This window comes from Paenibacillus sp. HWE-109, assembly GCF_022163125.1.
GTDB lineage: Bacteria > Bacillota > Bacilli > Paenibacillales > NBRC-103111 > Paenibacillus_E.
This window is the reverse complement of record NZ_CP091881.1, coordinates 7,354,043-7,469,385: the sequence shown is the minus strand read 5'-3', so window position 1 is coordinate 7,469,385 and position 115,343 is coordinate 7,354,043. Positions and strand designations below refer to the sequence as shown.

Sequence of the window (115,343 nt, the reverse complement as noted above, 5' to 3'; positions counted from 1 at the left end):
CGTTCGCTTCCACCAAAGCATCGGATTGACCTTCTGCATCGAAAGCTTTCTCCACTTTCGTGGATTCCAGTTTCCCTGTGGAAGTTACCGTTACTTCAATGTCTCCAGCTGCTGTTCCCAGTTGTGGTACGCTTACGATGGCTTCCGTTTTCCCTGTTGCTACCGTCGATGTCGCCAGCACAGTTGCTACGCCTTTTTTGTACACTTTCACGATATCGCCAACAGCTAGACCTGTTACTTTTACGCTATCTGCAACAACCGCATTATTAACGATTGTGATGTTAGCCGCATCTGGAGCTGTGGAGACCGATTCCGCTGTGTAGCTAACTTCCAGCCCTTCGCTTTCGGTTTTACCTGCGACCGTTGCAGTAACATACACTTTACCAGACGTTGCGCCCAGTTGTGTGATGCTGACGGATGCCGTTGTTGCGTTTGCCGCTACGGTTACCGTTCCAATTTGTTTTTTCGTCGTATCTGAAAGGGCTTTGTCATACACTTTGACGATGGTACCTGCAGTTAATCCCTTGAAGTCTACCGTATCTGGTTTCCCGACGTTATTGGTTGCCGTTACGTTCGCTTCCACTAGAGCATCCGTTTGACCTTCTGCGTCGAAAGCTTTCTCCACTTTCGTGGACTCCAGTTTCCCTGTGGAAGTTACCGTTACTTCAATGTCGCCAGCTGCTGTTCCCAGTTGTGATACGCTTACGATGGCTTCTGTTTTCCCTGTTGCTACCGTCGCTGTCGACAGGACAGTTGCTACGCCTTTTTTGTACACTTTCACGATATCGCCAACAGCCAGACCTGTTACTTTTACGCTATCTGCAACAACCGCATTATTAACGATTGTGATGTTAGCCGCATCTGGAGCTGTGGAAACCGATTCCGCTGTGTAGCTAACTTCCAGCCCTTCGCTTTCGGTTTTACCTGCGACGGTTGCAGTAACATACACTTTGCCAGACGTTGCGCCCAATTGTGCAATGCTGGCGGATGCCGTTGTTGCGTTTGCCGCTACGGTTGCCGTTCCAATTTGTTTTTTCGTCGTATCTGAAAGAGCTTTGTCATACACTTTGACGATGGTGCCTGCTGTTAACCCCGTAAAATCTACCGTATCTGCTTTTCCAACGTTGTTGGTGGCCGTTACGTTCGCTTCCACTAGAGCATCCGTTTGACCTTCTGCGTCGAAAGCTTTCTCCACTTTCGTGGATTCCAGTTTCCCTGTGGAAGTTACCGTTACTTCAATGTCGCCAGCTGCTGTTCCCAGTTGTGGTACGCTTACGATGGCTTCTGTTTTCCCTGTTGCTACCGTCGCTGTCGACAGGACAGTTGCTACGCCTTTTTTGTACACTTTCACGATATCGCCAACAGCTAGACCTGTTACTTTTACGCTATCTGCAACAACCGCATTATTAACGATCGTGATGTTAGCCGCATCTGGAGCTGTGGAGACCGATTCCGCTGTGTAGCTAACTTCCAGCCCTTCGCTTTCGGTTTTACCTGCGACGGTTGCAGTAACATACACTTTGCCAGACGTTGCGCCCAATTGTGCAATGCTGGCGGATGCCGTTGTTGCGTTTGCCGCTACGGTTGCCGTTCCAATTTGTTTTTTCGTCGTATCTGATAGGGCTTTGTCATACACTTTGACGATGGTGCCTGCTGTTAACCCCGTAAAATCTACCGTATCTGCTTTTCCAACGTTGTTGGTGGCCTTTACGTTCGCTTCCACTAGAGCATCCGTTTGACCTTCTGCGTCGAAAGCTTTCTCCACTTTCGTGGACTCCAGTTTCCCTGTGGAAGTTACCGTTACTTCGATATCGCCAGCTGCTGTTCCCAGTTGTGATACGCTTACGATGGCTTCTGTTTTCCCTGTTGCTACCGTCGCTGTCGACAGGACAGTTGCTACGCCTTTTTTGTACACTTTCACGATATCGCCAACAGCTAGACCTGTTACTTTTACGCTATCTGCAACAACCGCATTATTAACGATTGTGATGTTAGCCGCATCTGGAGCTGTAGAGACCGATTCCGCTGTGTAGCTAACTTCCAGCCCTTCGCTTTCGGTTTTACCTGCGACGGTTGCAGTAACATACACTTTGCCAGACGTTGCGCCCAATTGTGCAATGCTGACGGATGCCGTTGTTGCACCTGCCGCTACGGTTGCCGTTCCAATTTGTTTTTTCGTCGTATCTGAAAGAGCTTTGTCATACACTTTGACGATGGTACCTGCAGTTAATCCCGTGAAGTCTACCGTATCTGCTTTTCCAACGTTATTCGTTGCCGTTACGTTCGCTTCCACTAGAGCATCCGTTTGACCTTCTGCGTCGAAAGCTTTCTCCACTTTCGTGGACTCCAGTTTCCCTGTGGAAGTTACCGTTACTTCGATATCGCCAGCTGCTGTTCCCAGTTGTGGAACGCTTACGATGGCTTCTGTTTTCCCTGTTGCTACCGTCGCTGTCGACAGGACAGTTGCTACGCCTTTTTTGTACACTTTCACGATATCGCCAACAGCTAGACCTGTTACTTTTACGCTATCTGCAACAACCGCATTATTAACGATTGTGATGTTAGCCGCATCTGGAGCTGTGGAGACCGATTCCGCTGTGTAGCTAACTTCCAGCCCTTCGCTTTCGGTTTTACCTGCGACGGTTGCAGTAACATACACTTTGCCAGACGTTGCGCCCAGTTGTGTGATGCTGGCGGATGCCGTTGTTGCGTTTGCCGCTACGGTTGCCGTTCCAATTTGTTTTTTCGTCGTATCTGATAGGGCTTTGTCATACACTTTGACGATGGTGCCTGCTGTTAACCCCGTAAAATCTACCGTATCTGCTTTTCCAACGTTGTTGGTGGCCGTTACGTTCGCTTCCACTAGAGCATCCGTTTGACCTTCTGCGTCGAAAGCTTTCTCCACTTTTGTGGATTCCAGTTTACCTGTCGAAGTTACCGTTACTTCAATGTCGCCAGCTGCTGTTCCCAGTTGTGGAACGCTTACGATGGCTTCCGTTTTCCCTGTTGCTACCGCTGTCGATGTCGCCAGCACAGTTGCTACGCCTTTTTTGTACACTTTCACGATATCGCCAACAGCTAGACCTGTTACTTTTACGCTATCTGCAACAACCGCATTATTAACGATTGTGATGTTAGCCGCATCTGGAGCTGTGGAGACCGATTCCGCTGTGTAGCTAACTTCCAGCCCTTCGCTTTCGGTTTTACCTGCGACAGTTGCAGTAACATAGACTTTACCAGACGTTGCGCCCAGTTGTGTGATGCTGACGGATGCCGTTGTTGCGTTTGCCGCTACGGTTACCATTCCAATTTGTTTTTTCGTCGTATCTGATAGGGCTTTGTCATACACTTTGACGATGGTACCTGCAGTTAATCCCTTGAAGTCTACCGTATCTGATTTCCCGACGTTGTTGGTTGCCGTTACGTTCGCTTCCACTAGAGCATCCGTTTGACCTTCTGCGTCGAAAGCTTTCTCCACTTTCGTGGATTCCAGTTTACCTGTGGAAGTTACCGTTACTTCAATGTCGCCAGCTGCTGTTCCCAGTTGTGGTACGCTTACGATGGCTTCTGTTTTCCCTGTTGCTACCGCTGTCGATGTCGCCAGCACAGTTGCTACGCCTTTTTTGTACACTTTCACGATATCGCCAACAGCTAGACCTGTTACTTTTACGCTATCTGCAACGACCGCATTATTAACGATTGTGATGTTAGCCGCATCTGGAGCTGTGGATACTGCTTCTGCTGTATAACTAACTTCCAACGCATCGCTTTCTGTTTTGCCTGCTTCCGTTGCTGTTACAAAAACTGTACCTGATGCTGTTCCCAATTGTGCTATTGTAATAGAGGCCGTTGTTGCTCCTGCCGCTACCGTTGCTGTTCCTAATTGCTTTTTAGTTGTATCTGACAACGGCTTATCATATATTTTAATAATAGTTCCGGCAGTCAAACCTGTGAAAGCTACAGTATCTGCTTTTCCTACATTGTTCGTTGCTGCAGCGCTTGTTTCATCCAAAGCGTTCGTTTTACTTTCAGCATCATAAGCTTTTTCTACTTTTGTAGACTCCAATTTACCTGTCGAAGTAATAGTTACTTCGATGTCACCCGCTGCTGTCCCCAATTGCGGAACGCTTACGATGGCTTCCGTTTTCCCTGTTGCTACTGTTGATGTTCCCAGCACGGTTGCTGCGCCTTTTTTGTACACTTTCACGATATCGCCAACAGCTAGACCTGTTACTTTTACGCTGTCAGTAAGTCCTGCATTATTCGTAATCGTAATATTGTCTGCTACTGGTGCATCGGATGCGGCTTCAGCAGAAAAGGATGTTTCAGTTGCTGCCGTTTCCAAAACTACGGATATGTATACCTTCCCAGATGCGGCACCTAGGTTGGCAATACTTACTAATGCCTCCGTGGAACCTTTTGCAACAGTACCAGAGCCTAGTAAAACTCCACCGGTAGCTTTGTCATATACCTTAACAATTGCCCCCTCTACTAATCCTCCAACTTTTACTATATCGGGCTTACCAACATTATTAGTAATAATAACGTTATCTGTATTCCAACTCACAGCTACTTCTGCTGCATTTGCAGTAGCAATTGGTATAAGAGCAACTGCTGAACCTAGTAATATTGTTGCTAGTAGTTTCTTGCTTCCCTTTTGTACCATTGAGCAGTCTCCTTTTAAAATCTTTAGTTGAAATACACTCATTAAACCTTTTGATTATCACAATCCTATCAATTATCTAGTAAATAAGGACTGCTTAATACATGTACTACTATATCTATCGGCCTACTATATAAAAAAAATTAGCGTTTTTATGAGTTTTTTCGAAAAATCGACATCAATATTCAACATTTTTTTTTGTGGATTTTTCTATGAGAATTTGTTATAACTGCTCAATCTTCAAACTTCTTTCCACCTATAATTCTCACCGCGCCCATGTTAGTCCAACTACCTCAGCGGAGAAATTATCTCTCAGCACACTGGCACACTGGTTCATTGTACTTCCTGTTGTATATACGTCATCCACAAGGTAAATAATCCCCGATGTTTCCACCAATCCCTCATGAGTTATATACGATAAATCCAATTCAAACACATGTTCCAAATCTTCCAATCGCTCATTCCTCTTCTTAAAACTTTGTTTATCGGTATGCTTGGAACGAGTAAGAAGGGGTACAACGATCAATCCAACTCGTCTTCCTAATTCAAAAGCCATTTGTTCCGCTTGATTAAAACCCCGTTCCAGCATTCTTCTATCGCTCACGGGTACGAAGGTGATAATTGATTGCGCTCTACTGGAGTTACTAGCTTCCTTCTGCTCATCAATTTTCACTAAATGATACGCATGAACAAGCATGTTACCTATTACTGACTCAAGACGTTCATCCCCACGATATTTATATCTCGCTAGCAACCCTTTCATGCTATTATCATATTTTACAGCGCTGCGATTTTTTGTGAAATAGGTCAGCTGTCTCCTCTGACAATCCCAACATTTTTCGCCTCGTCCACAAATAGGACATTGCACTTTTAGAATCCAGGGAATCCGATCAAAACACGACTTGCAAAGACCAAGTTGTTTCAATTGAATTACACTTGCTTGCTTACAAAGAGGGCAGTCCTCTTTTTCGACGTTAAATAATGAAGCCAACGTTCCAAAAAAATTTTTCATCCGTCTCATCATTCATCCCCCAACTAAATAACCTTGCTTGCTCGCAATGCGATTCATATGCCGAATTTGTCGAATTGCCTCCTTTTGTGCTTGCGTCATTTCTTTTGCTGCAAAATAGACCATCCCGGCGGGATCGTCCTTCGACCTTCCCGCGCGTCCTGCCATCTGAACGAGTGCTGCTTCATCGAACAGCCTTGAATCTGCATCTAGAATGAACACATCAGACTTAGGTACAGTAACACCCCGCTCTAAAATCGTCGTAGTCACAAGCAATCGAATCTCTCTGTTTCTAAATCTTTGCACTTTGTCGCTTCGAGAGGGATCTTTGGACGAAGTCCCCTCTATGCATATGGAGGTAGTACTTTTCCATAAGCTTCTTAATAGTTCGACTACTGGCTCTACCAATTGAATGTTAGGCACAAAAATAAATACTTGTGCTCCTCGATCAATAGAGACCTCTATTTTATTAGACAATGTCTTCGGTATGGACTGTGTTTGTTGTGATTTTCTCAAACTGGGTACAGAAATTAGCTGAGGTACTGGCAGGGGGTGCCTGTGGTAACGAACAGGCACTCGAACATGCGGCAGCTGCCCGCGCTCAGCAGCTTGTCTGATAGCTTTCGGGGGTGTAGCCGAAAGTAGAATGTTGATGCCACTAGGCTTACAGACTTTAGACGCGGCATAGGCTAGCATGGGATTGTTGTGATACGGAAACGCATCAATCTCATCAATAACAACCAGATCAAAGGCCTCGTGAAAACGCAGCAGTTGGTGCGTTGTCGCGATCGTGATCTGGCCCTGCTCCCATCGCTGCTCGCTTCCTCCATACAGCGTAACAACGCTGTAGCCCGTGAAAGCTTGCGTGATACGCGGCTGAAGCTCCAACACCACGTCCTTGCGTGGTGTTGCGATAAGAACTCGTCCACCTTTGGCCACCGTATAGTGGATAAAGGGAAAAATCATCTCTGTTTTCCCAGCGCCAGTAACTGCCCAGATCAAAAACTTACGCGGAGCTAATGGTTTAGTATCCACAAAGCCCCTCGCTCCTCGTTCTTGTACCTTTGCTCCTGCTCCGCTAATATATTGCAAACCCTCCAGCGATGCTCTCGCTTGTGGTCTGCTTAGCCCCCAGGGCTCTATATAGGCACAGAGATCCTCCGAAACAACAACTCTCGTTTCTATAGATGATCTCCCACTAACGAGTAAAGAACAAAACCGAACACGCCCCATCGCAAGGCACTCCTCGCAATAAGGACATTCTTGTCCGCAATGGATGCAGCTCGACCAGAACATCCGCTCATTCCCACTCCCACAACGATTGCATCTATAAATAACCCCCTTCTTAAACCATTGACGCCATTCTCGGGAGTCGACAATCTTCAAACCAGCTCCCCATTCCAGATCGCCGTTAAGATGCGCTAACTGTAAATAAGACAACCACACGTCTTCTACCTCACAATTAACCCCAATACCCTCTAATACCTGACAGATTTCTTCCACGAGTAACGATCTACCGCTGCATGCTTCAACAATACTGTTATATACGCCCGCCTCCAGCATTAACATTGGCCTCGCATGTTTCCAGGATTCATAACTAATTATAGACATATCGAGTGTCTTACTCAGCGTTATACCCGACTCATACGCATGAGTACGAAGCCTTTTCAACATATTTTCTGCTTTCACTTCAACATTCTCTACTGCAAATAATTTTTCTTTTCTAAGGCTCTGCAGCAACCGCACACCCTGCCCTAACGAAATAAAAGGTTCGAACAATACGAGGCCGGCGTCGGCTGCGTAATGCTCGAACCAATAGTGGATGTCCGTCTTCGTGTGAATGGATAACTGCCACTTCCACGTTGTCCCTAAACAAACTGCGTAAAGTTGAACCTTCATTGCTCACCTTACTCTCTTTTTCAACTAAGTACTTGTAACCGATTACTGCAAACCAACTGGAAACTTAACGAGATCCTCACGATTGCTTAGATGTACCACAATCAAAGCTTCTTGCTCATTTCTGCTTAAGTAGTCATCTACAGAACTACTATCCGTCCCTTGGTTTAGATTTAACGAATGTGTGTAGGACAGTCGCTCAATGATTTTTCTCGTATCGTCGGACGACCCTTCATCGAAAATCGTCGCCGTCACTTCATTTCCTTTGACTCGCGAGAAGAAAAACAAAGAGCGAATATACCATTCAATCTGATTCTGATTATTTTTGGTAACAAGTAAAATTTTTGTCGGCTTCTTGCCTTTGCCCTTGCGGTTTCCGATCAATAGGTGGAGCACAGCGATGCTGATTCCGTAACATCCCAAGATCCAAAGTAATCCAATCCACATAGCGGATCCCTCCCTTATTTGCAATGTATGCGAAATAAGGAATAGGGGTTCCAACAAGAGAGGTCTACAGAGTTACCCAACCATTTTTGATCGCGATAATAACAGCTTGTGTCCGGTCATCTACTTCCATTTTCTGAAGAATGCTGCTGACGTGGTTTTTAACCGTTTTCTCGCTGATAAATAGGAATTCTCCAATCAGTTTGTTACTTTTCCCCTCGGCCATAAGTCGAAGCACTTCTGCTTCCCGTTTGGTTAGTGGACTATTTGCATTATGTATGTATTTTAAAGCTGAATCTTTCACACCTTGTCCATTTCCTACTACCCCTACATCATCCAAATAGGTCATCCGTCTGAGCTGATTGATCAACTTACCCGTAACCTTAGGGTGAATATAGGCATGACCCGCGACAACAGAACGAATCGCATTAATGAGCGACTCTGCCTCCATGTCTTTGAGCAAGTAGCCTGATGCTCCTTTGCGGAGAGTTTCAAATACATAGCTCTCATCATCGTGAATGGAAAGAATAATAACTTTGATATCTGGAAAAATCAGCTTCAATCGCTCCGTCGCAACAACACCGTTCTCCAGAGGCATGTTGATATCCATCAGCACAATATCAGGGGTAATTTGATTGCAAAGCTCGATAACCTGGATCCCGTCACCACATTCACCGATGACTTCCATATCATCTTCCATATTAATAATCCGTTTAACACCTTCGCGAAACAATTGATGGTCGTCTGCAATGACGAGACGTACATTGCGTTTATGACTCGCCGTGTTGTCCATTCTGATTTTCCTCCTTGTTCTCTGCACCGCCGCCAATAGGGATTAGCATCGTAATTTTGGTCCCTGAATCCTTCTCGGACTCAAGAACCATTGAGCCTTCCAATAACTCAACACGCTCGCGCATGCCCAGCAATCCGAAATTATTCCCTTTGGCTATTCTCTGCTCTGTCTGTGGCACATCAAATCCGATCCCATTATCTACCACGTAGATTTGCACTTGATCAGGTTCCAAGGTGAGCTCAACAGATAAGAAAGTAGCTTTCGCATGTTTGATTACATTAGATAAAGCTTCTTGTACCAGTCGGAAAATAGCAATTTCAAGCCCAGATGGAATGCGAGTCTGCTTGCCTACGAGATTAAACTGTGTACGGATACGATACTTCTCTTCAAAATCCTGCACATACTTACGCAAAGTCGGTACGATACCCAAATCATCCAGCGCCATTGGGCGGAGGTTGAAGATGATCTTGCGAACCTCTTCAAGCCCCCCTCTGACTTGACCTTTTAAATCTACTAATTCTTCCTTGACCGCGGGAATGTCGTCTTTGACAAGCATACGCTGAGCAATTTCAGTACGAAGTACAACATTAGCTAACGTTTGAGCCATCCCATCGTGTATTTCACGTGCGATACGCTTTCGTTCTTCCTCTTGCGCCAAAATAATTTTCAAACCTAGTAGCTGCCTGTTCTTAGCAGATTCCAATATACGAGTCACCTGATTAAGATCACCCGATAAGTACTCTAGAACGACATTCATCTGTGAAACGATCGTTTCGGCTCGCTCCACCTGCTTGTCCACATTCTTAGTCCGCATCTGTAGATCATTGCGTCTAGTCTTCAGGTTATTTTCTTTTTCCCTAGCTATTGTAAGCTGTAATTGAAATGCAATAGCCGCTTCATAAGCAATCTTAATATCTTCCTCACGATATTTATTGAAGTCACGACTGACCTCGGTGAGTCGAATGCGAGACCGCTTGTAATCCTTCTCTAACTTATCGACCAGCTCAATCGTTACACTCGTCTCATATTTAATTTCCTCGAGTTCCCGAATAAGTGATTCCTTTTCGAAGCGAGAGGCTTCAGCGATTTCAAACATTTGATACTTGCTGCTCTCCATGACGTTAATTGCGTTTTTTATGACACGATCTATAGCGTCTGGCTGCAAATGAAACGAGCTCCTTTTAATAAACAAAATTAGAAATTAGTCTACCCATTATTGTACCATAGTTCTGACAATTTGAAGTGTACTTCTAGCACTATTTATTCCAATGTTATCCCATAATTTTTGGGTTCCCAGCCTACTTTAAAGCCTAATTTCTCAGAAATGAGGCGTAATGGGACCATTGTCACATTATTCATGATTTTAGGCGCTACTTCTGCTGTCACACGCTGCCCATTAACGATTAGGTCTGAATTATCAATCCACAGATCTATTAATTTATCCCCGCGAATGACCGTAACTTTACGTTCTTTTTCGTCCCACTTTACGTTGCCACCAAGCGCTTCTGTAACAAAGCGGAGGGGAATCAGTGTATTATCATTTACGATGGTAGGTGCTTGCTCTAATGTAAGAGGTTTATCATTCAATGTCACTTGCTTTTTATTTACAGTCAGCTTTACGGTATTTTTCGGCAATGATGTCAGTTGGCCCTTGTAAATAAATGAAATATCATCAATATTAATTTTCCCTTTTGAAGCTCTTTCATCCTGCCCATTGGCTGGATTGGCCACATAAACACTTTTGATTTTGAGCGGATATTTGAGATCCGACACGTCTGCTGTTAATTTGCGCCAGCCAGTCCAGTTCATATTCTCTGTAAAACTCACCAAATTCGTAATGCCGTTCGCGTCAACAACCTCTGCTCGTACCCAGTTAAAACTTCCATCACCAAGCACTCTCGCTGTAATAAATTCTGGTTCACCTTCAATAGGAGCACCGCTCGTTCCATTAAATCTTGCGTATGCCGCTTTCGTTCCTGTCCCTTTTGTGAAATCATAAGCTATCTCAAGATTCTTATTTCCGTTATCTTGGGCAATATTCACCGCAGAAACTACTTCCGCAGGGTATTTGTCCCCTGTAGTCATGACTGCATATTTATCCACATCGTACCACGACTTCTCTTGACCAATAGGCAATGTGACCATCGTGCTGTACCCATCATATCTGGCGATAACTTGAGCTGCCTGGGATCCAGACGCACTGTCTACATGGAGAACCCCATCTTTCAGTGACCCTTTAACACCACTAAGTTCCCATGTCGCAGAGGCCGCTGGTAAATCCCGAGTTGCTCCACTTCTTGTAGTCACACTGATAGGCAACTTGAAGTCTCCGCCCTCAGTTAGCGAAAAAGCCCCTGCATTGAAAGTCATCGCTGTAATTTGATCTCTACCCACGACCTCAACATCCATGGATGCTGATCCTTTCCCTGATTTTGCGGTAATTTGAGTTTTACCAGTCGTTGATGGTGTATAAACATTGTCTTTAAAAGATCCATTGGTTGTGGAGGTGCTCCACTGTGGAACAATCCCATCTATTGCAATTGGATTATAATAGTCATCATAAGCTTTGAATTGATAAGTGCTGGGTTCATTCATGAATAAAATGTTTTGGCCCTTTAAGATAAGTCCTTTCAAATCACCCTTTGGCGCTGTCGAATATACACCAACACCATTCACTACAGATCGTTGATTACCGTTCTCCGTTTTGTTTACAAGCTTAGGATCAAAGTCACCCAACGGTCTCGAAACCATCTGTGTAGATCCGCCTCCGTCCAAAACCATCCCTTTCCAAACCCCAGCGCCAATCATGAATTGCTGAAGCTCCGGAAGCGTCATCCCCGCACTGCCTGCACTCCTGTCAGACGTAATAATATAAGCTGTTTTCATGTCCTTCGAATAGCCTATTGCTGTACGAGAACGAGGACTGTACCCACTGAAATCGCCAATATTGCGCGTAAAATAACTAGGCTTCGCATCATCAACAAGTAATGTGCTTCCGCCTATTAGCATTTTGAAATTTTTCCAGTCATAGGTCTGAGAAGCATCATGCGGAATCATATCATATTTGGTCGTGATTTTATCTCCAACTTTGAGGTGATTAACGATAAACTCCCTGGCAAGTCCTGAACCTCTGAGAATATATCCATCTGCGGGAGCGATCATTTTTACATTGGTATCCACAGCAATTTCCTTAACGATATCATTCTGAATAAGTGCTTCTGTTGGAACATGCGTCCCATCCACTGCACGCTGCGTCATAGCCCAGGCACTTGTATAAAGAAAAAGCCCGTCTGCAATCATCGCGACATCATTATCATCCCAGTAATACGTTTTATTCACACCGCCAAGCTCAAATGAAGTACCATCCTTCGCCGTTACCTTGCCTTGAAAGTCAAAAATATCAATGATAGGCTGATTACTCTTCGTAATCGCAAAAGAATATAATCCAGATATCTTCGCTGGCGTCGCCATCACTTGCCCATTCGTAATTTGTGCACCTTCTGGCACACCTTCCGCCTGTGTATTAAAAAAGTCTCCATTCACACCAGCTACAGCCCCAGTATCCTTCACCATACCAAGCACACTCTGGTTTTTCGTGAATTGATTCTTCGTCCCTGCCATTGCGTCTATCTTAACGTTCGGATTCGTCAAGTCTACCTCTACCACATTGGCGTTAACCGAAACATCCTTATTGCTTCTCGTTGTTGTCCAAACGTAATTCTTCATTACAGCGCCTGATGTAATTATCTCTTGTGAACTTAGTGTTAATGTCGGCCCTGCCGCGTGCACCGAAGTTCCTGCTACCAACTGCCACACCAATGCGCAAGCCAGCGCACCTAACCCTACTTGCCTCTGTACCGTCATGTTGCTTTTCCACTCTCCTCTTTCAGTCTAAGTCTAGTATCTATCTTTTTAGCGATATCTATATAGACTCTAAAACTATGGAAAAAGTTACGATAGAAGAGAAGTTGTATTTATACGTCACAAAATAGTGAACATAAATAAAAAGAGAGCTCCTCCTATCCGGATTTGCTCTCTGCTTGAGATGCACTTATATATATTATTTAGTCCATTTCATCTTTGCTTCATGTTCTATAGACCGAGCTGACAAAAGTTCGATAATCGAGTGCTGTTGCTCTTGAATGAGTTCCATCCTTTTTACCGTTTTATTGGTTTCTAGAACTGCTTGCTTAATTTGAGATTGTTCCAATTCCAGCTTATCTAATCGAGAATCAATTCCGTTTAGTTTCTCTATCACCGGTGACAATTCAGCCTTAAGTAAAACAGATAGCGCTTCTTTCAAATCATTATCCAACATTCATCACCCCCGTCTATTGCTTCTCCGTAAGCCGATCTTCTGTTAGCCAAGTATAGCACATTTTTTTATACCAATACTGCTTTTGTTATTTTAGTATATTTTACCATATTTCAAACTAAAAATCAAACATATGTTCCTTTTATTGCACACAAAAAAGCCGCCCCTGAAGGACGGCTAATCTATTTTAAACCAAAGCTTGTGCTTTCAAAGTCTCAGCTTTGTCTGTACGCTCCCAAGGAACGTCCAGGTCATTGCGGCCAAAGTGACCGTAAGCAGCTGTTTGACGGTAGATTGGGCGACGCAGGTCAAGCTCTTTGATGATGCCTGCAGGACGAAGGTCAAAGTTTTTGTGGATAAGCTCAACGAGCTTCTCTTCGCTAACTGTGCTTGTTCCGAAAGTATCAACAGCAATGGAAACCGGACGAGCTACGCCAATTGCGTAAGCCAGTTGAACTTCACATTTTTCAGCAAGTCCAGCAGCTACGATATTTTTGGCAACATAACGAGCTGCGTATGCACCGGAACGGTCAACTTTTGTTGGATCCTTACCAGAGAAAGCACCGCCGCCGTGACGAGCATAACCGCCATACGTATCAACGATGATTTTACGGCCAGTCAAACCAGCATCCCCTTGCGGTCCGCCGATAACAAAACGACCAGTTGGGTTAATGAAGTAGTTTGTGTTCGCATCCAACAAGTGAGCTGGAACGATCGGGTTGATAACATGCTCTTTGATATCTTTTTGGATTTGCTCCAAAGTTACATCTTCACTATGCTGTGTAGAAACAACAATTGCATCAACACGAACAGGCTTATCATCTAAATACTCAACAGTTACTTGTGTTTTTCCATCAGGACGCAGGTATGGTAAAGTACCATTTTTGCGAACTTCTGTCAAACGACGAGCCAATTGGTGAGAAATGGAGATCGGAAGCGGCATAAGTTCAGGAGTTTCGTTAACCGCGAATCCGAACATCAGACCTTGGTCACCAGCGCCAATTGCTTCGATTTCCTCATCGGACATAGAACCTTCTCTTGCTTCAAGTGCTCTGTTCACACCTTGTGCAATGTCAGGGGATTGTTCATTCAATGAAACGAGAACCGCACATGTTTGGGAGTCAAAACCGTACTTCGCACGTGTGTACCCAATTTCTTTAATCGTTTGTCTAGCAATTGCTTGAATATCTACATATTCAGAACTTGATGTAATCTCACCGATTACCAAAACCAAACCAGTTGCTACAGATACCTCACATGCTACACGAGCATTCGGATCATTGGCAAGAAAAGCATCCAATACCGAGTCAGAAATTTGGTCACAAATCTTATCTGGATGACCTTCTGTTACGGATTCGGATGTAAATAAACGACGACCACGTACTTGCGCCATAATATTCATCCTCCTAATATCATTTAGTATGTTTGAAAAGCTTCTACTCGATGCCTCTATATGAAAAAAAAGTGGGCCCGGCTTTCTCGGCAGCTTTTCACGCCAAACGGAATCCCTCTTTTGCGCTCAAGCGCTGACAAGATTGTTGAATTCCGCACTAGTAAAACAAATAAAAAAGACCATAAATCATGTATAAAGACAACAAAAAAATGAACCTTTCCCGATTGGAAAAGGTTAAATTAAATATTGACCTTCAATTAGTTATCTTACTTTATTTGTCGTCTAGTGTCAATGCACGAAACATGAAGATATTATGAATAAAGCCCGTAGCTATAGCGAAAAAAGCACTTCTTCTGCACGTTGAATTAGTCTTTTCGTAATAGTCCCACCTACTGCACCAGCATCTCTGGAGGAGATGTGACCCCAGTAGTCTTCCTTAATCGAACTCGATGGTATAGCCCCAAGCTCTGTTGCAAACTCCGTATCGGCGTTCAACGACATTTGCTTACCTACAGGCAAACCTAATTCTGCAGCGATTTCATACTTTAGAACATCCAGTGCCTTCTTCGATTCAGGAACCACTTTATTGCCTCTAGCCATACTAAACGCCTCCTTAGAGTTTGTGTTATCCCAGACGTGATTTTTAGTGCTTTATTAAGGCTATGCTCTTAATGGGCACATCACTAGTATGGCTAAAATGCTGGGCACAAACCGCATAAGAAGTTGTCATAATGGGTAAAATTATGGAGTAGAGTTATATATCTATTGCGTGACTTTACTACCGTCGGCATTCAAAATTAGATAACTACCTCGGACCATAACATAAATGTCCGCTGTATTCTTAGGCGATGGCTTAATACCGCGACCCTCAGCTGGAAAAATCAAAAGATGATTCAGCGCGACTTCCGTCCCCGCTGGTAGATCCTTGCCTCCCGTTACATCCGGGATACCGTTGTCATCGTTGCTCACGGCGAGTACCCTGCCGGTTCGCACGATAAACTCAGCGCCAGCACCGGCGTAAAGTATTTGTCCATTTTGTAACTGGACAACCTTCATTGTCGCTGGCGCAGTGCCTCCTGCGCTCGGTTGGCTGCCACCATTGGTAGCTAGCGCCGCTGCGACAAGTTCTTTCACCTTTGCTTCGCTTAAGGTGTTCTGGTCGAAGTAGCTTTTGGTGATTACCGGATCGGTGGATGAGCCGGGGGTTGGGGCTTCGGCTTGAGTCGTATGCAAGGGAGCAAGTGTTAGCACAAATGCTAGCGCTACTATTTTATAATCTAACTTCATTTAAGGTGTCCCCCTTATTTCAAATATTCTTTTAGAAAAGAAAAAGACCCCGAAGGGTCTCTTTGCTTCAAAAAATTAGTTTCTAGTAACTAGTACTTGAACTGATTTTCCGTTAGGAGCAGTTGCTGTAATTGTGAACTCATCTACAGTAGATGCAATGCTATTGATTGCACCAGTGGATGAATTGATATCAACATTACCAGTACCTGTATTTACGGCAACTGTATAAAGAATACCTAACACTTTACTGTTATCAGCAATTTCTGCATTTTTGTACTCAATGCCGTATTGGTCTTTAACTTTAAGTTGGTTATCACTATCTTTTGTGAAGAATTGATAAGCAAATATTTGTGTTTGACCAGGGAGTAAGCTTACATTAGCCAATTTATTACTTGATTTTCCAGCAACGATTGAATCAGTCACGATTGAATCAGCTTTTACAGTAACTTCTTGTGACAAGTAGATAGTGTCACCTTTGTTAGTATAAACAGTTGCAGTTACAGTTGCTGTACCGGCTTTATTACCAACGATGAAACCATTTTGATTAACATGATCTGGATTGAAAGCAGCATCAACTTGCTCAATTGGAGCTGATTTGATAATAGTGGAATCAGAAGTACTTATACCACGAACATAGTTCAATGGAAGTTTAACTTTGTTTCCAGCAGCATCTTTAGCAACAATAGAAATCTTTTTATCAAATGGATTATTTGTTGCTCCAGGATCTAACTGACCAGTTCCATTATATACACTAGACAATTTGTCTTGTGCAGCGAACAAATTCCCAATAGTGTTAATCGAGTAAGTCAAGCTTACATCTGATTTAATTGCATCAAGCGTTTTAGTAGGAGCTGAAGCATAATCTGAGAATGCTCCACTGTTAATTTTCTTTTGGATTACAGCAGAAACAGTTACTTTGCCTTCTACATTTGATGTAGTAGTAATATCAAAGCCTTTTGCAAAATCATTAAGTTTATCATATGCAAATGTGTAAGTCGTTTCAAGTGGAGAAACAACATTTACTGTAGATACTCCAGCTACTTTTGGCGTAGCGTTTGTGGATGAGTTTTGATTTCTCACAGTAACTACCACTTGATAATTAAAGACTTGACCATTAGCACCAATGATATTGGCATTGAAATCAGCAGGATCAAAACTTTGATTGTTTTGGTCTTTTACAGCCCATTTGATCTCATCTTTTGCACCAAGCACTGCCTTAACAGAAGGTGCTGTTGAAACTTCAAGTTTATCTGGAGTACGCGCTTCACCAACTGGGATCTCAGTACGTACAAATGTATTAGTTTGAGATTGATTAATTTGTCCAGAAAGATAAACTTTATTTCCTTGAACAAGACTTCCATTAGCAAAAGTAAGTTTCAATTTACCTTTATCTGCACCTGTTCTTACAATAGCAGCACTACCACTAGAGTTGGTGAAGTTGAAACGACCATCTTTGTCGTTATCAGCAATATCCTGAGCACTAAGCTTATTTCCATTAGCATCGGCAATATCTAACGGCACAACTACGGACGAGTCATTAGCACCGATAAAGACAGCGCTAGTATCAAATCCAATTTTTGTAGCTACATTACCTGCGCCTACACTTACAGTTGCAGTTGTTGACGAAGATCCACCATAAATACTAACTGTATAATCAGCTGTTTTATCCAATTTCTTGTTCAATTTAACTTTGACACGAGCATCATCGTTTTCATCGAAATAATCCGTATAGTCACCATTATCCTTAACAATTACTAAATCTTTCTCCCAAGGAGTAATTTGAGGATTAATGTTATTTGCTGAAAGCTCAGAAGTTGTTGTACCATTCAAAGAATACGGTTTGAATTGATCTTTGATAATCGGATTTCCGTAGTTATCATACAATTTTATTCCAACAGAAGCAGTATCCCCTTCAGCAGAAAGTTTAGTACCGTTAGAGTACTTCACTTCAGTCACTTCAATTTTACTTAGAATCGGAACAGTACCTACTTTAAAGTTTTTAGAAATCGTTACTGAACTGTTAGTCAGATATACAGTAACTGGAACAAGTCCATTACCTTGTGAGATACCGTTATTACCAGTACCAATTAGATCAGATACGATTAAGAAAGTACCATCAGCCTGCTTTTTAAATGATTTCGGTGCTTGACCTGATACTAATGCAGTAAAACTAGAAGTTCCAAGAGCTGTTGCTTCCCCATATTGATTAGTTGCTTTTACTTTAAAAGCAGCATTTCTGCTGTATGCAATTGTATCACCAGCATTTACGAAATCGATTTTGCTTACTTGCTCATCAGTAGCTGTAAAAGTTGCGGAAGTTTTATCTACAGTAGCAGCATCCAAACCAGAAATAGTTGCAGTGTACTCACCTGCACCAATTCTAGTAGTTGTTGTTACAGTCACCGATTTTTTGTCAGTAGACCAAACTGGTGCATCTGCTTTCTCAGTTGAAAGTGTAAGTAGGGAACTACCTTTTTTCAAGTCAATTTTCACTTTTTCAGTGTCAACTGGTTTGTTGAATGTTACAGTTACTTTGTATACACCAGCTGCTTTAGCTTCTGTTACAGAGACCTTACCTGGGGATACGTATTGAGCTTTCGCTTCGTAAGCACCAGTCAAAAGCAAGTCGCGAGTAGCGTTGGATTGGCCACCGAATTTACCGTCAGCGCCAGCTGGAAGAAGTTTCAATTCAAGAGCAAGTGCTACATAGCCTTGTGCCCAATCTGTTACAGTTGCGTCAGTACCTGTTTTTGCTTTTGCATCAGCATCTTTACCTAGAACGCGAACCAAGAAAGTAGCAAGTTGTTCTTTTGTTACTTTACCAGCTGGGTTGTAAGTACCTACGCCATAACCATCAGTGATTCCAGCAGTTTTAAGAGCTTCGATGTAAGGAAGCGCGTAACCGTTAGCTGCATCATCGGATTTAACGTCGGAGAAGCTTGAAGTTTTCAAATCTTTGTTAACTTCGATACCTGTGATCAAAGCTGCAACTTTCGCGAATTGAGCACGGTTCATTTCTTCTTTCAGACCGAAAGTAGTTTCGCTAGTACCATCGAAGATACCTGCGCTGATTAGTGCATCAAATTTTGCTTTTGTAGCTGCGTCAAGATCTTTAAGATCTGTGAAATCAGCAGATGTTTTACCAAATGCTACGGAAGAAAACATGGATAATGCCATTGCTGTAGTGAGAATTACGGATAAACTTTTTTTCATAACCTTTTTTTCTCCTCCTTGAATATCTTTATTATTATTTTTTAGGTTGAATCTAACAATATTTGAGCTCGATTTACTCATTGTTTGGTTCACCCCCTTTCCAGAGTTAGAGCATAATATAACTAAGTTCGCGTGCAACTCTGTGGCTGCATTGGAAACTAGTAAACTTTAAGTAGGAAAATAGACACTCACACCAATTTACATTATACAATGGTCGAATAGCGTCGTAAAGAGTTATTTTCAGAAGATTATCCTTTATAGGATAAACATTACTGTCATTTGGTTTCAAAGTATTAAACGCATAGTTTCTAAAAAAGTTGCGATTTCCGGAAAAATAATTTGAAATATCTTTAAGAATACAAAAAAGGACCCGTTAGGGTCCCTTTTGTTTCTTGTCTATTGCTTAGTTAGCTACAAGCACTTGTACGGATTTACCGTTCGGTGCAATCGCTGTAATCAAGAACTCTTTTACAGTAGACGGAACTGGATTTGTTATCGCACCCGTTTGTGCGTTAATTCCTACGGTTCCTGTTCCACTTGTCACAGATACCGTATATTGAACACCTAGCACGGCACTATACTTCGCGATATCAGCATTTTTATACGTAATGCCGTATCGATCCGTTACTTTCAATTGGTGATCGGCGTCTTTCGTGAAGTAGCTGTAAGCATTCGTTACGGAAGCATCATACGTCGCTGTTTTTTGACCTGCTTCTAATTTATCTACGGCGATCGCTTCATCTTTAACCGTCACTTCTTGCGTTAAGTTAATCGTCTCACCTTTGTTTGTCGTAACAACCGCAGACAGTGTAGCTTTCCCTGCTTTGTTACCCAACACGTAACCATCTTGTACCCCACCTGTTGTAACCGTCGCTACAGACAAGACAGATGGATCTGAGCTGGAAATACCATTCACGTAGTTCAAAGGTAGCGTCACTTTGTTGCCTGCTGCATCTTTGGCAATGACAGATAGCTTTTTATCAAATTGGCTTGTACCAGCTGTCAATGTTTCGCCCGCTGCTACAGCTGTTGTTAATTTGTCTTTCGCTGCAAACAAAGTACCAACGGACTCAATGGAATAGGTGAGTGTGGCATCCGATTTAATAGCTTCCATCGTGCGGCTTACTGCGGATGAATAATCCGAGTACACAACACCGCCATTAGGTGCTTTTTCAATCACGGCTTTCACTGTTACTTTACCTTCAGATCCTGCTGTTGTTGTGTAGTCAAATCCACTGTTGAAATCAGCCAATTGCGTATTTGTGTAGTAGTACGTCGTTACGTTCGACGGTGATCCCGCTACAACCGTTGGTGCATGACTCACTTTCGGTACGGCATTCGTACCCGTACCTTCTGTTGTGACTTCTACTTTAATCCGGTAGTTGGATGTTTGACCATTCGCACTTGGAATGTTTGCACCCATCTTATCCATATCCTCACCGTACTGATCTTTCAGTTGGTAGACGATTTCGTCGCCAGCTCCTTGGATCGCTTTGGCTCCTGGTTCAGTCGTTACGGTAATGCGTTCAGCAACACGTGCGTCTTGTACTGGGATACTCGTTTGTACAAAGGTGTTGGATTGAGATTGATTAATTTGGCCCGTCACATACACTTTGTTGCCTACGGTATTAGCTGCGTTAAAGTGCAATTTCAATTTCCCTTTATCTGCACCTGTTTCTTGAATGCTGCCTGTTCCGTTCGTGGCACTAAACGTAAAGCGGTCTTTATTATCCACGATATCTTGTGCACTTAATTTTTTACCATTTGCATCAGTTACGTTAAGTGGCACATACACATCCGTGTCATTTGCCGCTAGAGTTACTGCAGACGTATCAAACTCTACTTTTGTCGCTAAGTTAGCCGCGCCCACACTGATTGTTGCTGTCGCGGATGAAGATCCACCGTAGATGTTGAGCGTATAATCAGCCGTTTTGTCTACTTTGGCTTTCAATTTCACTTGTACACGAGCGTTGTCGTTATCGTCGAAGAAATCGCTAGCTGCAAATGAAGCGCCTGCTTTAACGACTTCCAGGTTTTGCTCGTACGGTGTGATCACAGGATTGATATTGCTTGCTGCGATTTCACCATTTACAAATTGACCTTTCACGATCGGGTTGCCGTATTGGTCAAACAAGTTCAAGGCGATCGAAGCTTTTTCATCTGCAGCTGCCAATTTGGTTCCGTTATTGGAGTACGTTACTTTCCCTGTTTCGATTTTGCTTAGAATCGGTACTGTACCGACTTTGAAGTTTTTCGAAACGGTAATGCTGCTGTTATTGAAGTAAACCGTTACTGGAACGATACCGTTACCTTGCGAAATACCGGAACCCGTTACGTCCGCTGTAATGATCAGATTACCATCTGTATCTTTCTTGAAGCTAGCTGGCGTTTGGCCAGATACAAGTGCTGTAAAACTGGATGTACCTGCCGTTGCAGCTTCACCGTATTGGTTCACGGCTTTCAATTTAATTACGGCATTTTTACTGTAAGCGACCGTGTCACCTGCATTGATGAAATCAATTTTGCTCAATTGCTCGTCTTGTGCTTTAAATGTAGCTGTTGATTTCGCTACTGTAGCTGCATCTAAACCGGAAAGCGTCACTGTGTAGTCACCTTCACCGATTTTTGTGTCGGTTGTCAGAGTAGCTACTTTTTTGTCATCGGACCATGTTGTTGTAGCAGAAACGGCTAGCGTGCCTTTTGTTAGCGCAAGGCTTGCTTTCGTTGTATCTACCGGCTTGTTAAAGGAAACTGTTACTTTATAAACGCCTGCTGCTTTCGCTTCTGTGATACCTATTTTACCAGCTGGTACGTATTGTTGTTTCGCTTCATAAGCACCCGTCAATAACAGATCGCGTGTAGCATTCGCTTGACCACTGAACGTGCCGTCTGTGCCATTGGCTAGAAGTTTCAACTCAAGTGCCAAAGCGACATAGCCTTGTGCCCAACCAGATACAGTTGCGTCTTTTCCTGTTTTATCTTTCGCCGCGGCATCTTGACCAAGTACACGAACCAAGAATGTAGCTAATTGCTCTTTCGTTACTTTGCCAGCTGGGTTGTATTGACCTTCGGCATAGCCGTCTGTCACGCCTGCTGTTTTCAAAGCTTCGATGTACGGAAGTGCATAGCCATTGGCTGCGTCGGTTACACTAACGTCTGTAAACGAAGATGTTTTCAGGTCTTTGTTAATATCCAGACCCATAATTAAAGCCGCTACTTTTGCGAATTGTGCACGGTTCATTTCATCTTTCAAGCCGAATGTGGTGTCAGTTACGCCGTCAAAAATACCAGCGGAGATCATCGCATCAAATTTCGCTTGTGTTGCTGCGTCCAGATCTTTCAAATCCGTGAAATCTGCGGATGTTTTACCAAAAGCTACGGATGAGAACATGGAAAGCGCCATGGCGGATGTTAAAACGACGGATAATGTTTTCTTCATAAAGGTTTGTTTCCTCCTGTATTTGAAAGTTTTTTGTTATAAAAACTTATAACCAACGGGGCGACAGCTGAATCAATGAATCTATCTCATCGACTCTCTTTCGTGTAGCTTTTCGTCTATCATCTCGGCTACAAACTTAGTATACGATAGTCTATGCGTTTTTTCATTGATAAGAAATTTCCAGACACCCAAGATAGAGTGATAAAGCAAAAAGACCCCGAAGGGCCCCTTGCCTATCTCTAATTAATTATCTAGCTACAAGTACTTGTACGGATTTACCGTTAGGTGCAATCGCTGTGATCAAGAATTCATTTACAGTGCTTGCAACTGGTGTTGTAATAGCTCCTGTTTTAGCATCGATAGTAACTGTCCCTGTTCCACTTGTCACAGATACCGTATATTGAAGGCCAAGCACAGCATTGTACTTCGCGATATCAGCATTCTTGTACGTAATGCCATATTGATCTGTTACTTTCAATTGATGATCGGCATCTTTTGTAAAGTAGTCATATGCATTTGAAACAGAATCACTATAAGTTGCCGTAGTGTTTCCAGCTTCTAATTTATCAACTGCGATCGCATCGTCTTTGACTGTTACCTCTTGCGTTAAGTTAATAGTTTCACCTTTGTTCGTGTAAACAACTGCCGAAACTGTTGCACTACCTGCTTTATTTCCGATTAGATAACCATCTTGTAGACCGCCTGCTGTATCTGTTGCTACGGACAAGACAGAAGGATCTGAGCTAGATATGCCATTAACATAATTCAACGGTAATTTAACTTTATTTCCTGCAGAATCCTTAGCGATAACTGATAATTTCTTATCAAATTGACTTGTTCCTGCAACTAATGTTTCACCTGATGCTATATCTGTTGTTAACTTGTCTTGTGCTGCAAACAAATTACCAATAGATTCAATAGAATATGTTAGTGTAGTATCGGACTTAACTGCTTCAATTGTACGACTTACTGCAGATGAATAATCCGAATAATTTACACTACCGTTAGATGCTTTCTCGATAACTGCTTTTACTGTTACTTTGCCTTCAGAACCTAGGGCTGTTGTGTAGTCAAACCCACTGTTGAAATCAGCCAATTGCGCATTTGTATAGTAGTACGTCGTTACGTTTGACGGTGCTCCTGCTACAACAGTCGGTGCATGGGTCACTTTCGGTGCCGCATTAGCACCTGTTCCTTCTGTCGTTACTTCCACTTTAATCCGATAGTTCGATGTTTGACCATTGGCACTTAAGATATTAGCATCCATCTTCGAGATATCTTTGCCATACTGATCTTTCAATTGGTAGACGATTTCATCTCCTGCACCTAGAATTGCTTTTGCAGCAGGCTCTGTGGTTACTGTTATAAGCTCAGCAACACGTGCGTCCTGTACGGGTAGGCTTGTTTGTACAAATGTATTGGATTGTGATTGATTAATTTGACCTGTTACATACACTTTGTTGCCTACTGCGTTAGCTACGTTAAAGTGCAGTTTCAATTTCCCTTTATCTTCACCTGTTTCTTGAATGCTGCCTGTTCCATTCGTTACGCTAAACGTCATGCGGTCTTTGTTGTCCACGATATCTTGTGCACTTAATTTATTACCATTTGCATCGGTTACGTTAAGTGGCACATACACATCTGTGTCATTCGCGGCCACTGTAACAGCAGATGTGTCAAATTCCACTTTTGTCGCTAAGTTAGCCGCACCTACACTAATCGTTGCTGTCGCAGAAGAAGATCCACCGTAGATGTTGAGCGTATAATCAGCCGTTTTGTCTACTTTGGCTTTTAATTTCACTTGTACACGTGCATTGTCATTCTCGTCAAAGAAATCATCGGCTATAAAAGAGGCACCTGCTTTAACGACTTCAAGGTTTTGCTCGTACGGTGTGATCATGGGATTGATATTGCTTGCTGCGATTTCACCATTTACAAATTGACCTTTCACGATCGGGTTACCGTATTGATCAAACAAATTCAAAGCAATTGAAGCTGTTTCATCCGCAGCTGCCAATTTGGTTCCGTTATTGGAGTACGTTACTTTCCCTGTTTCGATTTTGCTAAGAATCGGTACTGTACCGACTTTGAAGTTTTTCGAAACGGTAATGTTGCTGTTATTGAAGTAAACCGTTACTGGAACGATACCGTTACCTTGCGAAATGCCAGAACCGGTTACGTCCGCTGTAATGACTAGGTTACCATCTGTATCCTTCTTAAAGCTAGCTGGCGTTTGGCCAGATACAAGTGCTGTAAAATTGGATGTACCTGCCGTTGCAGCTTCACCGTATTGGTTCACGGCTTTCAATTTAATTACGGCATTTTTACTGTAAGCGACCGTGTCACCTGCATTGATGAAATCAATTTTGCTCAATTGCTCGTCTTGTGCTTTAAATGTAGCTGTTGATTTCGCTACTGTAGCTGCATCTAAACCGGAAAGCGTCACTGTGTAGTCACCTTCACCGATTTTTGTGTCGGTTGTCAGAGTAGCTACTTTTTTGTCATCGGACCATGTTGTTGTAGCAGAAACGGCTAGCGTGCCTTTTGTTAGAACAAGGCTTGCTTTCGTTGTATCTACCGGCTTGTTAAAGGAAACTGTTACTTTATAAACGCCTGCTGCTTTCGCTTCTGTGATACCTATTTTACCAGCTGGTACGTATTGTTGTTTCGCTTCATAAGCACCCGTCAATAACAGATCGCGTGTAGCATTCGCTTGACCACTGAATGTGCCGTCTGTGCCATTGGCTAGAAGTTTCAACTCAAGTGCCAAAGCGACATAACCTTGTGCCCAACCAGATACGGTTGTGTCTTTTCCTGTTTTATCTTTCGCTGCGGCATCTTGACCAAGTACACGAACCAAGAATGTAGCTAATTGCTCTTTTGTTACTTTACCAGCTGGGTTGTATTGACCTTCGGCATAGCCGTTTGTTACGCCCGCTGTTTTCAAAGCTTCGATGTAAGGAAGTGCATAGCCATTGGCTGCATCGGTTACACTAACGTCAGTAAAAGTCGATGTTTGCAAGTCTTTGTTCACATCAAGACCCATGATTAAAGCCGCTACTTTTGCGAATTGTGCACGGTTCATTTCATCTTTCAAGCCAAATGTGGTGTCAGTTACGCCGTCAAAAATACCAGCAGAGATCATCGCATCAAATTTCGCTTGCGTTGCTGCGTCCAGATCTTTCAAATCCGTGAAATCTGCGGATGTTTTACCAAAAGCTACGGATGAGAACATGGAAAGCGCCATGGCGGATGTTAGAACGACGGATAATGTTTTCTTCATAAAGGTTTGTTTCCTCCTGTATTTGAAAAGTTTTTTGTATTAAAAACTTATAACCAACGGAGCGATGTTTCGAACTTCTGAAATAACTTACATAATATTTTGTGTAACTTCACGTATAGATTTCCGTATATCATCTCGGTTGCAAATTTAGTATACGATACTCCATACGCTTTTTCATTGATAAGTAATTTCCAGTCATATCGTATTCATCTGTATCTCTAGGATATTGGCCCACAAGTAAATCATACTTTTCATTTATGAAGTAAATAAGTAGAGTAACTGAAAGCTAGCTAAAAGTTACCTTAAAATAACCTGAATGCTTGAGATAAATGGCGATGGGCAATTTTTGTACAGTCTCAACACAAAAAACCACCCAACTGGCATTACTGAAATCAGTCGAAATGGCTACTATGCGTATGTAAAGCGCCCTACAAACAATAAAAACGAAGAACTAAAATCTAAGATCAGGGCCATATACGAGAAACGAGACAAGATCTTAGGATATCGCCGCAATGCAGGAACTTGGGATTACATCCATCATTCGACGTAAATATGTCCACAGAACAACTCGTGAAGCCGCTGTATCCGATGGTAGGATTGCAGAAAATAAATTACAAAGAGACTTCAAGGCGGATAAACCGAATCAAAATTGGGTCACGGATGTAACGCAATTTCGTGTATTGGAGGAAAAGCTTTACCTATCTGCGATTAAAGATTTGTGGAATAACGAGATCTTTAGCTTCCATATTAGTCGTAACAATGACAATCCACTCGTATTAGAAACATTCAGATAGGCATTTGAAAAACATAAAGACGTGACTGGATTGATCGTTCATAGCGATCAATCCAGTCACGTCTTTATGCTTACCACAACATGCTGCCACAGGTTGGCGCCCAAATCAGCATGTCACTCCGAGGGAATTGTTTTGACAACGCATCCATGGAGAGCTTCTTCTCTCATTTGAAAGTGCAAGCTCTCTATCCCTATGATATCTGAAGTATCGAGGAAGCACAAAGGCGTATTGAGGAGTTCATTCGATTTTATAACGAGGAACGAGCACAGAGAAAACTAAATAAGCTGACGCCGGTTGAGTACCGGCGCCAGCTTGCAGCCTAGGGCTTTTTTAATGTCCATTTAATGGGGGCTTGACCATAACTCCCAGTTGGGTGGTTTTTCTATTATATAATCACTTCGGAATAATACCTTGTTGTTTCAATACACGCACTGCTACAGCCGCAGCTTGCGCCCGCGTGAAAGTCTCACGAGCATCGAAACGATAGGTTGGTTTCTTTTGACCTACTAGCAATGCATTTTCAATGCCTTCAATGAACTTAGCTTTGTAAACTGCTTCAATGGCTGGCACTGCATACAGCTCCATGCGTTCAATATCTGCATCCGTAAATATTTTTTTCAAACTTGCTAATGATTTTGCTGCATCACTCGACATTTTCATGTCGCCAGCTCTTGCAATCATCACAGCAGCATCTTGACGTGTAAGCGAGTTATTAGGCAAGAATAGTCCATTAGCATTCCCACGGACAATACCCGCTCTTGCTGCTGCTTCGATATGCTGATAATCAAAGAGTCGACCATTGTTGCTGCCAGGAAGACTATATCCCTTTTGTACATCCAGGAAGGTTCCTGTTTGGTTTTGGAATACGGAATTCTCCTCAATATCTGGATTGCGCAAAGGAATATTGAAAATATCGACAAGCATGCTTACGAACTCACCACGTGTAATAGCATCGTTCGGCATGAACAATCCGTCTGTCTTACCATCCATATAACCTTTGGAATATAGAATATCAAGATCATTTCTTCCCCACGGATGATTGGTTACATCATTAAAACTGTTATCCATGTACATAACTTGATAATAACCAAATGAATCAGCAGGTACAGTAATCGTATTCTTGCTTGGATCTACTTTACCACCAATGTTTTTCCACATAGGTAGATGGATACCGGATCCATTCGGATCTTCGAAAGGTGTATATTGATACACAGTCAGGTATCTCCATGCATCATTTACTATATTACTGTCATATTTCAAAGTGATTGATCCAATTTTGGAAGGTACAACAACATCTTTATAATCTCTTTGATTAAACGGAGGGCGAGCTGTTCCACCATTGATTAGGTTTGGCAAATAGCCACCCCCCATGTAAGCTTCTTGCAGTGTTGAATCGATTGAATTAGCATCAGGCTTGATGATTCCCGCATCGATCCAATAGCGCTTGCTTGCTGGACGGAATCTTCCTGTAAGTTCTGCTAGAGCAATTAGACCATTTCTATTCTCTACAGCATCTACACCTTCAGTCCGATCAACTCGGCCATCATCATTACTTGCAATTCCGAATAAAATTTGACGATCCGTACTTACGTACTGTGTAGCATTATTGCGATCATAACGCATCAACTTAGTATCCTTAGGGAAAGTAAGCTGAATATCACCATCAAAAATCTTCATTGAACTCGTCAACGGAGCCTTGATTTGCGCACCTACCATAGTAACATTAGTGTTGAAAAGCACGATACTTCCGTTCATTTTAGAAGCGCCGCGGTTTACTGTGAATTTAATTTCATTAGCTCCGTTCTTGAGATTCTTCGCTTCATAGAAGAAGTGTTTCGTCACTTTATCGTAAATAGCTGCTTCTTTCCCGAAAAGAACGGAATCGGCTTGTGCTGCCTCAAGCTCGATCATATAGTAGTTCTGATTAATGTTGGCTTGATCAACATCTTTATTATTCTTAATAATTTGTTTAGAAGACGGATGAATAAATGTATACGGTGCAGGTTCACGAGTAATGGTCAGCAATTTATTAGCTGTAGTACCTGAAGTCGTATTCGTTGCAATAAGTTCAAATACGTATTGACCAAAATCAGTCATCGCAAAATATGTTCCCGTATCAAAAACAGCTTGTCCTGCTGGAGATATAGCAATACGGCCATCACCTGGAATCGCGATTGGAGCTTTACGGAGATATAATACCGCACCAGACAAGCTTCCAGGAGCAGCTGCAACAGAGTTCAGAACCTTACCAATGATCTTTACTTGAGTTGCTTTAGTTACAAAAGTATCCGGTAAATTTTTATCTTTAATGAACTCAGGATTTAAAGGATCGGCCTCAAAAGGTTGTAAGCTGTCAACTGAAGGAACATTATCCGAGAGCACGAAAATTTCCATTGTCGTTGTGGTAACAAGCCTACCAGCTATTTTCAATTCAATCGTTAACGTGTACTTTCCGTCTTTACCGAATATTTGATTACCGTTACTTGGATCAGTAAAATTTTCAATAGCAAATTGTCCATTGTTGTTCTTAGGTAATTTGGTAGCCGAAGGGGTTACCACAATACCATTCACTTTATAAACAATACTATCATAATCGGCAGGGCTGGATATGTTTACGATACGCCCAGAGATACAAGGAGCTGTAGCTCCTGTAAAATCACAAGTAAGTTTACTTGCACTGTTCACAACCATTGCGTTATAGATTTTGTTTAGAATAACGTATGGTGCACTTGTAATGACAAGGTTATATTGCTTTACTCCTGCAGCATACGGGGTTCCACCTTTAAGAGGTGTAATTCTCATAACTACTGGACCATCTGTAATTCCCGACAGGCTTAATTGTGCGAGCGAAGTTGCTACTGGATAGATCCCGTTTGTCACGGAACCAGAATTATAGGGTGCTCCATTAATTTCAACCTTCACTTGATCTGCTTGAGTATTCGTGTAGATCTTCAAATCTGCAGGGAAGTTAGTTATTTGAGTGCTTCCACCCTCACTTAGCGTAGATTCATAAGAACCTCCGCCACCAGGGACAGTGCGCAACAAGTTGACTTTACTCACATAAGGTTGGTCTTTATCTACATAAGTATAAATGTAACGGGATGTGCTTGTTGCACCGTTAACATCCGTAAATACAAAGTATAATTCTTGCGTAGATTTATTCACATTAACTGGTAGCTGGCCTTTAAAGTTAAGAGTGCGATATGGTTCCGATATTGAATAAGGATGTGGCGTTGTAACTGCAAGGTCTGGAGCAAAAGTAGCGTTATCGCTAAGTTTCGGCTTGTTTAATTGACTACCACCTAATAGATAATAACGATAGTTGTTGCCTGCTGTTGAATAAATATCTACATATACATAGTTGCTTACTGTTCCATGAATCTTAATGTCTGTTTGAAAATCGATATCTTTTACACTTGGTGTAGAAGTTTCAAAAATTGGATTATCAACAAGCTTACTGTAGGATGCAGCACCTAACAATTTTGCTTGGGTGTTATAGGCAAAAGCTTTACCGTTGTCATAAGTAAAAGAACGCTCTGTCGTAAAGAAATTCGACTGGTTCCTTGCAGCAAAGGTAACCTTATTGTCTCCTGGATTAAACTCAATATCCGTAGGTCTTCCTGTGTTAGTTACAAAAGTAAACAATCCACTAGCAAATGCGGAACGCTGATAAACGGTTCCACCTAGCGTCGCTTCAATATCAGAGGCATTATTCGCACTACCTGTGATATTAATACCTGTGTAAGGACCATGAGTTGGATACATACCACCATCAACGAAAGAGTCATCATTAAATTTCAAGCCAGCAATATTAGAAACTGGAGTGTAATAAGCATAAGCTGGATTGGATACGACCCCGCCAGTTTGCCCATATTTCACAGTAATAATATTCTTTCCTTCTGTTAGATTGACCCCTTGGAAGTAGATTTCACTACTATTGTTTGGGTTAACAACAGGTTTATTCGTTGTGTTTGTTGTAATCTGTCCCGTATTCTCGTTAATAATCTGATAGTAGATGCTATTAACTTGATCCGCTGTAATACCATTAATCGTCACATTTACTGTAATCGGACTTTGCGTAAAACGATCAACAAGTGCATCATTATACGTGTTATTGGGTGGAGCTGCTGCAAAATCAACCGTATAGAGGTTAGTCACCGTAATCGTCCCAGCAGCACTAGCCGTCATTGTTGGCAGCACACTAATTATTAGTGATAGGATCAACATGAGACTTGCCCATTTTTTATTTAATAATTTCAAAACAAGTTCCTCCTTATGTAATCTAAATGTTGTTATTAGTAATTAATAAAGATATAATCTTGCGCTTGCATTACGACTTTCGACAATCCCTCCCATATTCTGCTATCATTCTACATGATTAGACGCGGCTGAACGCCAAAAGTTCTTGTATCATACTTATCGGTTAAAACCAAGCAAATGTTTAGAGAAAGAAATAAATTCATAAAATTCAAAAAAAATCCAACCCTAAGGTTGGATTCGATTCGTGCTATTTATGAGCAAAATCTTACTTGCCTACGCGGTCACTCTGCACTTGCTTGCCTACAAGCTTTTGCAGGAAGTTCAGTACAGGCTTGCGGCTTTTACTGATGATACCAATGGCCTCCGCGCCCACGAGCATAACGAGGAAAAGGGCCACGATAATCATGATAAGTCCCCAAGTGGAATCCTGGGAAATGAAGACCGAGCAGACAACAGCACTGCCGCCAAAGATGAAAGCAATTCCGTATATAATCAGTACGCTTGTACGATGGCTGAATCCAAGCTGCAGCAAGCAGTGATGGAGATGACTTTTGTCCGGTGCCGAGATCGGCAATTTATTCACGTAACGGCGCATGATCGCGAAGAAAGTATCGGATAACGGCACGCCTAGAATCATAATCGGGATAAGCAGGGAAACAACAGCCGCTTGTTTGAAGCCAAGAATCGAAAGTGTGGCTAGCGCAAAGCCAAGGAATAGAGCTCCCGAGTCACCCATGAAGATTTTGGCGGGATGGAAGTTGTAGAACATGAAGCCTATGATACTTCCAAGTAAGATAACACAAAGCAAAATAACAGTAACGTTGCCCATCATAAGAGCAAGTATAAGAATCGTAGTGGTAGCAATACCGGAAACACCGGCCGACAAACCGTCGAGCCCGTCAATCAGGTTAATGGCATTAGAGACGCCGACAATCCATAATATCGTAATCGGAATGCTCAACCAGCCGATAGGCAGGTTAGTAGTTCCGAACGGAATGTTAACGAGATCGATTTTGAGTCCGAAGGAAACGACGATACACGCGGCAATCAATTGGCCGAGCAGTTTCCATTTGGGAGATAGTTGAAAACGGTCATCCAAAGCACCCGTAACGACAATCACGAAGCCCCCGATAAGCAAGCCAAAGGCAGCATTGGAGTTCACAGCATCAAGTGCTGGAGAGACGACGAAATAAGCTCCGACGAATGCAAGGAATATCGCTAATCCTCCGAGACGCGGCATAATTCGGGTATGTACCTTCCGATGGTTGGGGGCGTCAACTGCTCCTACCTTGAAGGCAAATTTTTTGACTAGGGGTGTCAGCAGCAGCGCCATTAAGCACGAAGCGATAAACCCAATCGCATATAATCCATACATCTTCTCTTCACAGCTCCTCTTGTCATGGGTGGCAGGTGATCCGCCGAACTGAATTATACTCCCATTTGTCCACAAATACTACTGCTAAATTTGTCTGAAATGACCGTTTTCAGGCAATTTTCATACAATTTTTCATGATTTCGTGACTTTCTCTTTGTCACGCATCACTTTGATGGCAAACTTGGGGAGTAAGAGCATGCGTTTATAGCGCCAAGGCTCCTGCAATAGGCGGTAAAACCACTCAAGACGTAGTTTTTGAAATAAGACTGGTGCTCGTTTTAGCTTGCCCGAAAGGACATCAAAACTTCCCCCTACACCCATCATAACGGGTACTCCCAGTTGTTGCTTATATTTCGCAATCCAAGGCTCTTGACTAGCTGCAGATCTGCCTACAAAAAGAAGGTCCGGCGCGGCAGCGACGATGTCCTGAATGACTTGAGCATCCTCTGCATCTCCGAAATAACCATCGCGAACACCCACAAGCTCAATGCCCGGATATGTGGTGCGCAGCTTGTCAGCCGCTGCTTGTATAACTTCTGATGAGGCTCCAAGCAAGTAGACTTTCCACTTATGGTACTCGCCGACCTTCATCAATCTATGAAGCAGGTCATAACCGGGAACCCGCTCCGCAACAGGCTGTTTGACATAGCCGGAGGCCCAGACGACACCTGTTCCATCAGGGACAATAAGCTCAGCGCGCTGCATCATGCTCAGATAAGCAGGATCTTCCTGAGCGGCCATGACCATAATCGGATTGGCGGTTATGACTTGATGCGGCTGCCTTTGTTCTATAACCTTCGTAAGGTAGGCTACGGTTTGGTCCATACTCATTTGGGAGATGGGTACCCCATAGATCCTAACTTTCGGGATCGAATGGGCCGATACAGCCCCAGTAGGAGGCTTTGTTGATGGTGCGCTCATAGATATCTCTTCCTTTATGTGACGTTAACGATTGGATTTTAGTTGCTACTTTTGAGCCTTTTGCTTATAAAAAGAGACAATGCGCTGCGCAGGGAGCTGAGCCTGCGCTTTGAGCTCTTCAATGGCGGCGCGGCTGGACGCCGCCCACTGCTCGCGATCCGCGAGGAGGCGCTGCGCCTCCTCAGCGAAGGCATCCGCATCGAAGCTGGCTGTCGATGCCGCGGCTTTCATGCCAAGCCTATGGAGGAACTGGTCGATCTTCGGATCGTACGAGATGCCTACCATAGGCACATACTGCGAGGCTGCATAAATCAAAGAATGCAGCCTCATCCCGATCAGCAGGTCGCATGCCGCGACCTGCGCCAGCATGTCCTGCGGATGGACGACGCCTCGCGCCATCTCCACCCGCGACCCGTGATCGCCTAAGCGGTCGATCACGAACTGCGACGCCACCTCATCCGAAGGGAGGTGGAAGGGCAAGAACCGCAGCCGCACATCAGGGTGTGCGGCGAGCAGCAAGGCTAAGGACCGCGAGAGAGCTTCCAGCTCCGAGCGGTCCTCGTTCCAGAAGCGGACGGACACGCCGACCGTCCGCCCAGCACCCGGCGCGCCCACAGCCGCGCCGTTAACGCGCAGCGGCAGACCCATGACGGGGTCTGGCACGACAGTGACGCGCTCCCGCGGTAGGCGCATCCGCCCTAGCAAGTCCACGGACTCCGTATCGCGGACGGACACATACGCGCAGCGCTGGAATACGCTGCGGATCCAGCCAAAGAACATCGGACGGCCCACAGGGCCGATGCCTTGGGAATAGATAAACGTAGGCTTCCCAAGCCACTGCGCAAGTTTCAAAACAGCCAAATAGTACGGAATTGTCTTCGAACTTGTAGCGTCCTGCAGCAAGCTGCCGCCACCGCTGATCAGGCCGTCCGCTCCCCGCAAAGCGCGAAGCAGCGGTCCAGGCTTCATCCGATGGTAGGCCTTAACGCCATACATCGCCGATGTCTTCTCTGGATTCGCCGAGAGCACAATCGGCTCAATCTGAATCCCTTGAGCCTCACTTTGTTCCTGCAAAGCGAACAAAATAGACTGCAGGACGGCTTCATCACCGCTATTATCAAAACCATAGTAGCCGGATAGCGCTATTTTGACCACTGAGGAACCCATCGTTTCCAACTCCTCGTGATGATTTCCCAAGCAATAATCAGGACAATGCCGATCAATGCACCGAATACTAGCCCATAGGTAATACGGATTAAAGAGATATGCAGCGGCGTATGAAGATGAGCAAACGTATCCACAATCGATAATTGCCCCATAACACCTATGAACAGAACATAGATCGCATTACTATAGCGAACGGATAAGTATGCTCCCAGCAAGAAGAGCGGATGAGCAAACAAGAACTCTTTGGTCCTAGGTCTCACACCTAGCGTATTTTCTAAGAAAGACCGGAACAACTTCTCTACCGAAGAGGCTTGTCCCTCATTCCCTGTGCGGGATAAGTAGTAATAACCAGCCGCCAAGATAATGCCAGCTACCACAATCCACAGAACACTGATATAGGAAGAGAATATCTTGCGAACCTTCGCTATTTTGTCCCCATAGGTATTATTCTCACTGAAGAACAGCAGATACAGTCCAACAATAGCAATAGGCAGCAGATGAAGCGCGCTGACGCCGCGGAACTGTTGCAGCACCAGAGAATACGTAATGTGATTCAGTAAAGCAACTTCGAATACGACGCCAATGAGTGAAATTAACGATGTTTTGAGCAGCTGCCATAAGCCGTATGCAAGTCCTGATTTCCATTTGGAAGCAGCGCCTGAACGCACGGATCGAACGACCAGCATCATCGCCACGCTAGGCGCGCAAATGGCTGTCGCCAAAGCTAGTCCCTGCGCGTATAAATTCGCGGAAAGAGTATGCAGAGCTACGGCTCCCAAGATCCCGAGAACGAACAATAACAGCACGGATTCTGGAATAAAGAACGAAACCGCGAGGACAATTAAGCTAACCCCGCCGATTAAAATAAACACACGCGCAATTTTCTGCCAGCCTGATGTTTCTACGGTAAAAGCTTCCGCAGGCCCCAGTGTAAACCCAGCTTTCTCGATGCGCGGTATGGCGCCATCTTTGCCCTGCAAGCTCTCATAGAGCGAAGCAAGCGGGTCTACCAGCTTCCCTTTATCCAAGCTTTTGAGCGGCTTCGCATTCAGGAACACCATCCGGATGTTGCGATCTTTCACCGCTAGGACCAACCGATCTGCAACCCCTTGAATGCGGTCTTCCAACTCCGCCTTTTTGAGCGGTTCCATCAATTTCTCGCCGTCTTTCTCCGTGAACGAATGCAGACGAACGACATTATAATTGGTTTGCTTGGCTAAGGTGTTAAATCCTTTTTGCGGCTCCTTCAGCATCTCGATTGCTGCTAGTCCGATGTCATATTTGTGAAGTAGATCCGCCATTTTATTCAGGTTCAGCTCTGTGTCATCCTCCGTATAAGCAGGCACTTCATTGCCATCTACAATAATTCGCTTCACCCCAAAATCATGAAGCTGCTTCAGCAGACGATCCATTTCATTGGTAACAAAAGCTCTGCGATTCGATAAGCGAACGACAATTTGAAACCCTTGATCTTTCAGCGTTTGCAACGTGATCGGATCTGGATCCATGGTCTTAATGGAGGCATCATCGGAGCTCATTTGAATGACAAGTCCCGTTTTATTTCTGAGATTCCAAGGCTTAACGCCGACCTGCAAATCCGCAAATGTTTTCTGAATAAGAGGTTCCAGCTTTTGCTGTGTAGCAATATCCGGGAATAAAACATACGTGTAATTCTCATTCGGATTCCCGAATGTTTGGGTAAGCGCTGCGGCGTCACGTGAGTTATACACTTCAATGCGACGGCTTTCTTTGAGTTCCGCCAGGGTGCTTTCATAAACAGCCAAAGACTGAATTCCCGCGGCCTTCATATTCTTCAACTGTTGGGCAACGAAGCTCTGTGGATTCGTCTGAATATCTGAGATATCCAGCAAATCGCGATAATCGAAAACAAACTCGACTTGATTCGCCGAAGTTTCCGTTTGATGACGTGTGAAAGCAAGCGGCAGCGAGCCCAACATGCCGATAATCACGAGCCACCAGAGTACATTTTTGAGCGGGTTATTCCAAGTTTTATACCAATTCACCTATTGTTCACTCCTTAGAGCATTTACTTGCCAGTCCCTTATACACTCGAAAACCCCTCCAGTTCCTGAGCTTCGGAGATAGGCCAAATGAATACGGATTTTGTTTCCATTTATTCATTAGACGACCTATCCCTGACTTAGGTTCTGAAGAGGTTCAATTGATCCTATTTCATTATCCGTCTACACGGCTAAGTACATATTGAATGATGCCATCCAGCTGCGCTGCGGCTGCCGGACCTGTTGATCCTTTTACCGCAAAATAGAACTTAATTTTGGGCTCTGTTCCTGAGGGACGCAAGCAGAACCATGATCCATCTTCAAGCGTGAATTTCAGTACATTTTCGATCGGAAGCCCGTCCACGCCTTTGGCGTAGTCCGCTAACGTTGCTACGCGGATACCGCCGATTTCAGTCGGTGGATTCGTTCTCCATGCATCAACCATACGTCCGATTTGTTCCACGCCGTCTTTCCCTTTAAGCGTCCTTGATTCCAGTTTTTCCAAAAAGTAACCAAAGGATTCGTAAAGTTCCTGTAAGACTTCATATAAAGTTTTGCCTTGCTTTTTGTAATACGCTGCTGCTTCTGCAATCAGCATCGCTGCAATAACGGCATCTTTATCGCGCGCATAGTCTCCCGCCAGGTAACCGTAACTCTCTTCATATCCGAATAAGAAGGTATGCTCGCCATTTTTCTCGAACTGCGACATCTTCTCTCCGATATATTTGAAGCCAGTCAACGTATTCAAGGTAGGAATTCCGTAATGGTTCGCGATAACAGCACCCATCTCGCTTGTTACGATCGTCTTGACGACAACGCCGTTCGCTGGCAGTGTGCCACGTTCTTGCAAACTGGACAATAAATAGTTAACCATGATCGCACCGGATTGATTACCGGATAGAACGACGTACTCTCCACTTGGGTCCTTGACAACCGCGCCCATGCGATCGGCATCTGGATCCGTTCCGATAATGATATCCGCGTTCCACTCTTTGGCCTGCGCGATAGCAAGCGTGAACGCTTCTCTCTCTTCCGGATTCGGAGATTTCACGGTCGAGAACTGTGCATCCGGCAACTCCTGCTCAGCCACAACACGAACTTGTCCGAAGCCAACAGCTTTCAGCACCTCGCGAACAGGCACATTCCCAGCACCATGAAGCGGTGTGAAGATAATGCGGAAATCATCGCTGATCTGCTGAATGACATCCGGATTCTGACTAATCGCCGTAACGGATTGGATGTACGCTTGATCCACATCTTCTCCTAACCAAGCTAGCAATCCCTGCGCTTCAGCTTCCTGTTGGCTCAGCTTCTTCACTTTGTTGAAAGAATCGATGCTTTGCACTTCAGCGATAACTTGCTCGGCAAACTCAGGCACAAGCTGTCCGCCGTCTGCGCCATATACTTTGTAACCATTATATTCAGGCGGATTGTGACTTGCTGTAACGACAACACCTGCATTTGCCCCTAGATATCTCACGGCAAAAGAAAGCTGTGGCGTCGCGTGAAGCGTTTGGAAAAGGTACGCTTTAATCCCATTCCCTGCGAATACAAGGGCAGCTTCTAAAGCGAACTCCGGCGACATATGACGTGAATCATAAGCCAGGACTATGGATGGGCTTGCTGCGCCCGTTCCATTCACATACTGTGCCAAGCCTTGGCTTGCGCGTCCAACGGTATATACGTTGATTCGATTCGTTCCAGCACCAATCACACCGCGAAGTCCGCCAGTGCCAAATTCGAGATCTTTATAGAATCGATCCTCAATTTCTTTCTCATCGTCCCGAATGGCTTGCAGTTCTTTCTTCGTTTCGGCATCCACCGCTGGATCCTCTAACCATAATTGATACTCTGATTGTACACGCGTCATAGTAGTCTAGGTTCATCTCCTTTTTATCTATGGGTTATTTATTAGCAAGGGCGAACATAAGTTCACCTTCAACTACCACCTTGTCACCTACTTTGGCTACTGCATTTCCTTTGACAATAGTTCCTTTTACCCGTGTAATCGTCATTTCTAACGTAAGGGTATCACCCGGAACCACTTGCTGACGCCAACGAATGCCATCTGCGCCTGCAAACAGGCCAATTTTACCTTTGTATTCAGGCATGGACAATACAGCCACTGCGCCTACTTGGGCCAGCGCTTCCACAATCAGTACACCCGGCATCACCGGGTAACCTGGGAAATGACCAGCGAAGAATGGTTCGTTAATCGTTACATTCTTAATACCAACGGCTCTAACGCCTTCTTCTACTTCCAAAATGCGATCGACCAACAAGAAGGGCGCGCGATGCGGGATAATCTCTTGAATTTGATTAATATCTAACATAACAGGTGATACTCCTTTCGAATAGCCTTGTATAAAATACAAGGGAATCACTTACAATAGAGTTGTCCCTTCATTAACTGCAGAAATGAAGGTTCATATAGGGGAGCTTATGTCAGCGGGTTGTGCACAGTCCCTTAACATAAGCTCTTGTTACGATATAGGTATTATTTAGCTCTAGCACTCCGATTTAATAAGAGGAATTGAAAAATGTAAATGAAGGACGTTAAGAACGAAACCCCGATTACAAACCACAAATAAGTTATCGCGAAGGTTAATTTAAACACAAGGAAGAGGATAGCAAAGTAGTAGAGGACTGTCGTTAATTTCCCCATTACATTCGCTGGGACCGTTAATTTGCCTCTGAAATGAAATATCGCAGAGCCGACGATCATACCCGCATCCCGAATAAACATTGCCGCTGCTGCTTGCCAAGGAATCATCTGTGTGATGAGCAAGGACAAGATAACCGCTATCATCATGCATTTATCCGCAAGGGGATCCAGCATAACACCCACTGGGGTAATGAGTCCGCGCGTTCTGGCTATGTAACCATCAAGAATATCCGTAAGCCCTGCTGCCAAGAGAATCACAAAGGCAATTTGGATATGTCCACTAAAAAAGATCATGAGATACACAGGAATTAGTACAAACCTGCTAATGGTGAGCATGTTCGGTATGTTCAAAGTACCCCTCCCGCACCTAATTTCTGGTATCTGTTCATAAGCCTTCATTCATTATACCGCTGCTAAGGCAAAAATAAAACTCCCAGTAAGGGAGTCCGAGTTAATTTGCAAAGACCAGATCGTATAGATGACGCCAGGTGCTCATGTGAAAGATTTCCCCAGCCGGCTGGTGACCAAGCTTGGTATAACCTACCCATAGTCCGATATAAACGGCTAGCACGCAAAGCACAGGGATACGAATGATTTTGAAAATAATCCATATGATATTCAGCCATTTCGGCCTTGGTTTCTTCTTCGTTGGAGCAGGCTTGTCTGACATCGAGCCCTATCCCTCCCTTTCTACGATCAGGCGCGCAAATTATTAGCAATATTCATCATCTGATCGGAAGATGTAATAGCCCGGGAGTTCAGTTGAAGCGCTCTTTGCACGATAACCAGATCTGTCATTTCATCCGATAACGTTACGTTGGACTGCTCCAGGAACCCTTGCATCAGCGTTACGCGATTGTTCGTTGTATCGAGACCGTTCACATCTTGCAAGATATTGGCCTTCTCAGCCGCCGTTATCCCGGCAGGAATCGTATACAGGTTGTCTCCGACATCCTGGAGAAGCTGTGGACGCACGACGCGAACCAGCTTGATTTGGCCTATTCGAATAGGTGCAGCAGCAGGGTCCTGCTCGTTATAGCCCATGACCGTTCCATTCTCTTGAACAACTGGTTTGAGGCCAGCAGGCACACGAATCGGGGTGCCGTTAGCGCTTGTCACATAATGTCCCTCTTTGGTTGTGAGGATCGTGCCGCCATTGTTGTCCGGCGTTAGACTGAACGCACCATTGCGCGTCCAAGCTGGCTGGAACACAGCATTCCCATTTCCGTCGATTTTGCTGACCGAGACTTCGAACAACCCGTCCCCTTGGATAGCAAAATCCGTTGTATTGCCCGTAGGTTGAATAGGTCCTTGAGCTAGATTTGTCTGGATTTGCACCAGTTTGGAACCCCAACCTTGGTTGAAACCTAACGGAGAAAACCGCCCTTGTTGACGGAATCCTTCCGGTTGCGATTTGACGTTCGTCAGAACGTCTTCGAAGGAGGCTTCCTTCTTTTTGAAGCCGTTCGTATTCACATTCGCTATATTATTAGACAGAATATCCAGCTTTTGCTGTAAGCTGTGCATGGATACCGATGAGTTAATCATGGAATTGTTCATGGCTGGCTCCTTCGCAAGCTAGATTAGACGCGGCCTACTTCGTTGGCTGCTTTATCCATACTTTTATCATAAGATTGAATAACTTTCTGGTTGGCTTCATATGCTCTAAGCGCTGACATCATATCAACCATCGATTGAGCAGAATCCACGTTAGAACGCTCAATGAAACCTTGACGAACCTCGACTTGATCAGCTGCAGCCACTTGGGTGACAGTTGCTTCGTCGCCCGGATTAATCCGCAGCATGCCGTTACCTTCGCGCAGCAGCAAATTCGGGTTCTCGGCACGTGAGATCATCAGGCCAATAGGTTGTCCTGCAGCGTTCAGCAGAGGACGGCCTTCCCCATCAAGAAACTCACCTTTATCCGTTACTTTGAATGCGCGGATCGGTTGACCTGTTCCGTCTGTCAGCAGCAGAGGTTGTCCATCACGTCCCAGTACTTGATTACCGTTGGCATTAACGAGTTGACCCGTCGTATCGACGGTGAACTTACCATTCAAAGAATAGCGCTGCTCTCCATTTGCGTTCAATACCGTAAACAAAGCCTGTGGCTGAAATGTACGCTCTCCGTCTGGATTCACGTATTTCCCTGTAGCATCGAAAGTCATGCCCGGCACTTGAATGTTCGAGACAAGCGCAAAATCGAAAGGATTTTGCGTTTCTTGCAAATCACCTTGTGCGTGAATGGAGATGTTCTCCTCCGCAAATACCCCTAGACTCATCTTCCCAAGCGGCGCCGTCGAAGCACCTTGTCCACCGCGAATCGTGGATATGAGCATCTCTGGAAACGAACGAGACAATGAATTACCTTGTTTAAAGCCTGGTGAATTGATATTGGCGATATTGTTTGTAATCGTGTCATGTCTGCGCTGTTCCGAGATCATGCCTGCCGCCGCGGTATATAGTCCTCTTAACATGTCTTCACCTCTTGGGTAGTTTCTTGTACAGCTTGTCTAGTTGAATTTGCGCTTGGATACTTTGTCCAAATTATCAAGCATGATGCCTGTCCCTTTAACAACACAAGACATAGGATCTTCTGCGATAAGAACAGGTACTTTCAGTTCATCTGCCAATAATTGATCCAGCCCATGCAGCAAGGCCCCGCCGCCCGTCAGAATGACACCACGGTCGATAATATCTGCCGAAAGCTCAGGAGGCGTACGCTCCAAGACACTCTTCGCTGCCGTGACGATCGAGGAAACTGGATCCCACAGAGCTTCTTGTACTTCACTGGAGTGAATGGTAATCGTAAGTGGCAAACCGGACACCATATCTCTTCCGCGAATATCCATCTCTTGATCTCTGCCGTGTGGATATACCGTTCCGATTTTCAGCTTAATATCTTCGCTTGTCCGCTCACCAATGAGTAACTTGTACTTGTTTTTGATATACTTCGTAATCGCGATATCGAACTTATCACCAGCGATCTTGATGGAGGAGGAGGTCACGATATCGCCCATGGATAATACGGCAACATCCGTTGTCCCTCCGCCAATATCTACAACCATATTGCCGCTTGGTTGGAAGATATCCATACCGGCACCGATCGCGGCCGCCTTAGGCTCTTCTTCCATGAATACTTCTCGGGCACCGCTGCGCTCAGCCGCTTCGCGGATCGCCTTCTGCTCGACCGAGGTGATGTTGGTAGGGGCGCAGATCAGGATTCTAGGATGCGAATACCAGTTCTTGCCCCCTACTTTGGCAATAAAATGTTTCAACATCATTTCCGTAATATCAAAATCCGCAATAACGCCATCTTTCAATGGACGAATAGCGATAATGTTGCCGGGAGTTCTGCCCACCATGCGGAAAGCTTCTTCTCCAACAGCCAGTACGCGCTTCGTATCGCTTTCAATCGCAACTACGGAAGGCTCATCGAGCACAACGCCGCGTCCTTTGATGTGAATAAGCACATTCGCCGTGCCGAGATCTATTCCAATATCCTTGCTTAACATTTCAAGTTAATCCTCCCTAAATCTACCGTCCATCCCGTGAAGAATCGGCGCTCTTATAGATAGTTCTAATTATAAGCTAAATTCGCTGCAAATGCATTATTTCCTCTTTTTCCGTGAAATTTCGACAAGACCAGTTTCAGGAAGCCACCGGGATGAAGCGGTTCTTTAGGATTTTACAGTTACCAAGTTTTCGGAAAGCTTAGGGTTCCGCGTCTTTCGATACTTAATTTTCGTCGCTTCTCCTCCTCTTAGATGCCTGATGGACTTGTGATACTCCAAAATGTGTTTCACCTGATTGGCCAGGTCCGGGTTGATTTCCGGCAATCTTTCCGTTAAATCCTTATGCACCGTGCTTTTGGAAACGCCAAATTCCTTAGCAATGGTGCGAACCGTATTCTTGGTCTCGACGATACAGGTACCAATCTTAATGGTTCGCTCTTTGATGTAATCGTGCACTCCCCTCGCCTCCCTACTCGAGATAGTTTGGTAAAGTATATGAGGGGCATGACTAGATATTCTACGTAACCAAGCCTGACAAGCTCATTTCCCATATTTATTTTCAAAATCAAAGCAAAAAAGCAGCAGGATGTACCCGCTGCCCCTATCTATGTAGCTGTTTGGTGAGAAGATTACTGTTTCGCGTTCAGAAGCGTTTCTGGATTAACCGCAGCATTATCACTGGTTTGACGAACTTCGAAGTGAAGATGTACCCCATCTTCTTTCTCGAACTCATTGCGGCCAGCCTTGGCGATGATGTCGCCCTTCTTCACTTCAGCACCTTTGACAACTTTGACGTCTGACAAGCTTTGGTAGACGCTAATCAAGCCATTGGTGTGCGTAATCTCAACCAGACTGCCTACAACTGGGTTCTGATCTACAGCTGTAACTTTCCCGCTCAAAGCAGCCAGGACATCGAATGCCGCGCCGTCTTTGGTTTTCAAGTCAATCGCTGTATGCGGCGTCAATTGATCGTTATATTGGATCATAGCCGCCTGCTTCACATCATTTGCTGCATTGGTGTCATAGAACGGGATTGATACACTAACCAAAGATTTGTCTTTAACCGGCCACTGCATCGTCTCCGGTTGTGCGTTGACCGCAACGGCCCCATCTGGTGTTTCCGCTGTTTTCTCATTGCTGCTAACCTTAATGCCCAGTTCTGCTTCGCTGACTGTCTTGGTCCCTGTGTCCTGGTACACCCACATTAAGGTTAAGATAATTGCTGCTGCTGCCACATACGTCGCTGGGAATACCCACTTCTTAGCAAGCAACCTCTTCCATGCGGATGGACTACCTTGTGCCCCTTGAACAGTTTTAGGAGCTTCTTCTTTTTGAAAACCTTTGTTTTGATCACTCATGGTTATCACCTCATCAACCATTCTTGACACATTTAAAGGTTTTATACTTGAAGAAAGATATTTTTATAGAGACCCTGCAAATTAAGATTTTTGGATAAAAGGCGCCGCCTTTTCGATAGAGATGCCAGTGTAATAATAGGTTACGATTTGCTCCGCCGTCTTGCCCTCTTTGGCCATACCATTGGCGCCCCACTGGCTTAGGCCAACGCCGTGGCCGAATCCATAGGTCGTAATGATGATTTTGGCGCCAGACCATTTCCAATCGAATTGCGAGGATGCTAGTCCTAGCTTCTCTCTAACTTCACGACCAGAGAAGGATTTGCCTCCGATAGCCATTTTTTTAATCCGATGACCAGCCGACCATTCTAGCACTTTCATCCCTTTGGCATTGGTGCCTGTGGTAGCGATGCTTGTGACGCCTAGCTTTTGTAGCATACTTTTATACGTAATCTCAACCGTTTCTTGATAGCGAGAAGACAGCTTTACGTCCCATGGACTGGAGACACTGCGCAAATAGGGACTCTTGAAAGGCCAGTAATCTTCCGAATTCTCAGTATACCCATTGCTCGTAGAGAAGAAGGTTGCATTAATGGGTTTATGCTCATAAGTGAGAATCATATCTTTGGTTTCATTCACGGCTCTATCAATTTTGGCCATATTTGCCTCGTACGAGCGCTTGTCCCATTTGTCCTTCAGCTCTTGTTCAGTAAGATAGGCTTGATGCGCAGTAGTATCGGTTACAAGAGCATCGTCCACTGGCATATTGCTGTAATCCTTCTCTATCACCCTACGCACTACATACGTTCTCGCAGCCATTGCCTGTGCCTTCAGCGCCTCCAACTCGAAATCGACTGGCATTTCCGCTGCTAGAACTCCTTTCACATATTGCTCCAGTGGGACCGTCTCAACTACCGACTTCTTCGTCAAATACACGGGAATCATCAAACCTTGCTGCTGCGCAGCAGCCTCTTGATTAGCGCCATCATCGATCGTTTGAGCAGAAGATGAGTCGCCGGTTGGAATCTTCTTGACTAGCAATCCAGGAACAAGAATGGTGACACAGAGCATAGAAGACAAACAAACGGCCATCCATAGGATGACCCCGCGGCCAGGAACACGTTTTTTCTTCAACATCGTCTCAGCAGCCTCCATAAGCGCGTTTACTAGCAGGTATTTGGTATGACTTAGCTTATGAGAGGATCTGCTAGATTAGAACACGTAAAGTAGCTTATGAATTTGATTTGACGTCTAGTTATAAACAGAAAAATCCCCTCCGGGCAACAACGTCAAATTCATCTTAGGAGATGACCTTTTATCGTTGTCAATCATGAGGGGATCCTATCATTTAGAACTTATGGAACAGTTGTTCATTAGATTTACAGACCTGTTACTTGAACCGGCGTATAACGGTTAATCCTTGTACCGTCTCCAAGTTCGCGCCAATAGTTATGACCCCATGCCCATACCGTTCCGTCTGACTTTAGTGCCACAGTGAAAACTCCACTCGAAGACACGGCCGTTACCCCGCTTATGCCTGCTACCTGAACAGGGCTTAGATATGTCGAACCTGTCGTACCGTCTCCCAGTTGGCCAAAATCGTTATAACCCCAAGCCCATAACGTTCCGTCATTTTTAATCGCCAAGCTATGATGATAATCCGCTTCTACTACTTTTACGTTGCTCAGACCTGGAATCTGAACCGGAGTCGTATGACTCGTCGTAGTGCCGTCTCCGAATTGGCCGTTTGTATTATTGCCCCAAGCCCACACCGTTCCATCCGACTTTATGGCAAGACTGTGAGTGTCGCCGGCTGACACGTAGGATACATTACTGAGACCAGACACCTGCACCGGAGTTGACCGATTTGTTGTTGTTCCGTCTCCTAGTTGACCATCCGAGTTATAACCCCAAGCCCATACCGTTCCATCCGACTTAATGGCGAGGCTAAGATAGCTTTTCGTTGAGATGGACACGATATTGCTGAGTCCTGATACCTGCACAGGCGTTGACCGATTTGTAGTTGTTCCATCTCCCAATTCACCGTAACCGTTACTCCCCCAAGCCCATACCGTTCCATCGGATTTTAAAGCTAAACTATGGTAAAAACCAGCTTCGACATCGATTACACCTGTTAAATTATTCACTTGAACCGGGTTATTACGATTTATATATGTCGTGCCATCTCCCAGTTGACCAACACCGTTAGTTCCCCACGCGAATACGATGCCATCGCTGCGCAGTGCCAAATTGTGGTGTTCATTTCCTGCCGAAATATCAATAATATTTTGAACAAGTGTGTTTTGAACCGCAACAGCGCTGCTGTTCTGACTTGGACCGGTGCCGAATTGTCCGAAGTTTGCATCCCCCCAGGCCCATAAAGTATCATCTGCCTTCAAAAATAACGAATGCCCCCATCCTGTTGTCAGGACCGTCTTCAATTGGGGGGGATTGGTTGGATTAGTTGGATTGGTTGGATTGCCGAGCGCTGTGCCTGTAGGTAGGATTATCATTGCAAGTAGCATTGAGGTAAGTAGTGAAATAGTTCCTTTTTTTCTCATCATCATTACATTTCTCTCCTTCTCTTAATTAAATGATTAGTGTATTTGGCTCGAACTATAGATTTCAACGTTCTAGTTGAATTTACCCCCCTTCCCAACTAGTGTAAAAATTGGATTTACTTACATATTTAATAATACAATTATATAAACTTTAATCAATAGTTTAAAATTGACAACATTTGTATGAAAATGTCGAAATCATTATTGTAGTATAAAAAATACCAATTTGGTGGTGCATATGGCAGGGAAATATAATATAACCTTTGCAGTTGAAGTATTGCTGTCGCAAAAGTCAAACCAGGAGGCAGGCAAGCCCAAGCCCCTCTTACGAACCCAGTAACCCTTATTCGGTCAAAATGGCTCACTTGGAAAATCTAATGAATCCCCGACGCGTTATCTCATGCAAACGGGCTTCATTCCGCCTATAAGCTGCTCGATAACGCCAGTTAAGTTCATTAGATTTCCAAAGTAGCCATTTTCTCGTCTATAAGCATTGTACAGTTCATTAGAATGACAAATTGATTAGGCGGGGCGGGGGCTCAGCGGACGGGGGTTGAGACGGGGTTGAGACGGGGTTGGGCAGGAATTCGGACGGGAGGCGGATGGGGTTGGGGTTGGGGTTGGGGTTGGGGTTGGGGTTGGGGTTGGGGTTGGGGTTGGGGTTGGGGTTGGGGTTGGGTGGGGTTGGGGTTGGGGTTGGGGTTGGGGTTGAGACGGGGTTGAGACGGGGTTGAGACGGGGTTGAGACGGGGTTGGGCAGGAATTCGGAGGGGAGGCGATGGGGTTGGGGTTGGGACGGCGCAATGAGGGCGGACGGGAGACGAACGGGTGCGGGCGGGGCTGCTTCGGGCCTTGGCATGCCCATAGCCTGTTGAAGAAAGCAGCGGTGGACCCAAAATAAAGGAGCTAAGCATGTACTAGCCGCTTAGCTCCTTCTCAAATCACACAAACCTAAACTTTTGGAGCTGTCACACAAATTTATTTTGTTACTTATGGGATAACCTCATCCACATTCGAACAAATAAGCACGTTCAGCTGCCCTATTCTCAGCGTGGCGGGGGTCCACAGCGCATGGCCCTCTCTCCAGCACGGCGGGGAGTCCATACCGCCCACCAGGGTCCCTCACCACAGCACCCCTCCTGGGCGACATCCGAGGCAAGCTTCGCTGCCCCCAAGCCCAAAAAAACCGCCGGAGCTCCTGCCCCGACGGTCAATCTATTCAGCCTACGCTAAGGTCGGCTGGATGTTGAAAAAGCCCAGCTCCGCGGCTTCCTGTTCGACTTCCTGCGGCACCGATCTATGAATATCGGCGCCAAGCTCGCGCAGTACGTCCGTAATATCCACGTATCCGCGATCGATATGGTGAACGCCTGTAATCTCGGTTTCACCTTCCGCCGCCAGTGCGGCCAGAATCAGCGCTGCGCCTGCGCGCAGGTCTGTTGCGCAGACCTTGGCACCCTGCAGCTTCGCGTTGCCGCTAACGATGGCCGTCCGGCCATCGACCTTAATGTGAGCGTTCATGTTCGCGAATTCCTCCACGTGCATGAAACGGTTCTCAAACACCGTCTCGGTGACTAGGCTCGTGCCATCCGCCACCATGAGCAATGCCATCATCTGCGACTGCATATCCGTAGGAAAGCCTGGATACGGCAGTGTCTTCACATCCACCGCGCGCAGTGGTCCTGAAGCACAAACGCGGATACCGTTCTCATCCTCATCAATGATAACGCCCATTTCCTGCATTTTGGAAATAACCGGTCGAAGATGATCTCCGATCGCGCCCTCCATATACAGCTCACTGCCTGTAATAGCTGCCGCGATCATATACGTACCCGCTTCCACCCGATCCGGTATAACCGTATGTACGACACCACGAAGCTTCTCGACGCCTTCTATTCGAATGACACCCGTACCTGCACCGCGAATGGTTGCACCCATGGCATTCAAATAGTTGGCCAAATCGACAATCTCCGGCTCTTTCGCTGCATTTTCAATGACGGTGGTGCCTTCAGCCAGCGTAGCCGCCATCATAATATTCTCGGTTGCGCCAACACTGGCTACATCCAAATAAATTTTGGCACCCTTCAGGCGCCCTTTTACTTTAGCTTCGATATAGCCTTGACCCAGTTCAATATCGGCACCCATCGCTTCAAAGCCTTTGAGATGCTGATCAATTGGCCTTGTGCCAATCGCGCAGCCGCCTGGCAGCGAAATTCTCGCTTGACCCAGTCGGGCTAACAAAGGACCCATCACGAGGAAAGAGGCTCTCATTTTACGGACTAGATCATAAGAGGCTTCGCATGTGCTGATGGTCTGCGCACGAACACGAATAACCTGACGGTCATATTCCACTTCAATACCTAAACTCTGTAAAACTTTATTAATGACTAGTACATCGTCAAGGGGAGGCGCATCATGGATGACGCTTTCACCTTCCGACCCCAGAATGGAAGCTGCAATAATCGGCAGAACCGCATTCTTTGCTCCGTTGATTTTCACATTGCCAGCTAACTTTCGGCCACCGCGGACGATAATTTTGCTCATCATGGTCCCTCCGCGCACTTATTTTAAATTACAAGGCTTTGCACATTTCCTAAGTTTATCATTTCAACCCATACAGTTACAACTGTGTTCTTTTGGTATTCGGAAACACCCTCATAGAGTTCGAAGAGGATCTCATTTTTCGATCCGTTCTATTACCATTGTTGACAACAAATTAATTCATTATTCGATAAATCGAATTAAAACATCTTTCCGAAGCCCATGGAGAGACCTAAATACTGAATGAAAAAACTCGCTACCAAATGTCCAAGCCCAATAGCCAGCAAAATTTGAAGCATGATCGCCTGCGCGGCCTTGGGCCTCTTGAGCAGGACGTCAAATCGGAACGCCTGCAAGGCCCACCAAGCTATACCAATGCAGAGTATATAGACGCCAATATCGACCATATTCATCATCGAAGCATATTTTGACGCTTCATTCCACTTGTCTGTTTCTCCCATAGGCCACTCCTTCTCATCAATTAACGATTCATTACTTTGGCCAACATTGTAACGAATTCCGCACGTGTTGCTTGTTCATCGGGGTGGAATGTACCGTCTTCATAACCAGCGATCCAGCCATCCGACGACATTTGTTTCAGAATACCAACACCCCAGTACGAATCATCCACATCGGTAAAAGGAGAGTTCCCCCGTCGCTTCCCGGTCATATTCATGCTGCTTGCGAGCATCTGCGTCATCTCCATCCTCGTGAGGGTACGATCAGGTCCGAATGTGCCATTCGGATACCCGCTGACAATGCCGGCTTGCACTGCCTTAGCAACGAATTCATAGGCCCAGTGCGAAGTATTCATATCGCTAAAAATAAGCTCTTTGCGCTTCGACAATTTTAACGCTCGCGTCAATACCGTCGCTGCTTCTGCGCGTGTAATGGGCTGATTGGGAGCAAATCGATAGTTCCCGTACCCACTAATGACGCCTTGTTCCGTTAACTGGCTGATCGCTGCCTGCGCCCAATGCCCTTCGATATCGGCAAATCCGCTAACAAGTGTGTAGCTGCTTATTTTCAACCGATACATTTGACTCATAAACCATTGATTGGCTTGAAGCTTTATATAATAAGTACCCGCATCCAGCGTCTTCTCGATGAATAATTGATCAGAACCCGCTTCATTTCGATAGAAGCTTTGTTCCTTCAGAGAACTATCATACAACGTCGCATACATGATGCGTGAGGTTGGTATGTTCGTCAGGCGCACTTGGGCTAACCCGCTCTTCGCCATCCGGAATTCGAACCAATCGACATCGTCATTCGTATGCAGCAAGCCCTCATACACAGAATTCATCGCTGCAAAGGTCGCTTGATACGATTTATCGTTCGGCTCATTCGGATCAATCAGCTTAGGCGTATATTCAATTTCCAGTGTGTACTCACCGGTAATCGGCTCTGAATAGTCCTTCATATTACTGACGCGAATATAGTACTGCCCTGGAAACACATCCATGAGAGGACTGACTTCAAGAGCGCCATCTCCACCCTGATCAATCGAAATAGCCTTCTCGCCTTCCTTCTGAATGAGGAGCATCGGATCAATTCGCCCTGTATCAACGGAAAGCTTAACGCGCATCGTACCCGAATGGTCCAAATTCAAAACGAACCAGTCGAGGTCATCTTTTTTATCAAAAGTGCCACGGATCGTTTGGCTGCGCCCAGGCAGTGAAAAAGCTTTGTACTGTTTATCATTATCTTCAAAAGGGTCTTTATAAATAACAAAATCAGTGACCAGCGAATATGGAATCGCTGTTGTTCGTGTGCGATCCACGGACTGGAGCTGCACATAAGTAAGTCCCTTGGTCACAGCAATTTTAAAAGGCTGATTGGCATCGCTGCTGTTGGCAGCAGTAAACGTTTCACCGGAATCAAACTTCACTCGGATGCCTGAACTGTCTGAGGTGTGAAGCCACAACTCAATAAATCCATCATAAGCGGCGTCAATCGCGAACCAATCATCATCTTGGGCCGAAGCAATGGAAGCTTTGACGGCTGTATGAATGGGCAGCTTGGCTGCCTGACTCTTCTGGTTATTAGGCTCAAAACGATCTTCATTGTACGGCTGCGTCAGCGCCAAATCCACCTGCAGCAAACCATAGCCTGTGGTCGGGTCCCAGCCGGCTGTGTCCAAATCTTCGGCCGTCTGCTCCAGTTGCGAGCGAACTTGATACGCGGTCATGCCCGGATATTTACCCCATACCAGAGCAGCCGCTGCGGCTACTTGGGGAGCGGACATCGAGCTTCCGTCTTGATACTGATAGCCGCCTCCGAGCGCTGTTGTATAGACATCCCATGGAGCAACTAAATCAAGCTCAGGCCCAAAATTGGAACGCTGATCCGCCTTCTTACTAGACGTGACTCCCCCAACAGCCAATACAGAGGGGTAGGCCGCAGGGTATTTCACGCTTGTGCCTTCATTGCCTACAGCTGCAACCAACAGAACATTACGGTCCTCCGCATACTGCACAATTCCCTGCATATAGTCGGAGTATTTATTGAGCCCCAGTGACAGAACAACAATACGTGCTCCGTGATCAACAGCGTATTTAATCCCTTCGCCGAGCTTTGCTTCGCCGCCTGTGCCATCAGCTTCCAAAGCTTTAATCGGCATAATCTTGGCATTCGGCGCGATGCCGGCAATTCCTTTATCGTTATTGATTGAAGCCGCAATAATTCCAGCTACATTCGTTCCATGTCCATTATCATCATATGGCTTCTTAGATGGCTGAAGCAAATTCGCGCCTTCCACCAAATTGCCCACTAAATCAGGATGTGTGAGATCAACACCTGTATCTACTACAGCCACTACGATCGGTGTTCGTGAGTCCCCTGCTGCAGCCCATGCTTGATCGATATGTATCATATCCAGATAGGTTTGTTTCACCCTCATCGGATCGGTCGACACAGGGTATGCCGCTTCTACGTTAGTAACCATTCCTGTGAGTTCCAGGGCGAGTATCGTCAGGACGATGAGCCACAGATGCCGCATTAATTTCATGTAATCACAAGTCCTTTATCGCTTAATGGTTTTTACCTTCTCTATCTATACCACATTACCCGCCTTCTCGATACATATAACGGTTTTTCGTCGCAAAAAGTTCAGATTTTTGGAAATATTTTTTCTATGTATATATTGGAAAGCGCAAAAAAACCGTTCCCCCTAACTGAGGGAAACGGTTTATACCAATCATTTAGATCTTCATAATGAAATCCTTCGTGAGCGAGAAGATATCTTCAATTCCCTTCAACACGATGTGGGGAACGAAGCCTAGCGCAACGCCAATCAGCGCACATAACCAGACGGTTATTCCGAGCGGAATGGATACTTTTACTTCAGCCGGCTCGTAGTCGCTGCGCATGAACATTTGGCGCACGATACCGAAATAGTAGTAAAAGGAGACGACGCTGGTCGCGATCATCAGAGCGCCGAGCCAGTATTGCTGGGTCTGCATAGTTCCCAAGATGATATAGAGCTTCCCGAAGAATCCGCCCGAGACGGGGATACCTGCTAAAGAAAGCACGATCAGTACCATGGCAAAAGCAGTTAACGGAGCTCTGTAGTACAAGCCGCCGAAACCTTTGGATTCGGTATGGCCCTCGGCCTGCTCCATGATCATCAGTACGGCAAATGCGCCAATGTTCATAAACAAATACGCGATCAAATAGAAGATAAATTCAGAAAAGTTCGCGTAATGCGTACCTGAGAAATACGTTGCAATCGGAACAAGCAAGTATCCGGCATTAGCGATTCCTGAGTAGGCAAGCAACCTTTTCATATTCGTTTGCTTCAAGGCAATGAAGTTACCGGCTACCATCGCGATAGCGGCCATCACCGATAGGGCAAGGAATACATCCGATTGAATATGACTTCCTTCAAAATTGCTAAATCCGAACAGTACATAGAAGACTCGGAACAAGATGGCAAAACCGGCAGCCTTGGAAACGACAGCCAAGAAAGCTGCCACTGGCGTCGGTGCCCCTTGATAAACATCCGGTGCCCAGCTGTGGAACGGGGCCGCTGCAATCTTGAAGCCGAACCCAGCCAGCAGCATGAAGAATGCTACATACAGCAGCGGCTCGTATGAAGCCACCAGCGTGGGAAGAGCAGCGCCAATTTGCGTCAAATTGCTGGATCCCACCATTCCATAGAGGAAAGACATGCCATACAAAATAATGGCCGAGGAAATCCCTCCCATGACGAGGTACTTAAAAGCTCCTTCGTTGGACTGCGTGTCTTTCTTCTTCATCGCTACGAGCAAATACGAAGTAATACTTAACAGCTCCAGACCTACATAAAGGGTGATCAGGTCTCCGGAGGACGACATAATCATTGCACCCAATGCCGCAGGCAGGTAGAAGTAATAATACTCCCCAACATGCGGAATCGCATCCTCTTTCACGAAGCCAAGGCTCATGAGGACAATCAATCCCGTCCCTGTTAAGGTAAATAATTTCAGCAGATTGGAGAAATCATCTACCCGATAGCTTTGATTCAGCAGTTCAAACGGTTCAGCTGGATTTAATTGAAGAATGACGAATACGGCAGAAACCGCTATGCCAACCAAGGTTAACCAGCCAATAATGGAGCGATTTACTTTGTTCGGCAGGATTAAATCCAAGAGAGATAGGATGATCGCGGTAGCAACCAGAGAAAGCTCAGGGAGCAGATGCACTAAATCGTTGGCATGAAGTCGAAGCTGTTCCACTGGTCTAACCCCCTATCTTCCCGGCTACGCTTTGGATCAGTTGATCAAAGCTGCCTATCGTTTGCTGGAGCGGCTGGCTCAGCACGCTTGGATATACCCCGAGCAAGAGGATGAACGCTACCAGAGCAATCATTGGCACCGCCTCGATTAACCGGGCATCGCGCATGCCTTGCAGCTGCAAGTTCGGCTGTTTCGGCCCGAACGTAATGTTCAAGACCCCGCGCAGCACATACACCGCGGTGAAAATGATCCCCAGTGTACCGATAATGGCGTACACGCGGTGCGTTTCGAAGAGTCCGAGAAACGCGAGGAACTCACTGATGAAGCCGGATAAGCCCGGCAATCCGAGCGAGGCCATGCCCGCAATCAACAGGATGCCGCTGATGAAAGGCAGGTTGCTGGCGAGACCGCCCAAGCGATCAAGCTCCGTGGTTTCCGTACGCTCGTAGATGCTGCCTACGAGCAGGAACATCAAGGCCGAAATCAGGCCGTGAGAGATCAGTTGGAAGACGGCGCCCTGCAAGCCGGATACATTGAATGCGGCAAGACCGAGCAGGACGATGCCCATATGGCTGATACTCGAGTAGGCCAATACGAGTTTGAAGTCCTTCTGAACCATCGCGAGAATGGCTCCGTACACGATGTTAATAACGCCAAGGAGCGCGAGCATCCAGGCCCATTGTTTGGCCTCTGCCGGGAAGAACATAATCCCGAATCGGATAAGGCCGTACGCGCCCATTTTGAGCAAAATGCCCGAGTGAATCATAACAACAGAAGGCGGAGCCTCTGTATGTACTTTGAGCATCCACGTATGGAACGGGAAGATCGGCAGTTTGATGCCAAAGGCGACCAGCAGCATGATGAATACGGTCCACTTCATCGTCTGACTCAGGAAGAATGGCGTGCCTTCTTGATTGACATAGGCAGCAGGGTCCTGCAGCAGATTGCGGGCAATGTTATGAATATCGCCGCTGTAGTAAATGATGCCTTCTGTCTGTGTAGGCATTTGATTGAATCCAGCTGTGCTGACGAGAATGAGGAAAGCTATCAGCATGATGGCTGAACCTAATCCGTTGTACAGGAGGAAGCGATTCGCGGCCTGTTCCCGATTCATGTAACCCCATATTCCGATTAAGAAGAACATCGGCACCAGTGTCACTTCGAAGAAGAGGAAGAACAAGAACAGATCTTGTGACATGAATACGCCGAACATACCTGTTTCAAGCAGCAGGAAAAGAATATAGAACGTTTTCCAACGTTTTTTGATATACACCGAAGCCAGTGCCGCCATGGTGGAGACAAAAGCTGTCAGAAAGACAAGCGGCAGCGAGATCCCATCAACCGCCAGTGAATATTTGAACTCGAAGAAATAGGAAGTAATTTGCTCACTTAACCCCTCATGGTTGAGCGGAACTTTGATCCAGCTGAGCTGTTCTTTGTACTGCAGGGGGTCTCCTTGATAATTGTAATCAACGTACAGCCATGCCGCCAGGATCAATGGGATCAAGGTAGTGACAATACCGATCGTTTTAATCAAGCGGCCCCGGTCGCCACGAATGAAGAGCAGGACCAGAACACCCAGCAAGGGAGAAAAGGCAATCAAGCTTAAGATAGGTAGACTAGCCAGCATGGATGAACCTCCTTCCTGCAATGGCGAGTGCCAGAATCAGCATTCCCAAAATCATGATGACCCCGTAGGTCTGCAATTGACCATTTTGGAGGCGGGAGCCGAGACGACCCAGACTTACCACAGTAAAGGCGACTAAACGCACGATACCATCAATGATGTAAACATCAATCAATTCAAGAATCCATCCTAAACCGCGAAGCGGCTTAACGAGGATACCCTGATAGATCTCATCAATAAAATATTTGCGATTGAGCAAGGTGTAAAGCCAAGGCAATCTACTGGAAACCACATCGCGCGGAATCGTGCGTTTCAGATAGATGAGGTAGCCAAGACCAATCCCTAACAGACCTGCCAGCGTGGATAAAATAATGACGGTCCAGTTCGCTTTCTCATCATGCGCCTGACCTGTCAGCCAGTGTCCGAGCCATTCGTTGAACGGCGTGTTCACGAAGCCTGCTACTACAGCCAGCACCGCCAGAATGATCAGCGGAGTCGTCATCGATGCTGGAGATTCGTGCGGCTCATGCGCGGCATGCGCTTCGTGTCCATGATCGTCGTGCTCATCGGCAACTTTGGCTTTCCCTCTTGGGGAGCCAAGGAAGACGAGGAAGAACAGACGCGACATGTAGAACGCTGTGAAGAAGGCTGCAATAACACCAACCCAGAACAGAAGTTGATTATGCTCGTAAGCCTCGGTTAAAATCATATCTTTCGACCAGAACCCGGCGAACGGGAAAATTCCCGAAAGGGCTAACGTTCCGATAGCGAACGTCCATGTCGTGATTTTCATTTTGCGGGATAATCCGCCCATTTCGTTAATGTCCTGCGTATGTACGGCGTGAATGACGCTGCCTGCCCCCAAGAACAGCAGTGCTTTGAAGAAGGCATGCGTGAAGAGATGGAACATACCGGATGTGTACGAGACCCCGATGCCCAGCGCCATCATCATGTAGCCCAGTTGACTCACCGTGGAGTAGGCAAGAATCCGTTTGATATCATTCTGCGCAATCCCGATCGTCGCAGCGAAGATTGCGGTGAAGCCACCCACATAAGCAACGACCATCAAAGCATCCGGAGAGGCATGGAAAATATCGAAGGTACGGGCTACGAGGTAAACCCCTGCGGCAACCATCGTTGCTGCATGGATGAGCGCACTGATCGGAGTTGGCCCCTCCATCGCATCAGGCAACCAGGTGTGCAGCGGAAATTGACCGGATTTGCCCATTGCTCCGATGAAAATCATGATCGCAATCCATGTGATGATGGTCGGATCAATTTTGCCGGAAGTAAAGGCATTATGGATGGATGTGAAATCGAGCGCGTGCCCTGGCATGTACCAGAACAACAAAAGGATACCGATGAACAGGCCTACATCCCCGATCCGGGTCACGATGAAAGCCTTTTTCGCTGCAGCCTTCGCTTCCGGTTTGAAATACCAGAATCCTACGAGCAAGAAGGAGCAAACCCCAACAAGCTCCCAGAAAATATAGAGTTGCAACATATTTGCAGAAATAACAAGGCCTAGCATGGAGAAGGAGAACAAGGCGATGTATCCAAAAAATACGTGAATTCGCTCGTCGCCTTTCATATAGCCTTTGGAATAAATATTAACAAGCAGGGAAACCAATGTGACAATCACGAGCATCAAGGAGTTTAAATTGTTAACTTCAAACCCCATTTTCAGCGTGAAATCGCCTACTTGCAGCCACTGCAATTTATCCCACGTATAGTCCTCCACATTGCCGCCAACACGTTCGACGAATATCAAAACGGCAATGATAAATGAGGCTAGCATGGCGAAAATACTAATGTAAATGCCCAAATCCTTGAGTTGACGTCCCATAGCCGTAAGCGCTAGAAAAGCAATCAGCGGAAACAACGGAATGAGCCAGGCGTACTGTGAATAGTCCGATACCATATCCTTGTTAGCCTCCTAGCGCTTCATAGAATCCAAATCCGTTACATCTACTGTCCCTTTGTTGCGATAAATCGTAATCAGAATGGCAATCCCGACTGCTGCTTCAGCAGCTGCGATCGTAATGTTGAACAACGAGAAAATCTGACCTGTCAGCGCCGGGTGATCACCCAATTTGGAAAAGGCAATCAGATTCAAGTTCACGGCATTAAGCATCAGCTCGATGGAGAGCAGAACAATGACCCCGTTCTTTTTGGATAAAGCCCCGTACAAACCTATGCAGAACAGGATAGCAGCTAATGTGAGATAGGGCGTAATAATTGAACCCACGGCTAATCCTCCTCTCTTTTCGCAACTACGATGGCACCAATGAAAGCTACCGTCAGCAGCACGGACATAATTTCAAAAGGAATGACGTGCTCATTATAAAGCAGCTTCCCAATTTCTAGTGTGTTGTCCTTGCCAGCATCCAATGTGCCTGAAGAAACGAAGGTCGTTTTTTGGATCGCATAAAATAAGACTCCAAACAAGGAGATCGCGCCGATAATCGCTAAAGCTTCATGCCAAGGACGCCTTGGCTCCTCTTCAGCACCTCTGTGTTTAGTCATCATAATGCCGAAAATCATGAGAATGGAGATCGCGCCGGCATAGATTAATATTTGAACAAAAGCTACGAATTCCGCTTCCAAGATGATATATAGTCCCGCTAGACTAATGAACGTCAGGGCTACAGCAATAACCATATGCACAACCTTGGTAAAGGAAATCATGAAGATAGCTCCACCGATTGCCAGCAAAGCGAAGATGAAGAACGCCCAACTAGAACCGCTGGATAAGAAATCGCCTATTCCGTTAAACATCTTTCTTGGCCCCCCCTTTTGGCATGGCCGAGTTGTTCTCCTGGCGAATATTTTGCGTATTCTCACTTAACCACTGCATATTTTTGAACAAATCGTCGCGACTGTAGGAGCTCAGTTCAAAATTGTTCGTCATCACGATCGCTTCTGTCGGACAAACCTCCGTGCAGAGATCGCACAAAATACAGATTTCAAAATTGATATCATACGTATCGATAACCTTCCCCTTCTTCTCGGGGTCGGGATTCGCTTTCCCTGTTAGTGTAATACACTCCGTTGGGCAAACACGCGCACATTGATTGCAGACAATGCATTTCTCCGGATCAAAATGTTGAATACCGCGAAAACGGTCCGGCATTTTGATCGGAACGTCAGGGTATGCGTACGTGATCTTTTTTTGCGTCATGCTTTTGAACGTTACGCCTAAACCTTTCATTATGCCCTTCATTCGATTCCCTCCATTTACTTGGTAATGGTCATAATGATCGCCGTTATCAGCATATTAGCGAGTGCCAATGGCAACAAAACCTTCCAGCCGAATCCCATCAATTGATCGACTCGTACACGTGGCAGCGTAGCCCGCAACCAGAACAAGAAGAACACAATGAAGGAGAATTTCAGCAGAAACCAGATAATTCCCGGAATGAAATCAAGGAATGGGAACGGCGCATGCCATCCACCCAGAAAGATTAAGCTGGTCAGAGACGCAATAACGAAGACATAGACGTACTCGGATAGCATGAAAAAGGCAAAACGGAAACCGCTGTATTCCACGTGGTAACCGGCAACTAACTCGGACTCAGCTTCCGGCAAGTCAAAGGGAGTACGGTTCAACTCCGAAACACCGGCAATCGCAAAGATGATAAAGCCGAGAATCTGAGGAATGAAATTCCAGTGCCAGAAACCGCCTGTTTGATGATCAACAATCGTATGCAGATTCAAACTGCCCGTCATCATGATCACGCCAATAACAGAAATAACGAGCGGAACTTCGTAACTAATCATCTGCGCCGCGGACCGCATGCCGCCGAGCAGCGCATATTTATTATTGGAGGCCCAGCCGCCGAGAATGATACCAATCGTGGATATTCCGGTAAGAGCCACATAATAGAGCAGACCCACATTCAAATTCGCGTTAAACATCCGATCCGAGAACGGGATCGTTGCAATAATGGTGAACGAAGGAATGAAGGTAATAATTGGAGCCAGAATGAACAGCTCGCGCTCCGCCTTCTTAGGAATCGTGTCCTCTTTGATCAAAAGCTTGAACACGTCCGCGACACTTTGCAGGAGCCCAAACGGACCTGTACGGTTCGGTCCGATCCGCAACTGCATCCAGCCGATAACCTTGCGCTCGAAGTAGATCGCGTAAGTAACGAAGCCCAGAACGAGCATCAGCATGACGATGCCCCAGAAGAGGAAGACGAAGAAGTTCGTCCATGTCAGACTCTCTCCTAATAAATTGACCATTAGGCATCCACCTCCCCAACGACAATATCGATGCCGCCCAGAATCGTGATCAGGTTGGTCATCGTTTCACCCACGAGCAGCTTGGGCAATATTTGCAGATTCACGAAAGAGGGCCTGCGGAATTTCAGACGGAATGGCTCTTGCTTGCCGCGAGAAATAATATAGCAGCCGATTTCTCCGCGAGGAGACTCGATAGCCGAATAGATTTCCCCTTCTGGCGGGCGAATTACTCTAGGGACTTTCCCCATGGTCTCACCCTGCTCAGGGAACTGTTCCACTGCCTGCTCCAAAATACGCAGCGATTGCTTCACTTCTTCCATGCGCACCAAATAACGATCATAGCAATCACCGCCGCTGCGAACAGGCACATCGAACTGGAAGCGGCTGTACAGGCTGTACGGCTGCGTTTTGCGAATATCCCAGTCTATGCCGGTACATCGCAAGTTCGCGCCGCTAAGGCCATACGCAATGGCTGTATCCGCGTCATACTTGCCTACGCCCTTGATCCGTGAGAGGAAAATTTCATTTCCTGTTACAAGGGTGTGATATTCTTCTAATTTTCCGTACATATACGGAATGAATTTTCGAACCTTTTCGATCCAACCGTCCGGAGCATCCCATTTCACCCCGCCTACACGCATGTAGTTGTAAGTCAGACGGGCACCGCAAAGTTCGTTAAACAGATCAATAATAATCTCACGATCACGGAAAGCGTAAAGGAATGGACTCATGGCTCCAATGTCGAGCAGATAGGTTCCCCACCAAACCATGTGCGATGCAATACGCTGGAGCTCCATGACGATCAGGCGCAGGAACTCTGCGCGCTCCGGTACCTCAAGCTGCATCATTTTCTCTACAGCATTCACCAGCACATAGTTGGTGGTCATAGCCGAAACATAGTCCATGCGGTCTGTGTATGGAATGATTTGTGTGTAGCTGAGATTCTCTGCAAGCTTCTCAGTTCCTCTATGTAGATAGCCCATAACGGGTATAGCTTCTTTGATAACTTCTCCATCCAGCTTCACAATCACGCGGAATACCCCGTGCGTACTGGGATGCTGAGGACCAACATTTAACAGGAGTTCTTCTGTCCGTAACAAATGCTACACCTCCGGGTCGAGCGGTTCGTAATCTTTACGTAGCGGATGGCCGACCCAATCGTCAGGCATCATGATGCGTACTAAATTCGGATGGCCTGGGAAATCAATCCCAAACAGATCATATACTTCCCGCTCATTCCAATCTGCGGTAGGCCATACCGGCGCAACCGACGGAATGCTCGGCTGTTCGCGATCTGTCTTTACTTTCACACAGTATTCTTTCTTGTGTGTGAGGGAAAGCAGATGATACGCCACCTCTAGGTGCGTCTCTTGGTCAACGCCGGAGAGATTGCGCAAGTAATCGCAGCGCAGCTCTTCGTGATCCCTCAGCGTCAGCGCGGCCTGCAGCCAGCGTGAGCTGTGAATGACCACGTAAGGACGATGCGCGTCCCTTTCGTTGATGAAGGCATCGACGACGGCGTCTTCGCCAACGTCGGCTTTCAAGATCTCAACCAGCCGGTCCAGCAGCGGCTGGTTCGGCGAAGGCACTTTCGGCGCGTCAGGCTCCGCCGACTCGGTCTTCGCGCGCGCGCTAGCTCGCGCGGCGCGGGCTTCTGCGGCGGCCTGGGCTTTGGCCGCCTTCTCGTCATCTGCGGCCGCAGGCGCAGATGGATCTGCCGGCGCGGGCTCGCCCGTCGGCTCAGCGGCCGCGCGCGCAGCTAGCCGGGCAGCACGGGCGGCTGCGCGCTCAGCCGCAGCGTCGCTCTTCGCAGCGTCCGCCGCGACCGGCGTTTCGCTCGCAGCAGGCGCTTGCTTATCCGCCGCTTGCCCCTCGCTGCTCGCTGCCTCAGCAGCCTCAGTGGCAGGCTCACCTGTTGTTTCCGGCGCAGGCTCGCTTGTCTTTTTTACTTCCTCAGCAGGAGCCTGATCGACCGTCTGATCGACCTTTCCCTCCGGCTTCTTCTCTTCGCTCATCGGTTGGTCACCTGCTTCCCGGTCTTCGCTTCATAGCGAATTTTCTCCTGAAGCTTGTTAATTCCATAAATCAACGCAGCCGGATTCGGTGGGCAACCCGGAATGTACACATCAACGGGAACGATTTGATCGACACCTTTTACCACGGAATAGGACTTGATATAAGGCCCGCCGGCTGTCGCGCAAGAGCCCATGGCGATTACCCATTTCGGTTCCGGCATTTGTTCATAAAGACGGCGCAGCAAAGGAGCCATTTTCTTCGTAACGGTCCCCGCCACAATCATGACATCCGATTGCCTGGGAGACGTACGGAAGATGACTCCGAAACGATCCAAATCATAATGAGATCCACCCGTACCCATCATTTCGATCGCACAACAAGCCAATCCAAACGTTAATGGCCAAAGTGAATTACTGCGAGCCCAAGCTTTCACTTGCTCCAGTGTAGTCATAAATACATTGCGATTTAACTCTTCCCGTTCCTCGGGCGATATCGACTCTAGACTGAAGTCCATTGCAGCACCTTCTTCTTCCAAGCGTATATTAATCCTATGGCAAGCAAGGCTACAAAAATACACATTTCTACTAAGGCGAAAAGTCCGAGCTGATTAAAAGCGACAGCCCACGGATACAAAAATACGGTCTCCACATCAAAGATGACAAACATCAAAGCAAACAAATAATAGCGAATATTAAACCGGATTTGGCCCTCACCTACAGGCTCGTTTCCACTCTCATACGTCGTGTACTTCTCTTCGACGGGTTTACTCGGTCTTAACCATTTGCCTGCCGTCAGCGCCACTATGGGAAGGATAATCCCTAACCCAAGAAATACCGCTACGATTACATAGTTATTTGTGTACATCATTTGAATGTAACCGCCTCCATTCTTTTTTGCTTCACTTACACGTACTATTCCATTTGGAAATATTCACCTTAAACATTATATCAAAAAGCCTTTTGGGCGTCGATGGCTAATTCCAAACGTCACAATTCAGGCTTAGTGTGTATAATTCCCAAATCTCTCTAAATTACTCAAACCTCTGAGATAATTGATTAGTTAGTTGTTGAGATGGGTAATACTATGCAGTGGAAAATGGAGGCTTATCTCTATTCTCCCTGAATTTAAATGAGAGAGGATGATATCACATGAAAACAGCTACTGATCTACATCGCACCAATGAAAAAGTGGAGGAAACAGGGAACTACATTTGCGCTGCCGGCAAAGCTCTTCAACTATCACACGGGGATGTATTTCCGTATTGTCCGGTTTCGGGCAATGAAACGACATGGCGGCATGCGAATCATCAGCATCAAACGGGCGACAAAGTAACGGAGGCAGGCCAGTATCAAGATGCAGACGGACAAACCATAGATCTACAAATTGGCGAGACATTCCCTTCCTGTCCAAAGACAGGACAACCTACGGCTTGGCATCACGCATCAAAATAGGTTTACTCCTTATGAGGATCTGATCTGGGCTGTTCGAAAGGTCGAAAGACCTTGCGGGCAGCCCTTTCTCTTTTGCAAGTAAGAGTCTCTAGAAGCTCCTATTGACACAAAAAGTAGCTATTTTCGAGGAATAGAAGCCCTTGGAGACTCCTATCAACAGCAAAACTAGCCAAAACCCCTCCACACTAAACAATTAAGAGTCCCCAGAAGCTCTAATCCGCACAAAAAGTGGCTATTTTCGAGGAATAGAAGCCTTTAGGAGTCTGTCCGACGAAAAGAATTAAAAGAGCACTCCATCGTGAAACTGAACGATGAGTGCTCTTTATGTGTAGCTTTGTAGCTTTTCCCTGTTCAATCTGGTTTTTCCGTAGCCTACTCCCTCTCATCCAGCCACTCTTTGTTTACGGGCAGACCTCTCCCGTTTGTACAAAGTGGCTGGTTTGGGATACTTCGCCGCATGCAATTTGCGGATGTTGTGGCTTAGAGAGAGCAGTATGAACTCCCCAGATACTTTATCCTCGCCCCGCAAATGGAATTGACGAAATCCTTGAACCTCCTTCAACTGCCCCCATATCGGTTCAACGATCGCCTTACGCATTCGGTAAACGGCTGTTCCCTCATCACTTTGCACTTTCGTTCGCATTTCCTCTCGCAGGGGATCATGCTCGCTACGTGTGATGGAACGCTTCCCTGTTTTACTTTTTACACACTCGTCTCGAAAAGGACATTCGCTACAGACGCTGCATTCATAAACCCAAGTCGTTGGCTTATCTGCATCATTCGCATGCACGGTTCGTTTCCGTGTAAGCTCTTTGCCAGCAGGGCAGAGATAATAATCTAGCTCAGGTACATAAGTGAAGTTGGTCTTGTCGTAGGCATTATTCTTTTTTTTGTTTTCGCGATCGGCAGCAATGTAGGCATCCACTTCAGCCTCCAGCGCCGCTGCAATGTTGGACGCACTAAAATACCCTGCATCAGCACTCAGCTTCTGAGGCCTATCTCCTGTCATTGTTTTCATGGAATGAAGCACGTTTTCAAACTGCTGTTGATCGGTTGTTTGGTTACTCATTTGAAGTCCAACGATGAAGCCATGATCGCTGTCTACGGCAATTTGTGGATTGTAGCCTTGAATGACACCTTGGTTCCGTGTGCTCATGATGCGAGAGTCGGCATCGGTAAAATTAAATTGATCGCTCTGAGGAGATTCGGCCTGTTCCGCTGGCCGCTGTTCTTCCAAATTCTCCAGCGCAGATTTTATTTGCGCGATGCGGGCATAGCGTTCCTCCAACGATAGGGAAGGACTCGTCGGATGGGGTTCCTCCAACATTTCCTCGGTAGCAGAATACTCCAATGCTTGCCGGACTTCGTCTTCCAATTGAACGAGGCGTTTTTGCATACGCTCACGTGACATCGATTTATGTTTAGAGGCGCTTGCCTTTATTTTAGAACCGTCAATGCTCACATGCCCGAGCGAGATATAGCCCAGTTCCATAGCGATTTGTATGACTTGTTTGAATAAACCTGGAAGGGTATCCAGGTGGTTCTTCCGAAAGTCACTCAGCGTACGAAAATCTGGCAGGTATCCGCCACATAACCAGCGAAAAGGAATGCTTTCTTTCGTAGCTATTTGAAGTTTCCTAGACGTGAAGACGCCTGTCGCATACCCATAGAACCACAGTTTGAGCAGCATGGCAGGATGATAGGCTTCTTCTCCACGCTTGGAGTATTTGTTAGTAATGGCAGATAGGTCTAACTGCTCGACGATGTCGCTGACAAGTCTAACTTCATGATCATCTGTTACCCACTCGCTTAAATAGATAGGTAGAAGTTCACCTTGCTCTGTGGTATATGCTTTGAATTTAGCCATGCCTACGACACATCCTTTTACAGTCTTACTACTACTTATTCGGAATTGTTTGACTAATTCCTGTTTCGTCGGACAGACTCTTAGAGACTCTTATCGTCAGCAAAAACTGCCGCGCTCCAAAGAACTGAAACAAAAAAAGCGAAGGAACCAAAGTCCCCCCGCTTTTCATCAAACATCTATTTATTTCCCGGACACACTGATACGGTTCACTGCTCTTTGCAAAGCAGCTTCCGCACGTTTGAAGTCAACGTTATCTTGCTTCGTTTCAGCAAGGCGTTTCTCCGCACGCTCTTTCGCAGCTTTCGCGCGATCGATATCAATTTGTTCTGGTAGCTCGGCGCTTTCCGCCAATATAACCACCTTATCCTTGCGCACTTCCATGAAACCGCCGTTAACCGCGATGATTTCGTCTTTAGAGCCCTGTTTCTTCACAGTAATCGGCGCAATTTTCAATGGAGTGACCAGTGGAATGTGATTCGGCAGAATTCCAAGCTCCCCTTCGACACCCTTCACGCTAATCATGTTCACTTGTTCAGCGTACACTTTGCGCTCCGGGGTAACAATTTCCAGTAGGAATGTACTCACTTGGATTCTCCTCCCTTAGAGTTTTGCTAGGCAAAACTGGCTTCGTAAGCATTACTGTGTTGGCATGAAGCCAAACTTACAGTGTTTTTGCTTTCTCGATAGCGTCCTCGATCGTTCCCACGTTGTGGAAAGCCACTTCAGGAAGGTTGTCGTGCTTACCTTCAAGGATTTCTTTGAAGCTGCGCACAGTTTCTTTCAATGGTACATACAGACCTGGGAAACCGTTGAACGGCTCAGCAACGTGAAGCGGCTGAGACAAGAACAGACGGAGACGACGCGCACGGTGTACAGTCAATTTGTCCTCATCGGACAACTCATCCATACCCAAGATCGCGATAATATCCAGAAGCTCTTTATAACGTTGAAGAATTTGTTTAACGCCTTGTGCTGTTCTATAGTGATCTTCGCCAAGTGTTTCTGGCGTCAAGATACGGGAAGAAGAAGCAAGTGGATCTACCGCAGGGAAAATACCTGCTGCTGCAATACTACGCTCCAAGTTCGTTGTTGCATCCAAGTGAGCGAAAGCCGTTGCTGGAGCCGGATCCGTGTAGTCATCGGCAGGAACGTAAATCGCTTGAATGGAAGTAACGGAACCTTTTTTCGTGGACGTAATACGCTCTTGCAGTTGACCCATCTCTGTTGCCAGAGTCGGTTGGTAACCTACTGCTGATGGCATACGACCCAGCAATGCGGAAACCTCAGAACCTGCTTGTGTAAAGCGGAAGATGTTATCGATGAAAAGAAGAACGTCTTTACCTTCTTCATCACGGAAATACTCAGCCATTGTCAAACCGGACAAAGCTACGCGAAGACGCGCGCCTGGAGGCTCGTTCATTTGACCGAATACCATCGCTGTTTTTGCGATAACGCCGGAGTCTTTCATCTCGTGGTAAAGGTCATTACCTTCACGAGTACGCTCACCAACGCCTGCGAATACGGAGATACCGCCATGCTCTTGTGCAATGTTGTGAATCAACTCTTGCATGGTTACGGTTTTACCTACACCCGCGCCGCCGAAGAGACCGATTTTACCACCCTTAACATAAGGAGCCATGAGGTCAATAACTTTGATTCCTGTTTCAAGAATCTCTGCTTTGGTCGACAAGTTGTCGAAAGCTGGAGCTTCTTTGTGAATGCCGCTTGTTAATGTACGGTCAACTTCTTCGATTCCATCGATTGGATCTCCCAATACGTTAAACACGCGACCTAGTGTTGCTGCTCCAACTGGTACAGTAATTGCAGCTTTTGTATCTGTAGCTACTGCTCCACGCACAAGTCCGTCAGTTGAGGACATTGCGATACAACGAACCAGGTTGTCACCAAGGTGAACAGCTGCTTCGACTGTCATTGTGGATAGTACGCCATTATCATTTTTTTCAATCTTGATGGCATTCAAGATTTCAGGGAGTTGTCCGCGTTCGAACTCAATGTCGACGACTGGCCCTGTAATTGTTACAACGCGCCCTTTGCTCATGGTTTCCCTCCTAAGAAAAGCTTTGCCTCCGTAGAAGCTTTATTGTTATGCGTTCGCGTTCGCCCCAGCAACGATTTCCGAAATTTCTTGGGTAATCGAAGCTTGACGCGCACGGTTGTAAGCTAATGTGTAACCGCTGATCATCTTCGTTGCATTCTTCGTAGCGGAATTCATCGCAGTCATTCTCGCACCGAACTCACTTGCTTTACCTTCCAATACTGCACTGTAAATAAGCGTTTCAGCATATTTAGGCAGCAATACTTCCAGTACGCCTTCTGGTGATGGCTCATACTCATAACTAGCAGCAGCCGCGCCAGTAACTTCTTCCATAGGAAGCAGGCGGATCATCGTTGGAATTTGGGTGATCGCATTTTTGAATTGGTTATATACCAAGAACAACTGGTCATACGTTCCGTTTTCGAAGTTTTTTACTGCTGCTGAAGCGACAGACTTGATATCCGCGAATTTCGGTGAATCCGGAACACCTGTTACTTCTTCTACAACTGGCATGTTGCGTTTGTGGAAGTAGTTACTGCCTTTGCGTCCGATTACGAAAATCGAATATTCAGCTGTTGATTTATGGTTTTCACGAATCTCGGTCATGACCTTCCGCAACACGTTAGCGTTGTATCCTCCAGCCAATCCACGATCCGAGGTGATTACTAAATAGCCTGTCTTCTTCACTTCGCGTGTCTGTAACATCGGGTGTTTGATCCCTTTGCTTCCAGCTGCGATACTTTGAACGACTTCTTTCAACTTATCTGAGTAAGGACGCGCTGCTTCCGCAGAACGTTGCGCTCGTCTCAAATTCGCTGCAGAGACCATTTCCATCGCTCTCGTAATTTGTTTCGTGCTTTGTGTGGACTTGATTTGGCGCTTAATCTCGCGCATTCCTTTTGCCATACCTGCTCACCTCTCTTTTGAGGCTTAGAAAAGCCTTCATTCGAAGACCTGAATTCAGGCGATCAGCCTGCCCAGGATTAACATGGGAGGTAGAGCTTCACGTTAAGTGAAGCTCTGCCATCATGATTTATACAGAAGCTGCGAAGCTCTTTTTGAATTGAACGATAGCTTCTACTAGCGCTTTATCGTTATCCGGAGTGATGTCCTTCGTATCGCGAATGCTGTGTAGAATTTCTGGACGGTTCGATTCCAAGTAAGCCAAGAATTGACCTTCAAAACGTGTAACGTCTTGAACAGGAAGATCATCCACATGTCCTTTAACAACTGTGTAAAGGGAAGCAACTTGCTTCTCCAATGACATCGGTTGGTGGACACCTTGTTTCAAAATTTCAAGCGTACGAACACCACGGTCCAAACGCGATTGAGTAGCTTTATCCAAGTCAGATCCGAATGCAGCAAACGCAGCAAGCTCACGATATTGTGCCAAGTCAACACGAAGTGTACCGGCAACTTTTTTCATCGCTTTCGTTTGTGCGGAGCCCCCTACACGGGATACAGAGTTACCAACGTTAACCGCTGGACGTTGACCGGAGTAGAACAAGTCGGATTCTAAGAAGATTTGTCCGTCCGTAATCGAAATTACGTTCGTAGGAATGTATGCCGAGATATCGCCTGCTTGTGTTTCAATGAAAGGAAGTGCCGTCATGGAACCGCCACCTAGCTCATCATTCAATTTCGCAGCACGCTCTAGAAGACGGGAGTGCAAGTAGAAAACATCCCCTGGATAAGCTTCACGACCCGGTGGACGACGAAGCAAGAGGGACAACTCACGGTAAGCAGCCGCTTGTTTGGACAAGTCATCATAGACGATCAACACGTGCTCGCCTTTGTACATGAAGTACTCACCCATTGCGCAACCTGCGTATGGAGCCAACCAAAGCATTGGTGAAGGCTCGGAAGCAGAAGCTGTTACTACGATTGTGTAATCCAAAGCGCCAGCGTGACGAAGTGTTTCAACAACGCCTACAACCGTGGATTGTTTTTGACCAATTGCAACGTAGATACATTTAACGCCGTTGCCTTTTTGGTTGATGATCGCATCGATAGCGATCGCTGTTTTACCTGTTTGACGGTCACCGATGAGCAACTCACGTTGTCCACGGCCAACCGGTACCATCGCGTCAATCGCTTTGATCCCTGTTTGCATTGGCTCATGTACCGATTTACGGGCCATAACGCCTGGTGCTGGGGATTCGATTGGACGGAATCCAGTTGTTTCGATTGGTCCTCTGCCATCGACAGGTTGACCCAGTGGGTTAACTACACGGCCGAGAAGCGCGTCGCCTACTGGGATTTCCATGATGCGGCCCGTACGTTTTACTTGGTCGCCTTCACGGATATCTTTGTAAGGTCCGAGAATAACGATACCTACGTTGCTTTCTTCCAGGTTAAACGCGTAGCCCAGAACGCCACTTGGAAACTCAAGCAGCTCGCCTGCCATTACGCTTTCCAAGCCGTGAGCACGAGCGATACCATCACCAACTTGAATGACTGTACCTACATCAACCACTTGGATATCGGAATTATAGTTTGCAATCTGTTGTTTAATCAATGAGCTGATTTCTTCAGGTTTGATACTCAACGAACTTCACCCCTATTCTTACAGTGCTTGTGTTAAACTAACGCTTTGGCCAAACGATCCAACTTGCCTGCCAAGCTTCCATCATATAAACGATCACCGATGCGCACTTGAACGCCACCGAGCAATTTCGGCTCGACTTCATTCGAAACACGAATCGTTTTACCTGTTACTTTGCTAAAATGTGAAGCAATCTCAGCTTGCTGAGCATCCGTTAACGCAATAGCGGAGTAAACAACAGCACTCGCTTGTCCTAGTGCTTCATTGGCTACCTTAACGTAGTCGTTAAGTAAAGCTGAAAGAATCGATTGTCTTCCTTTATCAATCAAGACCAGCAGCGTGTTCCACACCGGTTCGGAAACTTTGCCTTCGAAAATCTGCTTCAGCAGGTCCGTTTTCGCGGAAGTCCCGATGTTCGGATGGTTCAGGAACTTCTGCAAGTCTGCATTGTCCCTAATCGCACTAGCTACAGATTTTAGCTCTTCTTCAACTTGGGAAATGATACCTTGTTCCTTCGCTACTTCGAACAGAGCTTTGGCATAACGCTTCGCTACGACGATGTCACTCATACGTTGCCTCCTACCTCTTTGAGGTAATGCTCAACCAGTTCTTCTTGTGACTTTTCATCGATTTGTTTCTCAATAATTTTGGATGCGATCAGAACGGACATCGCGCCAACTTGGCTGCGAAGAGCGGCAACCGCTTTGTTCTTCTCATTTTCGATATCTTTCAGTGCTTCGTCTTTCAGACGGTTAGCTTCTGCGCTAGCAGCATGAATAATATCATCAGCTTGTTTGGAACCCGTATGCTTCGCTTGCTCAATGATATCGTAAGCTTCCTTACGAGTTTGTTGCAGCGCTTGCTTTTGTTCCTCTAACAGTTGATCAGCTTGCTTGCGGCTCGCTTCAGCTGTTTGGATTTGATCTTTCACTAATTGTCTGCGTTTCTCCATCATTCCGAACAGAGGACCGAACGCAAATTTAGAAAGCAACAAATATAAAATTAAGAACGCGATAAGTTGAATCCAAAATGTGGACCATTCAATATGCAAGTAACGTCACTCCCTTCTGATAACATGGGCAAAACGAAGGCGTGGTGGCAACTATGGCCATCCCCGCCGAACGATTTATTAGCCTGCTTTTCCCATAAAGATGAACGCAAGAACCAATGCAACGACTGGCATTGCCTCTACTAGACCTACCCCGATAAACATTGTTGTTTGAAGCGTACCACGAAGTTCTGGTTGACGGGAAATACCTTCTAATGCACGACCTACGATCAAACCGTTACCAATACCTGCACCTAGTGCTCCTAAACCGAATACGATACCTGCTGCTACTAATGCTATTGCTCCCATTGATAAATCCTCCCTTAAATTCTTAAGTTTGTTTGTGTATAAGTGACTCGAGACTTCCCGAGGTAAGTCTTACTCTTAATGCTCTTCTTCGTGAATCAACGTTTGTGAGATGTAAACCATTGTTAGCATCGTGAATACGAAGGCTTGAATCGCACCTACGAACACACTGAAGCCCTGCCATACAAAGAGAGGTGCAATTCCAAACCAGCCTGCTCCGATGATGACAGATATCATAATTTCACCTGCGTAAATGTTACCGTAAAGACGGAAAGCGAGTGTAAGCGGCTTGGATACAACTTCAATTAAATGAAGGATCAACATTGCCCCTTTGAACTCAAAATAATGCGCGAAGTAATGTTTCGTATTGCGAGTAATCCCTAGATAGTGACTTAATACAATTACGATAACCGTAAGTGCTCCTGTAACGGCAATATCAGCTGTTGGTGATTTCCACCATGACACGTGATCTTCTGTCACAATCGAGAAAGGGAGACCAAGCATGTTGCCGATAAAGATATACATAATGAGCGTAAGACCTAGTGCGATAAAACCTTTACCGTGCTTCGATCCAATCGTGCTTCCGATAATGCCTTCTACAAACTCAATCGTCCATTCCATAAAGTTTTGCAATTTCGAAGGATTCGTTACGGATGCTCGGCTGGCCCCTGCGATTGCAAGGATAAGCACGATAAGTGTGGTAATTCCGATCATCATTAGTGCAGATGCGTCGAAATGAAACCCTAACCACTCAAATTCTGGTACCTTATGTTCCATGTTTTCCATTTTCACCCCTTTCATCGAATGGAATTACTTCTTAGACTTCCTAATAGAAAGAATACCCAGTACGAGTGTTGCCAATTGAGCAAAAAAGTATCCAGCGACCGTCGTAGTTAACGCGATATGTTCGGGATACCTTACGGCAACCAAGCCTGCGAAACCAGCGATTGCTGCTCTTGTCAGAAAACCCAGGGTCACCTTGCGCCCATTCTGCTCTATCGCAGCTGCTGCCAACTTGTTGATCTTCCAGGCCAGAAACCTTGCATTCACCATACTTGCCATGGATCCAAGCATAATGCCGGCAAAGTAAACCCGATAGTCGACAAAAAGCGCCCATGCAGCCAAACAAAAGGATAAAAAGAAAAGAAACACATTTTGAACCGTTTTCAGAGTGGCTGAAAAGTCATCCATTATAGCCCTCCGTACTGCTTTATCATGAAGTAAATGCTAATGATTCCGGTTACAAGCCCTAGCAAGAATCCACCTAACAACCAGAGCTGTCCCCCTAGTGTGTGACTCAACCACTCGCCGAAGAAATACCCGGCTGCCAAACAGACTACGAGGTCGATACCTATTGCACTAGTTAGGGCTACTGCCCGCCATGGATTATCATTGGGATTTGGCCGTTTCATCGCATCCTCCTGAGAGCTTTCCGCATGGGAAAACCCGCTTCGTAGACATCCTGCTACGAATCCTCATTCATTGTATCGAAGCCATGCAAGGTTTGTCAATTGACAGAACTTCATTTGTGACTTCTCACAAAACCCCTCAGAGCCTTGCGGCTCTAGGGTTTGCGAGTTTCCAAACCAAACAGTCGAACTGTACGCTGTAGCGTTTGTCATGATTTTGTCACGGTTAGAATGTTTCAGGCCGTTCAGAGGCCCTACCGAAGTGATGGAGAATCGCTTGCACGATACGTTCGGACGCTTTTCCATCCCCATAAGGATTGGCAGCTTGGCTCATTTGATTGTATAAGTCCGCATCGGTTAGAAGCGCACGAGCACGCTCGTAGACCTTCTCTTCGTCGGTTCCAACCAACTCCAGCGTCCCTGCTTGAATGCCTTCCGGACGCTCCGTTGTGTCACGCAGAACGAGAACGGGCACGCCAAAAGACGGCGCTTCCTCTTGAAGCCCACCCGAATCCGTCAGGATCATATGGGTATGCGGGTAGAAGTTATGAAACTCACTCGCATCGAAGGGTTCTACCAGCTTGATGCGCGGGTGATTCCCAAGAATCTCATGCGCAGGCTCTTTAACTGCCGGGCTCGGATGCACCGGATAAACAATCGCAATATCGTCGAACTCATCAGCGATTCGCTTCACAGCTCGGAAAATTTGGCGATGCGGCTCTCCTTGAGCTTCACGGCGATGCGCCGTCATCAAGATGAGCTTGCGTCCTGCCGCCCACTCGAGAACAGGGTGGTTGAATTTCTCTTTAACGGTGTATTTAAATACATCCGTTACCGTATTGCCCGTCACATAAATTTGCGACTCGGATTTATTTTCCTTACGCAGATTGTCTGCGGACTGCTGTGTAGGCGCAAAATGAAGATCCGCCAAAACGCCTGTTAGTTGACGGTTCATTTCCTCCGGATATGGCGACATTTTGTTCCACGTACGAAGCCCCGCTTCCACGTGTCCTACTTGGATTTGCTGCATGAACGCTGCATAGCTCGCTAGGAACGTAGTCAAAGTATCGCCGTGCACGAGAATCAGATCCGGCTTCGCCTCTTGAAACACTGGCTCAAGTCCTTGAAGCACACGCATTGTAATCTCATTCAACGTTTGGCGATCCTTCATCACATTGAGGTCAAAGTCAGGCGTGATTTTGAAAATTTCCAGCACCTGGTCCAGCATTTGACGATGCTGTGCGGTTACGCAGACTAGCGACTCAATATGTTCAGGGTGCTTCTCCAACTCCAAAATCAGCGGAGCCATTTTAATCGCTTCCGGTCTCGTGCCGAAGATCGTAATCACTTTAAGACGTTTCATCGGTTTTCTCTCCCCTTAGAGCTTTCCGTAGGAAAGCTTTCTTCGTAAGCATAGGCTGAGCTTTGCGTAGCAAAGCTTTCTTCGTAAGCATTAGCTGAGCTCTCCCTACGAAAGCTCACTCCGTAAGCTTTGACTGAGCTTTCTGCCAGAAAGTTCACTTCGTAAGCATTTTGCCAATTACTTCGTGCCGAACAGACGATCCCCAGCGTCTCCGAGCCCTGGTACGATATAGCCATGATCATTTAAATAGTCATCAACAGCTGCTACATAGATATCCACGTCAGGATGCTCTTGTTGAACGGCCTTGATTCCTTCCGGTGCGGCGATCAAGCACATCAGCTTCATTTGCGTACAACCTCTGCGCTTGAGCACTTCAATAGCCATATTGGCCGAACCGCCGGTCGCCAGCATGGGATCAATGACGATCAACTCACGTTCCAGCACATCCGTAGGCAGCTTCACATAATACTCGACAGGCTGAAGCGTGTCAGGATCACGGTAAAGGCCAACATGACCCACTTTGGCAGCAGGCATTAGCTTCAATACGCCATCAACCATACCTAGACCAGCTCGGAGAATCGGAATTAAACCCAGCATTCTTCCGGAAATAATTCGGCAATCTGCCGTTGTTACAGGCGTTTTCACTTGTACATGCTCAAGCGGCAGGTCTCTGGTAATTTCATAAACCATTAGAGTAGCAACTTCATCAACCAGTTCTCTAAAATCCTTCGTCTTCGTATTCTCATCCCGAATATAGGTAAGCTTATGCTGAATAAGCGGATGATCACAAATAAATAACTTCCCCATAATTTCCTCCTAAAAAAGCTTCATTTTCTATGTATTTTGCAAAAATTAGCGTCATTGTACGACAAACCTCGTCCATTATATCATATGTTATCCAACTTATCCTCTGAAAAACCAAACATCCCCGGACAGCGCGAAAAACCGTCCCGAGACACAAGAATCCCGGACGGTTCACTTTATTCGCCGCTTATACGGCTATTCGTTTCTCATGACGGCTATACCGGGTCTCCAGCCAGCGGAATAACCGCTCACAGCCCCAGCAGATAACCCAATAAATAATAGAGGCATCAAAATACATTTCCAAATAGCGATAACCGTCGCCCGCCACAATTTTCGCTTGAGCCATGACCTCAATCACCTTGATCGCAAAGGCTAGCGAAGTCCCTTTGATTAAATTAATGAAAATATTTCCCAAATTAGGAAGTGCCGTAACGAATGCCTGCGGCGCGATAATCCGCATCAGTGCCTGGGACGTTGTCATACCGATCGATTGCGCGGCCTCCATCTGGCCAATTTCGATATGGCTCAGCGCCCCGCGTATCACTTCTGACTGATAAGCCGCTGAATTAATCGTGAATGCAAGCAGGGCGATAGCTAGCGGCGACATATCCTGCAGCGGAATGTGCCATCCCCACTTTTCATTGAGAATATCAACGAGCAGCGGCGTACCGTAGAAGACCACGTATAGCTGCACCAACAGGGGAGTTCCGCGGATGAAGGAGACATACAAGACCCCCGCCTTATCCAGCACAGGCACTTTATATATGCGGCACAAGGCGATAACGGAGCCCAGCAAAGTTCCCAGCAGCATCGAGATGATCGCGACGAACAGCATGGAAGGGACGCCTTTCAATACCTCTGGGAATTTCTCGATGGCAAAAGCTAAACTGAATTCGACCAAAGCAGCCCCCTCCCTTCTCTTTATCCGGCAATACTGATATGGCCTTTTTTATAGTTTCTTTCCATGATCCGAAACCCTCTCTCGATGAGAATGCTGATAATCCAGTAGATCAGAGAGACCAGGATATACACTTGAAACGTATTTTTGCCATAATTATTCCCCAGAATAATCTGCACCTGACCCATAAGGTCGATGATTCCGATAGAGAAGGCCAGCGATGTTTCTTTTAATAAAATAATGACGTTGTTGCCCAGGTTAGGAATCGCAATCCCGAATGCCTGGGGTAAAATGATCCGTCTAAGCGACTGTCCGTAAGTCATTCCGATGCTGTAGGCCGCCTCCTGCTGCCCGCTGCCTACGGCCAGATAGGATGAGCGAATAACCTCCGAGAAGAACGCCGAGCTGTGCAGCGAGAAGGTGATGACGGCGAAAATCATTTTATTCCAGCTATTCACATCAATTCCGAATAAAATCAGCAGCTGCGGCAGTCCGTAATACACGAGAAACAGTTGAACGATAGTCGGTGTACACCGCATGAAAGATAAATAAATCGTAGCCAGCCCATACAGATATTTGTTTTTCTGAATACGGGCGAGTGCAATCACCAACCCGAGCAATAAGCCGAACAGGAGAGAGGCCAGCAGAATCGTTAGCGTGACAGGCAATCTCTGGGCGATTCGCAGGACCAAATTCAGCGTTGTTTCCACTCCGGACCCACTCCTCTCAGGTTATTCCTTACGGAACTTATAGCCTTGCTGCACGAATTCCAAGCTTTTGAATACATCGACTTTGAACCATTTCTCCGAAAGTTTCGACAAACTGCCATCCTTAATCAGTTCTGTCGTCGCTGCATCTACCTTCTGGGCAAGTTCTGTTTGATTTTTATTAAAAATGAAATATACAGGCTCTTTGGAGATAACACCGCCAATCTTCAAGTTCAAATTCAACTTCTTCACGGCATCTTCGAAATGGTTGATGTTCAGCAAATGCGCATCGTACTTGCCTGATTCCACTAGCTTCAAGTCATCGGCCGGCGTCGTCTTGTCAACATCCTCGACTTTGATTTCCTTGCCCGGGTGTTTCAGATTGTAATCTTTCAGAATATAACGGAACCCGGAGACTGGGCTCATCGGCACTAATTTCTTGCCGACCAGATCATCCAGCGTTTTGATATCATCTCGATCCGGTTTAACCGCCAAACCTGTAATCGAATAGCCGAACTCTTGCTGCGGGTACAAATACTTTTTCTCCCGCTCCGGATTCTTGAACCAGAAATTAGCGGCAAATGCATATTTACCCGTATCTGTCCCGATCAATTGGCCTTCGTTGTCGACCGATTCAAACTCGAATTTATATTCGGGCAGCTTTTTCTCCAATTCCTTCAAATAATCGATGATGAAGCCGGCTGGCTGATTTTTTTCATCCAGAAAGCTGAATAATGGCACCGGAACTGTGTTTAGTGCTGCTTTGACAACTTTCGGCGCTGCCTTGGCGGTTGGTGCTGTGGTCGTCGCAGGCGCGTTGGTGGCTGCCCCTTCTTTGGTTGTAGCGGCTTTGGCGCAGCCTGCCAAAATAATAAGCAGAACGACTGCAAGAATAAGATGAATGCGTGGTTGTTTCATAGATGATTCCTCCTCAGTAGATGGTGTTTATAGGGATGCGGACGCCTGAACCTTGGACCAGCGATTGGCCGGGGAAGTCAGACCCAGATGTTCACGCAGGGTATGACCTGTGTATTCGATGCGGTAGCGCCCTCTTTTTTGTAATATCGGAATGACCTGCTCCACAAACTCCTCTAACCCTCGAAGATAGTGGGAAGGCATAATCGTGAATCCGTCGCAAGCAGCCTGATCGATCCATGATTCCATCAAATCAGCTAATTGTTCCGGCGTTCCAGCGAAAGTATGGTGGCCGCCAGCTGATATGACGTGCTGACTCATTTGCCTAACCGTCCATTTCTCGCGCTGTCCCAAATCTTTCAATAGCTGCAAGCGGCTCTTCTTGCTGTTGTTGGCCTCGGCATCGATCTCCCAGTAGGGGAACGGGCCGTCCAATGGATACGACGACAAATCGACGTCAATCGTGCCGGACAAGTTCCGTACCGCAATTTCGGGCAGCACCAGTTCATTGAAATAAACCTGCCGCTCCTTGGCTTCACGTTCTGTAGATCCAAGAATAGGTGCGAGTCCAGGCAAAATATGAAACTTCGCTGCATCGCGTCCATAAGGCTCCAGCATCCCCTTCAGGTTCGCATAGTAGCGTTGGGCATCATGCAAATTATCCTGTGCGGTGAAGACAACCTCCGCTTTGCGAGCGGCAAACTGGAGACCGCTTCCTGATGACCCTGCCTGGAACAGCACAGGATGACCTTGTACCGGCCGGGGAATGTAGGAACTGCCGCTGAAGGAGAAATGTGTATCCGAGTGATCGATATCATGCACTTTGGCAGGATCGAGATAGATGCCCGCTTCCCGGTTCGCAACCAGCGCATCCACTTCCCAGCTATCCCAGAGTTTCATCGCGACCTCGACGAATTCATTCGCCCGTTGATACCTCAGCGTATGATCCATATGGGCATCCTTGCTGAATTGGGACGCAATGCGCGGGTCTTGCGAAGTCACCATATTCCAGCCCGCACGGCCTCTGCTCAGATGATCGAGCGTGGCGAATCGGGCAGCTACATGATACGGATCGTTATACGTAGTAGAAAGTGTTGCCGTCAGGCCAATCCGCTCCGTAACAGCAGCCATCACGGAAAGCAGCGTCAGCGTATCCAGCGTAGGGATGGAGCGTTCCTCCGCGACTCGCTCGTTCTGCTCCCCAATAGCGATCTGTTCCAGTATTAGAATCGTATCGAATTTCCCCCGCTCTGACAGTCTGGCGAAATCCTGATAAAAAGAAATATCCAACAGCCGCTCTGCCTGCGTTTCCGGGTGGCGCCATCCGCCTGTATGCTGACCGGCATTGAGAAGGAAGACGCCGAGGTGCAGTTGTTTTTTGGTTGTTGCCATACGTTAAACCCCCTTGCTGATTCGCTCGTTATCTGTCGATGTTAGCCCTGCCTGCTCCCTCAGAGTTGCCGCTGTATAGGCTGTTCGGAAAAGCCCGCGCCGCTGCAGCTCAGGAATAACGTCCTGGACGAATGCCGTAAGACCGCTCTCAAGCAGCGGGAACTGGAGATGAAAGCCGTCGCTTCCGTACGCTTGATACCAAGCCTCCATCCAATCTGCCAGCTGCTTCGGTGTTCCTACAAAGACATGGGTACCGGTTAATTCCAGCACACTACCCGTAAGTTCGCGCAGCGTTGAAGCTGTGATCTCCACTGCTTCCATTGCAGCCCTCAAGGCGGGGATCACAGGCAGCGGGCCATCCAGCGGATAGGCTGCCAAATCCACCTCCAACAAATCAGACAGCAGCGCAAGCGCCGCATGGGGATCGACAAGACCTCTCAATTCTGCCGCTTTCTGACGCGCTTCCTCCTCCGTCCTGCCGAGAATCGGCGAGAGCGTCGTCAGCACTTTCCTATTGCCTGGCGAATGCCCGGAGAATTCCCGCTGTTTACCCAGCTTGGCATAGAAATCAGCAGCAGCCCTGATAGTTGGCCTGGAACTGAAAAGAATCTCCGCATCAACGCTGTTCACGTTCCCCTGGTCGCTGCTCAGACCAAGACGAACAGGGTACCTTTGCGGCGGTCTAGGTATACTTAGCGGACCGCGCACCCGAAAGTGGGGACCTGTGTGGTGGATGAGATGCACCTTCTCCGAGTCGATGTATCGGCCTGATGCCTTATCAATGATAACGGCACTGTCCTCCCAGCTGTCCCATAGACGCTCTGCGACTTCAATGAACTCCTGACGGCGCTCTTGACGCTCGGCAGCCGACAACTCAGGCGGACCACCATAGCGGCGGTGCGGCTCCTGCCAGTCCGTGGCGCTGGCGAGCCACGCTATTCGCCCGCCGCTCAGATGGTCGAGCGCAGCCAACTGGCGGGCAGCCGCGAACGGCTCCGTCACCGAAGTCGATATCGCTGCGCCAAGCCCGATGTGCGCAGTCACTGACGCTAGCGCCCCCAGCAAAGTGAAAGGCTCGAGCAGCAGCCCCGGCTCCGTGCCGGTGGCACGAAGCTGCGCGGCAATGGAAGTGCGATCCAGGTATAGCAGATCGAACTTCCCCCGCTCTGCCAGCTGTGCGATACGGTAGAAATAGTCCGGTTCATGCAATTGCCTTGCTTTGACTTCCGGATGACGCCAACTCCCCGGATAATACCCGGCACCCTGTACCGACAACGCCAGATGCAGCTGCCCTCTTCTTGTCCCCATGTGCGTCCCCAACACCTTTCCTCTCTGTCATCAGACATAAACAAGAGGCTAAGAATCCACCTTGTTATAAAGGGGGAAATTCTTAGCCTCCGGTCGTCCAGCCAGCTATTTTTTATTTATTTCTAATAAAAAGATTGAAATACCTTATTTCATATCGATATACTAGGTTTAATACAAAATAGCACGCCCTCTTTTTGGCGTCAACTGAATGATAAAGATCAAAGAGGAATGAACAGAAATGAAGAAAATGCCCATCATTTGACAGCTAGGAGGGTTGCCCACATGATCAAAGATCAATTTAATTTAATCCATATCAGTGAAGTCATGAATGAATTGGATGTCAGCCGCTCCACCATAGATCGCTGGCGGAAGACCAAACAACTCCCCAGTATGAAGATCGGGAAAGAAATCTATTTTGACAAGAACGAAGTGGTCCGCTGGTACAGGCAGTTCGGTCAGGTTCGACAAGCGGCTCCTAGCCTGACTGCCAACCAGACCCTCACCATCGGATACACGACGGTCTCAACCCATATGTGGAGTCCGCTCATCATCAAGGAGTTTGGACTTTTGGAAGAAGAATTAAGACGCATCAGCCCCAAGAATCGGATTGAAATCAAATGGCACCAAGCCAAGGATGGCATGGAGCTCGTGAAAGGTATGATTGCCGGCACCATTCATCTGGCTACTTTCGGCGATTACGCCCTCTCTGTCAGCCATACCATCAGTCGGCTGCTGCCGGACTTCCGTCCCATTCTGCTCGCTGCTGGCGGCAAGTCCGCGGAAGGCAACGGGTTCGGGATGGTCGTCCCTACGAGCCTGAACCTGAAAAACATCTCCGAGCTGGCCACGCTGCCCATTGCGACGACTTTCCGCACCAACGCGGAGTTTCGACTGAAGAAGATGCTCGAATCCTACCATATGACCGAGCTCAACATTATTCATCGTTCCATCGAAGAAAGCATGCAGAGCCTGCACCAGGGCAAATTGAGCGCTTCGATTATGTGGGAGCCGTTCCTCAGCCTGGCGCATCATCAGCGTGTTGGCAAATCCATTTTTGACAAAGAACTGGGGCTTGGTTTCATGGCAAGCGTCGTCGCCGACGAAGGCTGGGCCCATGCCCATGAGGACTTGGTCGTTGCCTACTTGAAAGCCCACCTGCTGGCGAACCGGCTCATGCGGGAACAGCCTAACAAAGCAGCCAAGTTCTTCAGCCTGGAAACCGGATTTCCCGAAGAAGTCATCCACCGCTCCATTTCCCAGATTAGATGGGATGCGGCGCTCTACCAATCAGATCTCACTCGTCTGAGTTATTTTGACTCGACCCGGCAGACAGATATTGCATATAACATCGCCTATCTCCGTATCGCTGCTCAGGAGTTAAAGCTTCCGACGCTTCCCGTCCATCCGATCGCTGGCGCTTGGCAGCAGGATCATTATTATTAAGTTGAAAAAACACAAAGAAGCTGCCTTCAAGCAGATATCATCTACCTAAAGACAGCTTCTCTTCTATAAGTTAAAAATTAGTAAGTCAAACCTGGGTAAAGCGGGTATTGAGCTGTCAAATCTTTCACAAGACCGCGAGCTTTTTCCAATACAGCTTCGTCTTTCGGGTTTTTCAAAGTAAGACCGATAACTTTGGCGATCGTTTTCATCGCTTCTTCACCCATGCCACGGGACGTTACAGCCGGCGTACCCAAACGGATACCACTTGTAATGAACGGGCTAGTTGGGTCGAAAGGAATCGCATTTTTGTTCGCTGTAATTCCGATTTCGTCAAGCACGTGCTCAGCATCTTTACCCGTGATGTTCAGGTTGCGAAGGTCGATCAGCATCAAGTGGTTATCCGTACCACCGGAAACTAGGTTGATGCCTTCAGCCGTAAGAGCTGTCGCCAATGCTTGTGCATTGTTGATGACATTTTGACCGTATACTTTGAAATCCGGCTGCAAAGCTTCACCGAAGGAAACAGCTTTCGCTGCGATTGTGTGCATCAAAGGACCGCCTTGGGAACCAGGGAATACCGCTTTATCAATCGCTGCAGCCCAAGCTTTGCGCGTCAAAATCATACCACCACGTGGTCCGCGAAGCGTTTTGTGCGTTGTTGTTGTAACGAAATGCGCGTGCGGCACTGGGTTCGGGTGCAAACCAGCAGCAACCAGACCTGCGATATGCGCCATATCGACGAAGAACAATGCGCCTACATCGTTAGCGATGGATGCCAAAGCTTCGAAATCAATCGTACGCGGGTAAGCACTTGCGCCAGCTACAAGCATGCGAGGCTTATGTTTGAATGCCGCTTTGCGAACATCGTCGTAGTCGATGCGGAAATCTTTTTCGCTTACGCCGTAAGCGACGAAGTTGTAAAGAATACCGGAAGCATTCACCGGGCTGCCATGCGTCAAGTGACCGCCATGTGCAAGGTTCATACCAAGCACCGTGTCGCCAGGGTTCAGAGCTGCCAAGTAAACAGCCATGTTCGCTTGTGCGCCGGAGTGCGGTTGAACGTTCGCGTGTTCAGCACCGAAAAGCTCTTTCGCACGGTCGCGAGCGATATCTTCCACGATGTCTACGTACTCACAGCCGCCATAGTATCTTTTGCCTGGGTAGCCTTCTGCATATTTGTTCGTAAGTACAGTACCCATTGCTTCAAGAACAGCTTGGCTTACGATGTTCTCAGAAGCGATCAGCTCGATTTTGTCGCGTTGACGGCCAAGCTCAAGGTTCATTGCTTCTACGATTTTCGGATCTTGTTTGTTCAGAAAACTTGTCATGGGAAATTCCTCCTAGAAAATAGTCATATCTGTTTAATCATCATTCACCGAGGGAATAAGTTAACAATCCGCATCTGGTGCGGCTGTCTGGTATAGCTGCTCAGCTGTATCTGCCGAATAAACAGCTCGGATACCGCCAATCAATTTGGGCCGTGTGAACGCCATTGTCACATAAGCATGACCAAGGTTTCGCACTGGCGGCCTTGCAGGAACAGCGACACGACGCAGATGCATCCCAATCAGGGTACTGCCAATATCGATACCCGCATGGGCCTGAATCGTCTCCACAACCACGGGCTTCGCGAAGTGGCGATAGGCATAAGAGGCCATGGAGCCACCGGCTTTGGGAACCGGGATCACGGATACAGGCTCAAGCTGCGGCGTTAGCAGCAACAGCTCTTCTTCAATAACGAGAGCACGATTCAGATGTTCGCAGCATTGAAAAGCAACATGCAGCCCGAATTCGCGGCTAATGCGCTGCACCGTGTCATAAATCGGCTTCGCCGCATCCAGCGTACCCGACGTGCCAATCCGATGCCCGAGGATTTCACTCGTGCTCGTACCGATGACCAGAATATGACCTGGCCGCAGGCTGCCTACTTGGATCAACTCTCGAAGATTCGTTTCCAAACCTTCAGCAACATGGTGAAGTATGGAATCTGTCATGATGGCGCCCGCTCCTACGCTTGAACCGTGAAGCGATCTTCGATGCTTTGCACTTTATTAATGCGGTTCTGGTGGCGAACACCTTGGGAAAACTCGGTTTCCAACCAGATTTTCACGATTTCCTCGGCTACGCCGGGGCCGATAACGCGTTCCCCTAACGCAAGCACATTCGTGTCATTATGCTCACGCGTTGCTTTCGCCGAAAATAGATCATGGACAAGCGCACAACGGATACCCGGCACCTTATTCGCGGCAATCGACATCCCGATGCCCGTCCCGCAAATGAGAATTCCTTTATCAGCACCGCCGGAAACGACTTGCTCACAAACTTGAAGCGCATAGTCGGGATAATCCACCGAATCTGCACAGCTGCAGCCATAATCAATAACCTGATGGCCTAATGATTCAATAAAAGGAATGATTACATCTTTCAAACGATAGCCTGCATGATCCGCACCTAAGGCAATTTTCATGAATAGAACGCTCCTCATCTTCTTCGAATTCGACCATCCTATTATATCCCAAAGCGCGCTAAAAACGAAAAAAAGAGCGGACACGCTAGAATAAGCGCGTTGCTCTTTTGCCCAGGCGACCGGCCGTATAGCTCAATGCTCCATTGTGGTTGCTCCCACTCGTCGCCAGTTACATTGAGTCTTGATTGATAGGTCTATTTTACCGCATTCCGGCTTAGGTGTAAAGATGTATCCGTATTTCCTACGTGCGGATTTTCTTAACCAATTTATCCAAGCTGCTGCTGATCTCTTCCGCCGTTTGCCGATAAACCTCCAGAGGTCCGCCGAACGGATCGGATATGTCATAGTCAGGGATTTCCTGCTCGAGCTGGTAGATCCGACTTCTTTCCTCCACAGAAACGGCTTGCGAAAGAGCCTGCTTGAGCTGAACCTCGGTCACGAGGCGCTCTCTCTCTTCAATCGCTTGCCGAACACGAGTATCGTCTTCCACATACTCTTTGAGCGTAAACGTCTTCTCCATCGCATCAGGAAACCGCTGAATGACGGTCCTTTTGTGCCCCATGGTCATGGTTAAAATAAGGTCGGCCCACTGTACTTCCGACTCCTGAATCGCTAGCGATGACAGCGAATCCTTGAAGCCCGCTTCCTGCAGAAGCGATGCGCTGTTCCGAGAAATAGGACCGCCGGATATGGCCGATACCCCTGCTGAACGAACCTCCGCCGCAAGCCCTTCTTGGTGCACCCGAATACGCAGCAAACCTTCTGCTAATGGACTGCGGCACGTATTTCCTGTACATACAAATAGAATTCGCAACTTGAAATCCCTCCCTTAAAGCTTCTATATCTTCATTGTATCATAGCAAAAACTTGATCCCAAACGCCAATAAAATCAGCCCGCCGAAAGCTTCGCCATACTCACCGACCCAGCCGCTCACCCGTCTGCCAACCAGTAAGCCTGCAATCGATAGCAGTCCGCCAAAAAGACCGAAAATAAGTACTGTCAGTACAATATCTGTAGCAAACATGCCCAGCGATACCCCAACGGAGAACGAATCTATACTGACGCTAAGCGAGAAAATCATTAACCCCCATAACGTTCTATGATCAAAGGCGGTCGCTTCTTCTCCGCGAATCGAACTATACACCATATGTGAGCCTAGTAGAATAAGCAGGCATCCCCCTGCCGCAGTAGCTACATTACCAAGGAGCAACGAGACATATTGTCCCATGAACATCCCCATAAGAGGCATAATAATGTGAAATAGTCCAATCACGAGGCTAATTTTCAAAATATCCAGCAAACGAATCCCTTTCATGCCTATGCCTATGCCCAAAGAAAAAGCATCCAGACCGAGAGCGATCGCCATAATAATAATCGTGACCAGCTGTCCCAATTCCACACCAGATACGTGCATCGTGCTATCCCCCTTGTCCGCTTTCTCTCCCAAGATATGCGGACAAACAGGGAATCATGCTAGCTAAACACGTACAAGCCTGTGACCGGCTGCTTTGCGCAGACGATTCATAATGGCAAGGCCAATTCCGACTTCGGGGCAGCCTTCTGCCACAATGTAAGCTATACCTTGTTGATCGAATTGTCTTAACGCCGCATACAGGCCATGAGCAATCGATGCCGGTTCCGACAACGACCCGCAAGCAATAACCAGATCAGCGTCATACTGCGAGGCTCTCTCTTCGAAAGTAAGCACACCTGTGGATTCACCTCGTGCTCGGGCAGCCCGAATATCTTGCTGAATCCAAGCCATCACAGCTTCAGCGTGATCTCCCTGCACAATATGCATAAAGCCTTGCGGTGCATAATGCGTGTACTTCATTCCCGGAGCTCGCGGCGTTTCTGAAGCTCCTACATCTTCCCGCTCCGGTTCATGCATTCGCAGATTCGGAAGTACCGACCGCAGCTGCTCCGCGGTTACGCCCCCGGGACGAAGAATATACAATTCACCGTCCGCCAGCTGAATCACAGTGGACTCCACGCCAACACCCGTTGCGCCACCGTCCACAAGACCGCCAATGCGTCCGTCCAAATCGTCCCTGACATGCTCCGCCAAAGTCGGACTCGGACGTCCTGAGCTATTGGCGCTAGGAGCCGCGATCGGCAGCCCGGCTTCACGCAGAAGCTCCAAAGCAACAGGATGATCCGGTATACGTATCCCCACCGTAGCAAGGCCAGCCGTTACCAACGGCGAAATGCCGCCCGTTCGCACAGGCAGCACAATAGTTAGCGGTCCCGGCCAGAAAACATCCATAAGCCGCTGGTGATCTAAGGTGACACTTTCCATCTCCACTAGCCCTGAAAGCTGCGTCCTATCAGCGATATGGACAATCAGCGGGTTATCCGAAGGTCTCCCCTTGGCTTTGAAAATACGCTCCACAGCTTCCGTGTTCGTGGCATCTGCGCCAAGTCCATAGACCGTCTCCGTCGGGAATGCTATCGTTTCACCCTCTCTCAGAAGCATTGCGGCTTCCGCCAAGCTGCTGATTCCATCGGTGCCCGAACCCGCTTCCACTTTCCAATACATTGTCACGCTCTATCATCCTTACTTCCCTAAATTCAATTTCAACTAAACCAAGAAGCAATCTTTTTGACCATTTCCCAGACGAAAAACTTCACTTCCGGTTGTGCGGCGGCAGCCACTGATGTCTGTGACTCAGCTTTCACTTGCGGAGCGCTGCCAGCTTTGGCTGTTGATGCGGCCTTAACTGCAGGTGTCGCGACAGCTTTGGTATCCACTTCTGTCTTAGCTACAACAGCTGCTGATGCTACCGCTTCTCCGGAAACAGAATCTACGAAACATAATGGCGGGAACAGCACACACCACCAGTTCTGTCCTTCCCCACTGCCAATCGTAACCCGCAGCGCCTCATATTCACCTGCCGGATAGACTTGGTTGCCGTACATTTTCGTTGGAAAAGGAACTCTCCCCAATTCCACCGTATGGGAGTATGTGTAGCCGCGTGCTTCTATCATCTGTCCAACAAGCGTATCAAATTCAGCCAAATGTGCATTGACTACGACTCTTGCTTCATCTAGCGATTGCGGACCGACGACCCAAGTCTCCATACGAGCTATTATCGCGTCACGAATCTCGCGTTTTAGGGCTTGATCCTGGGCAGAATCCGAGTTTGCAAGAATACGCAAACGGATAGATTCTTCCGGTATAGTAGGCGCGATAACCGCCGCATTCGTCCGATTGGATTCCCAACATGTAATCATCACAATAAGTGCAAAAGCTACCAATAATAAATGTTTGAATGATGGCCGTTCCGTTCTTTTTACCATTAGAAAAAGCCCCTTTCCCTTCGCTTCTACCAACCAGTATGGGCAAAAAGAGAAGAGGCTAAACCTAGTAATCTATGAAAATTGTAAAAATAATAGAGTTAGGTTGAGAGACACAGGGTGGGCTGAAAAGGAAAAATAGCCTTAACTTCTTAGTTCAGGTGCTTCTAGCTGGTTATCCTACCCGCTGGATTCGCGGATCGCCAGTACGTGGCGATTAATGCCCTGCAGATCCGGCACGAAGCGGATCTCGTCCCAGTCGGCGGCGGCGCCCAACATCGCCGCCACAGCCTCCGCTTGCCGGATGCCGACCTCGAACCCGACCACGGTCGGGATTCGCGGCAGCTGCGGCAGCTGCGAGATCATACGGCGGTAGAGGTCGAGTCCCTCTACACCGCCGAACAAAGCCGTGTGCGGCTCGAACAGCCGCACCTCCGGCATTAGCGCAGGCAGGTCGCCATCAGGGATATACGGTGGGTTCGACACCAGTATATCGGGCGCGATCCCGCGCTGGATGAACGGTTCGAGGAGGTCTCCCTCGAGCCACTCCACACGCGCAGCCACGCCGTGGCGCTGCGCGTTCACGCGGGCCATCTCCAGCGCTGCCGCGGAGATGTCGCTGGCCGCCACGCGCCACGCGAGGCGCGCGTGCGCAATCGTAACCGGGATCACTCCGCTCCCGGTGCCAACATCCGCAAGCAGCGGAGCGCCTAGCGGGAACAGACGCGTGCCCTCGTGGAGCAAAGCTTCCACGAGCAGTTCCGTCTCCGGCCGCGGGATCAGCACGGCCGGGCTCACAGCAAAAGGAAGGCCGTAGAAATCCTGCTCGCCGATGATATACTGCACCGGCTCGCCCGCGGCCTTCCGCTCGACCAGCTGACGCCAAGACTCCGCCAGCTCCACTGGAAACTGTTCCTGGAAGCGGAACAGCAGCTTCGTTCGCGTGCAGCCTAGCAGGTGCTGCAGCAACAGCTCCACACAGGAAGCTGCCTCGGCCACGCCTAGCTTCCCTAAAAAAGAAGAAGCCTCTACATAGGCTTCTCTAATCGTTGCAGTCGGCATCACATCGCCTGCTCCCCTTTATCTAACGCATCGGACTGTGCAGCAATGGTTAATGCGGAAACAATCTCCGCCATATCGCCGTTAAGGACCGTTTCCAAACGATGCAAAGTCAAACCAATCCGGTGATCGGTAATCCGGCTTTGCGGGAAGTTGTACGTACGGATACGCTCTGAACGGTCTCCCGTACCTACCTTGCTTTTACGCTCGCCAGCATATTTCGCTTCTTCCTCTTCACGCAATTTATCCGAAATCCGCGTACGAAGTACGCGAAGTGCCGACTCTTTATTCGAGTTTTGCGATTTGCCATCCTGACAAGTAGCTACGATGCCTGTAGGCACATGAGTTACGCGCACAGCAGATTTCGTTGTATTAACGGACTGACCGCCCGCTCCACTTGAACAGAACGTATCTACGCGAATGTCCGCATCATGAATGACAATTTCTACATCTTCAGCTTCCGGCATAACAACAACCGTAGAGGTCGATGTATGAATGCGTCCGCCAGACTCCGTAACTGGAATCCGCTGTACACGGTGCGCTCCGCTCTCAAACTTAAGCTTGCTATAAGCACCTTTGCCCGTAATCATGAAAATGATCTCTTTGAATCCGCCTAAATCATTCACGGAAGCATCCAGAATTTCCGTTTTCCAGCCTTGACCATCCGCATAACGCGTATACATCCGGTAAAGATCACCTGCGAATAACGCAGCTTCATCACCACCAGCCGCTCCGCGAATTTCGACGATTACGTTCTTACCGTCGTTGGGATCTTTGGGCATCATCAGCAATCTAAGCTGTTCTTCCAAAGAAGCCGCTTGTTCGCTCAGCTCATCAATCTCCATTTTGACCATTTCGCGCATCTCATCGTCCAGCTTCTCGTTCTGCATCACTTTCGCATCAGCGAGCTGTTCACTTACACTCTTATATTCATTATAAGCATCATAAGCTTCTTGAAGATCGGATTGTTCTTTGGAGTATTCTCTCAATTTCTTCGTATCATTTGTGACATCAGGGTCACATAACAATTCACTTAATTTATCATATCGATCTACAATCGATTGCAATCTATCCAACATCGTGGATCACTCCTTTCTTATCTTTTTCTCGTAGTTAAACGTTGAATCTGAAATGCATGACGTCCCCGTCATTCACCACGTACTCTTTGCCTTCAAGTCGCACTTGGCCTTTTTCCTTAGCTCCATTCATGGAACCAGCCGCTGCCAAATCATTGTAAGACACAACCTCAGCACGGATAAAACCACGTTCGAAATCGGTGTGAATCACACCAGCTGCTTGCGGTGCTTTCGTTCCTTTACGAATCGTCCAGGCTCTTACCTCTTGCACGCCAGCTGTGAAATACGTATACAAGCCAAGCTTTCTATACGCTGCTTTAATCAATCTATTCAAGCCGGACTCTTGAAGTCCCAACTCTTCGAGGAACATCGCTTTTTCTTCGTCTTCCAACTCGGCGATTTCGGATTCAACCTTCGCGCTGATCGACACCACTTCGTTGTTTTCGCCTTCAGCAAATTCTTTCACAATCTTCACGAAAGGATTTTCGTCTGCTGTCGCCACTTCATCCTCACTCACGTTTGCTGCATAAAGCACAGGTTTCATGGTCAAAAGGTGAAGATCGCGCACGAGAAGTTTCTCATCTTCGCTGAGATCCAAACTACGCGCTGGCTTATCTTCATAAAGCGCTTCTTTAATACGCTCCAAACACTCCACTTCAGCAACAACCTTTTTGTCGCCGCCTTTGAGGTTTTTGCGTGAACGCTCAATCTTCTTCTCTACGGACTCGATGTCAGCCAATATCAATTCAAGATTGATCGTCTCGATATCGCCAATCGGATCTACTTTACCAGAAACGTGGGTAATATTATCATCTTCAAAACAACGAACAACATGCACAATGGCATCCACTTCACGAATGTGCGCCAGAAATTTATTTCCAAGCCCTTCGCCTTTGCTCGCGCCCTTCACTAAACCCGCGATATCCACGAATTCAAAGGCTGTCGGGACAATGCTCTTAGGCACAACAATCTCTACCAGCTTCTGCAATCTCTCGTCTGGTACTTCAACTACCCCAACATTCGGATCGATCGTACAAAACGGATAATTCGCAGATTCTGCTCCCGCCTGTGTAATTGCATTAAACAATGTCGATTTTCCTACGTTCGGTAGACCGACGATACCTGCTTTCAAAGCCATTGTAGTTACAACTCCTTAATTTTCGAAAATCATCCTTCTTATTATATAGTACTTGGAACGCAAAAAAAAGCCTGAGGCTACGGATTGGCCACAGTCTTTTTTTCCATTGCTTTTTTGATTTGCGCTTCCCGCTTCTGAATGAAGTAAGTTTCTATCTGATTTTTGAGGATAAAGCCTCTTAACGCATTTGTTTTTTCATCCGGAACATTCAAATATCTGGCCCCATAGTAGAAGCCCGCATTTGTTTTCTCTTTTCTAACAACTTCCATTGTACAGGCCATCGAAAAGCCAAGATTCAATTCAACTTCCAGCTGAGAATGCTTTTGGATAATTTTTTCGACCATTGCATTGTCATCTACCGTGAAGCCTACGCCATTAATGGAAATATTTTTGATCGAAATGGCAATCGGATTGTCTAAATGATGTTTATTTCGCTTATTTACATCTTGAAGTCCGAATAACAAGCCGCCCTTTGTGACTTCAACACGAGGAAACTCCCGTTTCTCCGTAAATTTCCGACGATTTTCGGGTGGATTCAGCACGATGAGAGATCCCTGCTCTTTGGCAACTACCGTCGTTTCCCAAACAAACAGCCCTGATTTCGTATAGACTGTCATTTTCAGCTTATCCCCCAACCGAAACACATCAAACTCAGGGAGTTCTACCTCAATAATGTCACCGAGAGCATAAGTCAACACACCAGTAGCTACGAAATCTTCCTTGCTGAGCACTGCTTTACTGTCGATCATGACATCAGCATCATAGCCTTCTTTACTGCCATAAAGTTTCATGGGTTGTTGCTCGTTGGCCACTTTACTCAACATCCTTTCGCGAACCGTACTCGACTTATATCATTAAAAATAGACCGCCCCGATGATCCGGAACAGTCTATTACCTTAATCAAAAAGCAATGATTTTCGGTAACCAGGCTGTCATAGTTCGCGGGAACCGTAGACCCTCAGCTTTGCGTCCTTGCCTTTCAGCAAGTTTGCCATTTCGAATTCTGCAATTTCATGTCTGATTGTGGTTGTGCAGGCTTTATGGTCATAAAGGCCTACTAGCATCTTCATTATATCGGAACCTTGTCTCAGTTATCAACTAAAAACCTTGCGCAGCCCATCTTTTTAGTGTATGAATGTAGAAAGAAAAAAGTATCCACAACTTTTTAAGTTATCCACATTGTTATCCACAGGTTGTTAACAACGAATATTTGTTCGATGTTTTATTCACATGTGGATAAATTATTTTAGCGAGGTGTCCCCCTGTGGATGAACATATCCCCTGGATGAAAGAAGCCATTCAAGAGGCGCTCAAAGCCGAAGCCATCCGCGAAGTGCCGATCGGCGCTGTCGTTGTCCACCAAGGCCAAATTATTGGTCGCGGCTACAATCTTCGTGAAACAACCCTAGATCCGCTCGCTCATGCAGAGCTGGTTGCTATTAAGCAGGCAAGTGAACATTTGCAGGCGTGGCGTCTGCTAGATTGCCAGCTTTATGTTACGTTAGAACCCTGCCCTATGTGCGCTGGCGCCATTGTTCAAGCTCGGATCCCGCAAGTGATTTATGGCACGACGGATCCTAAAGCAGGCTGCGCGGGGACGCTCATGAACCTGCTGCAGGAAGACCGGTTTAATCACCGTGTCGACGTCATTAGCGGCGTCATGCAGGAAGAGTGTTCGACGATGCTGACCCAATTTTTCCGTAAATTACGCGGCAAGGAATAATCGTTGCATCCATCTGTGCAAGAAATTCTCTAGATGACCTGGCCGCAACCGAATGCTTGCGCCGTGGAGGCCTTCGTGCTATCATAATTCTTGCTATGCGCCCGTAGCTCAGCAGGATAGAGCAACAGTTTCCTAAACTGTAGGTCGTACGTTCGAATCGTATCGGGCGCGTATATCCTACCTAAAGAGGCTGCCCTTAAGTCATAAATTGACTTTTGGGACAGCCTCTTTTTTCTTTTTTATAGAAACACTATTTTTACAACAGTCGTACGCCCAAAAGGGTTTTCTCTTGAAGAGCAATTTATCAGCATTAATTTTTGTATGGTAATATATACCTATTTTTGATATGCTAAAATTCTACAAAATATTTAAAAATTATCCATTATAAGAAATGAGGAGAACCATGTATTTCAGAATATCAGCCCTATCTGCAGGTATTATTTCTTTTCTCTATGCCGTTTCCATGCTATCTTCCAGCCGCGTATTCACGTTTGACACAGCTTTAAATTTGAGTACCATATTGGGCGTTGCTCTTGGCCTATCGCTGTTCAATTTCTTCATTGCACTATTGAAAACATACCGAACGGAGGCTGCTTAATGCCACGCAGGCTTACTATTTACTTAGGTATGGCTGGTGCTTTGCTCTTATCTATCGCCAGCTTAATGAATTGGCAAGCCTTAACTGTCATCGGGCAATCCGCTATTTACGAAGATGATGTCGTTGATTTTGCAAAATTTCTTTTCAAATATAAGCCTCTTGTTCTGTGCTTATCCGCTATTCTCATAGGTATGTTTTTTATTAACTTCAGTTGGGAATTTGGGCAGCAAAAAAGTAAAGTCGTATCGAGTCTCCAGTTCAATTCTCGTTTTATAAATGATTATGAGGTAAAGAATACCTATAGTATCATTTTTAAATTCATTGGGGTGGCAACCATTGTAATTGGATTTCTGTCAGCCATCTACTTATGGACAGGCGGAATTGACCTTCCTAGAGATAAATCATCCGTATTCTTATTCGGCTTAGTCCCACTCCTGTATTCCTTACTTGGAGGCTTAATCTTTATGGGGTTTGGTGAAGTTCTTAAATTACTGCAACAGATACGAGACAAAAATACTACGATTTAAACCAATAACCCTTCTAGCGTCATAGACGTAGAAGGGTTATTTTTTATCCCTAATCCATCCAGTTGTCTTGCTCATATTATTTGTGATTACGTACCATAGCCTAGCACCCAGCCAATGTTCTATAATGAACGGAGCTCAGTCCGAAAGGAGTCTTACACCAATGACGATCATCAAAACGCCATCCTCCTACCGCATCCCTCTTTTCTGCGCGGTAACGTTGCTGTTCTGGATGTCGATGTATACCAGCGTTCCTATTATGGCCCCCTATGTGGAATTTCTGGGCGGGAACCATCAGCTTGCTGGGTGGATTGTCGGGATGTATGGTATCTCGCAAATGCTGCTTCGAATTCCAGTCGGTATTATGTCGGACCGATTTCATAAACGCAAACTGTTCATCACCTTTGGGCTGTTTTTCACAGCGATTGCGGGTTTAGGGCTCTGGTTCACGCATGATTTCACCTGGATCCTCATTCTGCGTGCACTGGCCGGCGCGGCTGCGGCAACTTGGGTAGATTTCACGGTATTATTTACGAGCTATTATAAGCATGAAGATTCTACGAAAGCGATTGGCACGATTTCCTTCTTCAATTCGCTCGGCCAGGTGCTCGGTATTCTTGCGGCAGGTTGGGCCGCTGATTCTCTAGGCTGGGAAGCTGCATTTATTTTAGGCGCCGGACTAGGTGTGATAGGGCTTATAGGATCTTTTTTCCTCGTAGAAAAGGTCGAACCCGACGCTCCAAAAATAACGCTGCGCGGCATTGGTGAGGTGGCGACGGACCGGACCTTACTGTTTGTTTCTTTACTAGCCATTCTGTCTCAAGTGCTGATCTTTGCCACTGTCTTCGGGTTCACGCCTGTTTATGCTACCGAGCTTGGGGCTGATAAATTTTCTTTATCCCTGCTCTCTTTGTTTGCCAATGTGCCAGTGGCCCTAGCTTCTTTATTCGGTGGAAGGCGTTGGGCTGCCAGATATGGAGAAAAGCGCATGGTCGTATGGGGCTTCCTTCTTATGGGGATATTCACATTCTCGGTTCCGTTCACGCATCATCTTTGGATACTTATGATTACTCAAGCTTTTGCCGGGTTCGGGCGAGGGCTTTCCTTTACACTTCTGATGGGAATGAGCATCAAACATATGGCTGCGGATAAGCGGGCAACGGCCATGGGCTTTTTCCAAGCGATCTATGGCCTCGGTATGTTCATTGGTCCTGTTCTCATGGGGGTTATCGGTGATTGGTTCTCGCTAAGTCAGGGATTTATTATCCTTGGAATTCTCGGTGTTCTAAGCGCTGCTCTTTCGCAATGGTTTGTTCGCAATAGTTCTTCTACGCCGCATATCAAGCCTGGAAGTTCGTCTGTATCTCATTAAAAACGTATGAGGCTGTCTCAAAGGGGTCCAAACCTGGAGGGCAGCCTTCTGAATATTACCAAGACTTTTTGGATGCAACTGCAGGGATTACTGGAAGAGCCTTCGTCTATTCATGCGGAGAGGAGGAGAAGCTTATTCAGGAACATGCCCTAATAGAGCGCATTTTGAATGGCGATGAGTCAGCATTTCGTGAGCTGGTTACTGCTTATCGGCACTATGTGTTCCACACGATTTATGCGATTGTACGTCATACCAAAGATGCCGAAGATTTATCCCAGGAAGTATGGACCCGGATTTACTTCTCCCTCCCTCAGTACCAGAAGAAGGGTTTCAAAACCTGGATGACTCGCATCGCTGTGAATCGTGCCATTGATTTCAAACGCTCAGCCAGCAGGAAAAGAGAAGATATGACGGCTGAGATGGAAGAATCCGTACAAGCCTCGGAACCTGTTGTGCCTCATCAGCATGCGGTAGAGAATGAGGTCATCATGAATGAAACCGCTCAGCTTGTACGGACGCGACTGCATCAAATTCCACTTAATTATCAAGACGTACTAACGGCCTACTATATTCAACATCAATCCTATCAAGATATTGCCGATACCCAGGGCATTACCGTTAAAACCGTCGAGTCCAAGCTTTACCGAGCCAAACAGTGGCTCCGCAAAAACTGGAAGGAGGAGGATTTCTTGTGAATCATTACGACGAGCAAGCCTGGAGGAATTACTTGAATGCGTCATTGAGCGCTGCGGAGATAGACGCTATGGAGCATCATCTGTACAAATGCGACGAGTGTCTCGCTGTTTATATGGACTGCTTGGAGATGACCTCCACGACATTCCCTTTGCTAGAACTCGAAACCCAAGGGTATGTCGATGCGATTATCGCGCGAACCACGGGTACCAAGCGCTCTTGGTACCGCTCGACGATTCTGCATTATGGCATTGCAGCCGCTGCTACGATCATCTTGGTGGCTACCGGATTCTTTCATGGCTTATCTCAGGAACTCAATCCCTCTGCACTTCAGAAGAAGCAAGAAATGCCCGTTTCGGACGTATGGCTTAACAAGACACTCGGTTGGCTGGATACTTTACAAAATGGCTCTAACAAAGGAGGTTCTCACCCATGAATCCCATACAAAGCAAAAGCGGCGTAACCGCCTTCTTGCTTTCCATCATCCCTGGGCTTGGCCATCTATATATGCAGCGACTATTGCGCGCTTTCTTATATGCCGCCGGTTTTTTTGGCCCGCTCTTTCTTATATTCGTCGGCGTAACTCTCACCCGTTTGCCAGAAGAACTATTAGTTATATTGGCTCTGTTCGCCGCGCTCTCGTGGATCGTAAATATGGCCGATATGATCATCTATTTGCTAAGCTCACAGCCTTATCGCTCCCCCTACGGCGGCATGCCTAATCCCTACGATCCCCAGTCGCCGGAATGGGAATCTTCTCTGCCTGTCAATCCGTATGCCAATCAGTTGAATCAGCAAGAGCGGACTCGCGTCATGCTGCTCTCTTTCGTGCCAGGGCTCGGTCATTTCCAGCTTGGACTTATGCAGCGCGGCCTGACCGCCATGGTGTCCTTCTTCGGGATCGCCATTCTCGTCTTCTTCATTACGATCATGACGCACAACGAAGGATTTGTGGCCTTTCTGCTGGCTCTGCCAGTGCTCTGGTTCTACACCATGTTCGATGCCCTCAAACAGCAGGAGCGCAAGCAAGCAGGCCTTGAACTGGTCGATCGCAGCATGTTCGATGATTTTCATCTTGGCGATGAATTTGGCCGTAAAAACCGCACCTTAGCGACCATTATCGCCATTTTTCCCGGTGCTGCTCATCTGTACCTTTCCATGAATAAGCGCGGTATTCAGCTGATGGCCATCTTCCTATTCTCCATCTATGTCCTGGATGTCCTGAGGTTGTCCCTCTTCCTTTTTCTGATCCCGATTCTCTGGTTCTTCAGCTTTTTTGATGCTTTGCAGAGCATCACGAAGTATGAGAACGGCACCTTGGTGGATAAGCCGATTATTGAGAACTGGACCGCGCATCATCGCTCCATCGGCTTCGTCCTCATTTTGATGGGCGGATATTACGTCTTCAAAGAAATTGTGACTCAGTTCATTTATCAACTGTTCCCGCATTCGAATTATATGTACTGGTTTAATAGTTTTGGCCAAACTTTAATCGTAGCATTGATTCTAATCGGCGGCGGCATCAAGCTGCTTTTTTATCGCAAAGCTCACGCATTCCAGGCTGACCCTGCGGATTACCACCTCGACATAGACGAAAAAAAGAACCCCTAAGGGTTCTTTTTTTGTCGGCATTTATGATTTCTTTTAAAACATGTTACACGTAAACCTTAGGAAAATCTGCTTATAAAACACGGTAAGTGTCTTTGGCACATCCCCTCCAGCCTGATTATAACAGGTAGAAAAGTCCTCTTTGCAATGGTTGTTTCCCTTTCGCTGAATGCTCCAACGGAACCACACCTCTCTGCTTGCCGACAAATATAGTATGTCCCGCTTCCTGAATCTTAAACATAGGAAGCACAAATCTTTTTATCAAAATAATTAAATGCCGCCGTGTCCTTCTCCATGCTGATTCGCTCTGGAATGATTGCGGTTTTTGACCTTCTTGGAGCCCGATAGCGGCTCTTGATTCCCATTGTTGTCCCTGTTTTTGACAGAACCGTTATGAACAAGATTATCGCCAGCAGAGTATGATTTTTGTTTAGACATCGCTAACCGCCACCTCTCTAATTTTCTTCATGATTGAGCGCATCTTCATGACGATGGTCATTTACTTGCTGCTGATCTTGTTGTGCCTGATGACTGTTCACCGGACTATCTTCGAAGTCCTTCGCTACATTCTGCAAATTCTTATCGACAGCTTTTTGTTTGGTCATGGTTAAGTTCCTCCTCCGCCGCTAGGCGTGTGTGACTTTCTGCAAAGCTTGCGCACATTCATGAATATGACGGATGTAGTCGTCTACCAAATTCTGCACGACATCGCCGCGTTCATCAATGTGAGTTGTTCCTTGCTGCACGTCAGTCAGCTCAACCTTAACCTCTCTGTCGTCCACGTAGGTGACTTTAAAATCGATTGTGTAGCCCGTATGACCCGCTGCCATGATATGAACCCATAGGGCATTGGAATTGGCCTCATCGGCCCACACACGCGCCTGATCGGTTGGCTGCAGCGTTGTTGGAAGTACTCTTGCCCATTCGTTTACCAATTCAGCTTGGTTAATCGTCAGCTTATCTGTTTTGCTCATAGGTAACACCTCCACATGTATAAAATGCCGAGGCGCATCGTCTTTTATGCCTCCCAAAAAATGAGGATTCAGCCCAACAGTAAGTACCCGCTTCCCTGGTTAAACTACAAACAACTACCCCTAAACGGAAGATACTCCCGCATAAGAATAGTTGTTTGAGTTTTGTCTATTTCACCATCGTTTGTAAAAGCAATGCCAGCATTTTCGCTGCTTCCTGACGGGAAGCCGTTTCTTTCGGAGCAAAAAGATTGCCTGATTTACCAGAAATAATACCCGCTTGCTGCAAAGCTTTCGCAGCTTCAAGTGCATAAGCAGGAATGGATGCTTTATCAGCAAATTCGGTCGCTTGCACAGTTGCTTGTAACGTAACCTTCATTGAAGCAGCAAAACGTGTAATCATCGTTGCCATCTGCTCCCGTGTAATGCTCGCGCCAGGTGCAAACTCGCCTTCGCGAACTCCACCCGTAATGCCCTTAGCAGCTGCCCATTGAACAGCTTTGGCATAATAGCTGTCCACTTTGATATCGGTGAAAGCTGTCCCTGTGAACGAGCTCAAATCTGCCCCAGCTATGCGCGCTAGGATGAGGGCAAAATCCGCTCTGGTGATGGACGCTTCAGGAGCGAAAGAACCCTCGCTGACCCCCTTAATCACATCTCTGGATGATAAATACGTAATGTAGTCTTTGGCAAAACTAGCTGCTGTATCTTGGAAAGAAACTTTGTTGTAACCAACAGCATATTGCGAGAAGTGGGTTACTTTGAAGCTCAAAGTGCCTGTAGCAGGATCATAGTGGCTATTTGTAACCTTGGTAATTTCACCGTTATCCGTAATATAGAACGCGACAATTGCGTTGATGTCCTCGCCGGAAGCTGGTGTGTACGGAACTTGAACACTCGCTGTTCCACCGTTAAACGTAGAAACGATTTTACCGCCAGCCTGAATTGTAAAATCAAAGACCGGATGATTGCTCACAGCTGCTTCAACAGCTGTCTTGGCTGCCGGCGTCAGATTTTGGGTAATCGTCTTTACATCGGTTTTGGCAATTGTGATGGACACCTCGCCGCTTGTCGCAGCAGCGGAAACCGCCACTAACGCTTTGGAATCGAGTCTGACGGAACCAATTCCCGCTTCAATCTTCATATCTGTGCTGCCGCTTGCGACCTTTGATATGGCTTCAGCAGGAAATTTAATAACGGCTTGCTGGGAAGTGGGATCTACCGCCGCCTTAATTTCCAAAACAGTTGATTTCCCGGAACCAGAAATCTGGGAGATCGCCTTCATAGCTTCCGTCACCTGTGCGGCCGAAACATTGGCTGTAGAAGTACCCGAGGTATCTTTGGTAGCCGTTGTCTTAATCGTTGTCACTTGTCCGCTAGTCGTAGGTTTATCAGCCTCGGCTGGTGTTGCCACTGCAGGGCTGCCGTTGCCGCCTGTTGACGGGCTGGAAGAAGAAGTTACCGTAATCGCCGCCTCAGCTGTCCCGTATCCATCAGGACTAAGTGCTGTAATCACCGCGGTACCTGCTACAACTGGTGTAACCTTGCCTTCAGCACTTACAGTTGCAACAGCAGGATTCGATGATTTCCATGTTACCGTTCCTGCTGCCACAGCTTCTCCTGAGGCGTTAGTAACTGCTGCTGTCAACTGAATAGCAGCATTCCCTTCTGTAAAAGATAGCGCTGATTGGCTTAAAGCGATTTTTTGCACGTTAAGTTGATATACAGCTACCGTCCCGCCCACCTCATTAGCAACTAGAAGTAATGGGTTCCCATTGGGACTAGCAGAAGCTGGGATGAATTCAATCCCCTCTGGGCCTGTATCTGTATTCAGGTTGTCCTTAGGCGTGTATACACGGGAATTCGTATAAGACACAAACTGAGCATTCGCAGGATCCGTTACATCATATGTCATGATGCCTCCAACGCGCTCTAAGCCCACGAAGGCAAGGACTTTACTGCCTACCTTGCTCACTTTCACATCTTCTGGCTCAGGACCTTTCTTGGAGCTGCGGTCGTCCAGCGCTGTTTTGCTATTACTCGTGTTGAAATTGTTCGGCACGCGTTGTGATGTTATTTTCTCAAAATCGTTACCGCTGTCATATACTTGCTGCATGGTATTGGCTTGCCAGATAGAGAACGAGCGCCCACCGTACATATAAATACCATCATTCCCCATGTCACTGGCAACTTCAACACCATCATAGGTTGTTTTTCCTTGCAAAAAGATAGCAGCGGGTGAATTAGCTGCTAAGCTGGCTTTCATCGCTCCGATCGTACTGCCATTGGTTCTAACCCCCGGCCACTCCGTTACATCCCCTTCATTCGCCGTGAACAAATAGGAAGTTCCATTAATCGTATGACTGGAAATACCGTCAGGCATATACATGCCATAGAACGGTACATTTTCAAACTTAATTGCACCATCCTTCACAAGATCCAACGAGTTGCGGGGAAGGCTTAAATCCTTTAGACCCAGTCCCTTTACTGACAAAACTTTCTTGGCAGCAATATCCACCGTACCGATCGCATTATTTTCTTGAAAAGACACATAAGCTTTCGTGTTATCCTCCGATAAAGTTATATACTCCGGCTCCAAATCGAAGACAGCATCAGCTTTCTTTCCTTCCCCTGAAATGACCCCGGTTGTTGGATCGGATGCTCCTCGGATATGAACCTTATCATCAATAACGGATGTATCGGTAAATCTAACATGCGAAACGCTGTCATCTAACGTATCGACAATCGTGATACTGCCTTCAGGATCAACGCCACTTGTACGAGGCTCCCCCTCATTGGCTGTTAAAATATATCTGCCGTCCGGCGTCGATTTAATCATATCGGGCTGGATACCTGCTTCATACGTTTTGAGCACGACCCCATCGTAATCCATAACTAGGATTTTACCTGGCTTCTTCGAATCCAGCTCTTGAACCGACACGGATATACGCTTTGATGTGGTATTCACATCCACGCTCGTCAGGTCACCGTACAGAAAGCCTCCCGTTTCAACCAACTGTTTCATCGTTATGGTTTTTTCCTTCACAAGGCCTTTGACCAAATCCAAGCGCACAATTTCTAAACTTGGCGGGTTGCCCGACCCATTTACTAGATAAAACTTTTGATTGTCTTTATTGTATTTAACAATCTCCGCCACGCCGCCATCTTTATTCGTAACGCCAACAGAGTACTGAGCAATCTTAGTAATGTTAAGCGTGTCATTGAAAATGGCAGGTGCTTGCACGGTTAAAGAGAGATTCTGACCAAGCGCTGCCGTCAAGCTATCCGTCACTTTCACGTACACATTGGTCGTAACAGAGGAACCCTGGGCTGGTGTCCCAGCCACCTCTCCTGTGACGGAGTTTATGCTTAAACCCGCAGGCAAGCCAGTAGCGGAGAATGTATAAGGCGGCTTGCCTCCATACACGTTTACCATGACCGAGTACGCCGTTTGTTCATACGCGACAGGTAGGCTTATTGTGCTAAAACCCAGTTCGCCCCATGGACCGTATGCTCCATATTTAGGGCCCTTCGCCGCACGATCTTGATCGGTGGTGCCTGTTCCTGTAATATCGAACTGTGCGAAATCCAGCTTATTGTTATCTGTATCGTTCAGTGTTTTGCGGCGGACGCCTTTCTGCTTGGAGGTCCCTTCGGTGTCTCCTTTCGGATAATCAACTTCATAACCGTCAATATCCGTAAGAACGTTCGTGTTGTCCCCATCATTGCTTCCTGTTCCCAACATATCGACATAGCCTGCAGGTTTTGGATCATTGGCGAAAGGATTTTTATTAGACATATCCAATTTCGTTTGATTGCTCAGCAGAGCCACCTTTAGCCCTTTATTATTAATAAAACGCCCGCTCCACATTTGATCATACGTATTGGTCAAATTAAATTTCGGAGCCGCTGAACCCGTGGCTTGTCCGAGTACGAGGAACGAAGATCTGGCTTTAATCGTTCCCGTCAGATCTAACTTCTGCCAATCCCCGGTTGCTCCAGTTAAGGCGGGTGTTCCGCGGTCTGCGTATTGCAGAGACCACCCCTCTAGACTGATATCACGATCCGTAGGATTGTATAACTCTATGTAACCATGGGAGGACGCTGTATTTTTAGTATCAGTCGCTAGTCCGCCACCATACACTTGATTAATGAACACATGCGGTACAGTTACATCGTAGTTGCCTGCTGCATTGTAAGGCGTTCCCGGAGTTACTGTTACTTGGCTGACAACAGCCAAAGCTGGAGTGACTACCGCTGTCAAAGAACTCGCTGCTACAGCTGCCGATAGGAACACCGATATCACCTTAGTGCTAACCTTCTTCAATTGTTCTTCACTCTCCTCAGAATTGATAATCTCGTCAATTATAAGAAAAGCCCCATCTACTAAATACACACTTTGTGTAAAATTATTATGTTTTATTTGTAAAAGAAACAAAAAAATGCAACAAAAAAAGCCACACGATTCAAAGGAATCGCATGACTTCTTAGTTGGGGTATTACCATGGTTACGGAGAGGGTGGGATTCGAACCCACGGAGACCTTGCGACCTCGGCGGTTTTCAAGACCGCTTTTCACTAGAAAAGCCCCCCGACCCTTATCCTGACTGAGTTTATAGCACTTTATTGTTGAACCGCTACGGCGGTTTATGTTTAAGCGTTTAGTTTTACTCATGACCGTCTGACAGTTTCATCTTATTATTTTTCAAACCACGAGTCAACCTATAAAAAATCCACCCTCCACAAAAATGCAAAGGATGGAACAAAATTAATTAGTGCAATTTATGCTTTAGGCGCCTCTAGCATAATGAGCCGCGAGTACTGTTAACATCATTCCGTTCACTTCAAAATCTTCACCGTAAAAGACAGATAACTCGTAGTGAGTACCATCAGAAGAGAGTTTGGTTTCACCAATCCCTGTAAATACTACCCTTTTAACATCCGATAAATAGCGATTTATAAGATGGAATAACCCTGAAAATGTGGGACTGTTCACATGAAAGACCTCTTCAAACTTTACATGAATGTCTATGCCCTTTTCTACTATTATTATCTCCGCAGTAGAGCCAAGCAATTTAACATCCTTTACAAGTCCCATTATCAGACGTGGTCTCTTTTCATCCGAATCCTTTAACATATCAGGCGTTCTTTTAGGAAGATTCGGCCCACGAAACCCAGTTTTCTCTTCCCCTACAGTGATGTCCCCATTAACAAGAACCAATTTAGCAGAAGGTTGCGACGTTTTTTCAACCGTCGTAGGATTATTCCTTCTATTTACTTTTTTCAACCTCTGCTGTTCTCGTTCTTCCTCAGTCATATTATACTGTGCAAGAGCCTCCTTAAGTGCTCTTTTCTTTCTTTCAGGCGACAGTTCAACATTAATGAATCGGGTTGTGTCAACGCCTACTCTTCCACGCAATCTTTCAAAAGCGTGAATACAATTGGGGTCATGGTCATCACCATTCCATGTCTTTAAGAAGGGGCGCCTCCTATTGATATAACTCACTCTTGAGGGACAATTTGGAGTAGGACAGTATAAATAGTCCCTTAGAGTATTTTGATACAACTGAGAGTCAATTTGACTAGTTGTGTACTCCCGATTAAATTGTCCATCAACTATAAATCTTGCTGATAAAATAGCCATTGTACATTCCTGCCTTTCATAACCTTAATTTTATAGGCGAAAATATACAGGATTATGCCCAATTACCACCTATCCTCCTTGTCATTGGGAGATATATCAATGGAACATTATGTACATCAAGGGTGACTTTTTGCTCATTTTAATAATTATGTCTTGCTTTCAGAATGAACATTTGATATTATCTTAAAAGTAACCAACTTTAAAGATAACAACTCCACCAAGGTTGTATAATGAACAATATTAGTTTTGATGTTCCAGCATCAAAAACTATCAATGATTTTATCTAAATTACATAATCTAGTACTTTTCTGACCTTGATTTTACTATATCATGGTCTATTTGTGTTTGTCAACACACTAATGTTTTATTTGCCTCTCAAACGCACAAAAACGACTCTCCTTTGCATTTTAGAAGCATTTTAATATAAATACGCATCATTTAGTTAAAATGCCTTAAAATAGCTCTCAACGCCTTCTGGCATGATGCCGGATGAAACGAAAACGCGTGTTCTTATTACCTAAGATAGCTTTGTCCATCCATTTTAAAAGTACCTCCTTTACGCAATGAGATACTCAGAAACTATCATTGATTAGTTTATTGACACTTCTATATGCCTTTACTTACGAACTTTTTTGACGTTGAAATAAAAATGTGACTCCATTTTTATCCTTTATATAAGTCCGCCTCCGCATTAACCATCAATTCTGTTATTCCCATGGATATATCTGTAGCGAATGCCCTTAATGTCAATTCTATCAATCAATATTGAGTCCCCTTACCATAAAATTCATTTACATTAGCTCCCCCTGTAAGCCTTTCTAACTTGCTTCTGAAAGCAAAAATGTGCCACCTTTAAGAAAGGAGACACAGCTTTTATTAGTCCTTATACAGCTTTTTAACGGCTTTCATCTTACCTACTTAGGCTTAATGACAATAATAAATTTGGAAGGGTCAAGTGAAAATATTTCTTTTAAAGAGACTTCTTCTTCCTTAATCATGTCAATGAGGGAAAGACCGAGATACATTAATCTCCTAGATTCTGCTGACCTGTCTCCTGTTCCTAAAACTTCGAAATGCTCAAACAATTGTTTATCTTTTTGTCGCAAACTTATCGTCCATCGCACACGTTTCTCACTCATACTCTAAAATCCCCCGTGCTTTTCTTCGTACTTTGGTTTCTGAATCCATGGTTAAGTCATCGTTAACCTTGCTTCTTAATTAATCTTAAAGTCTTCCAATTAATAAAGCTTGTTATTACAGAAAGTACAACTGAAATACTAAGGACTATTATTAAAAGAACATTCATACTCCCCCCCCCCCTCCCTATAATTCTTCAAAAGTGATTCAATTCAACAAGCTAACAGTATCACGAATAAAATTAATTTACAAATTTTGTATTATGCTATATTAAAATGGTATTTACAATATAGTTTTTCTATTGTATGAACAACAAAAGAGCGATTCCCGTCCATTGTCAGGGTTGAAAACCCATGTACGTACACCGCAATTCCAGAATTTTTTTGTACGGATAAAACGAGGGTAAACTCCGCCGCGGCAACAAAAAACAATTCATTCGGTAAGGGGTGGGGTCTATAATGAAGCCATACAAGACCCGTAGAGCAAAACAAAAGAGCCACCCCTACTTGTGGGTGACTCAGCTTCATTCAATCCTTACACAGCCCATCAACGCCTCATATCGTGTCTTCCGCCGTTGGCTTGTATTGAGTGAGAGTCAATATTCGCTGATATTAAAATAAAGTTGTTTTCTCAAGAACAAAGTCCATGTGTATTCCAAATTTTCACCATGGGTCTGGCTACTGTGGACAATTTAAAACAAAATACCACCTTTGGGAAAAGGTAAGGTAGTATAGCAATAGCTTACCTTAAGACTTGATTATCATGTCTTCGAGAGTGATAATTCCTGAACTCTTTAAAATTTTCGCTTCCCCATTGCTTGTCCATAATCCCCCTTAATTCTCCTAAAAGAATTAGGGTTTCATCAAGACGAATCAGGTTTCCTTCAACAGGTACTGTTTCGATAGCATCTAAAAATTCATCCGAAGTAACTACTGACTTTACCTTAATAATTAAGTGATTAATTTTATTAGAAATCATTGCTGTAATCTTTTCAGTTGGTTTTTTCGTTGCCAGTTTGTTTATCTCTTGGTATACACTTTCTAATTGCGTAGCAATATTCCTGTGATCTGTATAAGTTTGTTCTTCTATTATTGGTTTTTTTATCATGCTTCCTCCACAAACTTTCTGTACATTTGGTTTATATAAAGAGAAGGATTCAATCCTTGTTGAAAGTTATCCAACATCTGAATTATATCCTCATCAGTAAACGTCAGTATAACCTTCTGATCTTGATTAAATCTTCTGTAAGCCCTTTGAACATCTAGTTTATCTTTCTTCCTTGCAATTAATATCCCGAATTTCCCAACTTTGTCGTTAAGTCTATTAGAGATTTGGAAATACTCTTCGTTATTTAAGTCCTCCATGTTCTTTAGTTCAATGACGATAATAATACTTCCATGCTTCGTTTTTATATCGTTCCAAAAACCATGATTCGCCGAGTTATAAAAGGTAATATCAATAATTTCTCTACCATCTACAGTCGTTACTTGAGAATGGGGGTCAGCTAGTGGTGGTGAAAATAATGTTGTTAAAATCCTAAGCAATAAGGATTCGTATTTTTTTGCATCTTTATTTCCTGGTCTTATTAATGCCAGTTCATCTTTAAACTCTTTAGCAGTATTTCTAGTGATATCAGTTCCCTCCACAGAGTCTAGATCAACAGGAACAACCGTTTCATGTGTTGTTCTATCTTTCTCTTGTAAATACTGCTTCATTAGCTCGGGTTGTTCATGCAGAACTTCTACAACAGTTTTTTTGCAGAAATTATACTTCTCATTTATTTCCTTCCACGTAATCTTTGGTTCACGACCTATGGCACGAACAGATTTTTCCACTTCTATATCCCTTAAAATATATCTGTAAGTTGTATTCCAAAAGTCTTTGTAATCAATATCCTCAAATCTCCGAACTACCGCCTTCGGGACTAGCAGGATTGGATAACCTGTATTTGGATTGACTGGCAATTCTACATGTTGGTCATCCCAATCATGCTCTTCCCAGTCGAAGACATGTCCTAGGGAAAGACCCTGAACCATTGGGATGTTATGCATTTTACACTGCCGCTGTGTATAGTCCACAAAAAAAGGCTTTGCAATATTTGTACACATGTCACTTACCATGTCAAATCCAACACCTTCAATCAATAATTGCATCTCAGCTAAGTGGCTTACTCCATATTCGAGAATGTTAGGATTTGAGATAATCTCTCGGTAAATAATCTTACCTCTTGAATCACCCATACCTCGCCCTTTATGCGTTCCCGAACTAACGCCTAGCATTGTTTCTTCAACCTCTGGGAAATGTAACATCCTTTGAGCGACGTCATTACGCCCTAATCTTATTTGTTCAATCGCAATGCTAAAGAATTGTCGAATCGTTGAATGTACTGCTTGATACTCTGGATTACCGCTTTTATAGAATAAAAAGGGGTCGACATAAAGTTGCAAGTCCTCATTCAAATTTGGTATTAGAAAATCAACCTCCGGCTGATGGAACGGCAACCCGAATACTTGGTTTAATAGCAACGGCTTCTACTCCCCTAACATGTTCCCACATAAATCTCTTATTTCTATTATACCACAATTTGGAATAATACTTCTGAGCAAATTTCCCCATCGGTATGGTGAAAGAACTTTATCTGTAAATGTTGCATCTAAATGGCTAGTAACAAAACGCCAAAGAAGTGCCACCTAATTTAATTTTAAGGTAGCACTTCTTTGCATCAATCTTTATACAGCCTTTCAACGGCTCTTAGCTTATCTTCTTCTGTTGGTTTAGAATAGCGTAATATCATGTCCGCTGAGTTATGTCCACTCAGCGATTGAATGACTGCAATATCCTCATTTGCCCTGACAAGCCCAGTTATAAAAGTATGACGTAGTTGGTGAGTGTGAATGTCATGTTGCTCTAATAGGTGCTGAACGCTTCTAACGCTAATTCGCTTGTCTCTATTACTAATAAACAAGGCTTCGTTATCGTCTGTCCTTTCCTCAAGGTATTTATTAATAGCCCACCTTGCATCAACGTCTAGGGGCAATTTACGGGCTTTGTTTCCTTTACCTGACATTACCCTCAACTCGCCTTTACGTTCGCTTAGGTCAACGTCTGACCTGTCTAGTGCGACCAATTCGGATACCCTCAAGCCCGTATGAAGTAAGGTCATGACGATAGCATAATCTCGTTTGTTTCCGCTTCGGTTTACCTCACGCTCAAGACGTTTCCTCTCGAGCTTGTCTAGTGCTTTTGGGGCGGTCTGCTTGTAGTCAGGGGCTTTAATAATATGTACTTCCTCAATGCAATCTAGCTTCTTAGCCCACCTACAAAATTTCTTAATGGCACTGTAGACTTTGTTAATGGTAGCGGCGGTTTTCTTCTTACATGCCATGTATGTAACATACTGTTGAACGTCAGTACGGCTAAAATGCTCTAAAGTAGTTCCGCAACCATCAAGCCACAGGCTGAACTGTTGCAGAGCATGGCGGTAGGTCTTTACCGTTGCTACGCTCTTCCCCCGTAAACCTTCGATAATAAATTCGTCTAACATACTTATCTCTCCCCATAAAAAAGGCTTAAATAATTCTACGCAACATTTTCAGCCTGTTATTTGCCCGATTTGCCCCGATATGGGGGAACTTATAGGCTGATAATAGCATAGAATTACTATTCCACGCAATAATTCTACGCAATAATAGAAGTGGGGGAAATAAGTTTGTAGGAGGGGCGGTGGCTCTGCCGTATCTCATTTGGGAAGAATGATGTAAAAACAACTTCATCCAAGAACTGAGCGAAGCGAAAACCTCGTCGCCGACATGCGGCGTGTTTTTTGGTGTTCTTAATCTCTTTTTCTTTAAGTGTCTTTAATATCTTTATAAGTGTAAGTAATAGTGGGGAACATTTTTCCGCTGAGGTCGCAAGTTCGGGGAATTATTTTCCTCTATGGAAAACCGTCAACGGAAAGATTTGCCGCTTTGATAGGCAATCTTTTCCCCTTTTAAAGGGGAAAGTAATTCCCCTTACTCTACAGCTTCGGAGTCACTCTTTAACTTAGATGCCTTTTTGTTGGCGGCTTCAAGGACGAAATCCAATAACTCATCTTCAAAGCCAGATAAAATATTGTTATAGTCATCGGGGAATTGCTTCAGTTTCAGTACATACGGCTCGTAGAATTTCTCTTTCTTGGCTTCCTTAGCCAAGGTGTCTACTACTGCTTCTCTCCATACACGACAGCCTTCGTCTCCCACAGATTGAATCCATTCTTCAGCTTGACGTAGTCCTGATCTGTAGTAGTGGCTTTTTACAAACGCATGGATAAATTCAGAGAGAATAAGGTAGGGGTTGTCCTTGAGATTTTCGAACGTGTAGACATTCGACCTGCCCTGCTTGCTCACCTGAAGAAACTTCTTCTCCGCAAGTTTCTTCACGCACGTTCTTACCGTTCTTTCAGAGATACCCAGTTTCAATGAAACCAAGTCCATTGCTATTTGGCATTTCCCATCATCCTTAGCCCACGAGTACAGTTCGAATAGAACTAGCTTCTCATTTGCTTCAAGATAATAGCACCTTTTGACGTTTTCGGGGATAGTTAAATATCTGTCTACATTCGGTGTTATGTGACTGCCTCTTGCCCCTTCATATATTATATCATCAATGAATTTCTTCGCCATTATTTCCGACCCCTTCTTTGGATGTACTCTGCAATGGCTAAGCGGCTTATCATGTATGAGCAGGTCTTACCTTCGCCAAACTTAACAGCATTAAGCTGACGCGTTTGTATCGCCCTTAAAATCGTTCTTTGGCTGACTCCTGCAACCTTAGCGGCTTCTTTACGGCTGTAAATCTCTTTCATTGTCATATCCCCCTTGAATTGTTATAAGTTAGTGACAGTTGAGGGTAAAAAAATAACCCTCACAAGCTAGTCATCGTTGCATGAGGGGGTTAAGTTGCGAAAGGAAGTGCTTATAATAAAGGCACGTCGCTTTCTTTATTGCCCCTGCCTTCACTCAGCAGGGGCTTTCTTGCATCATTGGAGCAGTATTCAGCTTACTCAGCATTCGGTACGACAAGCGTAGTATCATAACCCTTTTCTTGAAGCACTTTGACTAGGTGGGCTTCCTCAACTAAGTAAGGGTATCGACCATACCCTCGCTTGTTATTGGGTACTCTACAGGCTTGCAGGGAACCGCTTCTTACCCAAGTCATTACAGTTTCTTCACTCACGAACCGTCCACGATTAGAAGCCGATAGTTTATGAGCAATTGTTGCTATAGTGTAGAGTTTTTCCACTCTTATCGTCTCCCTCCCTCGATTGCTTGCTCTACAAACAACTTTAAATCTGCTTCTCTAACACGCCACAAGGAGTCAGCTAGTTTCATTCCTTTAATTCGCCCCTCGCGGAGCCACTTGTAACACGTCTGCATTTCAATGTTCAGGAGTATTGCTACTTCATCGGCGGAGTACAACTGACCAAGGTAAGTTTTCATATCTTCCATTATTGTTGACCTCCTGTAGTGTTATTGAGGATGAAGTTCCTCAGACTTTCTTGTGGTACTCGAATACTGCCGCCTACTTTTACGCTAGGTAGAGTAGCGTTTTGGCACATGTTGTACACCGTGGTGTAAGATAACTGGAGGATATCCATCGTCTCTTTAATAGTGAATAATCGTTCCATTTGAACTGCTCCTTTCATTCGTGATTTTGTTACAGTCACATTATAAGAAAGCCGTTTGCAAAATTAACAAAGATACGTTGAAATATCATACAATCTCTAATTATCTAATTAGTACGGGTCATATTAATTCAAGAAGGGGAGAGGGAACGAAGATAACCATTTTCATTGAAAATTAGGGTATTTCCGCATACTAATTTTAGTTCAATGTACAGGTTATAGCAGGGTATAATACCATTTTGGAGTTTGGGAGTAGAGGAGAATTTAGGGTATAAAGATACAACACAAAAAGCCCAACACACAGTGATGTGTCAGGCTATAAGAGTTTGGGCGGTTACTCAGAAGACGAAACAATATTCTTGTGAGCCGCGCAGTAGTATTTCTCCATCCGTAGTAACACTAAATCAACTTTTAGCGTATGTTCAGTGTCGTAAACAGCAAGTAATATTTTGTTTGTTCAATACCGCCCCGTTCTCATATGATGGAAACCAAACAACTTCTGGATAACGATTTGGCATCTCCCCCTACTTGACTGCAAAGCTTATCTTCTTGTTCGACAAGAATTTCGTAATTCTCCATGCTGATTTTCTACCTCCGCCTCATTAAACGATAGCAAGATAGCCGACCGCTCCGCCCTCAGGCGCTCAATATCGGCTCTTATGGCTTCTTTACGATCTGGTAATGTGTCATTGCAGAGATGTTCTTTAACAAGGCATAAATGGGCTTGTATGATGGCTATTAATTTGTCTGATGACTCATCATCCATAATCCATAATAAGCGGTTGTATGAAATGGTAGCGTCAAATATCTCATTAGTCTCGTTACTCATCGTTTAGTCCCCCTTCATGAACTTTTCATATTGCCCACGAACATCGGCGTTATCCTGATTAACGTAACGGTTGGTCATTTCTAAAGTGGAATGTCCAAGCAAGCGGCGTAGAGAAAAAGGGTCGCCAGTTGCTTTTATGTAACGAGTAGCAAACGTATGTCTAAAAGTGTGGGGGCTAATGCGAACACCTGTAATCTTAGCCTTTTTGCCAATGGCATTTATGCGTTTGCTTGCCCATTCTTTATCTAAGGGTTGACCAAACTCATTGAGGAACAAATTGGGGACTTGTCCGTTCTTCTCATGCCAAGCAAGGTAAATAGCAAGCATTTCTTGTGTTCTTTTACCAAAGTAAACCGTCCTTGCCTTACGTGTCTTGGCTGACTCAGCGCGGATAGTTACAGAGCGATTCTGTAAATCAACTTCCCCTACAGAAATCCTCAAACATTCTCCAATACGAACTCCTGTATCAAATAGAAAAGACATTACTAATGCATCACGTAATCCAGTAAGGGTTTTAAGGTCACAACATTCAAATAATCGCCGTTCCTGTGTCTTACTGATTACTTGAAATTCTTCTTCTGGCACCTTTAATAAATGAACATTGTCAAAAGGGGACTCTTTAATAAGCCTTTCGCTCATAGACCAGTTGAACATTGCCTTGATTGTTCTCAACCTAATGTTTATTGTTGAGGTTTTTAGCTTTTGGGCGGTCAGCATATAAGAAATCCATGTGCGTATTACGTCTCGATTTGGTACAAAGTTATCGAGACCGCTGTACTCTAAAGCCAAGAAGCGGCGTAGCCAATTCATATGCTTCCTGTAATCCTCTAGAGTTCGTTCTGCCGCTCCTGCCGCTTGCCTAGCCGAATAATAACGGTTAAACAATTTATCTAAAGTCAAAACATCGTGTAGTGGCTTCTCTGCTTCTTGGGGGGTATGGTGGGGTGTTTCTAAGACCGCTTCGGTGAGACGGTCTAAAAACCGCTGAGGTATATCTAAATTATTCTTTCTTTGCCCACGTTTACGGCTTGTTTTCACTGTATTTTCGCTCATAAGTCGTTCCTCCAGTTGGATTCTAGTCCAACGGTCATGAACACAAAAAAACGCACCATACCGTTTATTCAACAGTACAGCGCGTTTCAGTCAATTATGCCCCGATAGCAGTAATCTATGGGGTATTACCATGGTTACGGAGAGGGTGGGATTCGAACCCACGGAGGCTTGCACCTCGGCGGTTTTCAAGACCGCTGCCTTAAACCACTCGACCACCTCTCCACGATAGGTGTCTCCCAGTAAGGAGACAACCTTGTGCAGTGACAAAAAGCATTGTAGCATGAATTCTAGGGTAGAATCAAGTGCTATTTTTTTGTGATCACTTTTATGCCATTCATGTAAGGAATAAGGACGTCCGGAACAACGATCGAACCGTCCGCTTGTTGGTAATTCTCAAGGATCGCGGCCACCGTGCGACCAAGCGCCAAGCCTGATCCGTTCAATGTATGTACGAATTCCGGCTTCGCCTTCGCATCGCGGCGGAAGCGAATATTAGCTCTGCGAGCTTGGAAGTCCTCGAAGTTGCTGCATGACGAGATCTCACGGTAAGCGCCGCTGTTCGGCAGCCAGACCTCTAGATCGTACGTTTTCGCGGATGTGAAGCCAATATCGCCAGTGCACAGAGACAACACGCGGTACGGCAGCTTCAATAGCTGCAAGACGCGCTCAGCATGCCCTGTAAGCTTCTCTAGCTCCTCATAGGAGTCTTCGGGTTTAACCAGCTTAACAAGCTCAATTTTGTTGAATTGATGCTGTCTGATTAAGCCGCGGGTATCTCTGCCCGCAGATCCCGCTTCCGAACGGAAGCAAGCACTGAAAGCCACGAAATTCACCGGCAGCTGATCATTCGTTAGAATATCTTCGCGGTGATAATTGGTCACCGGAACTTCTGCTGTCGGAATCAGGAAATAATCCGAATCCTGTATTTTAAACACATCTTCCTCAAACTTAGGAAGCTGTCCCGTTCCCGTTAAGCTGTCACGGTTTACGATATAAGGAGGCAGCATTTCTTCATAACCATGCTCATCACTGTGCAGGTCCATCATGAAGTTAATCAAAGCCCGCTCCAACCTGGCCCCAAGGCCTTTGTAGAAAACAAAACGCGAACCCGTCACCTTCGCAGCTGCTTCGAAATCCAGAATGCCCAGTTCCTGCGCAACTTCCCAATGCGGCTTCACTTCATAATCGAACTGTGGAATCTCGCCAATACGGCGAAGCTCTACATTCTCTTCTTCTGTACGGCCTACAGGAACGCTTGCATGGGGCATATTCGGGATGGAGAGCAGTACCTGTTGCAAGGACTCGTCCAACACGCGAATCTCGTCATCGAGTTCTTTAATGCGGTCTCCGACGACCTTCATTTCTTGAATCAAATCATCCGCATTCTCACCGGATCTTTTGCGACCGGCAACCTCTTGCGACACGGTATTACGGCGATTCTTGAGCTGCTCCGTCTCTTGCAGCAGCTCTCTCCGCTTAACATCCAGCTCCGTGAAGCCGTTAAGCTCTTCAATCTGTTTCCCACGGTTTTGCATTGCAGCTTGTACCGCTGCCAAATCACTGCGTAGTAACTTTACATCAAACAAGGAGATTCCTCCGTTAGCGCAAAATGGTTAGAATATGGAAGCAAGCACCTTTCCCGGCACATCCGGTGAGTTCAAGGTGCTTGTCCCATTATATATGCTTGCTTTGCTGTACCATATCCAAGAAGTAGCTGTGCAGACGGAAATCATCCGTCAGCTCAGGGTGGAAAGAAGCAGCAAGAAGATGCCCTTGCTGCGCCGCTACGATCTGGCCGTCATACGTAGCCAGAACATCCACATCCGGTCCCACTTTCTCAATCAGTGGGGCGCGAATGAAGACCGCGCGAACGTTCTCGTCGATGCCTTTGATCGGCAGATCCGTCTCAAAGCTTTCGCGTTGACGCCCGAACGCGTTGCGTGCCACCGTAATATCCATCAGCCCAAGATGGGCTTCCGGCTGTCCGGTGATCTCTTTCGCGATCACAATCAGACCTGCGCAGGTACCGAAGATCGGCTTGCCTGCGGCAGAGAAATCCTGCAGCGCTTCGATGAAGCCGTACGTACGCATCAGCTTGCCGATGGTCGTACTTTCTCCACCGGGAAGAATAATGCCATCTAGGTCGGCTAACTGCTCCGTGCGTTTAACTACAACGCCCTCAGCACCCGCCTTCTCAATGCCGCGAATATGCTCCGCTACCGCGCCTTGCAGCGCGAGGACCCCAATCTTCGTCATTACCAGCCGCGCTCCTGCATACGCTCGGAAGCTTGAAGCTTGGAAATTTCGATTCCCTTCATAGGGGTACCGAGGTTTTTGGAAATTTCAGCAATCAATTTATAATCCGTGTAGTGCGTTACCGCTTCTACAATAGCTTTAGCGAATTTCTCAGGGCTGTCCGATTTGAAAATACCGGATCCAACGAATACGCCATCTGAACCCAAGTGCATCATCAACGCAGCATCAGCAGGTGTAGCTACACCGCCAGCCGCGAAGTTAACAACAGGCAATTTGCCTGATTCATGTACTTGCAGCAACAATTCGTAAGGAGCGCCTAAATTCTTAGCTTCAAACATCAGCTCATCCTTGGACATGCCTTGAATTTTGCGAATTTGGCCTTGAATTGTACGCATGTGGCGCACAGCTTCTACGATATTGCCTGTTCCTGGCTCACCTTTGGTACGAAGCATGGATGCACCTTCGCCAATACGACGCAAAGCTTCGCCTAAATCGCGGCAACCACATACGAAAGGAACCGTGAAGTCACGTTTGTTAATGTGGAACACTTCGTCCGCAGGAGTCAGAACTTCACTCTCATCGATATAATCAACGCCCAGAGACTCCAGGACTTTTGCTTCTACAAAATGCCCAATTCTAGCTTTCGCCATAACCGGAATCGAAACAACTCTCATGACATCTTCAACGATTGTTGGATCCGCCATGCGGGATACGCCGCCGGCAGCACGAATGTCAGCAGGTACGCGCTCGAGCGCCATAACTGCAGATGCACCAGCTGCTTCTGCGATTTTTGCTTGTTCAGCATTCATGACGTCCATAATGACGCCGCCTTTTTGCATTTCAGCCATACCTGTTTTAACGCGGGATGTTCCTGTTTCCATTCTTCATTTCCTCCTATACCATTTATAGGGACTTTGACGAAGTCAAAGCCTCCCTACTTCAACAATTTCATGCAGTTCCCTACACGATTCGATAGTAAACTTCTAAACAATCATTTTACATGAAGGGGGAGCATTATACAACCCATTTTCTGGGCTACGAGCCGCCTTTGACCCCTTTAAACATATCGCTGAAGAAGTTTTTGAAGGAGCGGAACAACAGTCGAATCCAACTGCCTTTTTGAACATCGTCATCGGCTATAAGATCAACCGTTTTTTCTTGGCCATTGTAGCTTACTTTTACTTTTCCAAGAGCATCGCCCTTCG

Annotated in this window: 104 protein-coding genes, 3 tRNA genes and 2 riboswitches (2 of these 109 running past the window's edge); of the genes, 12 read left to right on the top strand and 95 right to left on the bottom strand. The window is 46.1% G+C overall.

Annotated elements, in window-relative coordinates:
* The 14 genes from LOZ80_RS32040 to LOZ80_RS31975 all read right to left on the bottom strand — a co-directional run.
* Positions 1–4,666, bottom strand: partial view of a hypothetical protein gene (locus LOZ80_RS32040; RefSeq protein ID WP_238168361.1) — the 5' portion only. Its footprint begins 1,973 nt before the window's first position; 4,666 of the gene's 6,639 nt are visible here — the first part of the coding sequence; the start codon lies at positions 4,664–4,666; its stop codon lies off the left edge, out of view.
* A gap of 262 nt (positions 4,667–4,928) precedes the next feature.
* Entirely contained in the window at positions 4,929–5,687 is a 759-nt protein-coding gene (locus LOZ80_RS32035; protein ID WP_238168360.1) for a ComFC family protein, read from the bottom strand.
* Positions 5,688–7,571 carry an ATP-dependent helicase ComFA gene (locus LOZ80_RS32030; protein WP_238168359.1) on the bottom strand — a complete coding sequence of 628 codons (1,884 nt, stop codon included), beginning with the start codon at positions 7,569–7,571 and terminating at the stop codon, positions 5,688–5,690.
* Positions 7,572–7,613: 42 nt separating this feature from the next.
* A complete protein-coding gene (locus LOZ80_RS32025; RefSeq protein WP_238168358.1) occupies positions 7,614–8,015 on the bottom strand; it encodes a hypothetical protein in 402 nt (133 codons plus the stop codon).
* Between the two features lie 64 nt (positions 8,016–8,079).
* Positions 8,080–8,805, bottom strand: coding sequence for a response regulator (locus LOZ80_RS32020; RefSeq protein WP_189016283.1), 726 nt, complete (start codon positions 8,803–8,805; stop codon positions 8,080–8,082).
* Positions 8,783–9,970, bottom strand: a complete 1,188-nt coding sequence (locus tag LOZ80_RS32015) for a sensor histidine kinase (RefSeq protein ID WP_238168357.1) — start codon at positions 9,968–9,970, stop codon at positions 8,783–8,785. The genes LOZ80_RS32020 and LOZ80_RS32015 overlap by 23 nt, the downstream gene beginning before the upstream one ends.
* A gap of 95 nt (positions 9,971–10,065) precedes the next feature.
* Complete coding sequence (locus LOZ80_RS32010; RefSeq protein WP_238168356.1) at positions 10,066–12,669, bottom strand: stalk domain-containing protein; 2,604 nt, start codon at positions 12,667–12,669, stop codon at positions 10,066–10,068.
* Between the two features lie 196 nt (positions 12,670–12,865).
* Positions 12,866–13,123: a hypothetical protein gene (locus tag LOZ80_RS32005; protein ID WP_238168355.1), complete on the bottom strand. Its 258-nt coding sequence runs from the start codon at positions 13,121–13,123 to the stop codon at positions 12,866–12,868.
* A gap of 184 nt (positions 13,124–13,307) precedes the next feature.
* Positions 13,308–14,513: a methionine adenosyltransferase gene (metK, locus tag LOZ80_RS32000; protein ID WP_238168354.1), complete on the bottom strand. Its 1,206-nt coding sequence runs from the start codon at positions 14,511–14,513 to the stop codon at positions 13,308–13,310.
* Between the two features lie 330 nt (positions 14,514–14,843).
* Positions 14,844–15,113: an alpha/beta-type small acid-soluble spore protein gene (locus tag LOZ80_RS31995; protein ID WP_079415167.1), complete on the bottom strand. Its 270-nt coding sequence runs from the start codon at positions 15,111–15,113 to the stop codon at positions 14,844–14,846.
* A 162-nt stretch (positions 15,114–15,275) separates the two neighbouring features.
* On the bottom strand, positions 15,276–15,800 hold the full coding sequence (locus LOZ80_RS31990; RefSeq protein ID WP_238168353.1) for a hypothetical protein: 525 nt from the start codon (positions 15,798–15,800) through the stop codon (positions 15,276–15,278).
* A 75-nt stretch (positions 15,801–15,875) separates the two neighbouring features.
* On the bottom strand, positions 15,876–19,094 hold the full coding sequence (locus tag LOZ80_RS31985; RefSeq protein ID WP_238168352.1) for an S-layer homology domain-containing protein: 3,219 nt from the start codon (positions 19,092–19,094) through the stop codon (positions 15,876–15,878).
* Positions 19,095–19,416: 322 nt separating this feature from the next.
* A complete protein-coding gene (locus LOZ80_RS31980; RefSeq protein ID WP_238168351.1) occupies positions 19,417–22,452 on the bottom strand; it encodes an S-layer homology domain-containing protein in 3,036 nt (1,011 codons plus the stop codon).
* A gap of 247 nt (positions 22,453–22,699) precedes the next feature.
* On the bottom strand, positions 22,700–25,735 hold the full coding sequence (locus tag LOZ80_RS31975) for an S-layer homology domain-containing protein (RefSeq protein WP_238168350.1): 3,036 nt from the start codon (positions 25,733–25,735) through the stop codon (positions 22,700–22,702).
* A gap of 512 nt (positions 25,736–26,247) precedes the next feature.
* Between LOZ80_RS31975 and LOZ80_RS31970 the strand changes: the two genes are divergently transcribed.
* A complete protein-coding gene (locus tag LOZ80_RS31970; RefSeq protein WP_238168349.1) occupies positions 26,248–26,529 on the top strand; it encodes a hypothetical protein in 282 nt (93 codons plus the stop codon).
* 206 nt (positions 26,530–26,735) lie between these two features.
* Positions 26,736–26,852 (top strand): IS3 family transposase, encoded by a 117-nt coding sequence (locus LOZ80_RS39620; RefSeq protein WP_443147092.1) that lies wholly within the window; start codon positions 26,736–26,738, stop codon positions 26,850–26,852.
* A 70-nt stretch (positions 26,853–26,922) separates the two neighbouring features.
* On the opposite strand, the gene LOZ80_RS31965 is transcribed toward LOZ80_RS39620, so the two are convergent.
* The 30 genes from LOZ80_RS31965 to LOZ80_RS31820 all read right to left on the bottom strand — a co-directional run bounded on the left by LOZ80_RS31965 (position 26,923) and on the right by LOZ80_RS31820 (position 62,380).
* Entirely contained in the window at positions 26,923–30,789 is a 3,867-nt protein-coding gene (locus LOZ80_RS31965) for an S-layer homology domain-containing protein (protein ID WP_238168348.1), read from the bottom strand.
* Between the two features lie 265 nt (positions 30,790–31,054).
* A complete protein-coding gene (locus LOZ80_RS31960) occupies positions 31,055–32,164 on the bottom strand; it encodes a glycosyltransferase family 4 protein (protein ID WP_238168347.1) in 1,110 nt (369 codons plus the stop codon).
* 132 nt (positions 32,165–32,296) lie between these two features.
* Complete coding sequence (locus LOZ80_RS31955) at positions 32,297–33,085, bottom strand: WecB/TagA/CpsF family glycosyltransferase (RefSeq protein ID WP_238168346.1); 789 nt, start codon at positions 33,083–33,085, stop codon at positions 32,297–32,299.
* A 45-nt stretch (positions 33,086–33,130) separates the two neighbouring features.
* Complete coding sequence (gene csaB, locus LOZ80_RS31950; RefSeq protein WP_238168345.1) at positions 33,131–34,252, bottom strand: polysaccharide pyruvyl transferase CsaB; 1,122 nt, start codon at positions 34,250–34,252, stop codon at positions 33,131–33,133.
* Complete coding sequence (locus LOZ80_RS31945; RefSeq protein ID WP_337950985.1) at positions 34,228–36,276, bottom strand: DUF5693 family protein; 2,049 nt, start codon at positions 36,274–36,276, stop codon at positions 34,228–34,230. The genes csaB and LOZ80_RS31945 overlap by 25 nt, the downstream gene beginning before the upstream one ends.
* Before the next feature lie 172 nt (positions 36,277–36,448).
* A complete protein-coding gene (locus LOZ80_RS31940) occupies positions 36,449–38,143 on the bottom strand; it encodes a phospho-sugar mutase (RefSeq protein ID WP_238168344.1) in 1,695 nt (564 codons plus the stop codon).
* Between the two features lie 34 nt (positions 38,144–38,177).
* On the bottom strand, positions 38,178–38,606 hold the full coding sequence (gene fabZ / locus LOZ80_RS31935; protein WP_079417028.1) for a 3-hydroxyacyl-ACP dehydratase FabZ: 429 nt from the start codon (positions 38,604–38,606) through the stop codon (positions 38,178–38,180).
* Between the two features lie 164 nt (positions 38,607–38,770).
* Complete coding sequence (locus tag LOZ80_RS31930) at positions 38,771–39,289, bottom strand: CDP-alcohol phosphatidyltransferase family protein (RefSeq protein ID WP_238168343.1); 519 nt, start codon at positions 39,287–39,289, stop codon at positions 38,771–38,773.
* A 100-nt stretch (positions 39,290–39,389) separates the two neighbouring features.
* Complete coding sequence (locus LOZ80_RS31925; RefSeq protein WP_238168342.1) at positions 39,390–39,608, bottom strand: DNA-directed RNA polymerase subunit beta; 219 nt, start codon at positions 39,606–39,608, stop codon at positions 39,390–39,392.
* A 26-nt stretch (positions 39,609–39,634) separates the two neighbouring features.
* Entirely contained in the window at positions 39,635–40,498 is an 864-nt protein-coding gene (locus tag LOZ80_RS31920; protein ID WP_238168341.1) for a flagellar hook-basal body protein, read from the bottom strand.
* 23 nt (positions 40,499–40,521) lie between these two features.
* Positions 40,522–41,415: a flagellar hook-basal body protein gene (locus tag LOZ80_RS31915; protein WP_238168340.1), complete on the bottom strand. Its 894-nt coding sequence runs from the start codon at positions 41,413–41,415 to the stop codon at positions 40,522–40,524.
* A gap of 36 nt (positions 41,416–41,451) precedes the next feature.
* Positions 41,452–42,453: a rod shape-determining protein gene (locus LOZ80_RS31910; protein WP_189020323.1), complete on the bottom strand. Its 1,002-nt coding sequence runs from the start codon at positions 42,451–42,453 to the stop codon at positions 41,452–41,454.
* A gap of 165 nt (positions 42,454–42,618) precedes the next feature.
* On the bottom strand, positions 42,619–42,909 hold the full coding sequence (gene spoIIID, locus LOZ80_RS31905; RefSeq protein WP_047682268.1) for a sporulation transcriptional regulator SpoIIID: 291 nt from the start codon (positions 42,907–42,909) through the stop codon (positions 42,619–42,621).
* 173 nt (positions 42,910–43,082) lie between these two features.
* Complete coding sequence (locus LOZ80_RS31900) at positions 43,083–43,811, bottom strand: M23 family metallopeptidase (RefSeq protein ID WP_238168339.1); 729 nt, start codon at positions 43,809–43,811, stop codon at positions 43,083–43,085.
* A gap of 81 nt (positions 43,812–43,892) precedes the next feature.
* Positions 43,893–44,945, bottom strand: coding sequence for a stage II sporulation protein D (gene spoIID, locus LOZ80_RS31895; RefSeq protein ID WP_238168338.1), 1,053 nt, complete (start codon positions 44,943–44,945; stop codon positions 43,893–43,895).
* Between the two features lie 242 nt (positions 44,946–45,187).
* Positions 45,188–46,375 (bottom strand): RCC1 domain-containing protein, encoded by a 1,188-nt coding sequence (locus tag LOZ80_RS31890; protein ID WP_238168337.1) that lies wholly within the window; start codon positions 46,373–46,375, stop codon positions 45,188–45,190.
* Positions 46,376–47,593: 1,218 nt separating this feature from the next.
* Complete coding sequence (gene murA / locus LOZ80_RS31885; protein WP_238173174.1) at positions 47,594–48,913, bottom strand: UDP-N-acetylglucosamine 1-carboxyvinyltransferase; 1,320 nt, start codon at positions 48,911–48,913, stop codon at positions 47,594–47,596.
* A 197-nt stretch (positions 48,914–49,110) separates the two neighbouring features.
* Positions 49,111–49,371, bottom strand: coding sequence for a DUF1146 family protein (locus LOZ80_RS31880; protein ID WP_229757977.1), 261 nt, complete (start codon positions 49,369–49,371; stop codon positions 49,111–49,113).
* A gap of 20 nt (positions 49,372–49,391) precedes the next feature.
* Complete coding sequence (locus tag LOZ80_RS31875) at positions 49,392–51,920, bottom strand: S8 family peptidase (protein ID WP_238168336.1); 2,529 nt, start codon at positions 51,918–51,920, stop codon at positions 49,392–49,394.
* A gap of 193 nt (positions 51,921–52,113) precedes the next feature.
* A complete protein-coding gene (locus LOZ80_RS31870; RefSeq protein ID WP_238168335.1) occupies positions 52,114–53,628 on the bottom strand; it encodes an NADH-quinone oxidoreductase subunit N in 1,515 nt (504 codons plus the stop codon).
* A 4-nt stretch (positions 53,629–53,632) separates the two neighbouring features.
* A complete protein-coding gene (locus LOZ80_RS31865; RefSeq protein WP_238168334.1) occupies positions 53,633–55,258 on the bottom strand; it encodes a complex I subunit 4 family protein in 1,626 nt (541 codons plus the stop codon).
* Entirely contained in the window at positions 55,248–57,176 is a 1,929-nt protein-coding gene (gene nuoL, locus LOZ80_RS31860) for an NADH-quinone oxidoreductase subunit L (RefSeq protein ID WP_189020024.1), read from the bottom strand. Before nuoL ends, LOZ80_RS31865 begins: the two co-directional genes overlap by 11 nt.
* Before the next feature lie 15 nt (positions 57,177–57,191).
* Entirely contained in the window at positions 57,192–57,503 is a 312-nt protein-coding gene (gene nuoK, locus LOZ80_RS31855; protein ID WP_189020026.1) for an NADH-quinone oxidoreductase subunit NuoK, read from the bottom strand.
* A gap of 2 nt (positions 57,504–57,505) precedes the next feature.
* Positions 57,506–58,033 carry an NADH-quinone oxidoreductase subunit J gene (locus tag LOZ80_RS31850; protein WP_238168333.1) on the bottom strand — a complete coding sequence of 176 codons (528 nt, stop codon included), beginning with the start codon at positions 58,031–58,033 and terminating at the stop codon, positions 57,506–57,508.
* Complete coding sequence (nuoI, locus tag LOZ80_RS31845; protein ID WP_238168332.1) at positions 58,026–58,478, bottom strand: NADH-quinone oxidoreductase subunit NuoI; 453 nt, start codon at positions 58,476–58,478, stop codon at positions 58,026–58,028. The genes LOZ80_RS31850 and nuoI overlap by 8 nt, the downstream gene beginning before the upstream one ends.
* Positions 58,479–58,492: 14 nt before the next feature.
* Positions 58,493–59,500: an NADH-quinone oxidoreductase subunit NuoH gene (nuoH, locus tag LOZ80_RS31840; protein ID WP_238168331.1), complete on the bottom strand. Its 1,008-nt coding sequence runs from the start codon at positions 59,498–59,500 to the stop codon at positions 58,493–58,495.
* Positions 59,500–60,600: an NADH-quinone oxidoreductase subunit D gene (locus tag LOZ80_RS31835; RefSeq protein ID WP_238168330.1), complete on the bottom strand. Its 1,101-nt coding sequence runs from the start codon at positions 60,598–60,600 to the stop codon at positions 59,500–59,502. Before LOZ80_RS31835 ends, nuoH begins: the two co-directional genes overlap by 1 nt.
* Positions 60,601–60,603: 3 nt before the next feature.
* Positions 60,604–61,515, bottom strand: a complete 912-nt coding sequence (locus LOZ80_RS31830; protein ID WP_238168329.1) for an NADH-quinone oxidoreductase subunit C — start codon at positions 61,513–61,515, stop codon at positions 60,604–60,606.
* Positions 61,512–62,030 (bottom strand): NuoB/complex I 20 kDa subunit family protein, encoded by a 519-nt coding sequence (locus tag LOZ80_RS31825; RefSeq protein ID WP_189020038.1) that lies wholly within the window; start codon positions 62,028–62,030, stop codon positions 61,512–61,514. Before LOZ80_RS31825 ends, LOZ80_RS31830 begins: the two co-directional genes overlap by 4 nt.
* The gene (locus LOZ80_RS31820) at positions 62,015–62,380 is read right to left on the bottom strand and encodes an NADH-quinone oxidoreductase subunit A (RefSeq protein ID WP_283214806.1); all 366 of its coding nucleotides are present in this window, start codon (positions 62,378–62,380) and stop codon (positions 62,015–62,017) included. Before LOZ80_RS31820 ends, LOZ80_RS31825 begins: the two co-directional genes overlap by 16 nt.
* A 284-nt stretch (positions 62,381–62,664) precedes the next feature.
* Here LOZ80_RS31820 and LOZ80_RS31815 point away from each other — a divergent pair, with 284 nt between their 5' ends.
* Positions 62,665–62,967, top strand: a complete 303-nt coding sequence (locus LOZ80_RS31815; RefSeq protein WP_238168328.1) for a hypothetical protein — start codon at positions 62,665–62,667, stop codon at positions 62,965–62,967.
* Positions 62,968–63,349: 382 nt separating this feature from the next.
* Here the strand turns inward: LOZ80_RS31815 and LOZ80_RS31810 are convergent, their stop codons facing one another.
* From LOZ80_RS31810 to LOZ80_RS31725, 18 genes are all read right to left on the bottom strand, one after another.
* Positions 63,350–64,834, bottom strand: coding sequence for an IS1182 family transposase (locus LOZ80_RS31810; RefSeq protein WP_238166762.1), 1,485 nt, complete (start codon positions 64,832–64,834; stop codon positions 63,350–63,352).
* Positions 64,835–65,014: 180 nt separating this feature from the next.
* Positions 65,015–65,419 (bottom strand): F0F1 ATP synthase subunit epsilon, encoded by a 405-nt coding sequence (locus tag LOZ80_RS31805; protein ID WP_238168327.1) that lies wholly within the window; start codon positions 65,417–65,419, stop codon positions 65,015–65,017.
* 76 nt (positions 65,420–65,495) lie between these two features.
* Positions 65,496–66,893: a F0F1 ATP synthase subunit beta gene (gene atpD / locus LOZ80_RS31800; protein ID WP_065854487.1), complete on the bottom strand. Its 1,398-nt coding sequence runs from the start codon at positions 66,891–66,893 to the stop codon at positions 65,496–65,498.
* Positions 66,894–66,938: 45 nt separating this feature from the next.
* Entirely contained in the window at positions 66,939–67,796 is an 858-nt protein-coding gene (gene atpG / locus LOZ80_RS31795; RefSeq protein WP_079416986.1) for an ATP synthase F1 subunit gamma, read from the bottom strand.
* A 127-nt stretch (positions 67,797–67,923) separates the two neighbouring features.
* Positions 67,924–69,438 (bottom strand): F0F1 ATP synthase subunit alpha, encoded by a 1,515-nt coding sequence (gene atpA / locus LOZ80_RS31790; protein WP_079416984.1) that lies wholly within the window; start codon positions 69,436–69,438, stop codon positions 67,924–67,926.
* A gap of 32 nt (positions 69,439–69,470) precedes the next feature.
* The gene (locus LOZ80_RS31785) at positions 69,471–70,004 is read right to left on the bottom strand and encodes a F0F1 ATP synthase subunit delta (protein ID WP_173226298.1); all 534 of its coding nucleotides are present in this window, start codon (positions 70,002–70,004) and stop codon (positions 69,471–69,473) included.
* On the bottom strand, positions 70,001–70,486 hold the full coding sequence (gene atpF / locus LOZ80_RS31780) for a F0F1 ATP synthase subunit B (RefSeq protein WP_238168326.1): 486 nt from the start codon (positions 70,484–70,486) through the stop codon (positions 70,001–70,003). Before atpF ends, LOZ80_RS31785 begins: the two co-directional genes overlap by 4 nt.
* A 78-nt stretch (positions 70,487–70,564) precedes the next feature.
* Positions 70,565–70,792: a F0F1 ATP synthase subunit C gene (gene atpE / locus LOZ80_RS31775; RefSeq protein WP_167055274.1), complete on the bottom strand. Its 228-nt coding sequence runs from the start codon at positions 70,790–70,792 to the stop codon at positions 70,565–70,567.
* A 75-nt stretch (positions 70,793–70,867) separates the two neighbouring features.
* Entirely contained in the window at positions 70,868–71,566 is a 699-nt protein-coding gene (gene atpB, locus LOZ80_RS31770; RefSeq protein WP_238168325.1) for a F0F1 ATP synthase subunit A, read from the bottom strand.
* A 33-nt stretch (positions 71,567–71,599) separates the two neighbouring features.
* Entirely contained in the window at positions 71,600–71,980 is a 381-nt protein-coding gene (locus tag LOZ80_RS31765; RefSeq protein ID WP_238168324.1) for an ATP synthase subunit I, read from the bottom strand.
* Entirely contained in the window at positions 71,980–72,201 is a 222-nt protein-coding gene (locus LOZ80_RS31760; protein ID WP_189020052.1) for an AtpZ/AtpI family protein, read from the bottom strand. Before LOZ80_RS31760 ends, LOZ80_RS31765 begins: the two co-directional genes overlap by 1 nt.
* A 223-nt stretch (positions 72,202–72,424) precedes the next feature.
* The gene (wecB, locus tag LOZ80_RS31755) at positions 72,425–73,561 is read right to left on the bottom strand and encodes a non-hydrolyzing UDP-N-acetylglucosamine 2-epimerase (RefSeq protein WP_238168323.1); all 1,137 of its coding nucleotides are present in this window, start codon (positions 73,559–73,561) and stop codon (positions 72,425–72,427) included.
* A 177-nt stretch (positions 73,562–73,738) separates the two neighbouring features.
* Positions 73,739–74,368, bottom strand: a complete 630-nt coding sequence (upp, locus tag LOZ80_RS31750; protein WP_189020056.1) for a uracil phosphoribosyltransferase — start codon at positions 74,366–74,368, stop codon at positions 73,739–73,741.
* A gap of 184 nt (positions 74,369–74,552) precedes the next feature.
* Positions 74,553–75,266 carry an amino acid ABC transporter permease gene (locus LOZ80_RS31745; RefSeq protein WP_238168322.1) on the bottom strand — a complete coding sequence of 238 codons (714 nt, stop codon included), beginning with the start codon at positions 75,264–75,266 and terminating at the stop codon, positions 74,553–74,555.
* Positions 75,267–75,286: 20 nt separating this feature from the next.
* A complete protein-coding gene (locus tag LOZ80_RS31740; RefSeq protein ID WP_189020057.1) occupies positions 75,287–75,973 on the bottom strand; it encodes an amino acid ABC transporter permease in 687 nt (228 codons plus the stop codon).
* Between the two features lie 21 nt (positions 75,974–75,994).
* Complete coding sequence (locus LOZ80_RS31735; protein ID WP_238168321.1) at positions 75,995–76,888, bottom strand: transporter substrate-binding domain-containing protein; 894 nt, start codon at positions 76,886–76,888, stop codon at positions 75,995–75,997.
* Positions 76,889–76,915: 27 nt separating this feature from the next.
* Positions 76,916–78,277: an LLM class flavin-dependent oxidoreductase gene (locus tag LOZ80_RS31730; protein ID WP_238168320.1), complete on the bottom strand. Its 1,362-nt coding sequence runs from the start codon at positions 78,275–78,277 to the stop codon at positions 76,916–76,918.
* Positions 78,278–78,280: 3 nt separating this feature from the next.
* Positions 78,281–79,585, bottom strand: coding sequence for an NtaA/DmoA family FMN-dependent monooxygenase (locus LOZ80_RS31725; protein WP_238168319.1), 1,305 nt, complete (start codon positions 79,583–79,585; stop codon positions 78,281–78,283).
* Positions 79,586–79,813: 228 nt separating this feature from the next.
* Here LOZ80_RS31725 and LOZ80_RS31720 point away from each other — a divergent pair, with 228 nt between their 5' ends.
* The gene (locus tag LOZ80_RS31720) at positions 79,814–81,028 is read left to right on the top strand and encodes a helix-turn-helix domain-containing protein (protein WP_238168318.1); all 1,215 of its coding nucleotides are present in this window, start codon (positions 79,814–79,816) and stop codon (positions 81,026–81,028) included.
* 77 nt (positions 81,029–81,105) lie between these two features.
* Here the strand turns inward: LOZ80_RS31720 and glyA are convergent, their stop codons facing one another.
* From glyA to LOZ80_RS31665, 11 genes are all read right to left on the bottom strand, one after another.
* Positions 81,106–82,356 (bottom strand): serine hydroxymethyltransferase, encoded by a 1,251-nt coding sequence (gene glyA, locus LOZ80_RS31715; RefSeq protein ID WP_283214716.1) that lies wholly within the window; start codon positions 82,354–82,356, stop codon positions 81,106–81,108.
* Between the two features lie 60 nt (positions 82,357–82,416).
* Entirely contained in the window at positions 82,417–83,022 is a 606-nt protein-coding gene (locus tag LOZ80_RS31710) for a TIGR01440 family protein (RefSeq protein WP_238168317.1), read from the bottom strand.
* 14 nt (positions 83,023–83,036) lie between these two features.
* The gene (gene rpiB / locus LOZ80_RS31705; RefSeq protein ID WP_238168316.1) at positions 83,037–83,495 is read right to left on the bottom strand and encodes a ribose 5-phosphate isomerase B; all 459 of its coding nucleotides are present in this window, start codon (positions 83,493–83,495) and stop codon (positions 83,037–83,039) included.
* A gap of 102 nt (positions 83,496–83,597) precedes the next feature.
* Positions 83,598–83,678: riboswitch (ZMP/ZTP riboswitch) on the bottom strand.
* Between the two features lie 58 nt (positions 83,679–83,736).
* The gene (locus LOZ80_RS31700) at positions 83,737–84,309 is read right to left on the bottom strand and encodes a low molecular weight protein arginine phosphatase (protein ID WP_238168315.1); all 573 of its coding nucleotides are present in this window, start codon (positions 84,307–84,309) and stop codon (positions 83,737–83,739) included.
* A gap of 40 nt (positions 84,310–84,349) precedes the next feature.
* Positions 84,350–84,910: a manganese efflux pump MntP gene (locus LOZ80_RS31695; protein WP_238168314.1), complete on the bottom strand. Its 561-nt coding sequence runs from the start codon at positions 84,908–84,910 to the stop codon at positions 84,350–84,352.
* Positions 84,911–84,973: 63 nt separating this feature from the next.
* The gene (locus LOZ80_RS31690; RefSeq protein WP_238173172.1) at positions 84,974–86,035 is read right to left on the bottom strand and encodes an L-threonylcarbamoyladenylate synthase; all 1,062 of its coding nucleotides are present in this window, start codon (positions 86,033–86,035) and stop codon (positions 84,974–84,976) included.
* 38 nt (positions 86,036–86,073) lie between these two features.
* The gene (gene spoIIR / locus LOZ80_RS31685; RefSeq protein ID WP_238168313.1) at positions 86,074–86,796 is read right to left on the bottom strand and encodes a stage II sporulation protein R; all 723 of its coding nucleotides are present in this window, start codon (positions 86,794–86,796) and stop codon (positions 86,074–86,076) included.
* Positions 86,797–86,973: 177 nt separating this feature from the next.
* Positions 86,974–87,855, bottom strand: a complete 882-nt coding sequence (gene prmC / locus LOZ80_RS31680; protein ID WP_238168312.1) for a peptide chain release factor N(5)-glutamine methyltransferase — start codon at positions 87,853–87,855, stop codon at positions 86,974–86,976.
* On the bottom strand, positions 87,855–88,931 hold the full coding sequence (prfA, locus tag LOZ80_RS31675; RefSeq protein ID WP_189020745.1) for a peptide chain release factor 1: 1,077 nt from the start codon (positions 88,929–88,931) through the stop codon (positions 87,855–87,857). The genes prmC and prfA overlap by 1 nt, the downstream gene beginning before the upstream one ends.
* A gap of 34 nt (positions 88,932–88,965) precedes the next feature.
* A complete protein-coding gene (gene ychF / locus LOZ80_RS31670; RefSeq protein WP_189020743.1) occupies positions 88,966–90,066 on the bottom strand; it encodes a redox-regulated ATPase YchF in 1,101 nt (366 codons plus the stop codon).
* Between the two features lie 77 nt (positions 90,067–90,143).
* Entirely contained in the window at positions 90,144–90,878 is a 735-nt protein-coding gene (locus LOZ80_RS31665; RefSeq protein ID WP_238168311.1) for a PilZ domain-containing protein, read from the bottom strand.
* A 104-nt stretch (positions 90,879–90,982) separates the two neighbouring features.
* Positions 90,983–91,069, bottom strand: a riboswitch (cyclic di-GMP riboswitch).
* A 282-nt stretch (positions 91,070–91,351) separates the two neighbouring features.
* On the opposite strand from LOZ80_RS31665, the gene tadA reads away from it, so the two are divergent.
* The 8 genes from tadA to LOZ80_RS31625 all read left to right on the top strand — a co-directional run bounded on the left by tadA (position 91,352) and on the right by LOZ80_RS31625 (position 96,587).
* Positions 91,352–91,789 carry a tRNA adenosine(34) deaminase TadA gene (gene tadA / locus LOZ80_RS31660; RefSeq protein ID WP_189020749.1) on the top strand — a complete coding sequence of 146 codons (438 nt, stop codon included), beginning with the start codon at positions 91,352–91,354 and terminating at the stop codon, positions 91,787–91,789.
* A gap of 97 nt (positions 91,790–91,886) precedes the next feature.
* Positions 91,887–91,960: transfer RNA gene (locus tag LOZ80_RS31655), tRNA-Arg, on the top strand.
* Positions 91,961–92,192: 232 nt separating this feature from the next.
* The gene (locus LOZ80_RS31650) at positions 92,193–92,387 is read left to right on the top strand and encodes a hypothetical protein (protein WP_238168310.1); all 195 of its coding nucleotides are present in this window, start codon (positions 92,193–92,195) and stop codon (positions 92,385–92,387) included.
* The gene (locus LOZ80_RS31645; protein ID WP_238168309.1) at positions 92,387–92,914 is read left to right on the top strand and encodes a hypothetical protein; all 528 of its coding nucleotides are present in this window, start codon (positions 92,387–92,389) and stop codon (positions 92,912–92,914) included. The genes LOZ80_RS31650 and LOZ80_RS31645 overlap by 1 nt, the downstream gene beginning before the upstream one ends.
* Before the next feature lie 160 nt (positions 92,915–93,074).
* The gene (locus LOZ80_RS31640) at positions 93,075–94,283 is read left to right on the top strand and encodes an MFS transporter (protein WP_238168308.1); all 1,209 of its coding nucleotides are present in this window, start codon (positions 93,075–93,077) and stop codon (positions 94,281–94,283) included.
* A gap of 164 nt (positions 94,284–94,447) precedes the next feature.
* Positions 94,448–94,978 (top strand): RNA polymerase sigma factor, encoded by a 531-nt coding sequence (locus LOZ80_RS31635; RefSeq protein ID WP_238168307.1) that lies wholly within the window; start codon positions 94,448–94,450, stop codon positions 94,976–94,978.
* Positions 94,975–95,412, top strand: a complete 438-nt coding sequence (locus tag LOZ80_RS31630) for a hypothetical protein (protein WP_238168306.1) — start codon at positions 94,975–94,977, stop codon at positions 95,410–95,412. Before LOZ80_RS31635 ends, LOZ80_RS31630 begins: the two co-directional genes overlap by 4 nt.
* Positions 95,409–96,587 (top strand): hypothetical protein, encoded by a 1,179-nt coding sequence (locus tag LOZ80_RS31625; protein ID WP_238168305.1) that lies wholly within the window; start codon positions 95,409–95,411, stop codon positions 96,585–96,587. Before LOZ80_RS31630 ends, LOZ80_RS31625 begins: the two co-directional genes overlap by 4 nt.
* 267 nt (positions 96,588–96,854) lie before the next feature.
* Here LOZ80_RS31625 and LOZ80_RS31620 read toward each other — a convergent pair whose 3' ends face one another.
* The 22 genes from LOZ80_RS31620 to LOZ80_RS31520 all read right to left on the bottom strand — a co-directional run.
* On the bottom strand, positions 96,855–97,022 hold the full coding sequence (locus tag LOZ80_RS31620) for a small acid-soluble spore protein P (RefSeq protein WP_238168304.1): 168 nt from the start codon (positions 97,020–97,022) through the stop codon (positions 96,855–96,857).
* Between the two features lie 17 nt (positions 97,023–97,039).
* Complete coding sequence (locus LOZ80_RS31615) at positions 97,040–97,189, bottom strand: hypothetical protein (RefSeq protein WP_238168303.1); 150 nt, start codon at positions 97,187–97,189, stop codon at positions 97,040–97,042.
* Between the two features lie 21 nt (positions 97,190–97,210).
* Complete coding sequence (locus LOZ80_RS31610; RefSeq protein WP_189020798.1) at positions 97,211–97,558, bottom strand: hypothetical protein; 348 nt, start codon at positions 97,556–97,558, stop codon at positions 97,211–97,213.
* A 166-nt stretch (positions 97,559–97,724) separates the two neighbouring features.
* The gene (locus tag LOZ80_RS31605; RefSeq protein ID WP_238168302.1) at positions 97,725–101,882 is read right to left on the bottom strand and encodes a choice-of-anchor I family protein; all 4,158 of its coding nucleotides are present in this window, start codon (positions 101,880–101,882) and stop codon (positions 97,725–97,727) included.
* Positions 101,883–102,066: 184 nt separating this feature from the next.
* Positions 102,067–102,158: transfer RNA gene (locus LOZ80_RS31600), tRNA-OTHER, on the bottom strand.
* Between the two features lie 185 nt (positions 102,159–102,343).
* Positions 102,344–103,198 (bottom strand): hypothetical protein, encoded by an 855-nt coding sequence (locus LOZ80_RS31595; protein WP_238168301.1) that lies wholly within the window; start codon positions 103,196–103,198, stop codon positions 102,344–102,346.
* Between the two features lie 914 nt (positions 103,199–104,112).
* Positions 104,113–104,337: a hypothetical protein gene (locus tag LOZ80_RS31590; RefSeq protein ID WP_238168300.1), complete on the bottom strand. Its 225-nt coding sequence runs from the start codon at positions 104,335–104,337 to the stop codon at positions 104,113–104,115.
* A 739-nt stretch (positions 104,338–105,076) separates the two neighbouring features.
* Positions 105,077–105,442, bottom strand: a complete 366-nt coding sequence (locus tag LOZ80_RS31585; protein WP_238168299.1) for a hypothetical protein — start codon at positions 105,440–105,442, stop codon at positions 105,077–105,079.
* On the bottom strand, positions 105,439–106,860 hold the full coding sequence (locus LOZ80_RS31580; RefSeq protein WP_238168298.1) for a hypothetical protein: 1,422 nt from the start codon (positions 106,858–106,860) through the stop codon (positions 105,439–105,441). The genes LOZ80_RS31585 and LOZ80_RS31580 overlap by 4 nt, the downstream gene beginning before the upstream one ends.
* A gap of 197 nt (positions 106,861–107,057) precedes the next feature.
* A complete protein-coding gene (locus LOZ80_RS31575) occupies positions 107,058–107,879 on the bottom strand; it encodes a tyrosine-type recombinase/integrase (protein ID WP_238168297.1) in 822 nt (273 codons plus the stop codon).
* A 469-nt stretch (positions 107,880–108,348) separates the two neighbouring features.
* Positions 108,349–108,999, bottom strand: coding sequence for a BlaI/MecI/CopY family transcriptional regulator (locus LOZ80_RS31570; RefSeq protein ID WP_238168296.1), 651 nt, complete (start codon positions 108,997–108,999; stop codon positions 108,349–108,351).
* A complete protein-coding gene (locus LOZ80_RS31565) occupies positions 108,999–109,181 on the bottom strand; it encodes a helix-turn-helix domain-containing protein (protein ID WP_238168295.1) in 183 nt (60 codons plus the stop codon). Before LOZ80_RS31565 ends, LOZ80_RS31570 begins: the two co-directional genes overlap by 1 nt.
* Positions 109,182–109,375: 194 nt before the next feature.
* Positions 109,376–109,618, bottom strand: a complete 243-nt coding sequence (locus LOZ80_RS31560; RefSeq protein WP_238168294.1) for a hypothetical protein — start codon at positions 109,616–109,618, stop codon at positions 109,376–109,378.
* A gap of 2 nt (positions 109,619–109,620) precedes the next feature.
* The gene (locus LOZ80_RS31555; protein ID WP_238168293.1) at positions 109,621–109,824 is read right to left on the bottom strand and encodes a helix-turn-helix domain-containing protein; all 204 of its coding nucleotides are present in this window, start codon (positions 109,822–109,824) and stop codon (positions 109,621–109,623) included.
* Positions 109,824–110,003 carry a helix-turn-helix domain-containing protein gene (locus LOZ80_RS39615; protein WP_443146991.1) on the bottom strand — a complete coding sequence of 60 codons (180 nt, stop codon included), beginning with the start codon at positions 110,001–110,003 and terminating at the stop codon, positions 109,824–109,826. Before LOZ80_RS39615 ends, LOZ80_RS31555 begins: the two co-directional genes overlap by 1 nt.
* A 538-nt stretch (positions 110,004–110,541) precedes the next feature.
* Positions 110,542–110,829: a hypothetical protein gene (locus LOZ80_RS31550; RefSeq protein ID WP_238168292.1), complete on the bottom strand. Its 288-nt coding sequence runs from the start codon at positions 110,827–110,829 to the stop codon at positions 110,542–110,544.
* Positions 110,830–110,832: 3 nt separating this feature from the next.
* Positions 110,833–111,882, bottom strand: a complete 1,050-nt coding sequence (locus LOZ80_RS31545) for a tyrosine-type recombinase/integrase (protein ID WP_238168291.1) — start codon at positions 111,880–111,882, stop codon at positions 110,833–110,835.
* A gap of 137 nt (positions 111,883–112,019) precedes the next feature.
* Positions 112,020–112,104, bottom strand: a tRNA-Ser gene (locus LOZ80_RS31540).
* 83 nt (positions 112,105–112,187) lie between these two features.
* Positions 112,188–113,468 carry a serine--tRNA ligase gene (serS, locus tag LOZ80_RS31535; RefSeq protein ID WP_238168290.1) on the bottom strand — a complete coding sequence of 427 codons (1,281 nt, stop codon included), beginning with the start codon at positions 113,466–113,468 and terminating at the stop codon, positions 112,188–112,190.
* An 88-nt stretch (positions 113,469–113,556) separates the two neighbouring features.
* Complete coding sequence (gene pdxT, locus LOZ80_RS31530) at positions 113,557–114,138, bottom strand: pyridoxal 5'-phosphate synthase glutaminase subunit PdxT (protein WP_238168289.1); 582 nt, start codon at positions 114,136–114,138, stop codon at positions 113,557–113,559.
* On the bottom strand, positions 114,138–115,019 hold the full coding sequence (pdxS, locus tag LOZ80_RS31525) for a pyridoxal 5'-phosphate synthase lyase subunit PdxS (protein ID WP_079416924.1): 882 nt from the start codon (positions 115,017–115,019) through the stop codon (positions 114,138–114,140). The genes pdxT and pdxS overlap by 1 nt, the downstream gene beginning before the upstream one ends.
* Positions 115,020–115,173: 154 nt before the next feature.
* Positions 115,174–115,343 carry the 3' end of a D-alanyl-D-alanine carboxypeptidase family protein gene (locus LOZ80_RS31520; protein WP_238168288.1) on the bottom strand. It continues 1,177 nt past the right edge of the window, so the window shows 170 of its 1,347 coding nt (coding positions 1,178–1,347); the start codon falls outside the window, past its right edge; the stop codon is at positions 115,174–115,176.

What these genes read in the sequence shown, in the direction of transcription:
- LOZ80_RS31955 (WP_238168346.1), bottom strand. Translation starts at nt 33,085, where the DNA reads ATGAGCGCACCATCAACAAAGCCTCCTACTGGGGCTGTATCGGCCCAT.
- LOZ80_RS31645 (WP_238168309.1), top strand. Translation starts at nt 92,387, where the DNA reads ATGCCACGCAGGCTTACTATTTACTTAGGTATGGCTGGTGCTTTGCTC.
- csaB (WP_238168345.1), bottom strand. Translation starts at nt 34,252, where the DNA reads ATGGGTTCCTCAGTGGTCAAAATAGCGCTATCCGGCTACTATGGTTTT.
- LOZ80_RS31640 (WP_238168308.1), top strand. Translation starts at nt 93,075, where the DNA reads ATGACGATCATCAAAACGCCATCCTCCTACCGCATCCCTCTTTTCTGC.
- LOZ80_RS32035 (WP_238168360.1), bottom strand. Translation starts at nt 5,687, where the DNA reads ATGATGAGACGGATGAAAAATTTTTTTGGAACGTTGGCTTCATTATTT.
- LOZ80_RS31595 (WP_238168301.1), bottom strand. Translation starts at nt 103,198, where the DNA reads ATGGCTATTTTATCAGCAAGATTTATAGTTGATGGACAATTTAATCGG.
- glyA (WP_283214716.1), bottom strand. Translation starts at nt 82,356, where the DNA reads ATGACAAGTTTTCTGAACAAACAAGATCCGAAAATCGTAGAAGCAATG.
- LOZ80_RS31875 (WP_238168336.1), bottom strand. Translation starts at nt 51,920, where the DNA reads ATGAAATTAATGCGGCATCTGTGGCTCATCGTCCTGACGATACTCGCC.
- LOZ80_RS31555 (WP_238168293.1), bottom strand. Translation starts at nt 109,824, where the DNA reads ATGGAAGATATGAAAACTTACCTTGGTCAGTTGTACTCCGCCGATGAA.
- LOZ80_RS31570 (WP_238168296.1), bottom strand. Translation starts at nt 108,999, where the DNA reads ATGGCGAAGAAATTCATTGATGATATAATATATGAAGGGGCAAGAGGC.
- LOZ80_RS31850 (WP_238168333.1), bottom strand. Translation starts at nt 58,033, where the DNA reads ATGTTTAACGGAATAGGCGATTTCTTATCCAGCGGTTCTAGTTGGGCG.
- tadA (WP_189020749.1), top strand. Translation starts at nt 91,352, where the DNA reads ATGAAAGAAGCCATTCAAGAGGCGCTCAAAGCCGAAGCCATCCGCGAA.
- LOZ80_RS31735 (WP_238168321.1), bottom strand. Translation starts at nt 76,888, where the DNA reads ATGAAACAACCACGCATTCATCTTATTCTTGCAGTCGTTCTGCTTATT.
- LOZ80_RS31900 (WP_238168339.1), bottom strand. Translation starts at nt 43,811, where the DNA reads ATGAGTGATCAAAACAAAGGTTTTCAAAAAGAAGAAGCTCCTAAAACT.
- LOZ80_RS31585 (WP_238168299.1), bottom strand. Translation starts at nt 105,442, where the DNA reads ATGATAAAAAAACCAATAATAGAAGAACAAACTTATACAGATCACAGG.
- LOZ80_RS31565 (WP_238168295.1), bottom strand. Translation starts at nt 109,181, where the DNA reads ATGAAAGAGATTTACAGCCGTAAAGAAGCCGCTAAGGTTGCAGGAGTC.
- LOZ80_RS31890 (WP_238168337.1), bottom strand. Translation starts at nt 46,375, where the DNA reads ATGATGATGAGAAAAAAAGGAACTATTTCACTACTTACCTCAATGCTA.
- upp (WP_189020056.1), bottom strand. Translation starts at nt 74,368, where the DNA reads ATGGGGAAGTTATTTATTTGTGATCATCCGCTTATTCAGCATAAGCTT.
- rpiB (WP_238168316.1), bottom strand. Translation starts at nt 83,495, where the DNA reads ATGAAAATTGCCTTAGGTGCGGATCATGCAGGCTATCGTTTGAAAGAT.
- LOZ80_RS31995 (WP_079415167.1), bottom strand. Translation starts at nt 15,113, where the DNA reads ATGGCTAGAGGCAATAAAGTGGTTCCTGAATCGAAGAAGGCACTGGAT.
- LOZ80_RS31690 (WP_238173172.1), bottom strand. Translation starts at nt 86,035, where the DNA reads ATGTATTGGAAAGTGGAAGCGGGTTCGGGCACCGATGGAATCAGCAGC.
- prmC (WP_238168312.1), bottom strand. Translation starts at nt 87,855, where the DNA reads ATGCCGACTGCAACGATTAGAGAAGCCTATGTAGAGGCTTCTTCTTTT.
- wecB (WP_238168323.1), bottom strand. Translation starts at nt 73,561, where the DNA reads ATGAAACGTCTTAAAGTGATTACGATCTTCGGCACGAGACCGGAAGCG.
- LOZ80_RS31760 (WP_189020052.1), bottom strand. Translation starts at nt 72,201, where the DNA reads ATGAAACGGCCAAATCCCAATGATAATCCATGGCGGGCAGTAGCCCTA.
- LOZ80_RS31785 (WP_173226298.1), bottom strand. Translation starts at nt 70,004, where the DNA reads ATGAGTGACATCGTCGTAGCGAAGCGTTATGCCAAAGCTCTGTTCGAA.
- LOZ80_RS32005 (WP_238168355.1), bottom strand. Translation starts at nt 13,123, where the DNA reads ATGTTGGATAATGATTTGAAAGAAGCGCTATCTGTTTTACTTAAGGCT.
- LOZ80_RS31925 (WP_238168342.1), bottom strand. Translation starts at nt 39,608, where the DNA reads ATGTCAGACAAGCCTGCTCCAACGAAGAAGAAACCAAGGCCGAAATGG.
- LOZ80_RS31990 (WP_238168353.1), bottom strand. Translation starts at nt 15,800, where the DNA reads ATGAAGTTAGATTATAAAATAGTAGCGCTAGCATTTGTGCTAACACTT.
- LOZ80_RS31610 (WP_189020798.1), bottom strand. Translation starts at nt 97,558, where the DNA reads ATGAGCAAAACAGATAAGCTGACGATTAACCAAGCTGAATTGGTAAAC.
- ychF (WP_189020743.1), bottom strand. Translation starts at nt 90,066, where the DNA reads ATGGCTTTGAAAGCAGGTATCGTCGGTCTACCGAACGTAGGAAAATCG.
- LOZ80_RS39615 (WP_443146991.1), bottom strand. Translation starts at nt 110,003, where the DNA reads ATGGAACGATTATTCACTATTAAAGAGACGATGGATATCCTCCAGTTA.
- LOZ80_RS31865 (WP_238168334.1), bottom strand. Translation starts at nt 55,258, where the DNA reads ATGCTGGCTAGTCTACCTATCTTAAGCTTGATTGCCTTTTCTCCCTTG.
- LOZ80_RS31650 (WP_238168310.1), top strand. Translation starts at nt 92,193, where the DNA reads ATGTATTTCAGAATATCAGCCCTATCTGCAGGTATTATTTCTTTTCTC.
- LOZ80_RS32025 (WP_238168358.1), bottom strand. Translation starts at nt 8,015, where the DNA reads ATGTGGATTGGATTACTTTGGATCTTGGGATGTTACGGAATCAGCATC.
- spoIID (WP_238168338.1), bottom strand. Translation starts at nt 44,945, where the DNA reads ATGTTGAAGAAAAAACGTGTTCCTGGCCGCGGGGTCATCCTATGGATG.
- LOZ80_RS31920 (WP_238168341.1), bottom strand. Translation starts at nt 40,498, where the DNA reads ATGAACAATTCCATGATTAACTCATCGGTATCCATGCACAGCTTACAG.
- atpD (WP_065854487.1), bottom strand. Translation starts at nt 66,893, where the DNA reads ATGAGCAAAGGGCGCGTTGTAACAATTACAGGGCCAGTCGTCGACATT.
- LOZ80_RS31765 (WP_238168324.1), bottom strand. Translation starts at nt 71,980, where the DNA reads ATGGATGACTTTTCAGCCACTCTGAAAACGGTTCAAAATGTGTTTCTT.
- LOZ80_RS31620 (WP_238168304.1), bottom strand. Translation starts at nt 97,022, where the DNA reads ATGTCTAAACAAAAATCATACTCTGCTGGCGATAATCTTGTTCATAAC.
- LOZ80_RS31810 (WP_238166762.1), bottom strand. Translation starts at nt 64,834, where the DNA reads ATGGCTAAATTCAAAGCATATACCACAGAGCAAGGTGAACTTCTACCT.
- LOZ80_RS32030 (WP_238168359.1), bottom strand. Translation starts at nt 7,571, where the DNA reads ATGAAGGTTCAACTTTACGCAGTTTGTTTAGGGACAACGTGGAAGTGG.
- atpG (WP_079416986.1), bottom strand. Translation starts at nt 67,796, where the DNA reads ATGGCAAAAGGAATGCGCGAGATTAAGCGCCAAATCAAGTCCACACAA.
- prfA (WP_189020745.1), bottom strand. Translation starts at nt 88,931, where the DNA reads ATGTTGGATAGATTGCAATCGATTGTAGATCGATATGATAAATTAAGT.
- LOZ80_RS31880 (WP_229757977.1), bottom strand. Translation starts at nt 49,371, where the DNA reads ATGGGAGAAACAGACAAGTGGAATGAAGCGTCAAAATATGCTTCGATG.
- atpB (WP_238168325.1), bottom strand. Translation starts at nt 71,566, where the DNA reads ATGGAACATAAGGTACCAGAATTTGAGTGGTTAGGGTTTCATTTCGAC.
- LOZ80_RS31575 (WP_238168297.1), bottom strand. Translation starts at nt 107,879, where the DNA reads ATGTTAGACGAATTTATTATCGAAGGTTTACGGGGGAAGAGCGTAGCA.
- LOZ80_RS32010 (WP_238168356.1), bottom strand. Translation starts at nt 12,669, where the DNA reads ATGACGGTACAGAGGCAAGTAGGGTTAGGTGCGCTGGCTTGCGCATTG.
- LOZ80_RS31815 (WP_238168328.1), top strand. Translation starts at nt 62,665, where the DNA reads ATGAAAACAGCTACTGATCTACATCGCACCAATGAAAAAGTGGAGGAA.
- LOZ80_RS31915 (WP_238168340.1), bottom strand. Translation starts at nt 41,415, where the DNA reads ATGTTAAGAGGACTATATACCGCGGCGGCAGGCATGATCTCGGAACAG.
- LOZ80_RS31615 (WP_238168303.1), bottom strand. Translation starts at nt 97,189, where the DNA reads ATGACCAAACAAAAAGCTGTCGATAAGAATTTGCAGAATGTAGCGAAG.
- LOZ80_RS31725 (WP_238168319.1), bottom strand. Translation starts at nt 79,585, where the DNA reads ATGGGGACAAGAAGAGGGCAGCTGCATCTGGCGTTGTCGGTACAGGGT.
- spoIIR (WP_238168313.1), bottom strand. Translation starts at nt 86,796, where the DNA reads ATGGTAAAAAGAACGGAACGGCCATCATTCAAACATTTATTATTGGTA.
- atpE (WP_167055274.1), bottom strand. Translation starts at nt 70,792, where the DNA reads ATGGGAGCAATAGCATTAGTAGCAGCAGGTATCGTATTCGGTTTAGGA.
- LOZ80_RS31960 (WP_238168347.1), bottom strand. Translation starts at nt 32,164, where the DNA reads ATGTATGGATTATATGCGATTGGGTTTATCGCTTCGTGCTTAATGGCG.
- LOZ80_RS31825 (WP_189020038.1), bottom strand. Translation starts at nt 62,030, where the DNA reads ATGGACTTCAGTCTAGAGTCGATATCGCCCGAGGAACGGGAAGAGTTA.
- LOZ80_RS31590 (WP_238168300.1), bottom strand. Translation starts at nt 104,337, where the DNA reads ATGAGTGAGAAACGTGTGCGATGGACGATAAGTTTGCGACAAAAAGAT.
- LOZ80_RS31625 (WP_238168305.1), top strand. Translation starts at nt 95,409, where the DNA reads ATGAATCCCATACAAAGCAAAAGCGGCGTAACCGCCTTCTTGCTTTCC.
- nuoL (WP_189020024.1), bottom strand. Translation starts at nt 57,176, where the DNA reads ATGGTATCGGACTATTCACAGTACGCCTGGCTCATTCCGTTGTTTCCG.
- LOZ80_RS31710 (WP_238168317.1), bottom strand. Translation starts at nt 83,022, where the DNA reads ATGACAGATTCCATACTTCACCATGTTGCTGAAGGTTTGGAAACGAAT.
- murA (WP_238173174.1), bottom strand. Translation starts at nt 48,913, where the DNA reads ATGAGCAAAATTATCGTCCGCGGTGGCCGAAAGTTAGCTGGCAATGTG.
- fabZ (WP_079417028.1), bottom strand. Translation starts at nt 38,606, where the DNA reads ATGTTAGATATTAATCAAATTCAAGAGATTATCCCGCATCGCGCGCCC.
- LOZ80_RS31975 (WP_238168350.1), bottom strand. Translation starts at nt 25,735, where the DNA reads ATGAAGAAAACATTATCCGTCGTTCTAACATCCGCCATGGCGCTTTCC.
- LOZ80_RS31730 (WP_238168320.1), bottom strand. Translation starts at nt 78,277, where the DNA reads ATGGCAACAACCAAAAAACAACTGCACCTCGGCGTCTTCCTTCTCAAT.
- metK (WP_238168354.1), bottom strand. Translation starts at nt 14,513, where the DNA reads ATGGCGCAAGTACGTGGTCGTCGTTTATTTACATCCGAATCCGTAACA.
- LOZ80_RS31980 (WP_238168351.1), bottom strand. Translation starts at nt 22,452, where the DNA reads ATGAAGAAAACATTATCCGTCGTTTTAACATCCGCCATGGCGCTTTCC.
- LOZ80_RS31985 (WP_238168352.1), bottom strand. Translation starts at nt 19,094, where the DNA reads ATGAGTAAATCGAGCTCAAATATTGTTAGATTCAACCTAAAAAATAAT.
- pdxS (WP_079416924.1), bottom strand. Translation starts at nt 115,019, where the DNA reads ATGGAAACAGGAACATCCCGCGTTAAAACAGGTATGGCTGAAATGCAA.
- LOZ80_RS31940 (WP_238168344.1), bottom strand. Translation starts at nt 38,143, where the DNA reads ATGACGCGTGTACAATCAGAGTATCAATTATGGTTAGAGGATCCAGCG.
- LOZ80_RS31550 (WP_238168292.1), bottom strand. Translation starts at nt 110,829, where the DNA reads ATGAGTAACGAGACTAATGAGATATTTGACGCTACCATTTCATACAAC.
- nuoH (WP_238168331.1), bottom strand. Translation starts at nt 59,500, where the DNA reads ATGGTCAATTTATTAGGAGAGAGTCTGACATGGACGAACTTCTTCGTC.
- LOZ80_RS31970 (WP_238168349.1), top strand. Translation starts at nt 26,248, where the DNA reads ATGCAGGAACTTGGGATTACATCCATCATTCGACGTAAATATGTCCAC.
- LOZ80_RS32020 (WP_189016283.1), bottom strand. Translation starts at nt 8,805, where the DNA reads ATGGACAACACGGCGAGTCATAAACGCAATGTACGTCTCGTCATTGCA.
- pdxT (WP_238168289.1), bottom strand. Translation starts at nt 114,138, where the DNA reads ATGACGAAGATTGGGGTCCTCGCGCTGCAAGGCGCGGTAGCGGAGCAT.
- LOZ80_RS31545 (WP_238168291.1), bottom strand. Translation starts at nt 111,882, where the DNA reads ATGAGCGAAAATACAGTGAAAACAAGCCGTAAACGTGGGCAAAGAAAG.
- LOZ80_RS31720 (WP_238168318.1), top strand. Translation starts at nt 79,814, where the DNA reads ATGAACAGAAATGAAGAAAATGCCCATCATTTGACAGCTAGGAGGGTT.
- LOZ80_RS31910 (WP_189020323.1), bottom strand. Translation starts at nt 42,453, where the DNA reads ATGTTAAGCAAGGATATTGGAATAGATCTCGGCACGGCGAATGTGCTT.
- LOZ80_RS31830 (WP_238168329.1), bottom strand. Translation starts at nt 61,515, where the DNA reads ATGAGCGAAGAGAAGAAGCCGGAGGGAAAGGTCGATCAGACGGTCGAT.
- LOZ80_RS31695 (WP_238168314.1), bottom strand. Translation starts at nt 84,910, where the DNA reads ATGCACGTATCTGGTGTGGAATTGGGACAGCTGGTCACGATTATTATT.
- nuoI (WP_238168332.1), bottom strand. Translation starts at nt 58,478, where the DNA reads ATGAAGGGCATAATGAAAGGTTTAGGCGTAACGTTCAAAAGCATGACG.
- LOZ80_RS31820 (WP_283214806.1), bottom strand. Translation starts at nt 62,380, where the DNA reads ATGTACACAAATAACTATGTAATCGTAGCGGTATTTCTTGGGTTAGGG.